At 72.8% G+C, this 113,548-nt stretch carries 107 protein-coding genes and 1 riboswitch (2 of these 108 cut by a window edge); of the genes, 56 read left to right on the plus strand and 51 right to left on the minus strand.

What is annotated here, in order from left to right; genetic code table 11:
• The 6 genes from Actkin_RS18160 to Actkin_RS18185 all read left to right on the plus strand — a co-directional run.
• On the plus strand, positions 1 to 55 hold the final stretch of the coding sequence (locus tag Actkin_RS18160) for an ABC transporter ATP-binding protein (RefSeq protein WP_189210717.1). It extends 698 nt beyond the left edge of the window; only the last 55 of its 753 coding nucleotides appear in the window; its start codon lies off the left edge, out of view; the stop codon is at positions 53 to 55.
• Between the two features lie 8 nt (positions 56 to 63).
• Positions 64 to 771, plus strand: coding sequence for an ABC transporter ATP-binding protein (locus Actkin_RS18165; protein ID WP_189210718.1), 708 nt, complete (start codon positions 64 to 66; stop codon positions 769 to 771).
• A 659-nt stretch (positions 772 to 1,430) separates the two neighbouring features.
• Positions 1,431 to 2,279, plus strand: coding sequence for a branched-chain amino acid ABC transporter permease (locus Actkin_RS18170; RefSeq protein WP_258903533.1), 849 nt, complete (start codon positions 1,431 to 1,433; stop codon positions 2,277 to 2,279).
• The gene (locus Actkin_RS18175) at positions 2,279 to 3,256 is read left to right on the plus strand and encodes a branched-chain amino acid ABC transporter permease (protein WP_258903534.1); all 978 of its coding nucleotides are present in this window, start codon (positions 2,279 to 2,281) and stop codon (positions 3,254 to 3,256) included. Before Actkin_RS18170 ends, Actkin_RS18175 begins: the two co-directional genes overlap by 1 nt.
• The gene (locus Actkin_RS18180; protein WP_258903535.1) at positions 3,253 to 4,551 is read left to right on the plus strand and encodes an ABC transporter substrate-binding protein; all 1,299 of its coding nucleotides are present in this window, start codon (positions 3,253 to 3,255) and stop codon (positions 4,549 to 4,551) included. Before Actkin_RS18175 ends, Actkin_RS18180 begins: the two co-directional genes overlap by 4 nt.
• Before the next feature lie 66 nt (positions 4,552 to 4,617).
• Positions 4,618 to 5,199, plus strand: a complete 582-nt coding sequence (locus tag Actkin_RS18185) for a TetR/AcrR family transcriptional regulator (RefSeq protein WP_258903536.1) — start codon at positions 4,618 to 4,620, stop codon at positions 5,197 to 5,199.
• Position 5,200: 1 nt separating this feature from the next.
• Here Actkin_RS18185 and Actkin_RS18190 read toward each other — a convergent pair whose 3' ends face one another.
• The 3 genes from Actkin_RS18190 to Actkin_RS18200 all read right to left on the minus strand — a co-directional run bounded on the left by Actkin_RS18190 (position 5,201) and on the right by Actkin_RS18200 (position 8,359).
• A complete protein-coding gene (locus Actkin_RS18190) occupies positions 5,201 to 6,376 on the minus strand; it encodes a glycosyltransferase family 87 protein (RefSeq protein ID WP_258903537.1) in 1,176 nt (391 codons plus the stop codon).
• Between the two features lie 173 nt (positions 6,377 to 6,549).
• A complete protein-coding gene (locus tag Actkin_RS18195) occupies positions 6,550 to 6,936 on the minus strand; it encodes a hypothetical protein (protein WP_258903538.1) in 387 nt (128 codons plus the stop codon).
• 106 nt (positions 6,937 to 7,042) lie between these two features.
• Entirely contained in the window at positions 7,043 to 8,359 is a 1,317-nt protein-coding gene (locus Actkin_RS18200; protein WP_189210725.1) for a cytochrome P450, read from the minus strand.
• A gap of 431 nt (positions 8,360 to 8,790) precedes the next feature.
• Between Actkin_RS18200 and Actkin_RS18205 the strand changes: the two genes are divergently transcribed.
• The 3 genes from Actkin_RS18205 to Actkin_RS18215 all read left to right on the plus strand — a co-directional run bounded on the left by Actkin_RS18205 (position 8,791) and on the right by Actkin_RS18215 (position 10,404).
• The gene (locus Actkin_RS18205; RefSeq protein WP_258903539.1) at positions 8,791 to 9,006 is read left to right on the plus strand and encodes a hypothetical protein; all 216 of its coding nucleotides are present in this window, start codon (positions 8,791 to 8,793) and stop codon (positions 9,004 to 9,006) included.
• Positions 9,003 to 9,164, plus strand: coding sequence for a hypothetical protein (locus Actkin_RS18210; protein ID WP_258903540.1), 162 nt, complete (start codon positions 9,003 to 9,005; stop codon positions 9,162 to 9,164). Before Actkin_RS18205 ends, Actkin_RS18210 begins: the two co-directional genes overlap by 4 nt.
• 184 nt (positions 9,165 to 9,348) lie before the next feature.
• The gene (locus Actkin_RS18215) at positions 9,349 to 10,404 is read left to right on the plus strand and encodes a DNA cytosine methyltransferase (protein WP_258903541.1); all 1,056 of its coding nucleotides are present in this window, start codon (positions 9,349 to 9,351) and stop codon (positions 10,402 to 10,404) included.
• Between the two features lie 422 nt (positions 10,405 to 10,826).
• Here Actkin_RS18215 and Actkin_RS18220 read toward each other — a convergent pair whose 3' ends face one another.
• The 8 genes from Actkin_RS18220 to Actkin_RS18255 form a co-directional block, all read right to left on the minus strand.
• Positions 10,827 to 12,824 carry a molybdopterin cofactor-binding domain-containing protein gene (locus Actkin_RS18220; protein ID WP_258903542.1) on the minus strand — a complete coding sequence of 666 codons (1,998 nt, stop codon included), beginning with the start codon at positions 12,822 to 12,824 and terminating at the stop codon, positions 10,827 to 10,829.
• A complete protein-coding gene (locus tag Actkin_RS18225; protein ID WP_258903543.1) occupies positions 12,821 to 13,282 on the minus strand; it encodes a (2Fe-2S)-binding protein in 462 nt (153 codons plus the stop codon). Before Actkin_RS18225 ends, Actkin_RS18220 begins: the two co-directional genes overlap by 4 nt.
• Before the next feature lie 58 nt (positions 13,283 to 13,340).
• A complete protein-coding gene (locus Actkin_RS32640) occupies positions 13,341 to 15,557 on the minus strand; it encodes a serine/threonine-protein kinase (protein ID WP_309569073.1) in 2,217 nt (738 codons plus the stop codon).
• A gap of 11 nt (positions 15,558 to 15,568) precedes the next feature.
• Positions 15,569 to 16,264, minus strand: coding sequence for a DUF2306 domain-containing protein (locus Actkin_RS18235; RefSeq protein ID WP_258903544.1), 696 nt, complete (start codon positions 16,262 to 16,264; stop codon positions 15,569 to 15,571).
• A gap of 99 nt (positions 16,265 to 16,363) precedes the next feature.
• Positions 16,364 to 18,601, minus strand: a complete 2,238-nt coding sequence (gene secD, locus Actkin_RS18240) for a protein translocase subunit SecD (protein ID WP_189210731.1) — start codon at positions 18,599 to 18,601, stop codon at positions 16,364 to 16,366.
• A gap of 51 nt (positions 18,602 to 18,652) precedes the next feature.
• Positions 18,653 to 19,018 carry a hypothetical protein gene (locus Actkin_RS18245; protein WP_189210732.1) on the minus strand — a complete coding sequence of 122 codons (366 nt, stop codon included), beginning with the start codon at positions 19,016 to 19,018 and terminating at the stop codon, positions 18,653 to 18,655.
• A 186-nt stretch (positions 19,019 to 19,204) separates the two neighbouring features.
• On the minus strand, positions 19,205 to 20,554 hold the full coding sequence (locus Actkin_RS18250) for a GGDEF domain-containing protein (RefSeq protein ID WP_189210733.1): 1,350 nt from the start codon (positions 20,552 to 20,554) through the stop codon (positions 19,205 to 19,207).
• 107 nt (positions 20,555 to 20,661) lie between these two features.
• Positions 20,662 to 21,882, minus strand: coding sequence for an MFS transporter (locus Actkin_RS18255; protein ID WP_189210734.1), 1,221 nt, complete (start codon positions 21,880 to 21,882; stop codon positions 20,662 to 20,664).
• Positions 21,883 to 22,022: 140 nt separating this feature from the next.
• Between Actkin_RS18255 and Actkin_RS18260 the strand changes: the two genes are divergently transcribed.
• From Actkin_RS18260 to Actkin_RS18290, 7 genes are all read left to right on the plus strand, one after another.
• Positions 22,023 to 22,439, plus strand: coding sequence for a helix-turn-helix domain-containing protein (locus tag Actkin_RS18260; RefSeq protein WP_189210735.1), 417 nt, complete (start codon positions 22,023 to 22,025; stop codon positions 22,437 to 22,439).
• Positions 22,432 to 23,037 (plus strand): ImmA/IrrE family metallo-endopeptidase, encoded by a 606-nt coding sequence (locus Actkin_RS18265; protein WP_189210736.1) that lies wholly within the window; start codon positions 22,432 to 22,434, stop codon positions 23,035 to 23,037. The genes Actkin_RS18260 and Actkin_RS18265 overlap by 8 nt, the downstream gene beginning before the upstream one ends.
• Before the next feature lie 204 nt (positions 23,038 to 23,241).
• Positions 23,242 to 23,460, plus strand: a complete 219-nt coding sequence (locus Actkin_RS18270) for a hypothetical protein (protein ID WP_189210737.1) — start codon at positions 23,242 to 23,244, stop codon at positions 23,458 to 23,460.
• Positions 23,457 to 24,698 (plus strand): MAB_1171c family putative transporter, encoded by a 1,242-nt coding sequence (locus tag Actkin_RS18275; RefSeq protein WP_258903545.1) that lies wholly within the window; start codon positions 23,457 to 23,459, stop codon positions 24,696 to 24,698. The genes Actkin_RS18270 and Actkin_RS18275 overlap by 4 nt, the downstream gene beginning before the upstream one ends.
• Positions 24,691 to 25,530, plus strand: a complete 840-nt coding sequence (locus Actkin_RS18280) for an oxygenase MpaB family protein (RefSeq protein WP_258903546.1) — start codon at positions 24,691 to 24,693, stop codon at positions 25,528 to 25,530. The genes Actkin_RS18275 and Actkin_RS18280 overlap by 8 nt, the downstream gene beginning before the upstream one ends.
• Positions 25,531 to 25,563: 33 nt before the next feature.
• Positions 25,564 to 26,511 (plus strand): pirin family protein, encoded by a 948-nt coding sequence (locus Actkin_RS18285; protein WP_258903547.1) that lies wholly within the window; start codon positions 25,564 to 25,566, stop codon positions 26,509 to 26,511.
• Positions 26,512 to 26,597: 86 nt separating this feature from the next.
• Positions 26,598 to 27,746 carry an oxygenase MpaB family protein gene (locus tag Actkin_RS18290; protein ID WP_258903548.1) on the plus strand — a complete coding sequence of 383 codons (1,149 nt, stop codon included), beginning with the start codon at positions 26,598 to 26,600 and terminating at the stop codon, positions 27,744 to 27,746.
• A 331-nt stretch (positions 27,747 to 28,077) separates the two neighbouring features.
• On the opposite strand, the gene Actkin_RS18295 is transcribed toward Actkin_RS18290, so the two are convergent.
• The 8 genes from Actkin_RS18295 to Actkin_RS18330 all read right to left on the minus strand — a co-directional run bounded on the left by Actkin_RS18295 (position 28,078) and on the right by Actkin_RS18330 (position 33,592).
• A complete protein-coding gene (locus Actkin_RS18295) occupies positions 28,078 to 29,436 on the minus strand; it encodes a DUF2867 domain-containing protein (RefSeq protein ID WP_258903549.1) in 1,359 nt (452 codons plus the stop codon).
• 9 nt (positions 29,437 to 29,445) lie between these two features.
• A complete protein-coding gene (locus Actkin_RS18300) occupies positions 29,446 to 30,000 on the minus strand; it encodes a carboxymuconolactone decarboxylase family protein (protein ID WP_258903550.1) in 555 nt (184 codons plus the stop codon).
• Between the two features lie 13 nt (positions 30,001 to 30,013).
• Positions 30,014 to 30,445 carry a DUF6187 family protein gene (locus tag Actkin_RS18305; RefSeq protein ID WP_258903551.1) on the minus strand — a complete coding sequence of 144 codons (432 nt, stop codon included), beginning with the start codon at positions 30,443 to 30,445 and terminating at the stop codon, positions 30,014 to 30,016.
• The gene (locus tag Actkin_RS18310) at positions 30,442 to 31,692 is read right to left on the minus strand and encodes an NAD(P)-binding protein (protein ID WP_258903552.1); all 1,251 of its coding nucleotides are present in this window, start codon (positions 31,690 to 31,692) and stop codon (positions 30,442 to 30,444) included. The genes Actkin_RS18305 and Actkin_RS18310 overlap by 4 nt, the downstream gene beginning before the upstream one ends.
• A 77-nt stretch (positions 31,693 to 31,769) precedes the next feature.
• Positions 31,770 to 32,318, minus strand: a complete 549-nt coding sequence (locus Actkin_RS18315) for a DUF6423 family protein (RefSeq protein WP_258903553.1) — start codon at positions 32,316 to 32,318, stop codon at positions 31,770 to 31,772.
• Between the two features lie 128 nt (positions 32,319 to 32,446).
• Positions 32,447 to 32,746 (minus strand): DUF6235 family protein, encoded by a 300-nt coding sequence (locus Actkin_RS18320; protein WP_189210744.1) that lies wholly within the window; start codon positions 32,744 to 32,746, stop codon positions 32,447 to 32,449.
• Positions 32,730 to 33,059: a hypothetical protein gene (locus Actkin_RS18325; RefSeq protein ID WP_189210745.1), complete on the minus strand. Its 330-nt coding sequence runs from the start codon at positions 33,057 to 33,059 to the stop codon at positions 32,730 to 32,732. Before Actkin_RS18325 ends, Actkin_RS18320 begins: the two co-directional genes overlap by 17 nt.
• Positions 33,060 to 33,169: 110 nt before the next feature.
• Positions 33,170 to 33,592 (minus strand): hypothetical protein, encoded by a 423-nt coding sequence (locus Actkin_RS18330; RefSeq protein WP_189210746.1) that lies wholly within the window; start codon positions 33,590 to 33,592, stop codon positions 33,170 to 33,172.
• A gap of 81 nt (positions 33,593 to 33,673) precedes the next feature.
• Here Actkin_RS18330 and Actkin_RS18335 point away from each other — a divergent pair, with 81 nt between their 5' ends.
• The 3 genes from Actkin_RS18335 to Actkin_RS18345 all read left to right on the plus strand — a co-directional run bounded on the left by Actkin_RS18335 (position 33,674) and on the right by Actkin_RS18345 (position 37,351).
• Positions 33,674 to 34,036 carry a hypothetical protein gene (locus Actkin_RS18335; RefSeq protein WP_258903554.1) on the plus strand — a complete coding sequence of 121 codons (363 nt, stop codon included), beginning with the start codon at positions 33,674 to 33,676 and terminating at the stop codon, positions 34,034 to 34,036.
• A gap of 244 nt (positions 34,037 to 34,280) precedes the next feature.
• Complete coding sequence (locus Actkin_RS18340; protein ID WP_258903555.1) at positions 34,281 to 35,021, plus strand: HAD family hydrolase; 741 nt, start codon at positions 34,281 to 34,283, stop codon at positions 35,019 to 35,021.
• Complete coding sequence (locus Actkin_RS18345) at positions 35,018 to 37,351, plus strand: glycoside hydrolase family 65 protein (protein ID WP_258903556.1); 2,334 nt, start codon at positions 35,018 to 35,020, stop codon at positions 37,349 to 37,351. Before Actkin_RS18340 ends, Actkin_RS18345 begins: the two co-directional genes overlap by 4 nt.
• Before the next feature lie 60 nt (positions 37,352 to 37,411).
• On the opposite strand, the gene Actkin_RS18350 is transcribed toward Actkin_RS18345, so the two are convergent.
• Complete coding sequence (locus Actkin_RS18350) at positions 37,412 to 37,708, minus strand: hypothetical protein (protein WP_189210750.1); 297 nt, start codon at positions 37,706 to 37,708, stop codon at positions 37,412 to 37,414.
• 127 nt (positions 37,709 to 37,835) lie between these two features.
• Complete coding sequence (locus Actkin_RS18355; protein WP_189210751.1) at positions 37,836 to 38,180, minus strand: hypothetical protein; 345 nt, start codon at positions 38,178 to 38,180, stop codon at positions 37,836 to 37,838.
• A 162-nt stretch (positions 38,181 to 38,342) separates the two neighbouring features.
• Between Actkin_RS18355 and Actkin_RS18360 the strand changes: the two genes are divergently transcribed.
• Both Actkin_RS18360 and Actkin_RS18365 read left to right on the plus strand, forming a co-directional pair.
• Complete coding sequence (locus Actkin_RS18360) at positions 38,343 to 38,957, plus strand: alpha-ketoglutarate-dependent dioxygenase AlkB (RefSeq protein WP_258903557.1); 615 nt, start codon at positions 38,343 to 38,345, stop codon at positions 38,955 to 38,957.
• Between the two features lie 562 nt (positions 38,958 to 39,519).
• Positions 39,520 to 39,807 carry a hypothetical protein gene (locus Actkin_RS18365; RefSeq protein ID WP_189210753.1) on the plus strand — a complete coding sequence of 96 codons (288 nt, stop codon included), beginning with the start codon at positions 39,520 to 39,522 and terminating at the stop codon, positions 39,805 to 39,807.
• 22 nt (positions 39,808 to 39,829) lie between these two features.
• Here Actkin_RS18365 and Actkin_RS18370 read toward each other — a convergent pair whose 3' ends face one another.
• Positions 39,830 to 40,381, minus strand: a complete 552-nt coding sequence (locus Actkin_RS18370; RefSeq protein WP_258903558.1) for a hypothetical protein — start codon at positions 40,379 to 40,381, stop codon at positions 39,830 to 39,832.
• A gap of 118 nt (positions 40,382 to 40,499) precedes the next feature.
• Between Actkin_RS18370 and Actkin_RS18375 the strand changes: the two genes are divergently transcribed.
• The 6 genes from Actkin_RS18375 (at position 40,500) to Actkin_RS18400 (ending at position 47,850) form a co-directional block, all read left to right on the plus strand.
• The gene (locus Actkin_RS18375) at positions 40,500 to 41,228 is read left to right on the plus strand and encodes a response regulator transcription factor (RefSeq protein WP_308425884.1); all 729 of its coding nucleotides are present in this window, start codon (positions 40,500 to 40,502) and stop codon (positions 41,226 to 41,228) included.
• On the plus strand, positions 41,206 to 42,606 hold the full coding sequence (locus tag Actkin_RS18380) for a sensor histidine kinase (RefSeq protein WP_258903559.1): 1,401 nt from the start codon (positions 41,206 to 41,208) through the stop codon (positions 42,604 to 42,606). The genes Actkin_RS18375 and Actkin_RS18380 overlap by 23 nt, the downstream gene beginning before the upstream one ends.
• Positions 42,607 to 42,657: 51 nt before the next feature.
• A complete protein-coding gene (locus Actkin_RS18385; protein WP_258903560.1) occupies positions 42,658 to 44,409 on the plus strand; it encodes an ArnT family glycosyltransferase in 1,752 nt (583 codons plus the stop codon).
• 65 nt (positions 44,410 to 44,474) lie between these two features.
• Positions 44,475 to 45,707 (plus strand): bifunctional glycosyltransferase family 2/GtrA family protein, encoded by a 1,233-nt coding sequence (locus Actkin_RS18390; protein ID WP_258903561.1) that lies wholly within the window; start codon positions 44,475 to 44,477, stop codon positions 45,705 to 45,707.
• On the plus strand, positions 45,704 to 47,449 hold the full coding sequence (locus Actkin_RS18395; protein ID WP_258903562.1) for a glycosyltransferase family 39 protein: 1,746 nt from the start codon (positions 45,704 to 45,706) through the stop codon (positions 47,447 to 47,449). Before Actkin_RS18390 ends, Actkin_RS18395 begins: the two co-directional genes overlap by 4 nt.
• A 122-nt stretch (positions 47,450 to 47,571) precedes the next feature.
• Entirely contained in the window at positions 47,572 to 47,850 is a 279-nt protein-coding gene (locus Actkin_RS18400) for an STAS domain-containing protein (protein ID WP_229786885.1), read from the plus strand.
• Here Actkin_RS18400 and Actkin_RS18405 read toward each other — a convergent pair.
• A complete protein-coding gene (locus Actkin_RS18405) occupies positions 47,839 to 48,459 on the minus strand; it encodes a phosphoribosyltransferase (protein ID WP_258903563.1) in 621 nt (206 codons plus the stop codon). The two genes, Actkin_RS18400 and Actkin_RS18405, sit on opposite strands and share 12 nt — an antisense overlap.
• Positions 48,460 to 48,545: 86 nt before the next feature.
• Here Actkin_RS18405 and Actkin_RS18410 point away from each other — a divergent pair, with 86 nt between their 5' ends.
• Positions 48,546 to 49,328 carry a helix-turn-helix domain-containing protein gene (locus Actkin_RS18410; protein WP_258903564.1) on the plus strand — a complete coding sequence of 261 codons (783 nt, stop codon included), beginning with the start codon at positions 48,546 to 48,548 and terminating at the stop codon, positions 49,326 to 49,328.
• Here Actkin_RS18410 and nudC read toward each other — a convergent pair.
• A complete protein-coding gene (gene nudC, locus Actkin_RS18415; protein ID WP_258903565.1) occupies positions 49,317 to 50,132 on the minus strand; it encodes an NAD(+) diphosphatase in 816 nt (271 codons plus the stop codon). The two genes, Actkin_RS18410 and nudC, sit on opposite strands and share 12 nt — an antisense overlap.
• Before the next feature lie 143 nt (positions 50,133 to 50,275).
• Here nudC and Actkin_RS18420 point away from each other — a divergent pair, with 143 nt between their 5' ends.
• From Actkin_RS18420 to Actkin_RS18445, 6 genes are all read left to right on the plus strand, one after another.
• Positions 50,276 to 51,217, plus strand: coding sequence for a GNAT family N-acetyltransferase (locus tag Actkin_RS18420; RefSeq protein WP_258903566.1), 942 nt, complete (start codon positions 50,276 to 50,278; stop codon positions 51,215 to 51,217).
• Between the two features lie 86 nt (positions 51,218 to 51,303).
• The gene (gene fabG, locus Actkin_RS18425; RefSeq protein ID WP_189210762.1) at positions 51,304 to 52,059 is read left to right on the plus strand and encodes a 3-oxoacyl-ACP reductase FabG; all 756 of its coding nucleotides are present in this window, start codon (positions 51,304 to 51,306) and stop codon (positions 52,057 to 52,059) included.
• Positions 52,059 to 52,511 carry a MaoC family dehydratase gene (locus Actkin_RS18430; RefSeq protein ID WP_258903567.1) on the plus strand — a complete coding sequence of 151 codons (453 nt, stop codon included), beginning with the start codon at positions 52,059 to 52,061 and terminating at the stop codon, positions 52,509 to 52,511. Before fabG ends, Actkin_RS18430 begins: the two co-directional genes overlap by 1 nt.
• A gap of 11 nt (positions 52,512 to 52,522) precedes the next feature.
• Positions 52,523 to 53,695: an acyl-CoA dehydrogenase family protein gene (locus Actkin_RS18435; RefSeq protein ID WP_258903568.1), complete on the plus strand. Its 1,173-nt coding sequence runs from the start codon at positions 52,523 to 52,525 to the stop codon at positions 53,693 to 53,695.
• Positions 53,692 to 54,711, plus strand: coding sequence for an acyl-CoA dehydrogenase family protein (locus Actkin_RS18440; protein WP_258903569.1), 1,020 nt, complete (start codon positions 53,692 to 53,694; stop codon positions 54,709 to 54,711). The genes Actkin_RS18435 and Actkin_RS18440 overlap by 4 nt, the downstream gene beginning before the upstream one ends.
• A complete protein-coding gene (locus Actkin_RS18445) occupies positions 54,708 to 55,307 on the plus strand; it encodes a TetR/AcrR family transcriptional regulator (RefSeq protein ID WP_258903570.1) in 600 nt (199 codons plus the stop codon). The genes Actkin_RS18440 and Actkin_RS18445 overlap by 4 nt, the downstream gene beginning before the upstream one ends.
• A gap of 43 nt (positions 55,308 to 55,350) precedes the next feature.
• Here the strand turns inward: Actkin_RS18445 and Actkin_RS18450 are convergent, their stop codons facing one another.
• From Actkin_RS18450 to Actkin_RS18460, 3 genes are all read right to left on the minus strand, one after another.
• Positions 55,351 to 58,983: an NPCBM/NEW2 domain-containing protein gene (locus tag Actkin_RS18450; protein ID WP_258903571.1), complete on the minus strand. Its 3,633-nt coding sequence runs from the start codon at positions 58,981 to 58,983 to the stop codon at positions 55,351 to 55,353.
• A 249-nt stretch (positions 58,984 to 59,232) separates the two neighbouring features.
• Positions 59,233 to 59,727 carry a VOC family protein gene (locus tag Actkin_RS18455; RefSeq protein ID WP_189210768.1) on the minus strand — a complete coding sequence of 165 codons (495 nt, stop codon included), beginning with the start codon at positions 59,725 to 59,727 and terminating at the stop codon, positions 59,233 to 59,235.
• Between the two features lie 52 nt (positions 59,728 to 59,779).
• On the minus strand, positions 59,780 to 60,562 hold the full coding sequence (locus tag Actkin_RS18460) for a DeoR/GlpR family DNA-binding transcription regulator (protein ID WP_189210769.1): 783 nt from the start codon (positions 60,560 to 60,562) through the stop codon (positions 59,780 to 59,782).
• A gap of 172 nt (positions 60,563 to 60,734) precedes the next feature.
• Here Actkin_RS18460 and Actkin_RS18465 point away from each other — a divergent pair, with 172 nt between their 5' ends.
• Both Actkin_RS18465 and Actkin_RS18470 read left to right on the plus strand, forming a co-directional pair.
• Positions 60,735 to 61,628: an ROK family protein gene (locus Actkin_RS18465; protein ID WP_258903572.1), complete on the plus strand. Its 894-nt coding sequence runs from the start codon at positions 60,735 to 60,737 to the stop codon at positions 61,626 to 61,628.
• Positions 61,629 to 61,721: 93 nt separating this feature from the next.
• Entirely contained in the window at positions 61,722 to 62,063 is a 342-nt protein-coding gene (locus Actkin_RS18470) for a hypothetical protein (protein WP_189210771.1), read from the plus strand.
• A gap of 38 nt (positions 62,064 to 62,101) precedes the next feature.
• Here the strand turns inward: Actkin_RS18470 and Actkin_RS18475 are convergent, their stop codons facing one another.
• The 3 genes from Actkin_RS18475 to Actkin_RS18485 form a co-directional block, all read right to left on the minus strand.
• The gene (locus Actkin_RS18475) at positions 62,102 to 64,663 is read right to left on the minus strand and encodes a bifunctional FO biosynthesis protein CofGH (RefSeq protein ID WP_258903573.1); all 2,562 of its coding nucleotides are present in this window, start codon (positions 64,661 to 64,663) and stop codon (positions 62,102 to 62,104) included.
• A 69-nt stretch (positions 64,664 to 64,732) separates the two neighbouring features.
• Positions 64,733 to 65,302, minus strand: a complete 570-nt coding sequence (locus Actkin_RS18480; RefSeq protein ID WP_258903574.1) for a DoxX family protein — start codon at positions 65,300 to 65,302, stop codon at positions 64,733 to 64,735.
• A gap of 15 nt (positions 65,303 to 65,317) precedes the next feature.
• On the minus strand, positions 65,318 to 65,821 hold the full coding sequence (locus tag Actkin_RS18485; RefSeq protein ID WP_189210774.1) for a hemerythrin domain-containing protein: 504 nt from the start codon (positions 65,819 to 65,821) through the stop codon (positions 65,318 to 65,320).
• 169 nt (positions 65,822 to 65,990) lie between these two features.
• Between Actkin_RS18485 and Actkin_RS18490 the strand changes: the two genes are divergently transcribed.
• A complete protein-coding gene (locus Actkin_RS18490) occupies positions 65,991 to 67,154 on the plus strand; it encodes a cytochrome P450 (RefSeq protein ID WP_258903575.1) in 1,164 nt (387 codons plus the stop codon).
• Here the strand turns inward: Actkin_RS18490 and cobN are convergent.
• Positions 67,112 to 70,648, minus strand: a complete 3,537-nt coding sequence (cobN, locus tag Actkin_RS18495) for a cobaltochelatase subunit CobN (RefSeq protein WP_189210776.1) — start codon at positions 70,646 to 70,648, stop codon at positions 67,112 to 67,114. The two genes, Actkin_RS18490 and cobN, sit on opposite strands and share 43 nt — an antisense overlap.
• Before the next feature lie 49 nt (positions 70,649 to 70,697).
• A riboswitch (cobalamin riboswitch) is annotated at positions 70,698 to 70,813 on the minus strand.
• 40 nt (positions 70,814 to 70,853) lie between these two features.
• Here cobN and Actkin_RS18500 point away from each other — a divergent pair.
• The 11 genes from Actkin_RS18500 to Actkin_RS18550 all read left to right on the plus strand — a co-directional run bounded on the left by Actkin_RS18500 (position 70,854) and on the right by Actkin_RS18550 (position 83,325).
• Entirely contained in the window at positions 70,854 to 71,963 is a 1,110-nt protein-coding gene (locus tag Actkin_RS18500) for a ferredoxin-like domain-containing protein (RefSeq protein ID WP_189210777.1), read from the plus strand.
• Entirely contained in the window at positions 71,960 to 72,580 is a 621-nt protein-coding gene (locus Actkin_RS18505) for a precorrin-8X methylmutase (protein ID WP_258903576.1), read from the plus strand. Before Actkin_RS18500 ends, Actkin_RS18505 begins: the two co-directional genes overlap by 4 nt.
• The gene (locus Actkin_RS18510) at positions 72,577 to 74,586 is read left to right on the plus strand and encodes a precorrin-2 C(20)-methyltransferase (protein ID WP_258903577.1); all 2,010 of its coding nucleotides are present in this window, start codon (positions 72,577 to 72,579) and stop codon (positions 74,584 to 74,586) included. The genes Actkin_RS18505 and Actkin_RS18510 overlap by 4 nt, the downstream gene beginning before the upstream one ends.
• 115 nt (positions 74,587 to 74,701) lie before the next feature.
• The gene (locus Actkin_RS18515) at positions 74,702 to 74,962 is read left to right on the plus strand and encodes a hypothetical protein (RefSeq protein ID WP_189210780.1); all 261 of its coding nucleotides are present in this window, start codon (positions 74,702 to 74,704) and stop codon (positions 74,960 to 74,962) included.
• 107 nt (positions 74,963 to 75,069) lie between these two features.
• Entirely contained in the window at positions 75,070 to 75,309 is a 240-nt protein-coding gene (locus tag Actkin_RS18520) for a hypothetical protein (protein WP_189210781.1), read from the plus strand.
• A complete protein-coding gene (locus Actkin_RS18525; protein WP_258903578.1) occupies positions 75,310 to 78,003 on the plus strand; it encodes an FtsK/SpoIIIE domain-containing protein in 2,694 nt (897 codons plus the stop codon).
• Positions 78,000 to 78,359: a hypothetical protein gene (locus tag Actkin_RS18530; RefSeq protein ID WP_258903579.1), complete on the plus strand. Its 360-nt coding sequence runs from the start codon at positions 78,000 to 78,002 to the stop codon at positions 78,357 to 78,359. Before Actkin_RS18525 ends, Actkin_RS18530 begins: the two co-directional genes overlap by 4 nt.
• A gap of 20 nt (positions 78,360 to 78,379) precedes the next feature.
• Entirely contained in the window at positions 78,380 to 79,222 is an 843-nt protein-coding gene (locus Actkin_RS18535) for an aldo/keto reductase (protein WP_189210784.1), read from the plus strand.
• Between the two features lie 44 nt (positions 79,223 to 79,266).
• Positions 79,267 to 79,653 carry a hypothetical protein gene (locus Actkin_RS18540; RefSeq protein WP_258903580.1) on the plus strand — a complete coding sequence of 129 codons (387 nt, stop codon included), beginning with the start codon at positions 79,267 to 79,269 and terminating at the stop codon, positions 79,651 to 79,653.
• An 813-nt stretch (positions 79,654 to 80,466) separates the two neighbouring features.
• The gene (locus tag Actkin_RS18545) at positions 80,467 to 82,746 is read left to right on the plus strand and encodes a chitinase C-terminal domain-containing protein (RefSeq protein ID WP_308425885.1); all 2,280 of its coding nucleotides are present in this window, start codon (positions 80,467 to 80,469) and stop codon (positions 82,744 to 82,746) included.
• A 147-nt stretch (positions 82,747 to 82,893) separates the two neighbouring features.
• Positions 82,894 to 83,325 carry a nuclear transport factor 2 family protein gene (locus Actkin_RS18550; protein WP_258903581.1) on the plus strand — a complete coding sequence of 144 codons (432 nt, stop codon included), beginning with the start codon at positions 82,894 to 82,896 and terminating at the stop codon, positions 83,323 to 83,325.
• A 625-nt stretch (positions 83,326 to 83,950) separates the two neighbouring features.
• Here the strand turns inward: Actkin_RS18550 and Actkin_RS18555 are convergent.
• A complete protein-coding gene (locus Actkin_RS18555; RefSeq protein ID WP_373292383.1) occupies positions 83,951 to 84,487 on the minus strand; it encodes a DinB family protein in 537 nt (178 codons plus the stop codon).
• 45 nt (positions 84,488 to 84,532) lie between these two features.
• Between Actkin_RS18555 and Actkin_RS18560 the strand changes: the two genes are divergently transcribed.
• The 4 genes from Actkin_RS18560 to Actkin_RS18575 all read left to right on the plus strand — a co-directional run bounded on the left by Actkin_RS18560 (position 84,533) and on the right by Actkin_RS18575 (position 88,363).
• A complete protein-coding gene (locus Actkin_RS18560; RefSeq protein WP_258903582.1) occupies positions 84,533 to 85,108 on the plus strand; it encodes a TetR/AcrR family transcriptional regulator in 576 nt (191 codons plus the stop codon).
• 36 nt (positions 85,109 to 85,144) lie between these two features.
• The gene (locus Actkin_RS18565) at positions 85,145 to 86,323 is read left to right on the plus strand and encodes a cytochrome P450 (protein ID WP_189210789.1); all 1,179 of its coding nucleotides are present in this window, start codon (positions 85,145 to 85,147) and stop codon (positions 86,321 to 86,323) included.
• A gap of 119 nt (positions 86,324 to 86,442) precedes the next feature.
• A complete protein-coding gene (locus Actkin_RS18570) occupies positions 86,443 to 87,417 on the plus strand; it encodes an efflux ABC transporter ATPase subunit, DrrA-related (RefSeq protein WP_189210790.1) in 975 nt (324 codons plus the stop codon).
• A gap of 100 nt (positions 87,418 to 87,517) precedes the next feature.
• Complete coding sequence (locus Actkin_RS18575; protein WP_258903583.1) at positions 87,518 to 88,363, plus strand: ABC transporter permease; 846 nt, start codon at positions 87,518 to 87,520, stop codon at positions 88,361 to 88,363.
• Between the two features lie 582 nt (positions 88,364 to 88,945).
• Here the strand turns inward: Actkin_RS18575 and Actkin_RS18580 are convergent.
• The 4 genes from Actkin_RS18580 to Actkin_RS18585 form a co-directional block, all read right to left on the minus strand.
• Positions 88,946 to 92,020 (minus strand): ATP-binding protein, encoded by a 3,075-nt coding sequence (locus tag Actkin_RS18580; RefSeq protein WP_258903584.1) that lies wholly within the window; start codon positions 92,018 to 92,020, stop codon positions 88,946 to 88,948.
• 957 nt (positions 92,021 to 92,977) lie between these two features.
• Positions 92,978 to 93,130: a Scr1 family TA system antitoxin-like transcriptional regulator gene (locus Actkin_RS32760; RefSeq protein ID WP_396122999.1), complete on the minus strand. Its 153-nt coding sequence runs from the start codon at positions 93,128 to 93,130 to the stop codon at positions 92,978 to 92,980.
• On the minus strand, positions 93,123 to 93,611 hold the full coding sequence (locus Actkin_RS32765) for a Scr1 family TA system antitoxin-like transcriptional regulator (RefSeq protein WP_396122756.1): 489 nt from the start codon (positions 93,609 to 93,611) through the stop codon (positions 93,123 to 93,125). Before Actkin_RS32765 ends, Actkin_RS32760 begins: the two co-directional genes overlap by 8 nt.
• Before the next feature lie 282 nt (positions 93,612 to 93,893).
• On the minus strand, positions 93,894 to 95,594 hold the full coding sequence (locus tag Actkin_RS18585; protein WP_258903585.1) for a carbohydrate-binding module family 20 domain-containing protein: 1,701 nt from the start codon (positions 95,592 to 95,594) through the stop codon (positions 93,894 to 93,896).
• Between the two features lie 202 nt (positions 95,595 to 95,796).
• Here Actkin_RS18585 and Actkin_RS18590 point away from each other — a divergent pair, with 202 nt between their 5' ends.
• The 3 genes from Actkin_RS18590 to Actkin_RS18600 all read left to right on the plus strand — a co-directional run bounded on the left by Actkin_RS18590 (position 95,797) and on the right by Actkin_RS18600 (position 98,736).
• On the plus strand, positions 95,797 to 97,344 hold the full coding sequence (locus Actkin_RS18590) for a glycoside hydrolase family 13 protein (protein WP_258903586.1): 1,548 nt from the start codon (positions 95,797 to 95,799) through the stop codon (positions 97,342 to 97,344).
• Positions 97,344 to 98,372: a LacI family DNA-binding transcriptional regulator gene (locus Actkin_RS18595; RefSeq protein ID WP_189210795.1), complete on the plus strand. Its 1,029-nt coding sequence runs from the start codon at positions 97,344 to 97,346 to the stop codon at positions 98,370 to 98,372. Before Actkin_RS18590 ends, Actkin_RS18595 begins: the two co-directional genes overlap by 1 nt.
• 88 nt (positions 98,373 to 98,460) lie before the next feature.
• Positions 98,461 to 98,736, plus strand: a complete 276-nt coding sequence (locus Actkin_RS18600) for a hypothetical protein (protein ID WP_258903587.1) — start codon at positions 98,461 to 98,463, stop codon at positions 98,734 to 98,736.
• Here the strand turns inward: Actkin_RS18600 and Actkin_RS18605 are convergent.
• The 15 genes from Actkin_RS18605 to Actkin_RS18675 form a co-directional block, all read right to left on the minus strand.
• Positions 98,723 to 100,294, minus strand: a complete 1,572-nt coding sequence (locus Actkin_RS18605) for an alkaline phosphatase D family protein (RefSeq protein ID WP_258903588.1) — start codon at positions 100,292 to 100,294, stop codon at positions 98,723 to 98,725. The genes Actkin_RS18600 and Actkin_RS18605 overlap by 14 nt on opposite strands.
• Positions 100,287 to 101,468, minus strand: coding sequence for a sugar efflux transporter (locus tag Actkin_RS18610; RefSeq protein WP_258903589.1), 1,182 nt, complete (start codon positions 101,466 to 101,468; stop codon positions 100,287 to 100,289). Before Actkin_RS18610 ends, Actkin_RS18605 begins: the two co-directional genes overlap by 8 nt.
• A gap of 56 nt (positions 101,469 to 101,524) precedes the next feature.
• Positions 101,525 to 102,502, minus strand: a complete 978-nt coding sequence (locus Actkin_RS18615) for an N-acetylglucosamine kinase (RefSeq protein WP_258903590.1) — start codon at positions 102,500 to 102,502, stop codon at positions 101,525 to 101,527.
• A complete protein-coding gene (locus tag Actkin_RS18620) occupies positions 102,499 to 103,752 on the minus strand; it encodes a family 4 glycosyl hydrolase (protein WP_258903591.1) in 1,254 nt (417 codons plus the stop codon). Before Actkin_RS18620 ends, Actkin_RS18615 begins: the two co-directional genes overlap by 4 nt.
• Positions 103,749 to 104,588: a carbohydrate ABC transporter permease gene (locus Actkin_RS18625; protein WP_189210800.1), complete on the minus strand. Its 840-nt coding sequence runs from the start codon at positions 104,586 to 104,588 to the stop codon at positions 103,749 to 103,751. Before Actkin_RS18625 ends, Actkin_RS18620 begins: the two co-directional genes overlap by 4 nt.
• A complete protein-coding gene (locus Actkin_RS18630; RefSeq protein WP_189210801.1) occupies positions 104,585 to 105,490 on the minus strand; it encodes a carbohydrate ABC transporter permease in 906 nt (301 codons plus the stop codon). The genes Actkin_RS18625 and Actkin_RS18630 overlap by 4 nt, the downstream gene beginning before the upstream one ends.
• A gap of 3 nt (positions 105,491 to 105,493) precedes the next feature.
• Entirely contained in the window at positions 105,494 to 106,900 is a 1,407-nt protein-coding gene (ngcE, locus tag Actkin_RS18635; RefSeq protein WP_258903592.1) for an N-acetylglucosamine/diacetylchitobiose ABC transporter substrate-binding protein, read from the minus strand.
• Positions 106,901 to 106,926: 26 nt separating this feature from the next.
• Positions 106,927 to 108,024 (minus strand): ROK family transcriptional regulator, encoded by a 1,098-nt coding sequence (locus Actkin_RS18640; protein ID WP_189210803.1) that lies wholly within the window; start codon positions 108,022 to 108,024, stop codon positions 106,927 to 106,929.
• A 680-nt stretch (positions 108,025 to 108,704) separates the two neighbouring features.
• A complete protein-coding gene (locus tag Actkin_RS18645; protein WP_189210804.1) occupies positions 108,705 to 109,214 on the minus strand; it encodes a GNAT family N-acetyltransferase in 510 nt (169 codons plus the stop codon).
• Between the two features lie 27 nt (positions 109,215 to 109,241).
• The gene (locus Actkin_RS18650; protein ID WP_189211782.1) at positions 109,242 to 109,901 is read right to left on the minus strand and encodes a response regulator transcription factor; all 660 of its coding nucleotides are present in this window, start codon (positions 109,899 to 109,901) and stop codon (positions 109,242 to 109,244) included.
• Entirely contained in the window at positions 109,898 to 111,430 is a 1,533-nt protein-coding gene (locus tag Actkin_RS18655) for a sensor histidine kinase (RefSeq protein ID WP_258903593.1), read from the minus strand. The genes Actkin_RS18650 and Actkin_RS18655 overlap by 4 nt, the downstream gene beginning before the upstream one ends.
• A 2-nt stretch (positions 111,431 to 111,432) precedes the next feature.
• A complete protein-coding gene (locus Actkin_RS18660; protein WP_258903594.1) occupies positions 111,433 to 111,792 on the minus strand; it encodes a hypothetical protein in 360 nt (119 codons plus the stop codon).
• 61 nt (positions 111,793 to 111,853) lie between these two features.
• Positions 111,854 to 112,180, minus strand: a complete 327-nt coding sequence (locus Actkin_RS18665; RefSeq protein ID WP_189210807.1) for an STAS domain-containing protein — start codon at positions 112,178 to 112,180, stop codon at positions 111,854 to 111,856.
• An 80-nt stretch (positions 112,181 to 112,260) separates the two neighbouring features.
• Positions 112,261 to 112,644, minus strand: coding sequence for an SPW repeat domain-containing protein (locus tag Actkin_RS18670; RefSeq protein WP_258903595.1), 384 nt, complete (start codon positions 112,642 to 112,644; stop codon positions 112,261 to 112,263).
• Positions 112,641 to 113,135, minus strand: a complete 495-nt coding sequence (locus Actkin_RS18675) for a hypothetical protein (protein ID WP_189210809.1) — start codon at positions 113,133 to 113,135, stop codon at positions 112,641 to 112,643. The genes Actkin_RS18670 and Actkin_RS18675 overlap by 4 nt, the downstream gene beginning before the upstream one ends.
• Positions 113,136 to 113,239: 104 nt before the next feature.
• On the opposite strand from Actkin_RS18675, the gene Actkin_RS18680 reads away from it, so the two are divergent.
• On the plus strand, positions 113,240 to 113,548 hold the beginning of the coding sequence (locus Actkin_RS18680) for a winged helix-turn-helix domain-containing protein (protein ID WP_189210810.1). The gene runs 399 nt beyond the window's last position; 309 of the gene's 708 nt are visible here — the first part of the coding sequence; its start codon is at positions 113,240 to 113,242; its stop codon lies beyond the right edge, outside the window.

Genomic DNA, 113,548 nt, shown 5'->3' on the forward strand with positions numbered 1-113,548 from the left:
GGCCGTCCAGGCCGACCCCGACGTAGCCGAGGCCTACCTCGGCGCCGCCCCCTAGGAGCCCCAGTGCTGGACATCGACGACCTGGTCACGACCTACGGCCCGGTGCGGGCCCTGGACGGACTCAGCCTGTGGACGCAGGACGCGAGCATCACCGCCGTCCTCGGCCCCAACGGCGCGGGCAAGACCACCCTGCTCCGCACGATCAGCGGCCTGGCGAAACCGACCTCCGGCCGCGTCCGCTTCGACGACACCGACATCACCGGCTGGTCCCCCGACCGCATCGTCCGCATGGGCCTCGCCCACGTCCCGGAGAACGGCGGCGTGATCACCGAACTGACCGTCGCCGAGAACCTCCGCCTCGGCGGCCTGTGGCGGCGCGACAAGGCCGGGGTCTCGGCGAGCATGACCCAGGTCCTGGAGCTGTTCCCCCCACTGGTGACCCGCCTGAAGTCCCAGGCGAGCACCCTGTCGGGCGGCGAACGCCAGATGCTGGCCATCGGCAGGGCCCTGATGAGCAAACCCCGCATGCTCCTCCTGGACGAGCCGTCACTCGGCCTAGCCCCCGGCGTGACGCTGCAGATCATGCGCGTACTGGAGGAACTGCGCGACTGGGACGAACTCACAGTGCTGTTGGTGGAACAGAACGCCCGAAGCGCTCTGTCCATTGCGGACAGAGGCTATGTCCTGTCACTGGGACGGGTGGTGGCGGTAGAGGAAGCCGAGGGCCTACTAGCCGACGACCGCCTACGCCACGCCTACCTGGGGATGTAGAAGATGACGACATCAACACCACAACCAACACCCACAGCACGATTCCCTTATGGATCCGTCGAAGCAGCGCAACCACCCACCCGACGCAACACGCCCCACCTGCACTGTCCGATGGGGTGGACCCGCATTCGTGGGGAGCGAAGCGGTGCTACCCTCGCTCGGGCGTGGACGGCTCCGCCGCTCCGCCCTTTGTTCACGCCCGCGCCGCTTCGCTTAGGGGCCCCGCGAATGCGGGTCCACCCCATCGGACCAACAAAGCAACTCGCGAACCACCCACCTGACCGGCAGCCGCCGACGACACCCGCTGTCCTGAAGTCCGCCGCGCCCCTGCCGTCCGGTGCCGGTCGCTCAGCGCGAGAACAGCGGACAGCCCATGCGCGACGCGATTTGACACTTGATGTCCGATGGGGTGAATCCGCTTCTGCGGGGCCCCTAAGCGAAGCGGCGCGGCGCGGATTAGGGGCGGAGCGGCGAAGCCGTCCGCGCCGAGAAAGGGTAGCACCGCTTCGCTCCCCACAGAAGCGGATCCACCCCATCGGACAGTCGCGTCAGGCGCGTTGCGTCGGGTGGGTGTTCGCGCTGCGTTCCCCATGGTCAGCGGTTGTGGCTCCTGCGCCTTGTCGCGCTTCCCTCGCCTCGGGTGTTGCCGGAGGTGGGCTGTGGATCTGACTACGCTTCTCCTCAGTGGGCTTGCGCTCGGCGCGATCTACGCCGCTCTCGGGCTGTCCCTCGTCATCATCTTCCGGGCCACCCAGATGGTGAACTTCGCCCAGCCCGCGCTGGCTCTCGTCTGCGCCTACCTCGCCTTCGCCGTCAACCGGGCTACCGGCGGCTATTGGCTGGGGTTCATCGTCGCCATCGTCGCGGGCGGGATGCTCGGGGCCCTCACCGAGCGGCTGCTTATCCGGCCGCTCAAGGATCGAGGGCCCTTGTCGCCGGTTATCGTGACGCTGGGGTTGTTGCTTGTCCTGCAAGCGGTTGCCGGGATGATCTGGACCGCTGAGCCGCAGTCGTTCCCCTACGCGTTCGACTTCCGGGGGGCCTTCTCGCCCGCCTCGCTCTTCGCCGTGGTCGTTGTGCTGGTGACGGCGGGGGCGATCCTGCTGCTCTTCAAGTTCACCACCATCGGGCTGCGGATGCGGGCCGCCGCCTTCCGGCCGGAGGTTGCCGCTCTCGTCGGGGTGCGGGTGGGGCGGATGCTCACCATCGGGTGGACGTTGGCCGCTGCGGTCGGGGCGCTGGCGGGGTTGTTGGCGGCGCCGCCCTTCATCCATCCGACCGTGATGGACACCGTCTTCGTGTACGCGCTCACCGCCGCTGTCATCGGGGGGTTGGACAACGCCATCGGAACCGTCATCGGCGGGTTCCTGCTCGGCATCGTCCTCTCGCTGGTCTCCGGCTACCTCGGCGCCGAGCTGGTCACGTTGGCCGCGCTGGCGATCCTGGTCGTGGTGCTGTCCGTTCGTCCCGACGGCCTGTTCGGCCAGCGCGTCGCCAGGAGGGTCTGATGCTGCGCCACCTGCTCCTCGCGCTGGCCGCGCTCGCGGCGATCGTCGCGCTAACGTTCCTAGTCGACCCGTTCACCAACATCCGCATCGCCACGGTCGGCTACCTGCTGCTGGCGGTCGCGGGCCTGACCGTCCTCACCGGACTCACCGGGCAGATCTCCCTCGGCCACGGCGCGTTCCTGTTCATCGGCGCGTACACCGTCGCCCTGCTGGTCGTCTACGTCCCGTCGCTGCCGTTCTGGGTCGACCTGCTCGCCGCCGCGGCGGCGGCCGGGCTGGCCGGGGTGCTCACCGGCGCGGCCGCGGCCCGGCTGCACGGCCCCTATCTCGCCGGGGCGACGCTCGCCCTGGCCGTCGGGCTGCCCGCCGTCACCCAGCGCTTCCCCGACTTCCTCGGCGGCAGCAACGGCCTGGGCTTCACCGTCAACAGCAAACCCGCGGGCATCGACATCCCGAGCACGCAGTGGCAGGCCTGGATCGTCTGGCTGACCGTCCTGGCCGCGCTCGTCCTGCTCGCCAACCTCACCCGGGGGCGCGTCGGGCGCAGGCTGCGGGCCGTGCGCGACGACGAGGTGGCCGCAGGCCTCGCGGGCATCCACGTCGGCCGCACGAAGATCACCGCCTTCCTGGTCAGCGCGGTCTGCGGCGGGCTCGCGGGCGGGCTGCAGGCGTTCCTGCTCGGCACCGCGGCCCCCGGCTCGTTCACCCCCGCCCTGTCGCTCGGCCTGCTCGCGGCCATGGTGCTCGGCGGCGTCGGCAGCCTCTGGGGCGCGCTGTGGGGCGCGGTCGCCCTGGTCGCGCTGCAGGCGGGCACCGAGGAACTGGCGCACGCGCTGGAGTTGGGCACCGACGTGGCCAACAACCTCCCCCTAGCGGCCTACGGCGTCGTGCTCATCGCCGTCGTCATGGCCTTCCCGCAAGGGATCCACGGACTGGTGCGGCGGATGCGGCCGGTCAAACCCGAAGGAGCGGCATGAGATCGAAGGCACTTGTCCTGGCCGCCGTGCTCACGCTCAGCGCGTGCGGGGGCGCGGGCGAGACACCGGCGACCGGCGGCGGCGGATCGGGCGATCCCGCGCCCGGCGTCACCGACGACACCGTCCTGATCGGCACCCACCAGCCGCTGACCGGGCCTGCCGCGCCCGGCTACAGCACCATCTCGGCGGGCGCCAAGGCGATGTACAGCCACATCAACGACAACGGCGGCATCCACGGCCGCAAGATCGAGTACCGGGTCGAGGACGACGGCTACAACCCCACCCGCACCGTCGAGGTGGTCAAGAAGCTGGTCCTGCAGGACGAGGTGTTCGCCATCGTCGGCGGCCTCGGCACCCCGACGCACTCCAAGGTCGTCGACTTCCTCAACACCGAGGGCGTGCCCGACCTGCTCGTCTCCTCCGGCGCGCTGATGTGGGACGACCCCGCCAAGAGCCGGATGACCTTCGGCTTCCAGGTCGACTACACCCGCGAGGGCAAGATCCTCGGCGACTACATCGCCAAGACCTTCCCCGATGCCAAGGTCGGCGTGTTCCACCAGAACGACGACGTGGGCCGCGACGGCATGGCGGGCCTGGAGAAGCACGTCGCCATCACCTCGGCCCAGGGCTACGACCCGGCCAACACCGACGTGCTCCCGCAGATCACCGCGCTGAAGCAGGCGGGGGCCGACGTCGTGGTGTGCGAGTGCGTGCCCGCGTTCACCGCGCTGGCCATCCTCACCTCGGCCCGCATCGGCTACAAGCCGAAGTTCGTCGTCTCCAGCATCGGCGCCGACCCGCGCACCCTGACCGGGCTGCTGTCGGAGTTCGGCAAGCGCGCGGGCGCGGAGGTCTCCGCCCCGCAGCTGCTGACCGGCCTGATCGGCGCGGGCTACCTGCCCGACGTCAACCTCACCAGCGACCCGTGGACCGCGCTGTTCCGGGAGGTCCACCAGAAGTACATCCCGGACGTCCCGCTGACCAACACCGTCGTCTACGGCATGGCGCAGGCCTACACCTTCGCCCAGGCCCTCAAGGAGGCGGGCCGCGACCTGACCAGGGAGGGCATCATCAAGGTCATGGAGTCCGGTGTGCTCACCGGCCCCGGCCTGACGCCGTTCGCGTTCTCCCCCGAGTCGCACTCCGGCTACACCGGCGCCTACGTGTTCACCATCAACGCCGACGGCAACACGACCGTGGTGCAGGAGCCCGTCGTCACCGACCGCGGCGACGGCCCGATCGAGCCCGCGCCGACCGGGCGCAAGACGCCGAGCGACATCGGCCTCGTCGGCTGACCTTCCCGGCCGGGGCCGCCGGGATAGATTGACGCGACCGGCGACCCCGGCAGGAAAGGCGGACCGATGCAGGTGGACACCCCCGTCCGGGAACGGGTCATGCGCGCGGCGATCTCGCTGTTCGCCGCGAAGGGCTTCGGCGCGACCTCCATCCGGGAGATCGCCGACGCGGCCGGGGTCACCAAGGGCGGGGTGTACCACTACTTCGAGTCCAAAGACGACCTGCTGTTCGAGGTCTACACCCGGATGCTGCGGATGCAGACCTCCCGCATGCGCACCATCGCCGACGACGACAGCCTGCCGCTGCCGCAGCGCCTGCACGCCATCGTCGCCGACGTCGTGGAGACCAGCATCGCCAACCTGGAGGAGGCGGTCGTGTTCTTCCAGTCGGTGCACCTGCTCGCCGCCGACCGCCAGGACCAGGTGCGCGCCGAGCGCCGCGCCTATCAGGACCGGGTGCGCGACCTGGTCGCCGAGGGACAGGCGACCGGCGTGTTCCGCACGGACGTGCCCGCCGACCTGATCGTCAACTACCACCTCGGCGCGATCCACCGCCTGGGCTCGTGGTACCGGGCGGACGGCCCGCTGACCGCCGAGCAGGTCGGCACCCACTTCGCCGACCTGATGCTGGCCAGCCTGCGGCCCTGACTCAGGCGAACTCGGGGGCCCGCGCCATCTCGCGGTCGGTCCTGGGCTTGCGGTCGCGGACCTTCCACATGGTCACGCCGAGCGCGATCAGCGCCAGCAGCACGTACGAGTCGCCGATGATGTGCTCGTACCACTTCCAGGCGAGCTCGGTGTCGCTGCCGCGCGGCAGGTGCAGGTGCGGGCCGATGAGGAACACCACGAGATAACCCAGCCCCAGCACGACCGACAGGCGCTGGTGCACCGCGTGGAAGGCGAACACCAGCAGCGCCGGGACGATGAACACCCAGTGGTGCGACCACGCCGTCGGCGAGATCAGCAGCGCCAGCGCCGCGTTGACCACCAGCGCGGTCGGCGCGTCGAGCCGGACCATCAGCAGGACCGCCACGAACACCGTCACCCCGACCAGGGCGATCCAGCCGACGGTCTGCGCGGTCTCCGGGATCACCAGCCGCTTCAGCGCGGCCAGGATCGTCTGGTTGGTGCCGTACGGGGTGCCGCTCACACCGTCGGTCGGGCCAGCGCCGGAGAGCCAGTACGCGACCGAGTCCTTCCAGGCGAACAGGAACCCGAGCGCGACGAACACCGCGCCGCTGAGCACCGTCGTCAGCGCCGCCCGGTAGTCGCGGCGCAGCAGGAAGAACAGGATGAACGCGGCCGGGGTCAGCTTCAGCGCGAACGCGATGCCGACCAGCAGACCCCTCGGCCAGCGCGGCCGCCGGGCCAGGCAGTCGACGGCGACCAGCGCCATCAGCCAGAGGTTGATCTGCCCGAAGGTCAGCGTCTCGCGCACCGGCTCCAGGACCAGGGCGACCGGCAGCACCAGCGCGGTGACGCCGACCACCTGCCAGGTGGTCGCCCTCGGCCAGCAGCGGCTGATCACGACGTACGCCGTGGCCGCGAGCGCCAGCACCGACAGCCCGGTCATCAGCGCCTTCGCCGCGCCGAGCGGCACCAGCGCCAGCGGCGCGATGATCAGCAGCGACGGCGGCGGGTACAGGTACGGCAGGGCCACGCCGACCGAGGTCTTCGGCATCGGGCCGTACGGGTCGGAGCCCGCTCGCCACGCGTCCACGCCGAACCGGTAGACCTGCAGGTCGATCAGCTCGTGACCGGCCAGGATCCGCCAGAGCACCACGCCGGACACCGCGGCCAGCGCGGCGAGGACGACGAGCCGCACGGTGACCGAGGCGTCCGCCCACCGGTCCCGCGCCGCCCGAGTGCCTGAACGGAACAGTGTCGATACCCCCACCGGGAGACCCATCCTGTCGGGTGGCCTGTAGGCCACGGCCTTGCCCCCACCGCCCCGCGCCGGACCGTCCGTCCCGCCCGCCGCGATCGGGTGAATGCTACCTAGTCCACCGGCACCGATCTGGGCAGGGGCATGACCAGGGAACACACCTGGGAAAGCTGCGTCGGGAACTGCGCGGTGACGGCCTTCCACGCCGCCCGCAGCGACACGTCCTCGGCCAGCACGATGAGCGGGCCGCGGCCCCAGTGGGTCGCCACGACCGTGCCCACGCGGTCGGCCTCGCCGGGCGCCGGGGCGCCGCCGGGAAGGAACTCGATGGTCAGCGACACGTTAGTGCCCGTCACGTCGTCGGCCACACCGACCATCGCCGCGTGGTACGCGCGCTGCGAGTTGCGCACCGTCACGTCCATCGGCAACGCGCACTCCGGGTAGGCCGAGTTGTAGGCGGCGACGGTGGCGAAACGTCGCGGCAGGTCGTCAATGGCCATCAGCTGCTCCCGAGGTGCGTTCGAACACCGCCGAACGATACCGGCAGGCCAGGACGCGGTTGACCGACTCCGTCCACGGTGGTCCGAATGCGCGCGCCGGGTCGGCTCAATGGGTGAGGACCGGCAGCGCGTCCACGCCGTACACGATCGACTTCTGCCGGAACGGCAGGCTGTCGAAGTCGCCCGCCAGGCGCAGCTTCGGGAAGCGGCGGACCAGGGCGGGGTATGCCGCGCGCAGTTCCATGCGGGCCAACTCGGCGCCGATGCAGCGGTGCGCGCCGTGTCCGAAGGCCAGGTGCGAGGTGGGCTTGCGGGTGCGGTCGAAGCCCGGGTCGGACACCAGCGCGGGGTCGCGGTTGGCGGCGTTGAGGCTGACCACGACGACATCGCCCTTGCCGATGGCGGTGTCGGCCACCGTGACGTCCTCCCGGGCGAAGCGCGGGAAGGCGACCTGCACGACGGCCAGGTACCGCAGCAGCTCGTCGACGAACGGCGACACCGCCGCGTCGTCGTCGTGGACCATGGCGAAGGACTCGGGGTCGCGCAGCAGGACGATCGCGCCGAGGGCGAGCATGCTGGCCGTCGTCTCGAAACCGCCGGTCAGGACGCCGTCGGCCAGGCCTGCGAGCTCGTCGTCGGTGAGGTCGTCGCCGTGCTCGCGGATGAGGGAGCCGAGCAGGCCGTCCCCGGGCTCGCGGCGCTGCTTGCGCACGACCTCGGTCAGGTACTCCAGGGACTCCGAGATCGCCCCGAGGGACGCGGTAGCGCCGCTGAACAGGTCGAACCGCGCCACGCTGAGCCGCTGGAAGTCACCGCGGTCGGCGTAGGGCACGCCCAGCAGCTCGCAGATGGTCAGCGACGGGATGGGCAGCGCGAACTCCGTCACCAGGTCGACGGGGCCGTCGACCTTGGCCATGTTGTCCAGGCACTCGGTGACGATCTCGTCGATGCGCGGGGTGAGCCGCGCCAGCCTGCGCATGGTGAACTCCGGCGTCAGGAGCTTGCGCAGCCGGGTGTGCACGGGCGGGTCGGCGAAGCCGAGGCCGCCGGGGTTGGTCGTCTCCAGGTCGCCGAGGGCGCCCGCGAGGTGCACGAAGTCGTTGCTGAAGGCGCGGGTGTCGGAGAGCACCTGCTTGGCGGCCTCGTACTCGGTGACCAGCCAGAGGTTCACCCCGAACGGCACCGGCAGCTTCGTCACCGGCGCGGCGATCCGCATCGCCTCCGCCTCGGCGACCGGCTCCAGCCCGGTGCGGGCGAGCGGCATCATGGCCGAGTCCGGCAGCAGCCGGGAGAGGTCCAGACCCTTGCCCTTGCGGGTCACGCGCGCCAGATAACGCCGGATCAGCCACGCCTTGAGACGCGTGGCGACCCCGCGAGCCTGCGCGGTCCTCTGAGCGCTGGCCTTGCGCAGTGCCGTGTTCATCGCGACCCCCCGGCCGACCCCCCGCCCGTAGAGCTCGCGCGGGTGCGGGGCGTCCCGACGCGGTGTGGGTTCCAAGATTGCACGGCCAGCCTAGGCGACATCACCCTCGCCGCGCACTGGGGTGGACCCGACTCACAACCCGGGTAACGGACGCGAGTCCAGTTGTCTCTGTGCGTCGCAGAAGGACTCCGGAGAGCAGCGGCCGGGAGGTCGGGGCGGCCACCCGGTGAGAGGTTCACCGGACGCTGATGGCACCGCCGCACCCACGCCTGCCCCGCTGCCCGGCCCGCCACAGCGCCCGGGGTGGCGGGGGCGGGCTTTGAGAAGCCGAGGGACAGGCGGGCGACTCCTAGGGAGGAAATGCGCAGCCTTTCCGCGACCAAGAATGCCTGCCTCCTGCCTCCCGAGCTGCGTGCCTGGCGCCGCTGCCGATGGCACCACTGCTGGCGGTGACGCTGCTGGCGGTCGAACTCCGGGCGCTGGCGCTCCTGGCGGTGGAACTCCGGGCGGCGGCTCCCAGCGGCGGCACTCCGGGCGGCCGGACCTCCGGGCGGCCGAACTCCGGACGCTGGCACTCCGGGTGGCGGCGCTCCCGGCGGCGGCGCTCCCGGCGGCGGACCTCCGGGCGCTGGCGCTGCTGGCGGTGACGCTCCGGCCGGCGGCACTCCTGGCAGCGGCGCTGGTGGCGCTGGCGCTGGCGGCGGCGCTGGTGGCGCTGGCGGTGGCGCTGGTGGCGCTGGCGGTGGCGGCGGTGTTGGTGGCGGCGGCACTGCTGTTCCGGTTGGCCGGTGCGTTCCCTTCCTAAGCGTTCTTGTTCTTCGGGAACCTTCGCCCTCTTCTGCTAGCCGCCCACACCTTTCTCTTGTTTCCACTTCGCCCGTTATCTAGATAAGAAATAGTGAGTAGGAAAACATCGGCTGTCTCCCGTCGTGGCGCGGTGGGGGTGGAGGGGTGATCGGCTAGCGTTTGGGCTTGTGGGTGGGCTGCGGATGATCGATCTGTTCGCCGGGTGCGGCGGGATGACCCGGGGGTTCGTCGACGCCGGGTTCGAGCCGGTGCTCGCGGTCGAGCATGACCGGGCCGCTGCGGCTACCTACGCGGTCAACTTCGGGGGCGCGCACGTCCTGCCCGTCGACATCGCCCGGCTTGCGGCGGGGGATGTCCCGCAGGCCGACGTCATCATCGGGGGGCCGCCGTGCCAGGGGTTCTCCAACCTCGGGTCGCGGTCGGTGGATGATCCGCGCAACCAGCTGTGGCGGGAGTACCTGCGGGTCGTGGAGCACGCGCGGCCGAAGGTATTCGTGATCGAGAACGTCGACCGGTTTCTGAGCGCGCCGGAGTTCGCGCTGTTGCGGGCGCACACCTCCGGCTACGAGCTCACCACCGGACACCTGCTCGCCGCCGACTTCGGGGTGCCGCAGCGGCGCAAGCGGGCGTTCGTCATCGGATCGCGGATCGGGGCGATACCGCTGCCCTCGCCCACCCACGACCGAGCGGCGTGGCACGGGACCGAGACCGTCCTCAGAGGACTTCCCGAGCAGCCTGCCACCACCCGGCTGCCGGACTCCCGGATCGACTTCGACGGACGTCCCGTGCCGGGGGTCTTCAAGAGCGCCGACCTGCACCTCGGCCGGACGCCGACGCCCCTGTCGCTGGAGCGCTACCGCCACATCCCGCCCGGCGGCGGCCGGTTCGACCTGCCCGACCACCTCCTCCCCCGCTGCTGGCGCGAGAAGCGCACCGGCACCACCGACGTCATGGGCCGCATGCGCTGGGACCACCCGTCGCTGACCATCCGCACCGAGTTCTACAAGCCGGAAAAGGGCCAGTACCTCCACCCCGAGCACCACCGCCCGATCACCCACCAGGAAGCCGCCCGCCTGCAAACCTTCCCCGACGACTTCGGCTGGTGCGGCACCAAGATCGAGATCGCCCGCCAGATCGGCAACGCCGTACCCCCGCTGCTCGCCGCCGCCGTCGCCCACCACCTGCGCGCGCACCTGACCAACACCGCACCACCCACCCCACCCTGCCCCCTCTGCTAGCCGCCCGACCCGACACCGCGCCAGCCTCCCGCCCGCCATCCGACGGGCCCGCACCCCTGGTGAACCGCCTGGTCGGCCGGTGGAGGAGGCATGCCTGCCCACCTCCACCAAACGGAAGGCGGGCGCGGTGCGGGTTGGGCCGATCCACCAGTGGGGGTTGACCTGGCGCCGGACTGATCTGCCCGCGCGTGAGAGCTGACCCGCTGCCGGACTGATCTGCCTGCGCGTGAGAGCTGACCCGCTGCCAGAGCGGCCTGGCCGCGCGTGAGAGCTGACCCGCTGCCGGACTGGTTTGCCTACGGGTGAGGACTGACCCGCTGCCGGACTGATCTGCCTGCGGGCCGGGGCTGACCTGGTGCCTGCCTCGCCCGCCAGTAGGCGTGGTGACGGTCGGTCCGCCAGCGCGGGCGGCCTTCCCGCTGCTACCCCACCGGCCGGTTCACCGGCATGCCGGTGACCGGCTCGCCCCTGGCCATCGACCACGCCGTCGCCAGCGCCGCAGCGGCGGGTGGGTACGCCAACTCGCCCAGGCCGCCGATGGGGGCGCCCGAGTCGACCGCCAGCACCTCGATGTCCGGGGCCTGGTCGATGCGCGCCCACGCGTAGTCCCGGAACGACGACTCCACCACCGCGCCGTCACGCACCGTGACCTGGGCGCCGAAGACCGTCGACACCGCGTCGAGCACGCAGCCCTCCACCTGGGCGCGCAGGCCGGACGGGTGCAGGGTCGTGCCGACGTCGACCGCGGCGACCACCCGCGTCGGGGTGCCCGTCCGGTCGGCCTCGACGACGATCGCGCACGCCGAGCCGTAGTCCAGGGCGCACGCCGCCGCCCTGACCCGGCCCCGCCGGGGCCGCAGCCGCTCGCCCGCAGCGGCCAGGACCGGCCGGAGCCGGGACTCGCCGAGCAGCCGCAGCCGGAAGTCGACCTGGTCGGCCCGCGCGCGCCGGGCCAGCTCCCCCAGGAAGCACTCCTCCGCGTAGACGAACTGCCCGGCGTACACCGCCCGCCAGAAGCCGGTGCGCAGCGGGGCGGGGAGCAGGGCGATCCGCACGTCGCCGGGGACGGTGTACGGGAACTGGTCGCCGATCAGGCGGACGAGGTCCGGCGGCATGGCCGGGAAGATGCTGAGCGGCCACGTCGCCACGTCGTGCGCGCGCCGGACCGGCAGGCCGCTGCCGTCGACCTCGGCCGAGAGCCGGTGTACCGACATCGGCCGGTACGAGTCGTGGCGCGTGTCGTCATCACGGGTCCACACGACCTGCACGGGCTTGCCGACCGCGCGCGAGCAGACGACGGCCTCCATGACGAAGTCGGTCTCGAAGCGGCGGCCGAACGCCCCGCCCGACAGGGTCGGCTCGACCCGCACGGCGGCGCGGTCCACGCCGAGGAAGGCGGCGACCCGGTCGCGGTGGCCGCCGGGGTCCTGGGTCGGCATCCAGAGCGTCGCACCGTCCGGGCGCACGTGCGCGGTGGCGTTCATCGGCTCCATCGGCGCGTGCGCGAGCAGCGGCAGGCGGTAGGTCGCGGTGTGGGCAAAAGGCTCAGGGGCGGGGACGGCGGCGGCGAGCTGGTCGAGCCAGGCGCGGCTGTCGGCGTTCGGTGTCCCGCCGGTCCACGTCGCCCGCAGCGCGGCCCGCCCGCGCAGCGCCGCCGCCGTGCTGGTCGCGATGACGGCCACCCCGCCCTGCACGCCGGTCGCCGGGTCCAGCCGCACCACGGCCTCGACGCCGGTCACCGCGCTGTCGTCCACTGTGTCCAGTCGTGCGCCGATCCACGGCGGGCGCAGCACGGCGGCGACGCGGCGGTCGGGCACGCGGACGTCGATGCCGTACCGCGCGCGCCCGGTGACGATGTCCCGCGCGTCGATCCGCCCGCCCCGGCCGCCGAGCACGCGCCAGCGCGGGCGCGGGGTCAGGGTGACCTCGATCGTGGCGGGATCGATAGCAGCGGCGTCGTCGACCAGGTCGGCGTAGCGCAGGCGGCCGTGACGACGGTGGTGCACGGCACCGTCGCGGGCGTGGCAGGTCTCCACCGGCACACCCCAGCGGCGCGCGGCCGCGGCCACGAGCAGGCAGCGCGCGGTGGCCGCGGCGGTGCGCACGGGCACGGTCATCTGCTGCACCGACCGCGAGCCGCCGATCGACTGCGGCCCGTACCGCTGCGTGTCCCCGGGGGCCTGGACGAACCGCAGGTCGGCGACGTCGACGGCCAGTTCCTCCGCGGCCAGCATCGCCGCGACGGTGCGGACGCCCTGGCCGGTCTCCGGGCGCGGGAGCGTCAGCGTGATGCCGCCCGCGGAATCCAGGCGCAGCAGGACGTTCGGCTCCCACTCCCCCGCCGCGAGCGCGGGCAGCGGCACGCTGACGGCCAGCACGCCGACCCCGGCGCCGACGAGGAACCCGCGCCGGCCGATCACGCGACACCGTCCCTGGCGATCCGCGCGGCACGGCGCACGGCGGCGCGGATGCGCGGGTAGGTGCCGCAGCGGCAGACGTTGTCGCGCAGCGCCCGGTCGATGGCGGCGTCGTCGGGGTCGGGGTCCTCGGCGAGCAGCGCGACCGCGGCCATGATCTGGCCGGGCTGGCAGTACCCGCACTGGGCGACGTCGAGGTCGACCCACGCGCGCTGCACCGGATGGTCGCCGCCCAGTCCCTCGATGGTGGTGACATCGGAGTCGGCGCACTCCTCCACCGTCCGCACGCACGGCCGCGCGGCCTGACCGTCCACAAGGGACGTGCACGCGCCGCACGCGCCGACGCCGCAGCCGTATTTGACGCCGGTGAGCCCGAGATCGTCGCGCAGCGCCCAGAGCAGGGGCGTGTCACCCGGTACGTCGAGCGCGCTGTCCCTGCCGTTGACCCGCAACCGGTACATGGGTAGTCCCCCCGTCGCCGTCCGTGATCCCCATAGTGCCCACGGCGACGGCCGAAAGCTAGCTCTCGTCGAACGCGGATCGTCCGTACCAGGCCAGCGCCGCGCGGAGTTCGGCGAGCTCCCGCTCCCGACGGCGCGGCTGCTTCTCGTGCGCGATGGGGTAGACGCGGTATCCGCCGTGGTGGTCGGGCTTGCCGGGCAGCGCCGACGGGTCCCTGGGCCACACGACCAGCCACGGCCGGTGCTTGTCGCCGACGATGCGCACCCGGGCGACCTTCGGCCACTTCACCGTCGTCACGGTCGCGCCCCGCCGCCACGACAACCCGGCCGCGCCGACCTCGACCCGTCGCCGCGGCCCCACCGCCTGCCCGGCCCGCCGCACGGCCACCAACGCGAGCAACACCGCGACGGCGAGCACGAGCAACCCGACCCCCGGCCGCCCGTTCCGCCCTGCCTCCGCCCCGGCGGCCGCCAACAACCCGGCCCCGCCGAACCCGACAACCGCGGCGACCACCCGCGGCCCGCGGGCGGTGACGAACACGGCCTGCCCCCGGTCACCCCGCCCCCGCGCCTGCTCAACCAACCGCCCCACGCGATCAGCGACCTTCAGCTCCGGCTGCGGGGCGCGGATCTTCGACAGCGCCCACCACCGCTTGAAGACCCCTGGCTCCTGAACCCCGACCGCGACTGCCGGTTGCCCGGCGAACCCACCCGATAGAGCCGCACCGTGACGATCCGCCCGCTGCCCTGCGAACCCACCCGACAGAGCCGCACCGTGACGATCCGCCCGCTGCCCGGCGGAGCCGCCCGATGAGGCCTCGACGGGACGATCCGCCTGCTGCTCGCCGGAGACCGCACCCATCGGGCCGCGGGTCGACCGGTCCTCGGTGGTTGCCGGGCGGTCGCCCAGCAGTCCGCCGATCATCTGCCACAGCCGTCCGGCGCCGGAGGCGGCAGCCGCCTGCTCCGGCTGGCCTTCCGGATGTGCGGCCCGCCCAACCCCTGCGGGTCCGTGGGAAGGATGCGGTGCCTGCCAAGCCTGCGGACCTGTTCCAGCACGGTCATCCGGCAACGCCGCCTGTGAGTTCGGCTCCGCACCACCCAGTTGCCGTGAGCCGTCGGCGGAAGCGGCCGCCCGCGGCTGTCCCGCCTGCGGAGTCGGACCCGCGCCAACCTGGTGCCGGAAAGCACCACCGGGAGCGGCCGCCGACAACTGTCCCGCTTGCGGAGTCGCCTCCGCTTGCCGGGAATTGTCAGGCGCCAAGGGCTGGCCCGCCTTCGCCATCAGTCTGCGCAGCAGGCCCGGGCCCGGCGGGGCCTCCGGCAGGCCGCCCGGTGGGGCGGCGGGCTCGCCGCGTTCCAGCCACCAGCGGGCGCGGGGGCTCAGGTCGTCGTGGGGCAGCGTCCTCGTCGGCGGGTGGGCCGCGATGATCGCGGTTCGGCGTTCCTCGACGAGGGTGCGGACGTTCGCGGGCAGCCACTCCCCCGCCACCCGACCGCGCAGGGCCGTGACGAGGTCGGGGGCCGTCGGGCGGTTGCGGGGCTTGCGGTCCAGGCAGCTGCTGATCAACTCCCGCACGTCATGGGGGACGTCCCGCAGGTCCGGGCGGGTGTGCACGGCCCGGTACAGGAGGGCGGCCGTGTCGCCGTCGCCGAAGGGGTGGCGCCCGGACGCGGCGAAGGCGACCACCGCGCCGAAGGCGAAGACGTCCGACGGCGGACCGACCTCGCGCCCCTCGATCTGCTCCGGCGAGAGGTATCCCGGCGTCCCGACGACCATCCCGGTGTGCGTGAGGCCGGAGCCCTCCAGCGCCTTCGAGATCCCGAAGTCGATCACCCGGGGGCCGTCGGCGGCCAGCAGGACGTTGGACGGCTTCAGGTCGCGGTGCACCAGACCCGCGGCGTGGATGGCGCACAGCGCCTCGGCGAGACCGGCCGCCAGGCCGCGCACCGCGTCCGGGGGCAGGGCGCCGGTCGAGCGGACGGCCTCGTGCAGGTCGAGGCCGGGGATGTACTCGGTGGCCAGCCAGGGCCGCGCGGCGTCGGGGTCGGCGTCGACCACGGCCGCGGTCCAGAAGCCGCCCACGGCCCTGGCCATGGCGATCTCCCTGCGGAAACGCTCGCGGAAGCGCGGGTCGTCGGCCAGTTCCGGGCGCACGACCTTGACCGCGACCAGCCGCCCGCCCGGCGACCGCGCGAGGTGCACCGTGCCCATCGCGCCGCCGCCGAGTCGTCCGACGATCCGGTACGCGCCTACCGCGTCGAGTTCCGCCATCCCCCGCGAGGTTACCGAGCCCGCACCCGCTTGCGCTGCAACCACAGCTCGACGGCCAGCAGCGGCACCACCCAGCCCAACCAGTTGGTGATCCCCGCCACCGAGTACAGCAGCGCGATCTCGCTCCCGCCGAACATCGTGTCCAGGTGCGGCGTGAGGACGATCGAGGCCACCGGGCCCCAGATGCGGTTGGTGATGGTGGACAGGGTGAGCGTGTAGCTGCGGATCATCCAGACCCGGTGCTCGGCGAACGAGCGCCGCCGCGCCTTGACGTACCCGGTGATCGTCGAGCCGAACCAGATGCTCGCCAGCAGCACCAGGCTGACCCGCCCAACCGGACCGAAGGGCGACATCGCGCCCACGATCAGCCCCGCCGTCGCCGACGGCAGCACGCCCGCGAACACGTAGACCCGCCCCAGCACGCGGTGCGCCGCGCGGTGCCGCTTGCGGAACCACGGCCACACCTGGCAGAAGCCGGACACCATCGCCACCGCGCCGAACCCGATGTGCGCCAGCAGCGCCGGGTAGTAGATCGAGCTGCCCTCCGGCACCCGCGACAGCGCCGGGTCGAGCCCGAGGTACGGCGGGATGGAGTACACGAGGAAGGCGACGATGACCGCGCCCATCGGGATGATCCACGGCCTGCGCCACCACGCCCGCCCCGGTCGCACCGGCGGCTGCGTGCGCGGCTCGGCGACTGCTGTCATATGTCCCCCTCAGTCGATCTTGGCTCTCCCGTAGAACGTTAGGAGGCGGGAGAGCCGAGATCGATCAGGAGGACACCAGGGTCGGGGGTAGGGCCAGCCCTACACCACCGCGCCGTCCGTGCGGTCGCCCGCGCGCGGGCGCTCCTTGACGGGCTGCTTGACCGGCGGCGGGAACCTGCGGTCGAGCATGATCGCCGCCGGGCCCGCGGTGACCACCGTGGACGCCGTGCCCGCGATGAGGCCCAGCAGCAGCGCCAGCGCGAAGTCCGACAGCGACCCGTCGCCGAGGAACAGCAGCGCGCCGAGGACGAACAGCACACCGATACCGGTGTTGACGGTGCGCGGCAGCGTCTGCAGGACCGCGCGGCCCACCACGTCGGCGAACGGCGTCTTGCGGTTCTGCCCGCGCAGCTCGCGCACCCGGTCGAAGACGACGACGGAGTCGTTGACCGAGTAGCCGATGACGGTCAGCAGCGCGGCCAGGAACACCCCGTCGAACGGCTTGCCCAGCCAGGCGAACGCGCCCACGACGATCAGCACGTCCTGGGCGAGGGCGATCACCGTGGCCAGGCCGAGCCGCCAGTTGAACCGGATGGCCAGGTAGATCAGCTGAGCGAGCACCGCGAGGCCGAGGGCGATGAGCGCCTTCGTGCGCAGCTCGTCGCCCAGGCTCGGGCCGATCTGCTCGTCGCGCAGCTGCTCCGCCCCGCCCGCCGCCTCGGCGACGGCGGCCTTGACGCGGTCGGCCTCGGCCTGGTCGATCGGCTCGGTGCGCACCGACACGGTGTTGTCGCCGGACTCCTGCACGACCGCGCGCGTGAACCCGGCCTCGGCGACCTCGGCGCGCACGCGGTCGACGTCGACCGGCCCGGGCGTCGTGTACTCCAGGACCCGGCCGCCGGTGAACTCCAGCCCGAGGGTGGGTCCGACGGCGACCAGGCCGACCAGCGCGATCAGCATCGCCGCGCCCGCGCCGAGCAGCCAGCGGGCCGGCTTGCGGAGGAAACCGGCGTCACGCTGGTCGACCCACTCGCGGACGCGGCCGCGGTGGGCGAGGCCGGTCAGCTTCCCCATGCGCTCGCGCAGGCCGAGCATGAACAGCACGCGGGCCAGGATCAGCGTGGAGAACAGGGCCGCGAGGACACCGATGGTGAGCGTGACGCCGAAGCCGCGGACGGGACCGGACGCCAGGCCGAACAGCAGCGCGGCGGCCAGCAGGGTGGTGACGTTGGAGTCGATGATCGCCGACCACGCGCCGGAGTAGCCGCGATCGATGGCGCGTTGCGGTATGGCCCCGCGTTCCTCGCGCGCTCTCTCGAAGACCAGCACCGTAGCGTCGACCGCCATGCCGATGGCCAGCACGAAACCGGCGAGGCCGGGCAGGGTGAGCGTGGCGCCGATGGCGATCAGCGCGCCGTAGGCGACGGCGGCGTAGCCGATCAGGGCGATGACCGCGAGCAGTCCGGCGAACCGGTAGACGAAGATCAGGAACAGCGCGGTCAGCGCCAGGCCGATGACGGCGGCGCGGGCGCTGGCGTCGATGGCCTCGGCGCCGAGGGTGGGGCCGACGGTCCGCTGCTCGATGATCTCCACCGGCACCGGCAGCGCGCCGCCGTTGATCAGCAGCGACAGGTCCTTGGCCTCGGCGGCGCTGAACTGGCCGGTGATGCGCGTGTTGTTGCCGATCATGCCGATCTCGCACTGCACGCTCGGGTCGACCTGCGGCGAGGAGATGACGTCGCCGTCGAGGACGATCGCGACGCGCCTGCCGGGGTCGCCCGGCGGCGAGCACGCGGCCTTGCCGGTGAGTTCCTCCCACTGGCGCGCCGCCGTCGCCGAGAAGTCGATGTTGACCTGGTAGCCGACGCCCTGCGGGTCGGGGCTGGACGACGCGCTCTCCACGCCCTCGCCGGTGAACGCGGCGGGGGCGAGCGGGATCTGGTTGCCGTCCTCGTCCGGCGTCGGCGTGCCGTCGGGGGTGATCGAGTGGAAGGTGAGCTGGGCGGTTCGGCCGATGACCTCGACGGCCTCGCGGGGGTCCTGCAGGCCGGGCAGCTCGATGATGATCCGGTTCTCGCCGGACCGGGCGATCAGCGGCTCGGCGACGCCGAGCGCGTCGACGCGGCGGCGCAGCACCTCCAGCGCGCGGTCGGTCGCCGCGGCGTCGGCGACGGTGGTCGGGGAGTCCTTGGTCTCCAGGGTGATCTGCGTGCCGCCGCGCAGGTCGAGGCCGAGCCGAGGGGCGGTGGTGATGAGCAGGTACACGGAGGCGGCGAGGACGACGAGGGACACCAGCGCCCGCCCGACCAGTCCGCGCCGCGCAGGGTTGCGCGCCACTTCTTTCCTCTCCAGAGGGGGAATCGCCCGCGCACGGCGGGCTTTCGTCGGTTATGGAGTGGAAAGCGGCGGCGGCCCGCGCTGGTCGGGCGGATCGGCGGGGACGGACACGCCGTCCTCCGCGCGGGTGTCGGGGACGGCGACCACGATGACGTCGGCCCGTCGCGGCGGCCCGGAGTCGACCACCGCGGACGGCGGGTCGACCGGGTCGAGCTGCGGCGGCGAGGCCACCGGGTGCCGCACGGGCACGACCCGCGAGGGCGCGACGGCGTCGACGTCGTGGGCCTCGGCGAGGATCGTCCCGGCCGCGCGGCCAGCGCCCGCGCCGACGACGATGGCGAACGCGCCGAACAGCGGCAGCAGCCCGGCGAGCAGGCCCGCCGTCCACCGCCGCGGCCACGCCGCCGCCCATGTCATGGGCGTCACTCTACCGACGCGTCCAGCCGCCACTCCCCCGCACCGGAACCGCCCCGCGGGCACCGTCCTGGCCAGCCGCTTCCGCCGAGCCTCGGCACCATCCGGGCAGCGGCCCGCGGTGATGAGGGCGGCGCACGGCTCGGCGATGCCAACCCCAGGGCGCACTCGAAGGCTCACCGGGATCGGCTAGGCGGGTTCGGTTCTGGCCAGGCGGTTCTGGGTCGGGAGGCGGGGGCGTCCGGCCAGCTCGACGCGGTCGCGGCCCGCCCACTTCGCCGCCCGGAGGGCCTGGTCGGCGACGTCCTGCAGGTCGGCGAGGGTGACGCCGTGGTCGGGGGCCACCGCGACGCCGATGGAGATCGTGCACGGGGGTAACCCGCCGCGGCCCAACCGGACGGACCGGCCGCCCGCCGGGGTGCTGATCTCGGTGTCCAGCTCGCGCACGGCGACCCGGATGCGTTCGGCGATGTCGACCGCCTCCCGGGCGGTCGTGCCGGGCAGCACCACGGCCAGTTCCTCGCCGCCCCACCGCGAGACGATGTCGCCGCGGCGGACGCAGGCGCGCAGCCGTTCGGCGACCGCGCGCAGCACCTGGTCGCCGCCGAAGTGGCCCAGCCGGGTGTTCCAGTCCTTGAAGTGGTCTATGTCGAGCATCAGCACCGACGTCGGGTGCCCGCCCGAGCGGTCGACCTCCAGCGCGGTGCCCGCCACCAGCTCGAACCCGCGCCGGTTCGGCAGCGTGGTCAGCGAGTCGGTCAGCGCGTCGACGGTCAGCTGCTCCCGCTCGGCCTCGAGCGCGGCGATCTTCCCGACGTTCAGCGTCTCGCGCACGGCCACCGCCAGCACGCCCACCAGGCACGCCGGGGCGACCACGGCGATCACCGCGGCGGCCGCCGCCAGCAGCAGGGTGTGCACAATCAGCCAGTTGTCGCCCGGGGTGCCGAGCAGGGTCACCAGCCGCCAGTCGCGGAACCGCACGCCCCGGTACACCGCGATCGGCACCGCCTGGGCCATGAAGTACACCGCGATCGCCAGCACCAGGACCAGCGCCGTGCGGATGCCGGTGGCGTCGTCCACCCCGAACAGGTGCCGCACCAGCCCGACCCCGTGCACCGACAGCAGGACCGTCGCCGACGAGGCGATCCACAGCGCGGGCGGGCGGCGGGCGATGCGGTACCGCACCGCGCGCACCACCACGACCAGCGGGACCACCAGGGTCACCGGCAGCACCAGCGCCGCGCCGCAGAACCAGATGCTCGACTGGTCGACGAACTCGACCGCGCCGCGCTGCAGCCGCCTGCCCCTGCGCCGCTCCTCCGCCAGACGGGTCAACGCGACGTGGACCAGGGCGCAGCCGGTGAAGAGTGCGAACAGCGCCCAGTCGCGCCTGGATGGCCCAGGGGAGAACAACAATCCGGCAACGGTCGCCGCCGCCCCCGCCACGTCGATGGCCAGGATGGCCAGCACGCCGGGCAGGCCGAACGACCAGAGCGCCCAGGTGCGCGGGGACGCCGCCGATTTCGCCGAAGTGATCATCCGTGTCACGCTGGCCGTGGTCGAATCGGGGCCGCGTCCGGCGGGGCGCCCTCGGCGGGAAGGGAGGAACTGCCATGTGCGGCGACCGCGACTTGTGATCCGGTCGGTCATACCGACACCCCCAGGCGTCCGGCCCGGTCGGGCGGGCGCCGATGCCAGGCCGCCGCGCCCACGAGCGCGGCGGCCGTTCCCGCCACGCCGACCGCCCCGATCGCACCGGCCGGGGTGAGCACGTCGGCCAGCACGCCGCCGACGACGACCCCGAGGCCCTGACCGGCGCGCAGCCCGGTGCGCACCCAGCCCACCGTGCGCCCGGCGGCCTCGTCGGGCACCAGTTCCAGCACCGCGGCGCGCACGGCCGGGATGTGCGCCGCGCCGACGCCGGACAGCACGAGCAGCACGGCCGCGGTCCACGGGCCGGGGTTCACGAGGAACCCCGCGAGCGGGAGCACGCTCAGCACCACGAGCGGTCCGATCAGCGCGCGGCGGGTGGCGTCGTCGCGGCGGTCGAGCACCAGCGAGGCCAGCAGGAAGCCGACGACGTCGGCGGCCAGCAGCGGGCCGACCACCCAGTCCGGGGCGCCCATCGCGACCACCAGCGGCACCATCACCGCGTCGGGCAGGATCGCCAGCGTGCCGACGAGGACCAGGGCGTTGAGCACCCGCAGCCGTCGGTCGTCCCACAGCAGGCGCAGCCCCGTCCCGCGCACGCGGTCGGGCCCGCGCGCGGGCGCGGGGAGCGCGGGCACGTACGCCAGGACGAGCACCGCCACCAGGGCGAACGACCCGGCGTTGATCAGGAACGCGGCGTTGACGCCGACCAGGCCGACCACGACCGCCGCCAGGCCGAGCCCGGCGAGCTGGCCTGCCTCGCGCACCATCGACATGCGCGCCTGGCCGCGCCCGTGGACCTCGGCGGGCAGCACCGCGCGCACCGTCACCGCCTGCGCGGCCCGGAACGGCGCGCCCGCGGCGGCGATGCCCGCGATCGCGGCGACGATCAGCGCGACCGGCGCGGACGGGATGGCCAGCACGGCCGAGAGCAGGGCCTGGACCAGCGCGGCGACGGCCATCACCCGGCGGCGCGGGTAGCGGTCGGCCAGCGGGACCAGCAGCGGGCCCGCGACCAGGTCGGGCAGCAGGGTGGCGGCGTACGTCAGCGCGGCGGCGGCCGCCGACCCGGTGGCGTCGAAGACCAGCACGGCCACCGCGACGCGGGCGAGCTGGTCGCCGAGGGTGGACACCCCCTCGCCGACGGCCAGCGCCCGGAAGACCGCGCCCGACGTCTGCCCCACCTCCCCCACGAGATGCCCCCAGTCGACCGCCATGACGCTACCGATTAACTGATATGGCGGCTATCTTCCCGGCTGAGGCTATGACAGTTTTGCGGCACGGTCCGGTCGTCGGTGGGGTTCCACCCGATCAGATCAAGACCGACACCGAGGGTGAGCGAGAGAGTGGACCGAGCGTGACTGAGACCGGCGGCGGCCCGACGCTGGCGGCGAAGCTGAACACCCTGTTCGCCTCGATCAGGCCGGACGCGGAACGGCAGTACACGAACAAGGAGGTCGCCTGCGCCGTCGGCTGCACCCCGGTGATGATCGGCTACCTCAGATCGGGCCAGCGCGACAACCCCAGCATCAACCTGCTGCGCAGCCTGGAGGCCTTCTTCGGGGTGCCGCACGGCTACCTCTACCTCGACGACCCGGGGCTGACGCGCCGCGTCGACGACCAGTTGGCCATGCTTGACCGCATGATGGCGACCGGTGTGATGCGGATAGCGCAGCGCGCGTCGATGGTGTCGGCCGAGGGGCTGGCCGCGGTGACCAAGATGCTCGACGCGGTCATCGAGCTCGAGCGCGCCCGCGGGGAGCGCGATGGCTGAGCGTCCGGTCTCGCTGCGCCGCGCGCGGCGCCGGGTCTCCGACGCCGTCGACTCCGTGATCGCGGGCATCCCGGCCGAGCCGGGGGCGCCGTTCGACATCGCCGACTTCTGCGCCCGGCTGGCCGAGCTGCGCGGGCGTCCGATCGAGCTGCTGGCCATGGGCCCGCTGCTGGGCGGGCGTCCGGTCCCGATGACCGGCCTGCTGGTCGCCCTGCCGAACGCCGACTACCTGTTTTACGACGACAGCACGTCCCCGTCGTTCCGCGAGAACGCGATCATGCACGAGCTGGGCCACCTGGTGCTGGGCCACAGCGCGGGCGGCTCCCCGCTCGACGACGACGTCGACCTGATGGCCACCCTGCTGCCCGACCTCGACCCGGGAATGGTGCGCCGCATGCTCTCGACCGCGCTGGGCAGGCGCGGCTACACCGACCGCCAGGAGGTGGAGGCGGAGATGTTCGCGTCACTGCTGTGGCGCCGCCGCGGCGTCGACGGCCACACCCTCATCCGCCCGACGGTCCGCCTGGCCCCCGAGGACGAACGCGTGGTCGACCGGCTGGCCCAGGTCCTCGGCGCCACCGACCCGGAGGACCGATGACCCCCACCGCATCGCCTCTCCCCGCGGCGCACGGTCGCAGGCACCCGGACGCGGCCAGGGAGGCGGCATCCCGCGCTGTCGCGGCCGGAGAGGTGGGCCGATGAGCGCGCTGTCGAACGCACCCCGTGGCCGGGGAGGCGGGCCGATGAGCGCCGTTCCGCGCTGTCGAAGGCGCCCCGCGGCCGTGGTCGGGGAGGTGGGCCGGTGAGCACGATCGCCATGGTCCTGCTGGTCATCGGGGTCGGGGTGGCCGTCGGGGTCAGGGCCGAGCGGTCCGGGCCGCTGCGGACCGATCCGGTCCTGGCCGAGCGGACGCCGCCGTCGCCGTTGGGGGTCGACGGGTTCGCGCCCGTGCGTGAGCGGACGGGCGACGAGCCCGGCGACCGGCTCAGCCAGGCGTTCCGGGTGAGCGAGGGCAGATGAGCGCGGCGACGCTGTTGGTCATCGCCGTGGTCGTGGGGATGGCCGCGACCCTGGTCAAGTTCCGGCACTTCCTGCGCGACTCCGGCAACCCCGCCATGCGCGCGCTCACCCTCGGCTGCCTGGCGCTGGCCATCGCGGTCTCGCTGCAGTTGCCGGTGGTGTACCCGGTGGTGAACGCCGCGGCCGGGTTCAACGCCGCCTGGCCGGTGCAGCACGTCCTCGTGGTGATCGCCGCGCACCTGGTCGTCGTGTTCTTCCTGCACTCGACCGAGGACGACGTGCGGGGCAAAGCGGTGGCGCTGGGCGCGATCGCGGTCGCCGCGTCGGTCGTCATGTGCGTGCTGTTCGCCCTCGAACCCGGTGCGCGCGACTTCGTGCACGGGCCGGGCGGGCTCAACGACTCCGGCGGGCAGGCGACGGCGGCGGGCGCGTGGGCGTTCATCACCTTCAGCGTGTACCTCGGCACCGCGATCGTGGTCATCTCCCGGCTGTCGGCGCGCTGGGCGCGCAAGGCGCGGCACATCCGCTGGCTCAGCGTCGGGCTCGCGCTGGTTTCGGTGGGGGCGGTGTTCGGCTTCGGGTACTGCCTGCACAAGTTCATCTACCAGCTCGCCCAGGTCAGCGGGCACCCGCCGGGCTGGACGGTGTCGTCGGTCGAGGGCTGGCTGATGCCCGCGGCGACCGGGCTGTCCGCGCTGGGCATCGTGCTCGCCGCGTCCGGGGCGCACCTCGGCAGGCGTCCGCGGGGGCCGCTCCGGCTGTGGTGGGAGCACTACCGGGCCCGCCGCGCGCTGTACCCGCTGTGGCACCGCTTCCGCACGGCGATGCCGGAGATCGGGCTGATCCCGCCGAGCCGGGTCATGCCGGACTGGCTGCTGCTGGACAACGCCGCCTTCCGGCTGCACCGCGCCGTCGTCGAGACCTGGGACGGCGCCCGCCACATCCGCTCGCTCGTCCCCCCGGACGACCCCTACGCCGTGCGCGCCCGCGAGCTGGGCGAGCAGGCCGGTCTGCGCGGCGACGACCTCGCCGCCGTCATCACCGCGGCCACCGTCGAGGTCGGCCTGCGCAGGCGGGCCGACCAGCCGGGCGCCGAGCTCGTCGGGGCGGGCCCCGGCTTCGGCGGCGGCGACCTCGCCGACGAGGTCGACTGGTGGCGCCGCGTCGCCCGCGCCCACCGCGACAGCCCGATCCCGACCGCCGTCCTGTCCGAGTACCTGGGGACCGTCCATGCGTGAGCGCCACGTCGCCGAGATCAGCCGCCTCGACCCCGAGGTCGACTACCTGCGGATATACCAGCTCACGTCGCTGTACGAGTTCCCGTTCGACGTGTTCCTCGCGCTGCAGATGAGCTTCTACCGCACGTACGCGATCCCGTCGATCAGCGCGACGCTGGCCAAGAGCGGCGAGATCACCGCGCGGCCGATCAAGCGCGGCGAGGACACCGGCCTGATGGTGTTCGAGATCGTCGCGCACGGCTTCGAGCACGAGCGTTCGCAGAAGGTGCTGCGCGCCATGAACGCCATGCACAAGAAGTGGGACATCAGCCAGGACGAGTTCCGCTACGTGCTGGGCGTGTTCCTGGTCCCGCCGATGCGCTGGCTGGAGACCTACGGCTACCGCAAGCCGCACCCGCACGAGTACGCCGCGGCCCACCGCTTCTACACCGAGCTCGGCACCCGCATGGGCATCACCGGCATCCCGGCGAGCTACGCGGAGTTCGCCGAGTGGTTCGACGCCTACGAGCGCGAGCACCTGGCGCCGACCGTGGACGGCCAGGCCCTGCTGGCGGCCTCGCACCGGCTGTTCGTCAACCGCTTCCCGAAGTGGCTGGGCTTCCTCGGCGTCACGCTGGGCAACTCGCTGCTCGACGACGTCGTCCGCGACGCCCTGGGCGTGACCGGGCCGCCCGCGCCGGTCCGCGCGGCGATCCGCGGCGCGTTCCGGCTGCGCGGTCGGCTGCTGCGCCGCTCCGACGCGCGCCCGGAGTCGGCGTTCACCCCCGGCGGCGTCACCCCCGGCTACCCGGACGGCTACACGCTGGACCGCCTCGGCCCTCCCGCGAAGTGACCGCCGCGAAGTGACCCGCCGTAGAGTGGTTGCGTGAGCAACCTCGACCTGCGTCCCCCGGTCACGGTGTGCGGCGGGCGCGGCGACGTCCTGGCCGACCCGGTGTTCGACGTGCTGCCCGCCCGCGAGGTCCTGCTCGGCGGCACGCCCGTGCGGCGGCTGCTGCCCACCCTCGGCAGGCGCATGGTCGGCGCGTGGTGCTTCCTGGACCACTACGGCCCCGACGACATCGCCGACGCGCCCGGGATGCAGGTGCCGCCGCACCCGCACATCGGCCTGCAGACGGTGAGCTGGCTGCTGGAGGGCGAGGTGTTCCACCGCGACAGCCTGGGCAGCGCCCAGCTCCTGCGGCCCGGCACCCTCGGCCTGATGACGGCGGGCTCGGCGATCGCGCACTCCGAGCAGTCCCCGCCCGTGCACCCGACGATGCTGCACGGCACCCAGCTGTGGGTCGCGCTCCCCGAGGAGGCGCGCCACCGCCAGGCGTCCTGGGAGTTCCATCCCGAACTGCCGGTGCTGACCGCGCCCGGGGTCAGCGCCCGCGTCCTGCTGGGCGACCTCGACGGCGCCCGCTCCCCCGGCACTGTCCACTCGCCGCTGATCGGCGCGGACCTGACCGTCACCGGGTCCGCCCGCCTGCCGCTGGAGCGCGACTTCGAGTACGCGGTGGCCGCGGTCGACGGGCCGCTGGAGGTCGACGGGCGCGAGATCGGCCCGGGCGCGCTGGTCTACCTGGGCTGCGGCCGCACCGAACTGCGCCTGTCGGGCACGGCCCGCGCGCTGCTCCTCGGCGGGGAGCCGTTCGCGGAGAAGATCGTCATGTGGTGGAACTTCGTGGCGCGCACGGGCGAGGAGGTCTCGGCCGCGGCGCAGGCGTGGCGGCGCGGCGACTTCGGCCCCGTCCCCGGCTACGAGGGCGACCCGCTGCCCGCGCCGCCGCTGCCCGCGACCCCACTCCTGCCCCGGGGCCGGGAGCGCTAGCGTTCAGCCGATCGTGTCATGGTGTTCCGGTCGCGGGTCCGCTGGACTGGAGGGTCCCCACCCCAACCGAAGAACGGCGGGACCCGATGACCAGCACCGAAGCGCTGGAAGCGCTGAAGTTCCAGGGAGACCCGCAGGCCGACGCGGTGATCGCCGACCTGGTGGCGAGCGGCCGGTCCCGTGCCGTGAACGCCGTGCTCGCCCACTTCCGCGGCAACGACCAGCCCATCCCGGAGGAGCTGCCGGAGTCGGTGCGCGCGTTCCTCATCGCCACCGACAACCCGCCCGCGTGGGCCGACCCTCGACGGCTGGCCCGGGCGTACGAGTTCTTCGTCGATGACGGCGTGCACGTCGCCTCCGTGCTGACGTTCGGGGCGATGGTGAACTGCTACGCCCACCCACGCGCGGCACGCGCGCTGACGCTGACCCACGGGCTCAACCAGCCGCACCGAAGGCTGTCGGAGACCTCCCAGTTCGTCCTGTCGATGATGGGCCGCGACGCGTTCGGCACGGGCGGCGGATTCGTGCCCGCGGTCCAGAAGACCCGCCTGATCCACGCCGCGGTCCGCCACCTGCTGACCACGTCGGGCCGGTGGGACGTCGCCGCCGACGGGGTCCCGGTCTGCCAGCAGGACATGCTCGGCGCGCTGCTGATCTTCTCCGTGCAGGTGATCCAGGGGATGCGCCGCATCGGGATCTCGGTGACGGAGGAGGAGGCCGAGGACTACTACTACGTGTGGCGCGTGGCGGGCGAGATGCTCGGCATCCCGGCCTCCGCCGTCCCCGAGTCGCTGGCGGAGGCGCGCGACCTCAGCGCCACCCTGGTCGAGGCCGCGTACGGCCCGTCGACGGAGGGCACGGCCCTCACCCGCGACCTGCTGGCGCTGTACGAGCGCCTGTTCCCCGGCAAGGTGTTCGACGGCATCATCGCCGCGATGGTCCGCCAGGTGGTCAACCCGGAGGTCGCCGACTGGATGCGCGTGCCGCGTTCCCGCGCCTGGGGCCGCGTCGTCCGCACCGGCACCCGCCTGGTCCGCCTGGCGGAGGGCGCCGAGGACAGCAGCGAACTGGCCGAGGCCGTCCTCGACCGAGCAGGCGCCCTCCTCCTGGGCGGCAGCGTCCGCACCCTCACCACCGGCCAGTCCACCACCCTCACCATCCCCACCGACCTCCGCGAACGCTGGGCGGCAGCGGGCAAATGCCCAGCGCACTCCCCCGAGCCCACCCTCACCTGACACAACCACCGAGGTCGACCCAACACCCACCACCCGACCACAACCACCGCCCCTGCCGCAGACACCGCACTCCCCAGGCGCGACCACCCTCGATTCAGCGAGCACGTGGCAGACGCCGCGATCACCTGGGCAGGACCACCACCGACCCACCCGAACACCCGACAGACACCCCACCCACCAGAGCAGAACCACCACCGACCCACCCGAACAGCAGGCAGGCGCCGACTACCTGACCGCCCTCGGCCTGCCGGGCTCACCCGGCGCACAGCCCCGCCACACCCCGCCACCCTCGCCCCGCGGCGCTCGCCCAGCACACTCAAGGCTCGCTGCCTTACCTCCGGCCGGTCATCGCCTCCCTGGTCGTCTCGCGGGCGAGGCCGAGGGCCAGGGCGGCGAAGACCATGTCGTGGGCGGGTTTGCGGAGGTGCCAGTAGAGGCGGCCGGGGAGGCCGTCCGGGGCGAACGCCACGGTCTGTTCGAGTTCGCTCTCCGCAGGCGTGCGGCCGGGCAGGGCGGACAGGCGCAGCCATGCCTTGCCCGGCATCCGCACGTCCGACACCAGGGTCAGCTCGTGTTCCGTGCGGCCCGCCACCGTCCACGAGTCGACGGTGTCGCCGACCGTCAGGGTCGTGGGGCGGCCGCGGTGCAGGCCGACGCCGCCGATGAGGTGGTCGATCGCGCCGCGCAGGGCGAAGGCGCCGGGGATGCCCGGCCAGCCGCGTTTCCCGCCGACCTCGGCGATCCGCTCGGCCAGCGCTGCGCGCGGGGCGGCCACGCGCTCGCGGCGGACCTGCCGGATCACGCCTGGCGTCCCCTCGTCGGGCATCGCGGGCGGGTCGCCCACGCCCAGCGCCTCCCGCAGCGCACGGTCCAGCGACGTCCCGCCGCCCGGTGGCGGGTCCAGGACCTCCGACGGCACCAGGTCGTGCTTCAACGACTCCACCAGCGCGCGCACCAGCGGTGCGGGCAGGTCGGTGACGGCCGCCGCCGTCGCGGCCACGGGGATGCCCGCGACCGGGACCGGCACCCGCCACGGCAGGCCCGCGATCCGGGCGCAGCGCTGCACGAGTTCCAGGTACGTCACCGTCTCCGGCCCCGCGATGTCGGCCGCCATCGTCACCGGACCGGACGACGCCGCCCGCACCAGGTGGTACAGCACGTCGCGCACCGCGATGGGGCGGCTGCGGTTGTCCATCCACGACGGCCGCAGCACGATCGGGGCCGACCGCGCGGCCCTGGCCAGGAGCTCGAAGCTCGTCGAGCCAGCCCCGACCACCATCGCCGCGCGCAGCACCAGCGCGGGCACCGGACCGGCGAGGAACACCTCGCCCACCTCGGTCCGCGATGCCAGGTGCTCCGACATGGGCTGGTCCACAGGGGACGGACCGCCCAGGTAGACGATCTGGCGCACCCCGGCGCGCGCGGCCGCCGCCGCGACCCCGCGGGCGATGTCGGCGTCCACGGCCGCGTAGTCCGCGCGGTCCATCGAGTGCACCAGGTGGTACACGACGTCCACATCGGACATCGCCCGGTCGAGCGCCGCCCCGTCGGCCACGTCGCCGCGCACGGCGTCGGGGCCGGGGGGCTGCGAGCGCGACATCGTCCGGACGGCGTGGCCCGCGGCGCGCAGCGCTGGCGTCAGCAGGGTGCCGACGTAGCCGCGCGCCCCGAGCACCAAGCAGCGACTCATGCCCCCACTCTAGGCGGCCAGCTGACGCGCCAGCCCGTCGTAGCCGATGTCGTGCAGGCGCTTGCCGGACAGCGCGTAGTACGCGGCGTCGGCGGTGATGCCGTGCCCCTCCACCATCCGGTTCATGAAGTTGAACAGCGCGCACACCATCACCGCGTCGTGCAGGGCCTTCTCGTCCCAGCCCGCGGCGAACACCTCGGCGGCGTCCTCGGCGGTGACCCGCGACGGCGTGGCGGTGAGCTTGCCGACGTAGCGCAGGACCGGCTTGAGCCGCTCGTCGACGGGCGCGCCGTCGAGGTCGGCCAGCGCGGCGGCCAGCAGCCCCTCCGGGACGCCGAACCGCTGCGCGGTCTCGGTGTGCACGCCGTGGCAGTAGGCGCAGGCGTTCACCCCGGAGACGTACGCCGCGATCAACTCGCGCTCGCCCAGGCTGAACGGCGACGGGCCGCGCATCACGGTCTCGTGGTAGGCCAGCAGCGGCAGCGAGGTCTCCGGGTAGCGCTTGAACACGTCGACCAGGCGCGCGTCATCGGGCAGCGACGGAAGGTGGGGCACGTCGGGCATCCTCTCCACGGGTTCAGGTGAGCGCATCCACGTCGGCGCGGCGCAGCCAGCATGCGGTCAGGTAGACGCGGGTGGCCAGGCCGATCGGGCCCAGCGCGGGCGTGTCGAGTGCCCGGTACGCGCGGTTCCACGACTGGCGCACCGACGCCGACGCCGCCGGTTCGGGATAGGCAGCGGCGATCGACGGCCGGATGGCGCGCCAGTAGCCCGCGCCCGCCCGCACCAGGCCGTCGGCGTCCAGGCCGGGGCGGCCGTGGCGCATCCGGTCGACGGTCACCGCGACCCGGCCGGGGTCGTCGGCCAGCGAGGTCATGCCCAGGCCTGCGAGCAGCCGGTCGGCGTCGAGGCCGAGCAGGATGATCCCCACCTCGGTGTCGACCGGGTCGTCCACCGCGGGCATCGCGAAGCGCAGGTCGGTCTGCTCGGCCACGCGGGTCTCGGTCACGGTGCTCCCACCTTCGCGCGCAGCCCGGCCGCCACCGCGCCCGCGACGCGGGCGGTGGCGACGCGGTGTCCGTCGATGTTGCGGGCCGCCGGGCCCAGTGCCATGGCCGTCGCCGCGCCGACGGCGAGGACGCGCGGCGCGTGCGTGTAGGACAGGGTGCGCGGGTCGAGGTCCGGCCAGCCGTCCACGGCGTTGACCACCGCGTCGGGCAGCAGGCCCGCGCCGATCGACGGCCTGGTGCCCAGGCACAGCGCGACGTGCCCGCCCGCGACGACCCGGCCGTCGGCCAGCCGCACCCGCCCGTCGGCGACGGACTCGACCTCGACGCCGCGGTGCACGGTCAGCCTGCCGTCGGCCTCGGCCGCCTCCAGCAGCGGCCGGAACTCGAACATCACCGACGCGCGCCGGTGCCGGGACATCAGGTCGAGCCGCCGCTCCCAGGGCGTGTCCTGGAACCGGGCGCGGCCCTCCGGCCGGAAGAACGCGGCGTTGACGTCGGCGCACTGGTACCGCTCCTGGCTCGCGCGCATCACCCAGTGCGCCTCGCGACCCGCCGCCAGCGCGTCGGCGAGCAGGTGCGCCGCGCTCAGGCCCGCGCCGACGACGACCAGCGGGCCGTCGTCGGGCACGGGCTCGTCCCAGTACCCCGCGTGCCAGCCGTCGGGAGCCGTGCCGCGCTCCTCGCCCAGGCACAGCACGACGTAGCGCGCCCGCACGTCCCCGGTGTCGGTGCGCAGGACGACGTCCTCCGCGCGCGGGACGACCGACCGCACGGTGGCGCGCCACGTGCGCTCCCCCACGGCATGCGCGTCGGCGACGTGTCCGCAGAAGGCCTCGAAGACGTCCAGCGGCACGACCGAGCGGTGCCCGGCCTGCGCCATGCGCACCTCGCGGCGCTCGACCGGGGTCAGCAGGCCCCAGTGCAGGCGGGCGAAGTCGAGCAGCTCGCAGTCGCGGTAGCCCTCGACGCCGGGGTGGTGCTCGTACGGCGAGCGCAGCACCCGCTGGCCCAGCCGGTCGACGCGGTCGAGGAACCGCCCGCACGTGCGCTCGCCAGCGTCGAGCAGCGCCACGTCCTCGATCCCGAGGTGCCACAGCGCCGAGGCCACCGCCAGGCCCGCGGGACCGGCGCCGACGACGGCGACGGCCACCCGCTCCGGCGGGGTGTCGGCGCGGTGGGCGGGCAGCGGGGTGAGGCCGGGCCACGGCCGCCGCCGCGGCGAGTCCAGCAGCTCCGGCGATGGCATGAAGACAGACGGCACCGATCCCCCAGACGCCAGGTGGTGGAACGGCGGCGGGAGACGCGCTCCCGCCGCCGCCGAAATCAGCCGATGACGGTGACCGGGACGATCATCTCGACCATCGGCCGCTGGGCGATGCCGTCGGCAACGACGCGCTCGAGGTTCGCCGCGATCTGCTCGGGGGTCTCGTCGTCGCCCGCGACGTAGCGGGCGTGGGCGTAGGCGGGCTTGCGGCTCGTGGCCTCGATGTCGAAGGCCATCAGCACGGCCTCGCCGGGGCGGACCTCGCCGTCGAAGAAGGTGAGCCTGCTCAGGTCCGGGGTGAGGAAGGTCCTGGTGAACTGCCGGGAGAGGATCAGCGTCTCCTGGCTGTCGACGAAGTGGGTGTTCTCGTCGGTGGTGACCTGCATGGCCAGCCAGGTCTGGTCGGTCAGGTTGGTCTCGGACTTGATGACCTGCCAGCGGCCGGGCTCGGGCAGGTTGATCGACATCGACACGTCGTGGCCGCTGACGTCGACGGCGCCGGAGATCATCAGGACCCGGCGGCGCACGTCGGCGACGGCGGCCATCTGGATGTCACGGGCCCGGACCCGGCTGGACATGTCCAGGCCGGGAACGTCCAAAGACGACACTGGGAACCTCCTCGGGGAACACCTGGCGAGACCCTCGTCGCCAGGCTGGCACAGGGATCGGGCAAAGCTCAACGAAGCGGTGCGGAGTTTGGGCTGATCGGCCCTGGCCCCCGCAGCCGAAGGGCCGATCAGGCAGCGTCCGCGTCGCTGAACGGCCCGTCGGCGGGCGAGCCGATGTAGAGCACGCCGAAGGTCCCCGGCCGGGGGAAGGACACCTTGACGACCAGGTCCTCGCGCACCAGCACGAAGAACTCGCCGACCTTCTGCACGTCGTCGAGCACCTTGTAGGTGCGGAACACCGAGCCGTCCGCCACGGCGAACAGCATCTTGTACAGGGCGTTCTTGTCCGCCTGGCCCGCGGTGGCCGCCCACTCCTCGAGCTGGGCCATGCCGAGCGAAAGCCGCAGCCGTCTACGTTCCCGGGTCACGGTCGTGCGCCTCCAGCCTGCCGATCACGTCCCCCACATCGAGGTCCGCCTCGGATTGTGACGGAGCGGCGACGGCCTCGGCATATCCCGGCGTGCGCATCATGCGGGCGGTGAGCACCAGGCTCTCCAGGTAGTGGCGCACGACGGTGGTGTCACCGGTGCGCTGCTGGTTGGCCAGGGCGAGCGCGAGCCTGCGCATCGCGACCCTGCGGCCCTTCGGGGGCAGCGCGGACAGCGCGACGGTGATCACGTCGGCCATCCTGGCGTCGGCCTTGCTGCGGGTTGACCCTGCGCGGGCCGCCATCGCCGTCATCTCGCACTCCCCTCGCCGCGGGCTGGGCGAGTTCCAGTGTGCGACCGACGACGTCCGGTCGGCCAGTGCGAGGAGCACCGGCCGACCGGGAAGCTGTCACGCCGAAACCGTTATCCCGTCACGTTTCGCCGAACGGTGCTCTGTGGAGGGACATCGGGCACGTCGCGAGTGGACGGGTCGCCGTAGTGCTGCTTGGTCTTGTTCTCGGTGTCGAGCCGGTCGCGCATCCGCGTCAGCACCTTGATCGTGATGGCGTGCGCCACGGCGATCAGGATCAACACGATACCCAGGCGCAGCGCGATCGCCTGCACCCCGTCGCCCTCGCCGATGTCGGTCGCGGTGATCAGCAGGAGCACGCCGAGGACGGCGATGCTGAACAGGGTGGTCACGAGCCGGGCCATCGACTTCGCCGACGCGGGGTCGGCGTAGGAACGGACCAGGTAGCGCAGGCCGCTGCGGTAGATGATGGCGGCGTCGACCGCGACCAGTACGACGCCGAGCACGAGAATGGCCAGATAGGTGCCGTCATCCACGAGCGGTCTCCCTCCTAGAGCGGCGATCACTGGCCGTGAGGTACCCGGTTCGCCCCGGCGCGAAACGGGTACTGCCCCGGCATGACCAGCGACCGCAGCCAGGCCGAGAGCCTGGACGAGGAATCCCTTGACCTCGACCCCCTGGAGGCGGGCGTCGAACCACCCGAGCGGTGGGCCGAGGCGACCAACCACGGCACCACCCCGAACGAGGCCCGCGAGGGCGAGAGCCTGGACAGCAAACTGGCCGAGGAGGAGCCGGACATCCCGGTGCCCGACCCGGAGGCCCCCGCCGAGGACGCCGACCGCCTCGAGGGCGGGCCCGAGGAGGCCCCGCCCGTCGACCGCCTGCACCGGCCGCCGACCGAGGCGGCGGGCCGCGGCCAGTCGGCCGACGAGGCGGGCGGGTCCGTGGCGAAGTCCCTGCGTGAGGATCACCCCGAGTGACTAAAGGGAACCGCCGACCGGACGGGCTGGGGGATGACTGTCCGGTCGGCGGTCCAGGTCGCCGGCGCGCCGGCTGCGACGTGCGTCCGAGCGGACGGGGGACGTGTCCGCCTGGGAAACGTCGACCGGCCCTGCTGCAGGCGGCGACACCTCTTCAACGCGCGGCCGCCACTAAACGTTCCTCACGGAGCGTGACCCTGCTCACCGACCTGCCGGTCGGCCGCCACGACGGTAGCTTCGGGGGATGATCGGACTGCCCGATTCCACGACCGCCTGCCTTTTCGACCTCGACGGGGTGCTGACCAGCACCGCGACACTGCACGAGGCCGCGTGGCGCAAGACTTTCGACGGCTTCCTCGCCGGGTGGCCCGAGGGTGACCGCGAGCCGTTCACCCACGTCGACTACCTCGCCTCCGTCGACGGCCGCCCGCGCGCCGACGGCGTGCGCACCTTCCTCGCCACCCGGGGCATCACCCTGCCGGAGGGCACGCCCGACGACTCCCCCGAGCTGCCCACCGTGCACGGGGTCGGCAACCGCAAGAACGAACTGCTGTTGGCCACTATCGAGGAGCAGGGCGTGGAGCCGTACGCCGGGTCCGTCGCCTACCTCAAGGCCGCCCGGGACGCGGGCCTGGCCATCGGGGTGGTGACGTCCTCGGCCAACGGCGAGGCCGTGCTCGCCTCCGCGCACCTGACCGAGTACGTGCAGGCCCGCGTCGACGGCGTCGTCATCGCCAGGGACGGGCTGGCGGGCAAGCCCGCGCCGGACTCCTTCCTCGCCGGCGCCCGGGCCCTCGGCGCGTCCCCGGAGCGCACTGCCGTGTTCGAGGACGCCATCTCCGGCGTCGAGGCGGGCACGGCGGGCGGCTTCGGCTACGTGGTGGGCGTCAACCGCGCGGGCACCCCCGACCACGCCGACGCGCTGCGCGCCCGCGGCGCGGACATCGTCGTCGACGACCTGGCCGACCTGTTGGGGGCGCCGTGATCCCGGGGTTCGAGTGCGCGCCGTGGGAGCTGCGCTGGCGGGGGCTCGCGGTGGACAACCTGCACCGGACAGAGTCGACCTTCGCGTTGAGCAACGGGCACATCGGGCTGCGCGGCTCGCTCGACGAGGGCGAGCCCGTCGGCCTGCCGGGCACGTACCTCAACGGCTTCTACGAGGCCCACGACCTGCCCTACGCCGAGGCGGGCTACGGCTACCCGGAGGCGGGCCAGACGATCGTCAACGTCACCGACGGCAAGATCATCCGGCTGCTGATCGACGACGAGCCGCTGGACATGCGCTACGGCAAGGCGCACTCCCACCAGCGCACCCTCGACTTCCGCACCGGCGTGCTCACCCGCGAGACGGAGTGGGAGTCCCCGACCGGGGCGCTCGTGCGGCTGCGCTCCCAGCGGCTGGTGTCGTTCACCCAGCGCGCGGTGGCCGCGATCCGCTACGAGGTCGAGCCGGTCGACCGGCCGCTGCAGCTGGTCGTGCAGTCCGACCTGCTGGCCAACGAGCCCATCGTCTCCGAGAGCCGCGACCCCCGGGTGGCCGCCGCGCTGCGCGACCCGCTGGTGGCGGAGTTCCAGCACGGCGAGGGCGAGCGCGCGGTCCTGGTCCACCGCACCCGCAAGTCCGAGCTGCGCATGGCCGCGGGCATGGACCACGAGATCACCTCGCCGGACAACCTGCGCTCGGGGCTCACGGTGGAGACGGACCTGGCCCGGCTCACCGCCGCGGTCGACGTCGGGCTCGGCGAGCGGCTGTGCGTGACGAAGTACCTCGGCTACGGGTGGTCCGGGCAGCGCTCCGCGCCCGCGCTGCGCGCGCAGGTGGAGGCGGCGCTGGCGGGCGCGCGGCAGACCGGATGGGCCGGGCTGCTGGCCGAGCAGCGCCGGTTCCTCGACGACTTCTGGGACGTCGCCGACGTCGAGATCGACGGCGACCCCGAGCTGCAGCAGGCGCTGCGGTTCGCGCTGTTCCACATCGTGCAGGCGGGCGTGCGCGGGGAGAACCGGGCCATCCCCGGCAAGGGGCTGACCGGGCCCGGCTACGACGGGCACGCGTTCTGGGACACCGAGACGTTCGTGCTGCCGGTGCTGACCTACACCGTGCCCGCCGCCGCCCGCGACGCCCTGCGCTGGCGGCACAGCACGCTGCCGAAGGCCCGCGAGCGCGCCCACGTGCTGGGCAAGAAGGGCGCGGCGTTCCCGTGGCGGTCCATCAACGGCGCGGAGTGCTCGGCGTACTGGCCCGCGGGCACGGCGGCGTTCCACGTCTCCGCCGACATCGCCGACGCGGTCTCCCGCTACGTCGCCGCCACCGAGGACGGGGACTTCGACCGCAACGAGGGCACCGAGCTGCTGGTGGAGACCGCACGGCTGTGGATGTCGCTGGGCCACTACGACCCGCACGACGGGTTCCGCATCGATGGCGTCACCGGGCCCGACGAGTACACCGCGGTGGTGGACAACAACATCTACACCAACGTCATGGCCCAGAAGAACCTGACCGAGGCGGTGGCGGCGTGCGAGCGCAACCCGGACTCGGCCGAACGGCTCGGGGTCGACGCCGACGAGCTGGCGGCGTGGCGGCACGCGGCTGAGGAGATGTGCGTCCCGTTCGACAACCTGCTCGGCGTGCACCCGCAGTCGGAGGGGTTCACCTCGCACGAGCCGTGGGACTTCGCGGGCACGCCCGAGGACAACTACCCGCTGATGCTCAACTACCCGTACTTCGACCTGTACCGCAAGCAGGTCGTCAAGCAGGCCGACCTCGTGCTGGCCCTGCACCTGCGCGGCGACCTGTTCACGCTGGAGCAGAAGGCGGCGGACTTCGCCTACTACGAAGCGCGCACCATCCGCGACTCCTCGCTCTCGGCAGCGACCCAGGCCGTGGTGGCCGCCGAGTGCGGGCACCTGGACCTCGCCTTCGACTACCTGGCCGAGACGGCGCTGATCGATCTGCAGGACCTGCACGAGAACGTGCGCAACGGGCTGCACATGGCGTCGCTGGCCGGGGCGTGGCTGGCGCTCGTCGCCGGGTTCGGCGGCATGCGCGACCACCACGGCGAGCTCACCTTCGCGCCCCGGCTGCCGAGCGCGCTGTCGCGGGCGTCGTTCCGGATGTGCTGGCGGGGCAGCCGGATCTGCGTGGAGATCGAGCGGGACACCGCGTCCTACCGGCTGGTGAGCGGCGACCCGGTGCGGTCGGCCCACCACGGCGAGCCGGTGGAGATCGGCCCGGAACCGGTGTCGATGGCGATCCCGCCGGTCCCGGAGTTCCCCATCCCGTCGCCGCCGCCCGGGCGGGAGCCGCGCCGGAAATGACGACGCGACCGCCCCTTGTGGGGACGGCCGCGTGCCGGTCGTCTCAGGGACGTCGGGGTCTCAGGGACGGCGGGACAGCAGCGCCAGCGCCTGGGTGAGGGCGGTGTGCGCGGCGTCGGTCCGCTCGGCCCGCAGGTGCCTGCGGGCGAGGCCGACGGCCTCGGCGGCGGGCAGCACGACGCAGGTGTCGCCGATGGCGGCGGTGCGGGCGAGTGCGCCCAGCAGGTCGTCGGCCACCAGGTCATGGCTGGGCGACGGCGAGTCCAGGGCGACCAGGGCGGCCTCGACGGCCCGGCGGAGGTCCAGGCCGGGCGAAGGCGATCCGAGCGCGGGTGGTGCGTCCAACTGACGGGTCATGGCGGCTCCTGGAGGGTCGGCCCGCGCCGATGCGGGTCGGTCATAGGGAGCATGGATCGCGAGCGGCGGTGACGCCGGTCACGCCACCCGGGTGGGTGACCGGCCCGATGGTCCTGAGTGGACGATCTCAGAGGATGGGGAGGTCGGCGCGCGCCGCCTCCAGGGACGCGACCGCGAGCACCGGCTTGCCCGCGCGCAGCGCCGCGATGCCCCGGCGCACGTCGGCCACGGCGCCGGTGAGCAGGCAGGTCTCGCCCAGGGCCGCGGTCCACGCCAGCCCGGCGGTCAGCTCGGCGACCGCCACGTCCGCGGTCGGATCGGCCAGCACCCGGTCGATCGAGGCCGCCAGCCGCAGGCCGGGCCGCGGCCGCACCACATTGGGCCGCGGCGGCGGGGTGAAACGGGCACGCGGGACGGCGGCGGCCTCCGTCGAACCCGGGTGCGCGGTCAGCGTGCGGTCTGTTGTGGACATAAGGGTCATGAGGAGCGGCCTCGATTCGTCTGGGGGGTGGCGGCGGGGCCCACCGAATACCCTACTGCGATTGTGCGGAAACTCACCGGGCGAGTTGGGGACGGCTCCGTTAAATAATCGATTCACCGCACAGGTGTTCGACACAGGAGTTACACTGGACGCATGTCCTTGCCACTGCAACAGTCGCTGCTCGACGGGCCCGGTGATCCGGAACTGGCTCCACTGACCGGAATCCGCCGCGCCCCGCTGTCGGCGACGGCATGGATCGACCTGCTCCCCGGCTGGCTTTCCGGCGCGGACGAGGTCTTCGCCCACCTTTCCGAATCGGTTCCGTGGCGGGCGGAGAGGCGTAGAATGTACGACGGCGTCGTCGCCGTTCCCCGGCTGCTCTCGTTCTACCGGGAGGGCGCCCCACTCCCCCACCCGATCCTCACCGAGGCCCGGGCCGCCCTGACCGCCCACTACGGCGTCGAGTTCACCACCGCGGGCCTCTGCTACTACCGAGACGGCCGCGACAGCGTCGCCTGGCACGGCGACCGCATCGGCCGGGGCGCCACCGAGGACACCCACGTCGCCATCCTCTCGGTCGGTGCCCCACGATCCCTCCACCTCCGCCCCCGAGGCGGCGGCGAGACCCTCCGCCACCCCCTCGGCCACGGCGACCTCCTGGTGATGGGCGGGGACTGCCAACGCACCTGGGACCACGCCATCCCGAAGACAGCCAAGCCGGTCGGCCCCCGCATCAGCATCCAATTCCGCCCCAGCGGCGTCCGCTGAGGCGGAAGGCTCGGCCAGCGGCGCGACGGAGAAGGCGACTCGACACCTGGCACGGGCACCGCTGCGAGCCACCGCAGCCCCGGGTGACGGCGCACCACCGACCTACCATCGGCTGGGCAGCGCGGTCGGGCGGTTGACGGTCCGGCGGACGCAGGTCTAGCGGGCTGCGGTGATGACGCATGACCGCAGGCGGCATAAGGCTCGGTGGCCGCAGGTGGGTGCGGCGACGGCGTGGACAGAGGGCGGCTAGGGCGCTCAGCTGGCGCTTTGGCCGGTCTAGCTGTGCCGAGGGGTCTAGCGTGCGGGACGTGGTCATCGGCTGTGGGATGGACGGCTCTGGCCTGCCCTTCCCGGCGGGCGTCACCTCCTCTCCTCGATGCTGCTTTGCACTCCCCCGGGATAGCTGCACCGCCCCCGCCGACCCACACTGCGGTGCTCTTCCCCTTAGGCCCACTATCTTGATAGTTGTATCCCCATACCGTCCTCCACGCTCCCCATTGCCCATCCAGCACCTCGGCCGCTATCTTGAAACTGGATAGGGACTTGCGAGCTCAGGAGAGGCATGGACGCCGGTGACGTGGGCAGGCTCTTGTTCGGCAGGCCGAGCAGGCTGCGGCTGGCGTTGTGGATCTATCAGCACGCCGGGCCGCGGTTCTTCCAGTCCGAGCCGCCCAAGACCGTGATCGCGCAGTCGGCCACCGGGGTCGAGTTGGGGCGGTTGGTGGATCTGGGCATGCTCACCGAGTACCGCGAGCCCGCTAACCGGCGGGTGTACTACGAGCGGACGCGGAGCCCGTTGTGGTCGATCATCGCGGCGGCCGCGAAGGTGGTCGACCCGGTCGACAAGTGACCGTCGCGGGCCGAAGTGACCGTCACGGACCGTCAGGGGCGTCGTCGGGGCCCGCTGGGCCGCCGCCTCGGTGGACGCCGCCGGGCGGCTTCATCTCGGCGACGTCCACGACCGACTCCGCCGTTGCGGTGTCGCCCTCCAGCACCGCCACGATCATCGCCTTGTCCCCCACCTCCGCTGACTGCACCATCGTGTCGCCGGTGATGACATACGTGCGGGTGAAGCCGTCCTCACTGCGGGCTGTCACCGAGTCGTCCGTGATTTCCAGGATTTCACCGGTTTGAGTGAGCTGGGTGTAGTACTCCCCGTCATCGTTCTTCATCACCGTCTCGCCATGAAGGGCGGCAACGTCGCCCATCGGGCCTGCCATGCGGATCATCGGGCCGCCGCCGCGGCCGTCGTGTTCGCCCGCGGCCGTGCTGGCGGCCCAGACGGCGGCGCCACCGGCGGCCGCGATGCCGACGGCGACCGCGGCGGCGACGGCGGTCTTGCGCCAGTTCCAGCGGCGCGGCTCCTCGGGGGCCGCGCCCCAGGTGGGTTCCACGGGCTGCGGGTCAGCGGGGGTCTCGGTCAACGCGTCCTCCTCAGACGGAACTGTCGACACCCACCGTCGCCGCGGACCCTGTGCGCCGCCTGTGCATGCGGTGGGCGGACTCTGTGCGCACAGGTGTTCCACAGGATCGCCCCCGACCATGGACGCCATGAGACGCCCGGAGCTGCGCAGGCCCGACGGGGCGCCCGTGCGGGTGCTCGTCGTCGACGACGAGCCGACGCTGGCCGAACTCGTCACGATCGCGCTGCGGTACGAGGGCTGGGAGGTGCGCAGCGCCGGTGACGGCGGCAGCGCCGTGCGGGCCGCCCGCGAGTTTCGGCCGGACGTCGTCGTCCTAGACGTGATGCTGCCCGACCTCGACGGCACGGAGGTGCTGCGCCGCGTGCGCGCCGAGGCCGCCGAGATGCCGGTGCTGTTCCTCACCGCCAAGGACGCCGTGGAGGACCGCATCACCGGCCTGGCCGCGGGCGGCGACGACTACGTGACCAAGCCGTTCAGCGTCGAGGAGCTGGTCCTGCGGCTGCGCGCCCTGCTGCGCCGCTCCGGCATCGCCGAGGCCGGCGGGCGCAGGCTGCTGGCCGTCGGCGACCTCACCCTGGACGAGGACACCCGCGAGGTCCGCCGCGGCGACGTCGAGATCACACTCACCGCGACCGAGTTCGAGCTGCTGCGCTACCTCATGCGCAACCCGCGCCGCGTGCTGAGCAAGGCGCAGATCCTCGACCGGGTGTGGCACTACGACTTCGGCGGCCAGGCCAACATCGTCGAGCTCTACATCTCCTACCTGCGCAAGAAGATCGACGCGGGCCGGTCCCCCATGATCCACACGATGCGCGGGGCCGGGTATGTCCTCAAGCCCGCGGGCTAGCTCGCTGCGCGCCCGGCTCATCGCCGAGCAGACGGTCCTGCTGGCGATGGTGTGCCTGGTCATCGGCGTGACGGTCATGGTCGCCCTGCAGGCGTTCCTGCTCAACCGCCTCGACGACGACCTCATGGCGGCCAGCGCCCGCGCCGTGGCGCAGCCCGGCCCGCCCCGACCGGCGCCGCCCGGCCAGGAGACCGGCACGATCGACGCGGTCATCGTCGACGGCGACCGGCTGCTCGCCCAGGTCCAGACGCCCTCCGGCGAGCGCCGCGCGCTCACCGACCTCGCGCCGCTGCACACGCTGCCCGCCGACGGCGTGATCCGCGAGCGCGACCTCGGCGGCCTGGGCACCTACCGGGTGGTGGCAGTGCGGATCGATCCCCAGACGGTGGTCGTCACCGGGCTGCCGCTGACCGACGTGCACGACACCCTGTGGACGGTCGGGCTCGTGCTCGGCGGCGTGTCGCTCATCGGCCTGACGGTCGCGGGCGTGGCGGGCGCGCTGCTCGTCCGCCGCGCCCTCACCCCGCTCGACCGGATGGCCGCGACCGCCCGGCGCGTCGCCGAGCTGCCGCTGCACGAGGGCGAGGTGACCCTGCCCGACCGCGTCCCGGCCGGGGACACCGACCCGCGCACCGAGGTCGGCCAGGTCGGCGCGGCCCTCAACCGCATGCTCGACCACGTCGGCGACGCCCTCGCTGCCCGGCACGAGAGCGAGACGCGGGTGCGCCAGTTCGTGGCCGACGCCAGCCACGAGCTGCGCACGCCGCTCGCGGCCATCCGCGGCTACACCGAGCTGGCCCGCCGCGACGACGGCCTCCCCGCGGACGTCGCCCACGCGCTGGCCCGCGTCGACTCCGAGTCCGGGCGGATGACCGCGCTGGTGGAGGACCTGCTGCTGCTGGCCAGGCTGGACTCCGGCCGTCCGCTGCTGCGCGAGCCCGTCGACCTGTCCGCGCTGGTGGTCACCGCGGTCGGCGACGCCCAGGTGTCCGGTCCTGACCACCGCTGGCGCCTCGACCTGCCCGCCGAGCCGGTCACCGCGACCGGCGACGCCGCGCGCTTGCACCAGGTCGTGGCCAACCTGCTGGTGAACGGCAGCACCCACACCCCGCCGGGCACCACCGTCACGACCGCGCTGTCCACTCGCGGCGGGACCGTCACGCTCACGGTCACCGACGACGGCCCCGGCATCCCCGCCGACCTGCTGCCGACCGTCTTCGAGCGGTTCGCGCGCGGCGACACGTCACGGTCCCGCGCGGCGGGCAGCACCGGCCTGGGGCTGGCGATCGTGGCCGCGGTCGTCGCCGCGCACGGCGGCGGCGTGAGCGTGGAGAGCAGGCCGGGGCGGACGCGGTTCGCCATCCGGCTCCACAGGTAGCGCACAGCCAGCGCACAAGATCGACCCAGCGCCCGGCCCGACGGTGGCCGTATGACGCTGGTCGCCGCACGCACGAGGCCGCACTGGCCCCTCATCGGACTCCTCGCGGCGACGGCCGCGCTGTACCTGGTCGGCCTGGACGAGTCGGGCTGGGCGAACGCCTACTACTCGGCCGCCGCCCAAGCGGGCGCCGAGAGCTGGTGGGCGCTGTTCTTCGGCGCGACGGACGCCGCGGGCGGGATCACGGTGGACAAGACACCCGCCGCCGTCTGGGTCATGGGCCTGTCGGTGCGGCTGTTCGGCCTGAGCGGCTGGAGCGTCCTGCTGCCGCAGGCGCTGGCCGGGGTCGCGTCGGTCTGGCTGCTGTACGCGACCGTCCGGCGCTGGTCCGGCCCCGCCGCGGGGCTGATCGCGGGCGCCGCGCTGGCCGTCACCCCGGTGGCGGCGCTGATGTTCCGGTTCAACAACCCGGACGCGCTGCTCGTCCTGCTGCTCATCGCCGCCGCCTACGCCACGGTCCGGGCGGTCGAGGGCGGGAGCGCGCGGTGGCTCGCGCTGGCGGGTGTCGCCGTGGGCCTCGGGTTCCTCACGAAGATGCTGCAGGCGTTCCTGGTCCTGCCCGGTCTCGGCCTCGCCTACCTGGTCGCCGCGCCGGTGCGCCTGCGGCGGCGCGTCCGGGACCTGGCGATCGCCCTCGGCGCGGTGGTCGCGGCGGGCGGCTGGTGGGTCGCGGTGGTGGAGCTGATCCCCTCGGGCAGCAGGCCCCACATCGGCGGGTCGCAGACCGACAGCGTCCTCGAACTCACCCTCGGCTACAACGGGATCGGGCGGCTCAACGGCGACGAGGTGGGCAGTGTCGGCGGCGGCGCGGGCTGGGGCAGCCCGGGCTGGGCGCGGCTGCTGGGCTGGGAGATGGGCCAGGACATCGCGTGGCTGCTGCCCGCCGCGCTCATCGCCCTCGGCGCGGGTATGTGGTTCACCCGCTCCGCGCCGCGCACGGACCGCACGCGGGCGGCGCTGCTGATCTGGGGCGGCTGGCTCGTCGTCACCGGCCTGGTCTTCACCTACATGCAGGGCATCGTCCACAGCTATTACGCGGTCGCGCTCGCGCCCGCCATCGGCGCGCTGATCGGGATCGCCGCGACGGCGGCCTGGCGCGGCCGCAACGCCCCGCTGCTCGCCACCGGCGTTGTCGTCTGCGCGGTCCAGGCGTGGGTCCTGCTCGACGGCGAGTGGCTGCCGTGGCTGCGTCCCGCCGTCGCGGTCCTGGCGGCGGCGGCCGTCGTGCTGATCGCCGTCGGGGCCAGGACGACCGCGGCCGCGGGACTCGCGCTCACCGCCGCGTTCCTCGCCCCTGCGCTGTATTCCGTCGCCACGGCCGCGGTGCCGCACCAGGGCGCGATCCCCACCGTGGGGCCGCGCTCGGGCGGGATGATGGTCGGCGGCGGGCTCCTGAGCGCGCCGACGCCGGAGCCCGAGCTGGCCGCGGCGCTGGCCGCCGACGCCGACCGCTACACCTGGGCGGCCGCCGCGCTCGGCTCCAACAACGCCGCCGGGTACCAGCTGGCCGCAGGAGCACCTGTGCTCGCCCTGGGCGGGTTCAACGGCACCGATCCCGCACCGACCCTCGCCGAGTTCCAGGACCTGGTGCGGCGCAAGGAGATCCACTACTACATCGAGAGCACCATGATGCGCGGCGACACCGGCAGCGACGAGGCGCACCGCATCGCCGAGTGGGTGGAGACCACCTTCACCCCCACCACCATCGGCGGGGTCGCCGTCTACGACCTCACGGCCCGATGAGCCGCACAGGATCCGCACAGGCCGGGCACACCGGAGGCCCAGCCGAGCGCCCGATCGTCGGGGACATGACCGCCACGATGCCCGCGCGCCCGCCCGTCCGCACGACCGGCCCCGCCCCGGTGCTCGACGTCGTCGTCCCCGTGCACAACGAGGAAGCTGACCTGGAACGGTGCGTCCGCGGGCTGCACGACCACCTGCGCGACCACTTCCCCTACACCTTCCGCGTCACCATCGCCGACAACGCCAGCACCGACGGCACCGCCGCCATCGCGCGGGCACTGGCCGACGAACTCCCCGGCGTCACCGCCGTCCGCCTCGACGAGAAGGGCCGGGGGCGCGCGCTGCACACCGCGTGGCTGGCCTCGGACGCGGCGGTGCTGGCCTACATGGACGTCGACCTGTCCACCGACCTCGCCGCGCTCTCCCCGCTCGTCGCGCCGCTGATCTCCGGGCACTCCGACATCGCCATCGGCAGCAGGCTCGCGCGCGGCGCGCGGGTGGTGCGGGGTCCCAAGCGGGAAATCATCTCCCGGGCGTACAACCTGATCCTGCGCGGCACGCTCGCCGCGCGGTTCAGCGACGCGCAGTGCGGGTTCAAGGCGATCCGCGCCGACGTGGCCGCCGCGCTGCTGCCGCACGTCGCCGACCCGGGCTGGTTCTTCGACACCGAGTTGCTGGTGCTCGCCCAGCGCTCCGGGCTGCGCATTCACGAGGTGCCGGTGGACTGGATCGATGACCCGGACAGCCGGGTCGACATCCTGGCCACCGCGCTGGCCGACCTGCGCGGCATCGCCCGGCTCGGCCGCGGCCTGCTCACCGGCAGGCTCCCGGTCGCTCGCCTGCGGGCTCAGTGGGCGCGCGGCGCGATCGGCGGCGACCCGCCCGGCGTGCCGAGGGGACTGCTCAGGCAGGTCGTCCGGTTCGCCACGGTCGGAACGCTCAGCACCCTGGCCTACCTCCTGCTGTACGTGCTGCTGCGCGGCGGGCTCGGCGCGCAGGCTGCCAACCTCGTGGCGCTGCTGATCACGGCGGTGGGCAACACCGCGGCCAACCGGCGGCTCACCTTCGGCGTGCGCGGCGCGGAAGGCGCGCTGCGCCACCAGTTCCACGGCCTGATCGTCTTCGCCATCGGCCTCGGCCTGACCAGCGGCTCCCTGGCCGTCCTGCACGCCTTCGGCGAGCCGGGCCGGGCCGCGGAGCTGACCGTGCTCGTGGCCGCGAACCTCGTCGCCACCCTGCTGCGCTTCCTGCTGTTGCGCGGCTGGGTCTTCCGCCAGTCCACTGTGGAGGACAAATGACCCGCGCGCCGCTCATCGCGCTGCTCGCCGCGACCGCGCTGCTCTACCTCTGGGACCTCGGCGCGAACGGCTGGGGCAACGAGTTCTACGCCGCCGCCGTCCAGGCGGGCACCCAGGACTGGACCGCGCTGTTCTTCGGCTCGCTGGACCCGGGCAACACCGTCACCGTCGACAAGCCGCCCGCCGCGCTCTGGCTGATGGCGCTGTCCGGCCGCGTCTTCGGGTTCTCGCCGTGGAGCATGCTCGTCCCGCAGGCGCTCGCGGGCGTGGCGTCGGTGTGGCTGCTCTACGCCGCCGTGCGGCGCTGGTCAGGCCAGACCGCGGGCCTGCTGGCGGGCGCCGCGCTGGCCGCGACCCCGGTGGCCGCGCTGATGTTCCGCTTCAACAACCCCGACGCGCTGCTCACGCTGCTGCTCGTCGCCGCGGGCTACTGCACCGTGCGCGCCACGGAGAAGGGCAGCGGGCGGTGGCTCGCGCTCGCGGGCGTCGCCGTCGGCTTCGGGTTCCTGACGAAGATGCTGCAGGCCATGGTGGTGCTGCCCGCGCTCGCCCTGGTCTACCTGATCGCGGCGCCGATCGGCCTGGGCAGGCGCGTCCTGCACGTGGCGGGGGCGGGCGCGGCGGTGGCGGTCGCCGCGGGCTGGTACATCGCCGTGGCCGACCTGTGGCCCGCGGACTCGCGCCCGTACATCGGCGGGTCCACCGACGACTCCGTCCTCGACCTGGCCCTGGGGTACAACGGGCTGGGCCGGGTGTTCGGCGGCGGCGGCAACCCGAGCGGGTCGGGGCCGGGCACGGCGTTCGGCGGCGAGACCGGCTGGGGCCGCATGCTCGGTCTCGCCTTCGGCTCCGAGGTGGCCTGGCTGCTCCCGGCCGCGCTCATCGGGCTGGTCGCGGGCCTGTGGTTCACCCGCTGGGCGCCGCGCACCGACCGCACCCGGGCCGCGCTGCTGCTCTGGGGCGGCTGGACGCTGGTCACCGCCGCGGTGTTCAGCTTCATGCAGGGCATCACCCATCCCTATTACGCCGTCGCGCTCGCGCCCGGCATCGCGGGCGTGGCGGGCGTGGCCGGGTGGGAGCTGTGGCGGGGCCGCGACCACACCGGGGCGCGGATCACCCTCGCCGGCATCGTCGTGGTGACCGCCGGGTGGTCGTTCGTGCTGCTCCTGCGCGATCCCGACTGGCAGCCGTGGCTGCGGTGGGCGGTCGGCGCGGTCGGGCTGGCGGCGGGCACCGCGATCGCGGTGGGCGCGCACCGCACGTGGCGGGTCGGGGCGCTGGCGCTCGTCGCCTGCCTCGGCGCCACCGCGGCCTACACGGTGGCCACCGCCGTCACCCCGCACGGCGGCTCCATCCCGGTGTCCGGCCCCGCCCGCGCCTCGGACGCGATGCCCATGCGCCCGGACGCCGACCCCGAACTGGTCGCCGCGCTGCGCGCCACCGACACGCGGTGGGCGGCGGCGACGACCGGCGCAGGCCAGGCGGGCGCGCTGCAGTTGGCCAGCGGCAGGCCGGTCATCGGCATCGGCGGGTTCTCCGGGGCCGACCCGGCGCCCACCCTGGCCGAGTTCCAGCGCCACGTCGCCGACGGCGCGATCCGCTACTACGTCGGCGAGGGCGGCGGCCGGTCGTTCGCGGGTCCGGGCGGCGGCGCCATCGCCGACTGGGTGGCGGCCACCTTCACCCCGGCCACAATCGGCGACCACACCGTGTACGACCTGGCCCGGCCCCGGTCCGGGTGAGGTCTTTCGACCCGATCCGCACCCGGTCCCGACGCGTAGGCTTCCGGCCACTCTGTTGACAGCACCACGCCGGAGGGGCACGCCGTGGCCGCATCCACACCCGTCCGGACGGGCGCGCGGCCGTGACCCACGCCGACCCCCCTCGCCTGCAGGGCGACGCCGACCTGCGCAACCGTCCCGACTTCGCCGAACTGCTGCGCGCGCTGTGCCGCCAGGCCGTCGGCGACGTCCACCTGGACCTGTCCGAGATGGACTTCGTCGACGTCTGGGGCGCGGTCGCCCTGGTCGAGGCCGCGGGCGCGCTGTCGGGCGGGGACCTGGTCCTGCACAACCCGCCAGCCGCTCTGCGGCGGCTGCTCGACCTGCTCGGCGCGCATCCCGGGCTGCGGCTAGAGCCCTAGCGCCGCGCGCACCTCGGCGTCGGTGACCTCGCCGAAGTCGGCGTACCACTGCCCGACGGCGGAGAAGCGGCGCGGCGTGTGGGCGCAGACGAAGGCGTCGGCCCCGAGCCGGGCGGCGGTGTCGCGGGGCGCGACCGGCGCGGCGACCACGACCCCGGACGCGCCCCGATCGCGGACGACCAGCACGGCGGCGGCCATCGTCGCCCCGGTGGCGATGCCGTCGTCGACCAGGATCACGACCCGGTCGGCGAGGTCGGGCGGCTCGGCGTCGCCGCGCAGGTCGGCCGCCCTGCGCGCCACGGCGGCGCGCTCGCGCTCGGCAGTGGCCGCCACGTCGGCCCAGGTGATGCCGAGGTCGGCGAGGACGCCGTCCAGCCGGACCGTGACGCCCCGCTCCCCCACCGCGCCCACGGCCAGCTCGGCGTGCCCGGGCGCGCCCACCTTGCGCACGACGACGACGTCGAGGTCGGCGTGCAGGGCGGCGGCCACCTCGGCCGCCACGGGCACCCCGCCGCGGGGCAGCCCCAGCACGATCGGCCCGCACCGGCGCAGCGGGGCCAGCGACCGGGCCAGGACCCGGCCCGCCTCCGCCCGGTCGGCGAACCGCACCGCCCCAGTCTGCACCACCTCGGCCGCACGGGCTTTACCCCGGAGGTAATGGCCCGTCCGCACCCGGCTCCGTACCGTCGGAAGGCATGACAACAGCACAGGTTCCGGTGGGCACCCTGCTGCGGCAGTGGCGGGAGCACCGCAGGCTCAGCCAGGCCGATCTGTCGTTGCAGGCGGACATCTCCACCCGGCACCTCAGCTTCGTGGAGACCGGGCGGGCGCTGCCCAGCCGGGACATGGTGCTGCTCCTGGCCGAGAGCCTGGACCTGCCGCTGCGCGACCGCAACCGGATGCTGCTGGCGGCGGGCTTCGCCCCGCTGTTCACCCAGTCCTCTCTGGACGCGCCGAGGATGGACGCGGTCGGGCAGGCCATCCGGCGCGCCCTGCACGACCACAACCCGTACCCGGCGACGGTGGTGGACGGCTCATGGCGGATGGTCGACGCCAACGCTGCCCTGCACACCCTGTTGACGGGCATCGCGCCCCGGCTGCTCACGCCGCCGGTCAACATCCTGCGCGCCAGCCTGCACCCCGACGGGCTGGCGCCGCGCATCGTCAACCTCGCGCAGTGGCGCGAGCACGTGCTGTGCAGGCTGCGCCGCAAGATCGCGTTCACCGCGGACGAGTCGCTGGGCGAGCTGTACGACGAGCTGTGCTCCTATCCCGGCGACCTGCCGCGTCCGTCCCCGACGGCCGGGGAGGACGTGGTGGTGCCCCTGCGGCTGCGCGGCGACGACGGCGAACTGGCCTTCGTCGGCACGATCACCACGTTCGGCGGGGCGGTGGACGTCACCGTGTCGGAGCTGTCCATCGAGGCGCTGTACCCGGCGGACGAGCACACGGCCTCGGTGATGCGCTCACGCGCCTAGCCAGTCCGCGATGAGGAACGCCTCGATGGAGTCCGGCCTGCTCCTCATGGCGCGGACCTCGGCGCGGGTGAACCAGCGCGCCTCGGCGATCTCCTCGCCGTCCACCTCGATGTGGTCGCTGGCGGCGCGGGCGCGGAAGCCGACCATGAGGCCCGCCGGGAACGGCCACGCCTGGGAGGCGAGGTAGCCGACGTCGGCGACGGCCACCCCGGTCTCCTCGGCGACCTCCCGGCGCACGGCGTCCTCCAGGCTCTCCCCGATCTCGACGAACCCGGCGACGGCGGCGAACCCGGCGCCGCCGCGGTGGCGGGCGAGCAGGCAGCGGTCGCCGTGCTCGACCAGCGCGATCACCGCGGGCTCGATGCGCGGGTAGAGCTCGCGGGCGCACCCGGCGCAGACGCGCAGGTGCCCGCCGTGGCGCGGCTCGGCCTCCTGCCCGCAGGCGCCGCAGAAGCGGTGGGTGCGTTGCCAGTGCAGCAGGCCCCTGGCGTAGGCGAGCCGAGTGGAGTCCTCAGTGGACAAGCGGAGGTAGAGCGCCCGGATGTCGGTGGTCTCCTCCGGTTCGTCGGCGACGTCGACGGCGAACAGGGGCGCGTGGTCCACGCCGAGGAACACGGCGTCCGGGGTCACCGGCACGGTCAAGGGGAGCCCGTCGGCGACGGCGCAGCGGTCGCGCCAGAAGACCAGCGCGCGGGCGGCCGGGTCCTCGCGCGCCGCGGCCAGCCAGCCGTCATCCGCGCGCCGATCGCCCGCGCGGTCCAGGGCGAGACCCGTGTAGGGCACTGCGTGAGCGTCATTGATCACCCGCCCACCCTACGTCCGGCGGATGCCGCGGACCGCCAGCGTGACCGGCCCGTCCTGCGCCGTCGCCCACGTCCGACGGCAACGGGTTGCCCCCTGCGAAATGGGTTCGACGGTCTCGCGGCGGCCTGACACAGTGGCCCACCATGACCGTCGACCTGGTGACCGTCGCGGCCGTGCGGCGCATGCAGCGGCTGGCGCAGCGGATCACCGCCGCCCGGCCGGAACTGGTGAACAGCGACGCGTCGTTCGGCGAGCTGGCCTGGAACTGGGGCAGGGGGCACGCGGCCGACGGCGCGACGTGGCCGTGCCAGCTGTGGTCCCACGGCGGTGACCTGGTGGCCTGGGCTTGGGCGCACCTTCCGCGCCGGGTGCGGCTGAGCGACGGGTCCGTGAAGGACGTGACCGCCGCGTATCTGGCCTACCAGGTCCATCCCGAGCACGCCGAGCTGGTCGACGAGGTGATCGGCTGGTACGACGCCACGGCGGCGGGCATCGAGCGCACGGTGCTGCCCAGCGCCGCCGACGCGTTCGCCCTGGAGCGGTGGGCCGCGCACGGTTTCACGACGGACCCGGCCGCGCTCGGCGACGCGGGCCGCTGGACCCAGCTCACCGAGCGGGACCTCGTCGACCTCGACCAGCCGGTGCTGCCCGCCGGGTTCCGGTTCCGCACGGCCGACGATGCCGGTCCGGAGGCCGCGGTCCAGGCCCACATCGACGCCTGGTCCCCCTCCTCCTACACCGCCGAGAGCTACGCGGGCGTCCGGCAGGCCCCGGGGTACCGCGGCGACCTGCACGTCCTGGTGGAGGCGCCGGACGGGACGATGGCGGCCTCGACGATCCTGTGGCTCGACGAGGCGAACCGGTCCGCCCAGTTCGAGCCGGTCGGGACGCATCCGGGGTATCGGCGGCTGGGGCTGGGCCGGGCGATGATCCTGCACGGGATGCGGCTGGCCAAGGCGGCGGGCGCCACCCACGCGACCGTCGTCTGCCTGGGCGCGCCCGCGCACGTCGCGGCGCGCGGCCTGTACTACGGCGTCGGGTTCCGGGAGTTGTCACGGGACGCGCCGCTCATCAAGGCGGGCTGAACGGCCTCCGACCGAACAGTGGACACCGATCGAACCGGCGAGTAGCTTGCTAAGCGCTTGCTTAGGTCGTCGATCGGAGGAGAGCCGTGTCCGAGTCCCGCACCGCCATCGTCACCGGGGCCGCCCGGGGGATCGGGGCCGCCGTGGCCCGCAGGCTGGCCGAGGACGGGATGGCCGTGGCCGTCGTCGACCTCGACGAGGCCGCCTGCGCGGGGACCGTCGAGGCGATCACCGCCGACGGCGGCACCGCGCTCGCCGTCGGGGCCGATGTCGGGGACACCGAGCAGGTGCGGGCCGCCGTCGCCCGGGTCGCCGAGGAGCTGGGCGCGCCCACCGTCCTGGTCAACAACGCGGGCGTGCTGCGGGACAACCTGCTGTTCAAGATGTCCGACGACGACTGGGACACGGTGATGACCGTGCACCTGCGCGGCTCGTTCCTCATGGCGCGGGAGGTGCAGAAGCACCAGGTCGAGCAGAAGTACGGCCGCGTCGTGAACCTCTCCAGCACCTCCGCGCTCGGCAACCGCGGCCAGGCCAACTACGCCACCGCGAAGGCGGGCCTGCAGGGCCTCACCAAGACGCTGGCGATCGAGCTGGGCAAGTTCGGCGTCACCGCCAACGCCATCGCCCCCGGGTTCATCGCCACCGAGATGACCGCCGCGACCGCGGCGCGGGTCGGCGTGTCGTTCGAGGACTTCAAGGCCGCGGCCGCCGCGGCGATCCCGGTCGGGCGGGTCGGCACGCCCGAGGACATCGCCGCGCTGGCGTCCTTCCTCTGCGGCCCGGAGTCCGGCTTCGTCTCCGGCCAGGTCATCTACGTCGCGGGCGGGCCGAGGAACTGATGCGGACATTCCACGGTCTCGACGACCTCAGGGCCGCCGTCGGCGAGCACCTCGGCCACGGCGAGTGGCTGGAGATCACCCAGGAGCGGGTCCGGGAGTTCGCCGACGCCACCGGCGACCACCAGTGGATCCACCTCGACGTCGAGCGCGCGGCCAGGGGCCCGTTCGGCGGCACGATCGCCCACGGCTACCTGACCCTCTCCCTGGTCCCGCTGCTCGGCCGCGGCATCTACCGCTTCGAGGGCTTCCAGGCGGGCGTCAACTACGGCCTCAACAAGGTCCGCTTCCCCACCGCGGTCAAGGTGGGCGCGCGGGTGCGGATGGGCTCGGAACTGCTGGAAGTGACCGAGGCGAAGTTCGGCGTGCAGGCGGTCTTCCGCCAGACGATCGAGATCCAGGGCGAGGCGAAGCCCGGCTGCGTGGCCGACGCCGTCGTCCTGCTGGTGCCGTGAAGGAGGCGACGATGACCGAGGAGGACCTGCTCCGGCGGGTGGCCGCGCTGCTGGCCGAGCACGACACCGGCGACCGGACGGCGTTCCTGCGCGCGCGGTTCGACGCCGGGCTGGCGTGGGTGCACTTCCCCGAGGGCCTCGGCGGCCTCGGCGCGCCGATCGCGCTGCAGCCCGTCGTGGAGCGCGCGCTGGCCGCCGCGGGCGCGCCGGACAACAACCCGCGCCGCATCGGGATCGGGCTCGGCATGGCCGCGCCGACGATCCTGCGGCACGGCACCGACGAGCAGCGGGCCCGCTTCCTGCGTCCACTGTGGACCGGCGAGGAGGTGTGGTGCCAGCTGTTCTCCGAGCCCGGCGCGGGCTCCGACCTCGCGGGCCTGGCCACCCGCGCCCGCCGCGACGGCGACGACTGGGTGGTCACCGGGCAGAAGGTGTGGACATCGTCCGCGCACACCGCGCGGTGGGCGATCCTCATCGCCCGCACCGACCCGGACGTGCCCAAGCACGCGGGCATGACGTACTTCATCTGCGACATGACCGCTCCGGGCGTCGACGTGCGGCCGCTGCGCCAGATCACCGGCGAGGCCGAGTTCAACGAGGTCTTCCTCACCGACGTGCGCATCCCCGACGCGCACCGCCTGGGGGACGTCGGCGACGGCTGGCGGGTCGCGCAGACCACGCTGATGAACGAGCGGGTCGCCATCGGCGGGCGGCCCATGCCGCGCGAGGGCGGCATGGCGGGCGTCGTGGCCGAGACCTGGCGCCAGAACCCCGAGCTGCGCACGCCCGAGCTGCACGACCGGCTGGTGCGGCTGTGGGTGGAGAGCGAGGCGCTGCGCCTGGCCGGGCAGCGGCTGCGCGAGAGCCTGGCCGCCGGGCACCCGGGCCCGGAGGGCTCGGCGATGAAGCTGGCCTTCGCCCGGCTGTCGCAGCGGCTGTCGGGCCTGGAGGTCGAGTTCCTGGCCGCCGACGGGCTCCGCTACGGCGACTGGACGATGCGCCGCCCCGACGTCGTCGACTTCACCGGCAACGACGCCGGGTACCGGTACCTGCGGGCCAAGGGCAACTCCATCGAGGGCGGCACCTCGGAGATCCTGCGCGGCATCATCGCCGAGCGGATACTCGGACTGCCCGCCGAGGCCAGGGTGGACAAGGACGTGCCGTGGAAGGACCTGCCGCGATGAGCCAGTCCCTGGTGGACACCGATGTCGAGACCCAGCTGCGCACGGCCGTCGCCGAGGTGCTGGAGGACAACCCGACCAAGGTCGACGACCTCGACGGCGCGACGGTGTGGTCGGCGCTGCGGGCGATGGGCGCGACCACGCTCCCCGTGCCCGAGGAGCTGGGCGGGCAGGGCGCGGGCTGGCGGGAAGTCGCCGTCGTCGCCGAGGAGCTGGGCCGGGCCGTCGCCCCGGTGCCGTTCCTGGGCTCGGTGCTGGCCACCGCCGCGCTGCTGCGCGCCACGGACGACCCGCACGCGGCCGAGGCCCTGCGCGGGGACGCGACCCTGGTGGTGCCGCTGTCGGCGTGGCCGGGCGGCCCGCTGCCGCACATCACCGTCGACGGCGACCGGCTGACCGGCACGGTCCGCAGCGTCGCCGACGTGCGAGGAACGCTCGTCGTCCCCGCCGACGGCGCGCTGTGGCTGACCGAGCAGGCGGACATCACGCCCGTGACGTCGCTCGACCGGACCCGGCCGGTCGCGGACGTGGAGTTCTCCGGCGCGACGGCCGTCCGGGTCGCTGCCGACGGCGCGGTCGAGCACGCCCTGCGCGTCGGCGCCGCGATCCTGGCCGCCGAGCAGGTCGGCATCGCCGAGTGGTGCCTGGACACGACGGTCGCCTACCTCAAGCAGCGCTACCAGTTCGGCAGGCCGGTGGGGTCCTACCAGGCGCTCAAGCACCGGCTCGCGGACCTGTGGCAGGAGATCGTCCTGGCCAGGGCGGCGGCCAAGGCCGCAGCGGACGCGCTGGACACCGGCGAGGACGCCGCCCTGCTCGCCTACGCGGCCCAGTCGCTGTGCGCGGAGGTCGCGGTGCACGCGGCCGAGGAGTGCGTGCAGTTGCACGGCGGCATCGGCATGACCTGGGAGCACCCCGCGCACCTGTACCTCAAGCGCGCCAAGGCCGACGAGATCGCGCTGGGCACCCCCGGCCGCCTCCGGGTCCTCCTGGCCCCGCTCGCGGACCTGCCCGCATGACCGACCTCTGGCCGGACGTCCGCCCGGACGCGGCGCGGCGGCTCATGGCCGCCGCCGTCGCCGCGTTCGGCGAGCGCGGCTACCACGCCACCACCACCCGCGACATCGCCACCGCGGCCGGGATGAGCCCCGCCGCGCTCTACGTGCACTTCCCGTCCAAGGCGGCGGTGCTGTCGGCCATCAGCCGCAGCGGCCACGAGAAGGCGCTGGCGATGGTCACCACCGCGGCGGCGGGCCCGGGTGACGCCGCGGCGCGGATGCGAGTCCTGGTGACGGAGTTCGTCGCCTGGCACGCCCGCAGGCACCGGGTGGCCCGGATCGTCCAGTACGAACTGACCGCGCTCCCCCAGCCCGACTACGAGGCCGTCGTGGCGCTCCGCCGCCAGACGGACGCCGTGGTGCGCTCGCTGATCGAGGACGGGGTCTCGTCGGGGGTGTTCCGGGTGTCCGACATCCGCTCGGCAGCGCGCGCCGTGCTGTCGCTGGGCATCGACGTGGCGCGGTGGTACACCGCCGAGTCCAAGCCGGACCCGGAGACCCTCGGCGCGGACTACGCGGGCCTGGTGCTGGCCATGCTCGGCGCGGCCGGAGCGTAGGCCCATCGCCAGCGGGGGGCGGGCGGGCCCGCCCCTCACCCGGCTACGGCGCGCAGGTCAGTTTCGCTGACGCCCAGTCGCCGTGGTCGCTGCCGATGCCGTCGCCGCCGTCGGTCACCTGCAGGTCCAGGGTGCGGACGCCGGTGACGTCCACCTCGACCGGCAGGGCGGCCGACGTGCCGCGCAGGACCGGGGACACGTACCGCTCCGTGCCGTCGCCGACGACCTTGAACACCACCGAGCCGCGATCGGCCATCTCGTCGTCCACGCCGACGACGGCGGTGAAGCGGGTGCAGCGGCCGTCGAGGTTGACCAGCACCGACGACGGCGCGTGGACGCCGAGGCCCTTGGCGTGGACCACGCCGTCGACGGTCAGCGGGTTGCCGTCGCCGCCCGCGCTCTCGTTGTTGCTGCGGTCGCGTTCGACCGGGCCCCAGCCGTTGGTGGCGGTCATCCACTCCAGGTCGCTGACCCAGGCGTCGCCCTTGGGCGCGGGCGGACGGGGGCGGTCGTGGACCGTGGCGGCGAAGAAGCCGATCGTCGAGTTGGCGGGAAGCCGGACCGCGACCGGGGTCTTGCCGGGGCGCAGCTCGACCGTGGCGTAGAAGACGCGGTAATCGACGTCGGTGTTGGCCAGCCCGGTCGGGGTGTGCCTGCCCTTGACCGACACCGCGAGCTTCGCCCCGCCCGTCCCGGCGTCCTGGAACGACCAGTTGGGCACCTGCAGGGCGTGGCTGGACTCCGTGCCGTCGCTGTAGCGGACGACGACCGTGCCCGTGGCGTTGGTGCTCGCCCCGGAGGCGAGGAACGCCAGGTGCGTGCCCTGGCCGGACACCCGGATCGGCGCGGTGGCGCCGCGAACGGTGTTCGGCGTGCCGGGAGCGCCGGTGGGCCAGGTGAAGGTCGCTCCGTTGGCGGTGACGGTGGCGCCCGGTGTGTAGCCCTTCTCGGCCAGCAGTTCGGCCGGGAAGCTGTTGCCGTCGCCGTCGAAGCCGCCGCGCGACACCGTCGCCTTGTCGGTCACGCCGACGACGTTCGCCGCCGCCGACATCGACCCGTACGGCAGCAGCGCGTTCGTCGCCGTGCTCACGGTGCGCTGGTGGCGTGCCCTGCCCACATAGCTCGCGTCGAGGTGCAGGGTCACGTCACCGGGCTTCACGGACGCGCCCGGCGTGATCGTGAACCGCGCGCTCACCCGCTGTCCGGGCTTGACCTCCGCGAACCGCGGGTTCCCGGTCGACGTCCAGCCCTCGGGCAGGCGCGGGGTCAGGCGCACGTCCCGCAGGACCGCGTCGCCCTCGTTGGTGAACGACGCCTCGACCTCGGTCGCCTCGCCCGGCGCGTTCCACAGTGCCGGGCCGGTCAGGCCCACGGCTGCGAACCCGTCGGCGACGTGCGGACCGCCGCCGACGGAACTCGCCCCGACCAGGGTCACCGTCGCGGTGCCGTCCGTGGGGACGGCGGCGGTCTTCACGCGCACCACTCCCCCGTCGTGGAACCAGCCCGTGTCCGCCGCGTCGTAGGCCGCCTTGGTCGCATGCCGGGTGAGCTTGCCGCCCATGACGACATGGCGCGGCGCGGTTCCGGTGTGGACGGTCAGCTCGTACGGGCGGGAGGCCGCCTTGCCCGCGAACGCGCCCACGCTCGCTCCGATGCGCACGGTCACGTCCCCGCGGTCAGCGACCGGTGCGGTGACGTCGAACCGCTGCGTCGCCGACGCGCCCTCGCGGTGCGCCCGGGTCACGCGGTCGTCCTCGTACAGGGTGAACGACGACTCGCCGTGCGGGTAGACGTCGAGGGTGAGCCGGTCGCCGGGCGCCTGCTGGGCGTGGCCGGTGATGCCCGCCTTCCACATCGGCACGACCGCGCCCGCCTTGACGAACAGCGGCAGCCGCTCCAGCGGCGCGTGGTAGCCGTCCAGCGTGGTCGGGCCCCGGTGGACCCGGCCGCTCCAGTAGTCGACCCACAGGCCCTCGGGCAGGTAGATGCCGTTCTTGACCTCGCCGGCGTCCCACATCGGCGCGACCAGGAACTCCCGGCCCGCGAGGAACTGGTGCTTGGTGGTGTCGTCCCAGGTCTTGGGGTCATCGGGGTATTCGAGGATCAGCGAGCGGTTGATCGGCGCGCCGGTGCGGTGCGCCTCGGCCGCGTAGGAGTACAGGTACGGCAGCAGCCGCTCGCGCAGCTGCAGGTACTCGCGGTTGATCGCGGTGTAGGGCTCGCCGTAGGCCCACGGCTGCTTGAACTTCGGCGTCGACCAGCCGCTCATCGTCATCAGCGCCGGGGTGAAGGCCTTCCACTGCAGGTCGCGCACGTAGCTGACGGCCGACCCGCCGAAGATGCCGTCGATGTCGCCCGCGGCGTAGGCGATGCCGGAGTTGCCGGAGCCGTGGATCGCCGGGATCTGCCAGGGGATGTTGGCCAGCGTGCCGCTGTGGTCGCCGGTCCACTGCACCGCGCAGCGCTGCGCGCCCGCCCAGCCCTCGACCATCCAGGAGTAGCCGCGCGCGTCGCTGTGCTGCTCGATGCCGCCGTGCGCGGTGTCGCACGCGCTGAGCGCGTGCCGGTAGCCGGGACCGACCCAGGCGACGTCGAGCTTGCGCACCCGCACGCCCGCCTGGCCGACCTCCTCGGGCTGGCGGTCCAGGCTGGACTCGGTCCACAGACCCATCTGGATGCCGCGCTCGCGCAGGCCGTCGCCGGTCTCGACCAGGGCGTCGATGTCGCGGACGCCCACGTAGCCCTCGACGCCGCCCGGGTTCTCGACGAAGGCGTCCCGGTCCTTGGAGTAGCCGCAGCCGTAGTCGTCGTTGACGAGCATCCAGCCCGCGGGCATCCGCTCGTCCTTGAACCGCTGCGCGATGGCGACGGCGTCGGTGGTGATCTCCTTGTCCGGGTGGTACTTCCAGTCGTTGGCCGGGTCGGGGTCGACGCCCGCGCGGTAGTGGCCGCGGTTGTAGCAGTCGGAGTCGCCGTACTCCATGCCGTAGATGGGCGGGAGGAACGGGCGCCCGGTCAGCTCGGTGTAGCGGTCCAGGGAGGTCTTGAGGTCGCCGACGAAGAAGTAGGCGTCGAACCGGCGCTCGTCGTGCGTGGTCCGCACGGGCTCGGTGAAGGCGTAGCGGCCGGGGGCGAAGGTGTTGCGCAGGACGCCGTAGCCCGCGGTGCTCATGTAGTACGGGGACGCGTTCGGGTTGCCGCCGTCGTCCCAGTCGAAGTCCCGGGTGATGCGGATGGTCTGCCCTCGGTGGGAGAACCGCCCGTTCTGCATCCCGCCGCCGACGAACTGCTCGGTCGCGCCCCTGGTGAGGGTCTGCGTGGCCGACTTGTCCGTCCAGGACAGCGGCGCGGTCTCGGCCCAGATCCGCCGCCCGCCCTGGTGCAGCGCGAACCTCAGCGGGTCCTTGTACGCGCGCACCTCGGCCTTGCCGGTGCGCAGCGAGTAGTAGTCGCCCTTGTCCTCGGTCGCGACCTCCGGCGTCGGGTAGTCCCGCTTGACCACGATGGTCGACGCAGGCGCGTCCGGGTCCTCCGGAGCGGTGCTCGCCGGGTCACTGAACTCGCCGTCGGGGGCCAGCCACAACCGGAACACGTCGTCCTTGAGGAACACGACCCGCACGGCCGCGTCCCCCGCCCTCAGCGTGACCGTCCCACCGTCCACGGCGAACCCGGTCACCGCCCCGAGCCGATCATCACCTTCCGCACTCGCGGGCGTCCCGACCAGCGGAACAGCGAGCGCAAGGGCGGCCAAACCAGCCACCCACCGCGTTCTCTGACTGAAGATGCTCACAGCGGCCCCTCATTGAGCATTTGTGGACATAGTGCGCCCTTCTTAGCGCATGAGAGTGGCCGCTGTCACTACCCCGGCGACAGCACTGAGCCGGGACCACCGTCACGGCGGTCCCGGCTCAGCGGGTGGATCGGGTCAGACCACGGGCTCCCCGTACATCACGCCCAGGGGGTCGGAGATGAGTTCGATGCGGGCGCCGTCCGGGTCCTTGAAGTAGATGGACGTGCCGCTCTCCTCGACGTACTCCACGCCTGCCGCGTCCAGTCGGGACTTGGCGGCGGTCCACTCCTCGGGGGTGGTCGAGATCGCGATGTGGTGCAGGCCGCCCAGGACCTCGGCGTACGGGCCCAGGTCGAGGCCGGGGAGGTCGAAGAACGCCAGCGCGTTGCCGTTGCCGACGTCGAAGAAGAAGTGGGTCGAGCCCGGATAGTCGCGGTTCTCCACCACTTCGGTCAACGGGAACCCGAGCACGCCCTGGTAGAAGTCCACGGTCCGGCGGACGTCGCCGGAGATCAGGGCGGTGTGGTGGATTCCCCGGGCGGTGGTGCGTGCCGCGCCGCGGAGCAGTTCGGCGCGCACGGTGTCGCGGGTCTGGGCGTACTCGGCGATCTGCGCCTCGGTCAGTGCCATGGCGGCCTCCTTCGCGACCGCCACGCTACGCTGAGATAGTTGACGCGTCAACTCACACCGTGTGCACCTCGACGCCCTCGGCGGTGAAGGCGGCCAGGGCCTCCGGGGACGCCCCGGCGTCGGTGATGAGCAGGTGCATCGCCGCCGTCGGACAGATCTGGGCGAAGGCGTGCATGCCGATCTTGGAGCTGTCCGCGATCACCGCGACCCGCCGGGCCCGCTCGGCCATCAGGCGGTTGATGCTCGCCTCGCCCTCGTTGTGCGCGTAGGCCCCGTCGGCCGGGTCCACGGCGTCCACCCCGAGGAACACCAGGTCGAGGGTGATCTCGTCGAGGATGCGGGTCGCCAGCGGGCCGATCAGCTCGAAGGACTGCGGCCGGGCGACGCCGCCGGTCACGACGATCTTGACGTGCGGGCGCACCGCGAGCTCGTTGGCGATGTTGAGCGCGTTGGTGACCACGGTCAGCGCGGGCTCCTCCGACGCGCTCAGGTCCGGCCGGATGGCCAGCGCCCTGGCGATCTCGGTGGTCGTCGTCCCGCCGTTGAGCCCCACCACGGACCCGCGCGCGACCAGCGCGGCGGCCGCCTTGCCGATGCGCTCCTTCTCCGAGGCGTGCCGGGCCGTCTTGTAGCGCAGCGGCAGGTCGTAGGCGACGTTGTTGGCCACCGCGCCGCCGCGGGTGCGGGTGAGCAGCTGCTGTTCGGCCAGGTGGTCGAGGTCCCGGCGGATTGTGGCGGCCGACACACTCAGCTCCTCGGCCAGGTCGTCGACGTCGACCTTGCCCCGCTGCCCCAGGATGTCGAGCAGCGTGCTCAGACGCTCGTACCGGTCCACCGGCCACCTCCGTGTTCCGCGCATGACTGCCGCGCGATCATGCGCGTTGCTGCAAAGTATCGTCCAAGGGCCCCAAGGACAAACGCCCGGAACGCTTGGCAAGCCGTGTTCGATCGCGCAAGATTCTGCACGCACGCGAGCGCTCGCGCGCACGGGCTGGGAGAGGACGGTCATGACGCACGTGGTGGCGGTGGACGTGGGCGGCACGTCGGTCAAGGCGGCCCTGGTCGGGCGCGACCTGGCCCCGGTGGCGACCCTCCGCGAACCGACCAGGCGCGTCGCGGGCGCTGTCGACATCGACCACATCGCCTCGATGATCACCCGCCTTGCCGACGGCGCGGCCGTGGCGGGCGTCGGGGTCGCGGTGCCCGGGGTCGTCGACGACACCACCGGGCACGTGGTCACTGCCGTCAACCTCGGCTGGCACGACCTGCCCCTGCAGACCGCGCTGTCCTCCCTCACCGGGATGCCGCTGAAGGTCCGCCACGACGTGCGGACCGGCGGGCTGGCCGAGTTCACCGTGGGCGCGGCCGCTGGCGTGGCCAACGCGGTGTTCCTGCCCATCGGGACGGGCATCGCCGCCGCCTTCCAGGTGGACGGGCGTCCGCTGGTGGCGGGCGGGTACGCGGGCGAGATCGGGCACCTGGTGGTGGACCCGGGCGGCGCGGCGTGCAACTGCGGGGCCCTGGGCTGCCTGGAGACGCTGGCCGCCGCGCCCGCGGTGTCGCGGCGCTACGCCGAGCGGACCGGCCGGACGGCCACCGCCGCCGAGGTCGCCGCCCGGCTGGATGATGCCGACGCCGACGCGGCCGCGGTCTGGGCGGACGCGGTCGCGGCCCTGGGCGCGGCGCTGGCCGCCGCGGTGGCGATGGTCGGGCCCGAGGTGATCGTCCTCGGCGGCGGCCTGGCCGAGGCGGGCGACGCACTGGTCGGCCCGGTCCGCGACGACCTGCACGCGCGCCTGACGTTCCAGCGCAAGCCCGCCGTGGTCCGGGCGGCGCTGGGCCAGGACGCCGGGCGCGCGGGGGCCGCGCTGCTGGGCTGGGAGGCCGCGGACGGGGCATAGGCCGTCACCCACCTGGTCCACGCGCGGTGTCAGCCGGTCCCGGGCTCCGTACCGTGGAAGGTGACCTTTGACGGTCTACTGAGGGGATCGGACATGAAGCGCATCCTGGCCAAGATCGGTGTGACCGCGGCCGTGGTCGCGGGGACGACCGTCGTGCTCGCCTCGCCCGCCTCCGCGGCGCAGTCGTGCACGTCGCTGTCGGGCCCGGCGGGCGGCAGCCTGCCGCTGTGCAAGACGTGGAACTGGGACGGCAACGACTACGACGGCAAGTGGTGGACCAACGGGCCCTCCTCGCTCCCGTCGAAGAGCTACCTGCAGCGGTACGAGGACGGCAACGTCTACAACTCGTCGTACTCCGGCAGCTACAACGACCGGAGCAAGGTGCACTTCCGCATCTGCGACAGCCTCGCCAACCGCTGCACCGGCTGGTGGTGACCTGACGGGCGCGCGGGCCAGGCCCGCGCGCCCACCGGTCAGTCGGCGATCAGCGGCAGCAGCCGCTGGTTCCACACCCCGTCGTGGGCGCGGGCGGTGTCCAGGCGCTCGTCGTCGACGATCCCGTAGGTCGTCGTGCGCTGGCGTGACGGCCTGCCCGCGGCGGTGGCCAGCGACTCCAGGTCGGCGATCGTCTTGTAGCTGCCGTTGTCGCTGCCCGCCATGCGGCTGATGGTCTCCTCCATCAGCGTGCCGCCCAGGTCGTTGACGCCGCCGCGCAGGACCTCCACCACGCCGTCGTCGCCGAGTTTCACCCAGCTGGTCTGGATGTTGGCGATGTGGCCGTGCAGCAGGATGCGGGACAGCGCGTGCACCGCGCGGTTCTCCCTGCGGGTCGGGCCCGGCCGGGCGATGCCCGCGAGGTACAGCGGGGCGTTGGTGTGCACGAAGGGCAGCAGGACGAACTCGGTGAAGCCGCCGGTCCGCGACTGGATGTCGGCGATCAGCTTGAGGTGGGCCACCCAGTGCGACGGGTTGTCCACGTGCCCGTACATCATCGTCGAGGTCGTGGGGATCCCCAGCGCGTGCGCGGTGGTGACCACCTCGATCCACGTCGCCGCGGGCAGCTTGCCCTTCGTCAGCACCCAGCGGACCTCGTCGTCGAGGATCTCCGCCGCCGTGCCCGGCAGCGAGTCCACACCGGACTCGCGCGCCCGGACCAGCCAGTCCGAGATGGACAGATCGGTGCGCGCGGCCCCGTTCACCACCTCCATCGGCGAGAAGGCGTGGATGTGCAGGCCGGGGGCCCGCTTGCGGACCTCGGCGGCAATGTCGAAGTACGACGTCCCGGGCAGGTCGGGGTGGATGCCGCCCTGCATGCACACCTCGGTCGCGCCGACCGACCACGCCTGCTCGGCCCGCTGCCCGACCTGCTCCAGCGACAGCGTGTACGCGTCGGCGTCCGTGCGCCGCTGGGCGAACGCGCAGAACCGGCAGCCGGTGTAGCAGACGTTGGTGAAGTTGATGTTGCGGGTGACCACGTAGGTCACCTCGTCGCCCACCGCCTCGCGGCGCAGGTCGTCGGCCAGGGCGGCCAGGGCCTCCAGCTCCGCGCCCTCGGCGGCCGACAGCAGCGTCAGCGCGTCCGCGTCGGACAGTCGCGACAGGTCGCGCTCGGCGTGGCGCAGCGCCGTGGTGAACTCCGGCCGCACCACGCCCGCGATGCCGGACGACCCGGCCGAGGCGTCCACCGACGAACGCAGTTCGGCCCAGTCGCCGTACACCGAATCGAAGTCGTCGCGGCGGTCGCCGGTGCGGCCGTCGGTGTCGATCTCGGTGTGCAGCTCGGTGCGCCCGGAGCCGTCCATGGCGACCTCCGGCTCCTGCCACGCGCGGCCGACCGGGCGCGCCCCCTCGATCGCGAGGCCGGCCGCGTCGGCCAGGGCCGCGACGTGGCCCGCGACGCGGGGGTCCAGCCACGGCTCGCGGATGTACTCCGGGTACACCGTCAGCCGCTCGGCGAGCCGGAAGCCCGCCGCCGCGGTCTGCGCTGCCAGTTCGTCGATCTGCGGCCAGGGGCGCTCGGGGTTGACGTGGTCGGGCGTCAGCGGGGACACACCGCCCCAGTCGTCGATGCCCGCGCGCAGCAGCAGGCCGTACTCGCCGCCGATGAGGTTCGGCGGGGCCTGGATGCGCGCCTTCGGGCCCAGCACCACCCGGGCGACGGCGACGGTGGCGGCCAGCTCGGCGGCCTCGGCGTCGGGCATCCCGCGCATCGCCGTGTCCGGCTTGGCGCGGAAGTTCTGGATGATGACCTCCTGCACGCCGCCGTACTTGCGGGCGACGGACCGGATGGCGAACAGCGACTCCACGCGCTCGGCGAGCGTCTCGCCGATCCCGATCAGGATCCCGGTGGTGAACGGGACCGAGCTGCGGCCCGCGTCCTCCAGCACGCGCAGCCGGACGGCGGGCTCCTTGTCGGGCGAGCCGTAGTGCGGCCCGCCCGGCTCCGACCACAGCCGGGTGGCGGTGGTCTCCAGCATCATCCCCATGGACGGGGCGACCGGCTTGAGCCGCTGGAAGTCGGTCCAGGTCAGCACGCCGGGGTTGAGGTGCGGCAGCAGGCCGGTCTCCTCCAGCACCCGGATGGCCATGGCGCGCACATAGGACAGCGTGTCGGGGTAGCCCGCGGCGTCCAGCCACTCGCGCGCCGCGCCCCACCGCTCCTCGGGCCGGTCACCGAGGGTGAAGAGGGCTTCCTTGCAGCCCAGCTCCGCGCCCTTCCTGGCGATGTCGAGCACCTCGTCGGGGCTCAGGAACGGCGCGGGCAGCCGGTGCGGGACCGTCGCGAAGGTGCAGTAGTGGCACCGGTCGCGGCAGAGCCGGGTCAGCGGGATGAACACCTTGCGCGAATAGGTGATGACGCCCGCGCGGTCCACCGCGGCCAGGCCAGCGTCACGGACCCGGCTCGCGGTGGTGAAGAGGTCCTCCAGGTGCTCGCCGCGGGCGTGCAGCAGCACCTCGGCCTCCACCTGGTCCAGCGCGACCCCGTCCCGGGCTCGGCGCAGCGCGCGGCGGATGGCGGACTCGGACGGGGTCACGGCACCTCCCGGGAAGCGGACTCATCCTCAACCTATAGCGTCCGCTCCCCGGAATGGGTGACCCGAGGGTCAGGGCAGCACGTCCGCGAGTGCTTTGCGCGCGCGGCGCGGCGCGGCGGCCACCGCGCCGCCGACGGCGCCGCCGGTGTCGTGCGCCCACTCGCCGAGGTCGTGCATGTGGTTCTGCACCGTCCGACCCGCGCGGCGGGCCCGCCAGCCCAGCGACGGCCTGCCCTCGGTGTCGGCGACGGCCAGCATCAGCCCGCCGAGCAGCCCCGCGTTCTTCAGGAAGTGCTGCAGCTGCTGGTTGCGCTGGCCGGGGTCCTTCTCCGCCCAGAACTGGTGGGCGGCCAGCGTCGTGGGCACCAGGCTGCCGGACAGGAGCAGGGCCGCCAGCCTCGGCATCCGGTTGGTGGCCAGCATGATCCCCGCCACCACCTTGACCGCGCCGTCGATCTTCACCAGCGTCACCGGGTCGGTGGCCAGCTGCTGGGGCACCCGGTCGCCCGCCTTCGCCGTGGCCTGGTCGAGCAGGGGCTTGGCCGCCTCGGCGTGCGCCTCGGGCGCGCGCAGCGCCTGCACCCCGCCCCAGACGAAGATGCCCGCCAGCATGGGTCGCGCGATCCTGCGCAGGATCATTGCCTCTGTCCTTCCCTAGTCCACTCGATCCTTGGTCCGCTCGACGAGTTCCCTGACGTACTCGACCGTCCCACAGCCCGCGTCGACGCGCCGCTCGCGCTCGGCGGCGAACTGCTCGCCCAGCTCGGCGCGGCGCTCGTCGGAGACGGTCTCGCGGGCGTCGTTGAGGATCGTGCGCTCTTCCTCGTCGAGGTGGTGGTTGATGGCGGTGACGAGCTCCTCGAGCTTGCCCTCCCACTCATCGGACTCGGTGTCCTCGACCTCCATGAGCGCGAGCAGCGCCATGTTGCCCTCGGTGTGCTCCTCGGCGCCGTGGTCGATCTCGTCGTCGTCGACCTGCTTGTAGCGGCGCAGCGCCGGGTAGACCTTGGCCTCCTCGGCCTCGGCGTGCGCGACCAGCAGGTAGGCCAGCTCGTCGAGCGCCTTGGCCCGGTCCGCGCCGCGGTCGCGCAGGGTGCGGAACAGCTCCTCCATGCGCCGGTGGTCGGCAAGGATCAGTTCCACGACGTCAGTGGTCATCGTCGGTTCTCCCAGGGTCAGCCGGTCTCGTGCGGGGCATACCCCCGGCGGGCGCTACCCAATCCCTGCTCACCGACGGTGATCGCCGATCAACCCGATCGGCCGCTGTCCACATCGGGCGGACCGCCGCACAATGCGCGGGAACCGACCAGCCCCAGGGGGAGTGCCCGTGACCCGCTCCGCGGCCGACTTCGACCACCTCGACCCGGCCGTGGCCGCCAGGGCGCATGACGTGCTGCGCGCGCTGCGCGCCGAGTGCCCGGTCGCGCGCAGCACCCGCTACGGCGGCTTCCACGTCGTGACGCGGCATGAGGACATCGCGACGGTGGGCCGCGACCACGCCCGCTTCTCCGCCCGTGCGGAGTCCATCGGCGCGGCGACGCTGCTGCCCGGCCTGGAGACCGCGGTGGCGCCGCTGTTCGAGCAGGACCCGCCCGAGCACACCGAGGTCCGGCGCAGGCTGGCGCCGTACTTCAGCCGGGCCGCGGTCGCCCGGCTGGCCCCGGCGATCCGGGCGACCGCCCGGTCGGAGCTGGCCGGGCTGGCTCTGCGCGGCGGCGGCGACCTCGTCGTCGAGGTGGCGCGCCGGATCCCGCCGATGGTCATCGCCGGGGTGCTCGGCGTCGCGCCGCCGCGCCGCGCGCTGCTGCGCGACCTGCTGATCGGCGCGGTGACCGAGGGCCGCGTGGTGGAGTACCTGGACTTCCTGACCGAGGAGGTGCGGCTGCGCCGGGCCGCCCCGGGCGACGACCCGCTCAGCGCGGTGGTGGCCGACCGGTCGGTCGCCGAGCCGGACGCGGTCAAGTACCTCCTGCTGATGGTGGCCGCGGGCGCGCTGACCACGATCGACGCGACGAGCAGCCTGCTGTGGCTGCTCAGCCGCGACCCGTCCCTGGCCGACCACCCGCGCGAGGCCCTGGTCGACGAGGTGGTCCGGCTGGAGGCGCCGGTCGCCACGACCGCCCGCACGGTGCGCTGCCCGACCACGCTCAACGGCGTCGAGCTGGCCGAGGGCGACCGGCTGCTGGTCGCCTGGGGCTCGGGCAGCCGCGACACCGAGGTCTACCCCGACGCCGACGCGGTCCGCCCGGACCGCGCGCAGGGCGCGGGCCTGGCGTGGGGCGCGGGCGCGCACCGCTGCCTCGGCCAGCACCTCGCCCGGCTGGAGCTGGGCGTCATCCTCGACGAGGTGCTGGCCGCGATCCCCGGCTACCGCATCCCGGACGGCTTCGAGCCGGAGTGGACCTACGGCGTGCTGCGCGGGATCAGGGCGCTCCCGGCGACCTGGTCCTACTCCGACCCGGCCTCGATGTCGCCCTCCACCTCCAGGTAGAGGGTGCGCAGCGCGGCGAGGGTGTCGGCGTCGGGCTCGGCCCACAGGCCGCGGTCGGCCGCCTCCAGCAGGCGCTCGGCGATGCCGTGCAGGGCCCACGGGTTGGACTCGGCGAAGAACTTGCGGTTGACCTCGTCGAGCGCGTAGGTCTGCGCCAGCGTGTCGTACATCCAGTCGGGGACGACGTTGGTGGTGGCGTCGTAGCCGAAGAGGTAGTCCACGGTGGCGGCCAGCTCGAACGCGCCCTTGTAGCCGTGCCTGCGCATGGCCTCGATCCAGCGCGGGTTGGCCACCCGCGAGCGGAAGACCCGGTTGGTCTCCTCCACCAGCGACCGCGTGCGCACCGACTCCGGGCGGGTGCTGTCGCCGATGTAGGCGGCGGGCGCCTTGCCGGTGAGCGCGCGGACGGTGGCGATCATGCCGCCGTGGTACTGGAAGTAGTCGTCGGAGTCGATGATGTCGTGCTCGCGGGTGTCGACGTTCTTGGCCGCGACCGCGATGCGCCGGTAGGCGGACTCCATGTCCTCCCGCGCCGGGCAGCCGTCGAGGCCGCGGCCGTAGGCGAAGCCGCCCCAGACGGCGTAGACCTCGGCGAGGTCGCGGTCGTCGCGCCAGTTGTGGCTGTCGATCAGCGGCAGCAGGCCCGCGCCGTACGCGCCGGGCTTGGAGCCGAAGATGCGGGTGGTCGCCCGCCGCTCGTCCACGCCGTCGGCCAGGACGTGCGCCCTGACGTAGTTGTCCTCATCGGACTCCTCCAGCGCGGCGACCATGCGGACGGCGTCGTCGAGCAGGTACACCACGTGCGGGAACGCGTCGCGGAAGAACCCGGAGATGCGGACGGTGACGTCGATGCGCGGGCGGCCCAGCTCCTCGAGCGGCACGACCTCCAGCCCGCTGACCCGCCGCGACGCCGGGTCCCACACCGGGCGCACGCCCAGCAGGGCCAGCACCTCGGCGATGTCGTCGCCCGCGGTGCGCATGGCCGACGTCCCCCACACCGACAGGCCCACCGACCGGGGCCACTCGCCGGTGTCGGCGCGGTAGCGCTCCAGCAGCGAGTCGGCCATCGCCGAGCCGGTCTCCCACGCCAGCCTGCTGGGGACCGCCTTCGGGTCGACGGAGTAGAAGTTGCGGCCGGTCGGGAGCACGTTGATCAGGCCGCGCAGGGGCGATCCGCTCGGCCCGGCGGGGACGTAGCCGCCGTCCAGGGCGTGCAGGACATTGCCGATCTCGTCGGTGGTGCGGTCCAGCCGGGGCACGACCTCGGCCGCGCCGAAGGCCAGCACGCGGGCCACGTCGGGGTTGGGGGCGATCTCCTCGGCGGCCTCGACCGCCCAGCCGCGGTCGTCCATCGCCCGCACCAGGGCCCTGGCCTGCTCGTCGATGGCGTCGGTCGTCGTGCGGTCCGCGCCGTCGACCAGGCCGAGCGCCTCGCGCAGGCCGGGCAGCGCGGCGACCTGGCCAGCCCACATCTGCCGCGCGGACAGCATCGCGGTCACCAGGTTGACCCGCCCCTCCCCCGACGGCGGCACGCCCAGCACGTGCAGGCCGTCGCGGATCTGCACGTCCTTGATCTCGCACAGCCAGCCGTCGACGTGCAGGAGGAAGTCGTCGAACTCCGCGTCGTGCGGGCGGTCGGCCAGTCCGAGGTCGTGATCGAGCTTGGCGGCCTGGATCAGCGTCCAGATCTGGGCGCGGATGGCGGGCAGCTTGGCCGGGTCCATCGCCGAGATCGACGAGTACTCGTCCAGCAGCTGTTCGAGGCGGGCGATGTCGCCGTAGGACTCCGCGCGCGCCATCGGCGGCACCAGGTGGTCGACCAGGGTGGCGTGGGCGCGCCGCTTGGCCTGGGTGCCCTCGCCGGGGTCGTTGACCAGGAACGGGTAGATCAGCGGCAGGTCCCCGATGGCCGCGTCCGGGCCGCAGGCGGCGGACATGCCCAGGTTCTTGCCGGGCAGCCACTCCAGGTTGCCGTGCTTGCCCAGGTGGATGACCGCGTGCGCGCCGAAGTCGTCGGCGATCCAGCGGTAGGCGGCCAGGTAGTGGTGGCTCGGCGGCAGGTCCGGGTCGTGGTAGATCGCCACCGGGTTCTCGCCGAAGCCGCGCGGGGGCTGCACGATCACCACGACGTTGCCCGCGCGCAGCGCGGCCAGCACGATGGCGTCCCCGTCGACGAACAGCTCGCCCGGGGCGTCGCCCCAGTGCTCGGTCATGCTGTCGCGCAGCTCGTCGGGCAGGGTGTCGAAGTACGCGCGGTAGCTCGCCGTGGGGATGCGGACGGGGTTGCCGGACAGCTGCTCGGCGGTCAGCCAGTCCGGGTCGAGCCCGCCCGCGGCGATCAGGGCGTGGATGAGCGCGTCGCCGTCCTGCTCGGCGACGCCGGGCAGGTCGCCGATGTCGTATCCGGCCTCGCCCAGGGCCTTGAGCAGGCGCACCGCGCTGGCGGGCGAGTCGAGGCCGACGGCGTTGCCGAGCCGGGAGTGCTTGGTCGGGTACGCCGACAGCACGATGGCGATCTTCTTCTCGGCGTTGGGCACGTGCTTGAGCCGGGCGTGCGCGACGGCGATCCCGGCGACGCGGCGGGCGCGCTCGGGGTCGGCGACGTAGACGGAGAGCCCGTCGGCGTCCTGCTCCTTGAAGGAGAACGGGACGGTGATGATGCGGCCGTCGAACTCTGGGACGGCGACCTGCGTCGCGGTGTCCAGAGGGGACAGACCGTCGTCGCTGTCCGCCCAGGTGGCGCGGTCGCTGGTCAGGCACAGCGCCTGCAGGATCGGGATGTCGAGGGCGGCGAGCGCGCCCACGTCCCACGCGTCGTCGTCCCCGCCTGCCGAGGCGTCGGCCGGGCGGGTGCCGCCCGCGGCCAGGACGGTCACCACCAGGGCGTCGACGGTGCCGAGGAGGTCGAGCAGGTCGGCGGGCGCGGTGCGCAGAGACGCGCAGAAGACCGGGACGGGCTGCCCGCCGCGCTCCTCGACGGCGTCGCACAGGGCCTCGACGAACGCGGTGTTCCCCGCGATGTGGTGGGCGCGGTAGTAGAGGACGCCCACCCGGGGGCCGTCGGCGGCCGGGCGCTCCAGGCGTCCCCACACGGGCAGCTCGACCGGCGGCGCGAAGCCGGTGCCGGTGAGCAGGAGCGTGTCGGACAGGAAGTGGTACAGCTCACGCAGGTTGTCCCTGCCGCCGTGGGCGAGGTACTTGTGCGCCTCGGCGACCACGCCGCCGGGCACGGTCGAGCACTGCATCAGCTCGGCGTCGGGGGCCTGCTCGCCGCCGAGCACCACGACGGGCCGGGGTCCGGCGAGCAGGGCGTCCAGCCCCTCCTCCCAGGCCCGGCGCCCGCCGAGCAGCCGGACGACGACGATGTCGACGCCGTCGAGCAGGGCGGGCAGGTCGGCGGCGGCGACGCGGGCGGGGTTGCCCAGCCGGTAGTCCGCGCCGGATGCGCGCGCGGAGAGCAGATCGGTGTCCGAGGTGGACAGCAGCAGGATCATGGCGCCCTTCCTGGGGTCCTCGCCCCGGGTCGTGAGGGACGCGACGGCGGAGTGTCCTGGCTCCCGGATCGTCGTTCCCCCTGGCCTTCCCTCTCGGTGGCCGCTAGCAGGGTTCGCTCCCCGGTGACAGTGGCGGGACCGCGCCGGACTCGCACCGGCTTCCTCCGTTGCCGTCGCCTCGTCGGGCTCACCTTATATTCGGGGCGTGTCCCACCAGAACCGCCGCTCGGGCGCCGACGCCTGCCCCGGCGCGCTCGATGTGCACCAGGCAGCCGACGGGGGTCTGGCCAGGGTGCGGCTGCCGGGCGGCCGGATCACGTCCGCGCAGCTCAGCGTGCTCGCCGCGGCCGCGCGGGAGCTGGGCTCCGGCGGGCTGGAGCTGACCTCGCGGGCCAACGTCCAGATCCGCGGGCTGGGACCGCGGGGTCCGGCGGAGTTGGGGGCGCGGCTGGCGGCGGCCGGGCTGCTGCCGTCGATCTCCCACGAGAAAGTGCGCAACATCATGTCCTCGCCGCCGGGCGACCACGGCGCGGCCGCGCTGGACGCCGCGCTGTGCGCCGATCCGGCGCTGGCAGCGCTCCCGGGGCGGTTCCTCTTCGCGCTGGACTCCGGCGCGGGCGACGTGGCCTGGCTCGGCGCGGACGTCGCCGCGCTGCCGGTCGGCGCGCGGTTCGCGATCCTGCTGGGCGGGGAGGACCACGGCGTCCGCGTCTGCGACCCTGTCGAGGCCATGCTGGCCGCGGCGCGCGCGTTCCTGGAGATCCGCGACGGGCAGTGGCGGATGGCCGAGCTGGGGCCGGATGTGGCGAAGATCGCCGACCGGCTCGGGACCTCGCCCGAGCGCGTTCCGCGCGGACGGCCGCCGACGGGTGGGCCGCTGGGTCGGATCGGCGACGCCGTCGGCGCGGCCGTCCCGCTCGGGCGGCTGGACGACCGGCAGCTCGCGGTGTTGATCAAGGCGGAGCACGTGGTGATCACGCCGTGGCGCGGGGTCGTGGTCCCGCGTGGTTCGGTGGCGGAGCTGACCGCGGTGGGCCTGGTGGTCGACCCGGCGGCGGCGGGCATCGGGGTGACGGCGTGCACGGGCGCGCCCGGGTGCGCGAAGTCGCTGGCCGACGTGCGGGCGGACGCCTTGCGGATCACCCGTTCGGGGCGTCCGGTGCACTTCGCGGGCTGCGCGCGCCGCTGCGGGCGGCCCGCGGGCGACGTGGTGGACGTGGTGGCGGTCGACGGCGGGTACGAGGTCGACGGCCGATGGGTTTCCGGTGGTGCGGTGGCCGGTGCGGCCGCCGAGGCGAGGCAGGAGCAGAGGTGACCGACTACATCAGGGACGGCGCGGAGATCTACCGCCGCTCGTTCGCCACGATCCGCGCGGAGGCCGACCTGGCCGGGCTGCCGGAGGACGTGGCCCGCGTCGTGGTCCGCATGATCCACGCGTGCGGCATGGTGGACCTGGTGCGCGACGTCGCGTACTCGCCGGGGGTCGTCGCCGCGGCCCGCGCCGCCCTCGACGCGGGCGCCCCGATCCTGTGCGACGCGCAGATGGTCGCCTCCGGCGTCACCCGGGCGCGGCTGCACGCCGACAACGAGGTCGTGTGCACGCTGTCCGACCCGGCCGTCCCCGGCTTGGCGGCGGAGTTGCGCACGACCAGGAGCGCGGCGGCGATGGAGTTGTGGCGGCCACACCTGGCGGGTGCGGTCGTGGCCGTCGGGAACGCCCCGACGGCGCTGTTCCGGCTGCTGGAGATGGTGGCGGCGGGGGCGGGAACGCCTGCCGCCGTCCTGGGCGTCCCCGTCGGGTTCATCGGGGCGGCGGAGTCGAAGGAGGCGCTGATGGAGTCCGGCCTGCCACACCTGGTGGTCCGAGGACGGCGCGGCGGCAGCGCCATGGCCGCCGCCGCCGTCAACGCGATCGCGAGCGACGCCGAATGACCGGCACCCTCTACGGCGTCGGCCTGGGCCCCGGCGACCCGGAACTGGTGACGGTCAAGGCCGCCCGCCTGATCTCCGCGGCCCAGGTCATCGCCTACCACAGCGCCCGCCACGGCCGCTCCATCGCCCGCGGCGTGGCCGAGCCGTACCTGCGCGAGGGGCAGATCGAGGAGCAGCTGGTCTACCCGCTGACCGTCGAGACCACCGACCACCCCGGCGGCTACGCGGGCGCGATGGCCGACTTCTACACCGAGAGCGCCGCCCGCCTGGCGTCCCATTTGGACGCAGGCCGGGACGTGGTGGTCCTCGCCGAGGGCGACCCCATGTTCTACGGGTCGTACATGCACATGCACAAGCGCCTGTGCGACCGCTACCCGACCGTGGTGGTCCCAGGCGTGACGTCGGTGAGCGCGGCATCAGCGGTATTGCGCCGCCCGTTGGTGGAGGGCGAGGAAGTCCTCACCATCCTCCCCGGCACCCTCCCCGCCGAATCCCTGACATCCCACCTGGCGACCACGGACTCCGCAGCGGTCCTCAAACTGGGCCGCACCTTCCCCAAGGTCCGCGCCGCCTTCGAGGCAGCAGGCAAACTGGACCGCGCCCTCTACGTCGAACGCGCCACCTGGAACACCGGCCGCGTCCTCCCTCTGTCCGAAGTGGACCCCACCACCGTCCCCTACTTCTCCCTAGCCGTACTCCCCAGCCCGCTCAATTCCACACCCCCCACACCCCACATGGACAGTCCCCGCCCCAACCGGGGGCAGTCCGCCCTTTCTTTCCACGATACGCCTGCGGGAACTTGTCAAGAGGGTGAATCTTCGGGCCTGTGGATAACTTCGGGCGAGGGCAACGGACGCGCCGCAGGCGAGACGGCCACGAACGGCGACACGGGAATGCAGGCCGCACAGGGCGAGGCGGCGGCAGCCGGGCAGAGCGGGACGGCCGCGCCGTTCGGGCGCGGTGAACCGGCCGGGCAAGGCGGAGCGGCAACAACGGTCGAGCAAGACGGTACGGCCACGCACGTCGGGCACGGCGAATCGGCGGCAGAGCGAAGCGGGACGGCAGCGCGCACCTGGCAAAGCGGAGCCGCAACAGCCGAGCCACGCGGGACCACAGCGCCCATCGGGGAAAGGGAAGCAGCGACCCCGATCGGACAAACCAAGACAGGGGCCGAGCAAAGCGAAGCCGCAACCCACCCAGCCGGGCAGAGCGACGAAGCCTCCCAACCGGCCGCGTCCCCGGCCCCGCACCACCCCCGAGGGGAGGTGGTCGTCGTCGGCCTCGGTCCCGCTGGTCGCCCCTGGCTCACCCCGGAAGCGCAAGAAGCGCTCGGGACCGCTGACGACCTCGTCGGCTACACCACCTACCTCAACCGCGTCCCCCACAACCCCCGCCAGCGCCGTCACCTCTCCGACAACCAGGTCGAGGCCGAGCGGGCCGCGTTCGCGCTTGATCTGGCCAAGCGGGGGCGCAGGGTGGCCGTGGTCTCCTCCGGGGATCCCGGGGTCTTCGCGATGGCGACCGCCGTCCTGGAGGTCGCCGACGACCCCCTGTGGCGAGAGGTGCCCGTGCGGGTGCTGCCCGGGGTCACCGCCGCCCACGCGGTGGCCGCGAAGGCGGGGGCGCCGCTCGGGCACGACTACTGCACGATCTCGCTGTCCGACCGCCTCAAGCCGTGGGAGGTGATCGTGCGGAGGTTGACCGCGGCGGCGCAGGCGGACTTCGCCATCGCGATCTACAACCCCGCGTCCAAGGCGCGGCGGTGGCAGCTCGGGCAGGCGCGGGATCTGCTGCTGGAGCACCGGTCCCCGGACACGCCGGTCGTGATCGGGCGGGACGTGGGGGGACCCGAGGAGAGCCTGCGGATCACCCGGTTGGCGGACCTCGACCCGGCGACCGTCGACATGCGGTGTCTGCTGCTCGTCGGGAGTTCGCGCACCCGCACCATCCGGCGACCCGACGGGACGCTCGCCGTCTTCACTCCGCGCACATATGGCGGAAGTTAAACGTTACGGGTGTCCTAAATACTCGTGAACAAAGATCCTACTGACACGGTCGCCCCCGGAAAGCGGCCACCCTGCCTGCGGCGACGGAGATCAAGACCGGGTAGGTTCACAGGGCATGGCGGGTATTGAGGAGTCCAAGGCGGGAGTCGCCGCGGCCACCGAGAAAGTGCAGGCGGGCATCCAGGCGCTCACCCAGGCGGCGATGCAGTGGGACGAGGCGCGCACCCTCCTGGCGAACGCCTCCCAGGGCACCTCGCGCCCGGAGGCCCCGCAGGCGCTCGGCATGCTCGCCCAGGCCCTGCAGGGCCTGACGGACATCCAGGGCAGCGCGCAGGCGTCGATCACCGCGATGGAGACCTGGAACGCGCAGATCTGACCACTTAGGACCGCACCGTCCACTGTGGTGCGCGTTCGCCCTGATGGAGCAGCCCTCTCGCCCGATCGTGACCTCGGCGCTATCTTGCGATGGACGAGGAGGTGGGCGTGAGCATCAGGGAGTACGCGGCCACGCTGGGCCAGGTCATGACCACCCTGGCCGCGGCCGCGGCCAGCGCCGACACCGCCCTGCGCGAGCTGACCTCCGCGCGGGCCATCCTGACCAGGATCTCCCCCGACGGCTGGTGCCCTGCCGAACTCGACCTGGCGATCGCCGAGCTGACCAGGGTGGTCGCGCTGGCCGCCGCGGCCAGGGAGACCATCGCCGACTACGTGACGAGGCTGTAGATGGGCAAGGCCGACCGCAGGCGGCGGGCGAACGCCGCGCTGGCCACCCTGCGCACCGTGCTCGGCCGCGCGCTGGGCGCGGCCGCCGCCGCCCGGACGGCCGCCGAGGCCGACCGGGCGCGCGCCGAGTTCGAGCACTCGGTGCACTCGATGGGGTTCGGCGCGGCCGCGCGGTCCAAGGACATCAGGGCCAGGGTCGACGCCGACCCGGTGCTGCGCGAGGTGTGGCAGCGGCTGGAGGCCGAGCGCGACCGCAGCTACACCGAGTGGAACACCGCCGTCCTCCCGCAGGTGCGCGCCCTGGTCGCCGACGCGGCGCCCGGCGCGGCGGGCGCGGAGGGCCACGACTGGCTGCGCGTCCCCGGCACGGGCGGGGAGCCGCCCCGGCTGTGGCGGGTGGGACGGGCTGCGGTCGAGCACGCCGCCGACGAGTTCCCGCTGGCCGTCCCGCTGCTGGGGCACGGCCACCTGCGGATCAACTCGACGCACGGCGCCAGGGCCGCCGTGGACGCGATCGTCGAGACGCTGCTGGCCCGGATGCTGGCCACCCTCGCCCCCGGCCAGCTGCGCATCCACATCTGGGACATCGGCCACCTCACCGGCCCGCTGCCCAACCTGCACCCGCTCAGCGCCGAGCGGCTGCTGACCGTGCACGACCCCACGCTGCTCGGCGACCTGCTGGCGACCCTCGCCGGGCACATCCGGCGCGCCCACGACAGCGCGCTGCGCGACGGCCGCCGCACCGCGCACGGGCCGGGCGACCCGTGGCGGGTGGCGGTGCTGTTCGGCAACGGCGAGCGGCTGCCCGACGAGCTGACCCACGAGCTGAGCCGGGTCGCCCGCACCGGCCCGGACGCGGGCGTGCACCTGGTGCTGGTCGACGTGCCGGTGTCGGTGAACAGTCCACTGGAGACCATCACATTCACCGGCCCGGACGTGGCGACCTCCAGCATGACCGGGCGCGGCGTCGTGGTCCGGCCGGACCCGCCGCTGCCCGCCGCCGAGGTCGCCGCGCTGGCGAGCGGGGTGCACGAGCGGGTGCGCGCGTTCCGCGGCGGCCCGCGCTCCTTCGCCGACCTGCTGGCCCCCGCGCCCCGGCACTTCGCGCGCGATGAGCTGCGCACCCCGATCGGGTTCGCCGAGGGTGAGCCGGTGGAGGTCGTGCTGGGCGACGCCACCCCGCACGCGCTGATCGCGGGCCCGAGCGGGTCAGGCAAGACGAACTTCCTCTACGCCCTCATCGGCGGCCTTGCGTCGCGGTACTCGCCGATGGAGCTGGAGCTGTACCTGCTGGACTTCAAGGAGGGCGTGTCCTTCGCCGGGCTGACCCCCGGCAGCAAGGACCCGAGCTTCCTGCCGCAGGCCCGGCTGGTCGGGGTGAACGTCAACACCGACCGCGAGTTCGGGCTGGCGCTGCTGCGGTTCCTCACCGCCGAGCTGGCCCGCCGCGCCGAGGCGGCCAAGCGGCACGAGGTGACCAAGCTGGCCGAGCTGCGCGAGGCCGACCCGGACGGGCACTGGCCGAGGATCGTCGCGGTGATCGACGAGTTCCAGGCGCTGTTCAGCGGCCGCGACCGGATCACCCAGCAGGCGGCCGCGCTGCTGGAGGACGTGGCGCGGCGGGGCCGCTCGCAGGGCATCCACCTGGTGCTGGCCAGCCAGGACATCGCCGGGATCGAGGCGTTCTGGGGCAAGCCCGCGGTGTTCGAGCAGTGCACGCTGCGCATCGCGATGCCCAAGGCGAAGCGGGTGCTCGCCGAGCAGAACCTGGCCGCGATGTCGCTGCCGCGCTGGCACGTCGTGGTCAACCACGACTCCGGCGTCGGCCACGGCAACGAGGTCGCGCACGTGCCCGACGCGTCGAGCCGGGGCACGTTCGACCTGCTGCAGCGGGACCTGCACGCGGCCCTGCCGACGGCGCCGCCCCGGCTGTTCGACGGCGCCCACCAGCCGGACCTGGTCCACGCCGCCGACTTCGCCACGCCGTCCGGGCCGCTGCTCGGCCAGATCATCGACGTCAACGACCGGGCGGCGATCCTGCGGCTGGAGGCCGCGCCGGGGCGCAACCTGGCGGTCCTGGGCACCGCGGTCGCCGACGCGTTCGCCGTGCTGGAGAGCGCGGCGCTGTCGCTGGCCAGGATGCACGTCCCGGGCGACTGCGACTTCAGCGTCTGGTGCCCGGTGCCCGCGCTGGCCCGGCGCGCCGAGGGGCTGGCCGAGCGGCTGCGGACGATGGGCCACGACGTGGACCTGCGCCTCGACGACAGCATCGCCCGGCTGACCCCGGCGACCGCGGAGCGGCCGCGCTATGTGATCTTCCCGTGCGTGGACGGCGCGCACCGCTGGCTGGAGGCCAAGGAGCCGCCGAGCATGACCAGCGGCCTCGACCGGCTGCGCGCGCTGCTGCGCGACGGTCCCGCGCACCGCGTGCACGTGCTGGGCTGGTGGCGCGGCGTCGCCCGGTTGAAGGACACGATGGGGTTCGGCGGGTTCGACGACATCGGGGCGTGGGTGGCGCTGGACGTGCAGGGCAGCGAGCTGACGACGCTGGCGGCGGGCCAGGTGGTCGACTGGTCGCCGCGCCCGCAGCGGGCGATCTTCTTCGACCGCACCACGCACACCCACCCGGACGTGCTGATCCCGTTCGACACCTCGTCGGCGCTGGACATCCCGAAGGTGGTGGACACGGCGTGAACGACCCTGTTGCCGAGTACAAGCGCCTGCTGGACACCGCGCACCAGGCCGCGGACACCCACCGCAAGCACGAGCAGCGCCGCGCCCTGGAGCTGACCGAGCACATCCGCGACGCGAGCAAGGCCATCACCGCCGCGTCGGCGCGCGAGGCGGACGTGACCAGGGAGATCACCGGCTGGTGGTCGAACGTGACCAGGAACCTGACCTCGCTGGTGTGGCTCGACCTGACCCCGCCAGCGCCGGACCCGGGCGCCGATCCCCGCAGGCTGAACGCGCACCTGGCCGAGGTCGAGCCCGCGACCTCGGCGTTCCGCGTCGCCCTGCGCCGCGCCCTGTGGCCGCGCAAGCTCCCCTGATCTTTGGCACGATCGGCGGTATGCAGACGCGACAGCTGGGCGACGTCCGGGTCGGCGCGATCGGGCTCGGCGGCATGCCCATGTCCATCGCGGGCAGGCCGGACCGCGACCGCGCGATCGCCACGATCCGCGCCGCGGTCGACGCGGGCGTGACCCTCATCGACACCGCGGACGCCTACTCGCTGGACGAGACCGACTTCGGCCACAACGAGGAGCTGATCGCCGAGGCGACCAGGGGCGCGGACGTGCTGATCGCCACCAAGGGCGGCCACACCCGCACCCCGGGCGGCGGCTGGGGCCTCGACGGCCGCCCCGAGTACCTGCGCCGGGCGTGCGACGCGTCGCTGCGCAGGCTGGGGGTCGAGCGGATCGACCTGTACCAGTTCCACCGGCCGGACCCGGCGGTCCCGGTGGCCGAGTCGGTCGGCGCTCTGGCTGAGCTGCTCGACGAGGGCAAGATCCGCATGGCCGGCGTGTCGAACTTCGACCCGGACGAGATCAGGATGGCCCACAAGATCCTGGGCGGACGGCTGGCGGCGGTGCAGAACCAGTACTCCCCCACGTTCCAGTCGAGCGCGCCCGAGCTGGAGCTGTGCGACGAACTGGGCGTCGCGTTCCTGCCGTGGAGCCCGCTGGGCGGCATCAGCTCGGCGGGTGCCCTGGGCGGCGCCTTCGCCGCGGTGGGCGCTGAGCTGGGCGTGAGCCCGCAGCGGGTGTGCCTGGCGTGGATGCTGGCCAAGTCCCCGGTGGTGATCCCCATTCCCGGCGCCTCCCGCCCGGAGAGCATCACCGACTCGGCGGCCGCGGCCACCGTCGAGCTGACCCCGGCCCACATCGCCACCCTGAACGCCGCTGTGGCCTGACCCCGCCACGGCAACCTTTTCCCACCCCCGGAGGTCTCGGGGGTATGGCAGCGCAGCGCGGACGACGGACCTGGGCCGACACGACCACCAGACTGAGCGTCCGCAGACTCGGATACGCACTGGTGGTCACCGCCGCAGGCGAACTGACCCCAGCCGACGAGTCCGCCTGGGCCGACCTGGTCACCGCCGTCTGCCTGGCGTCGACCAGGGCGGGCATGGTGGTCATCGACCTGACCGGAGTAGCCGCAGTCACCGAGAAGTGCCTAACAGTCCTGACAGAAGCCAACGACCACTGCACAACCCACCACCGCGACCTCCGAGTCCTAGTCCGCAACGCGGATGAGGAACGCCTACGCAAGGCAGCCCTACACCACCTGGTCACAGCAGCCGGAATGCTCCACCGCGCCGTATCAGGCCCCCGCAGCGGCTGACAAACCATCCACCCACCCACGCAGGGCTTGCCTGCCATCCCGTCGACCTGGCGCAGCCTTACCACAGCCAGGGCGGGGGTGCGGCCCCCCACGAAACCGGAACTTGCAAGGCAGAGCCCCCTGGGGCTCTGACAAGCGAAAACGCAAGCTCCGCACCCCCGCCCTGGCTGTGGTAACCCTCCGGGAGGTCGACGGGATGGCAGGCAAGCCCGACCCTCCCGGAGACCTGCCCGTCCGGCGAGGACGCTCTTAATCTCTAGAACAGAGCGGCACCCACGCCGACAGCAGCACCGGACCGCTCGGGAACAAGCACGTCTAGCGGGGCCGGGTGCGTGAGGTTCACCCGGCCCCGCCCTCCAACGTCGCGTCCGTCGGGTGCTCGCCCACCCGGCGTACGCGCAGGTGGCGGCCGCCCCTGTCATCGGTCCGCCACTCGGCGGGCCGTGACGGGCGCGCCGGTGCCGTGGGCGGGCGCCATGCCAGCGGCACCGGCGGCGCACGGCGCCACCGGAACCCGGGCGACGGCCGCCTCCTGAGCCACTCCTGCTCGCAACCGCGGCGCAGACCTGCGCGTCTGCCGGCGTCCAGCCGCGTCACCGATCGGGTCGGTTCGTAGATTCCCGCACGGCGGGTGGAGCGCGCTCATCCCAGTTGGCCATAGCCACGCGGTATGGCCCCGTCCGGCGCACGATCATTGACGTACATTGGTTTAGACCAATACGCTCCCCCCCAACCCTGCAACGTTGGAGGTGCAGCGTGGCCAGAAAGAGCCTCCCCCTGGCGTTTCTGCTCGCAGTGCTAACCGGAATAGGCGTGATCCTGCCCGCGACGTCCCACGCGGCCGACCACGCGGCGTGCCGCCCGGACGGGCTCGCGCGGACGGGGACGCTGAACGTCCCATATTGCCTGGCCTATGACACCGAGGGCCGCGAGAGCATGGGCGCGGACCACCCGCGCCGCGTGATCGGGTACTTCACCAGCTGGCGCACCGGCAAGAACGGCCAGCCCGCGTACCTGCCCAAGGACATCCCCTGGACCAAGGTCACCCACATCAACTACGCCTTCGGGCACATCGACTCGGCGGGCAAGCTGAGCGTCGGGCCCGACGGGCCCAACAACCCCGCCACCGGCATGGAGTGGCCCGGCGTCCCCGGCGCGGAGATGGACCCGTCGCTGCCGTACAAGGGCCACTTCAACCAGCTGACCAAGTACAAGAAGCAGCACCCGCAGGTCAAGACGCTGATCTCGGTCGGCGGCTGGGCCGAGACCGGCGGCCACTTCGCCGCCGACGGCTCCCGCGTCGCCGACGGCGGTTTCTACACCCTCACCGACTCCACCGCGAAGATCTCCGCCTTCGCCGACTCCGCGGTGGAGTTCATCCGCAAGTACGGCTTCAACGGCGTCGACATCGACTACGAGTACGCCACGTCGATGAACAACTCCGGCAACCCGGACGACTTCTCCTTCTCCAACCCGCGCCGCGCCCGCCTGATGGCCGGGTACGTGACGCTGATGAAGACGCTGCGCGAGAAGCTCGACGCCGCCAGCGTCGCGGACAACAAGTACTACATGCTGACCGTGGCCGCGCCGTCGTCCGGCTACATGCTGCGCGGCATGGAGAACTACCAGGTCACCCAGTACCTGGACTACGTCAACGTCATGTCGTACGACCTGCACGGCGCCTGGAACCACTTCGTCGGCCCCAACGCCGCGCTGTACGACGACGGCCGCGACGCCGAGCTGGTGCACTGGAACTACTACAACACCAGCCAGTACGGCGGTCTCGGCTACCTGAACACCGACTGGGCATACCACTACTTCCGCGGCCACATGCCCGCGGGCCGCATCAACATCGGCGTCCCGTACTACACCCGCGGCTGGCGTGGCGTCACCGGCGGCACGAACGGCCTCTGGGGCCGCGCGGCACTGCCCGACCAGACCAAGTGCCCGCCGGGCACCGGAGGCACCGTCGGCTCGACCGTGCCGTGCGGCAACGGCGCCGTGGGCATCGACAACCTCTGGCACGACCTCGACAAGCTCGGCGGCGAGGTGCCCGCGGGCAGCAACCCGATGTGGCACGCCAAGAACCTGCAGGACGGCCGCACCCCGAGCTACCTCGACGAGTACGGCCTCGACCCGGCGACCAACCCCGAGGACCGCGTCACCGGCACCTACACCCGCCACTACGACTCGACGCTCGTCGCGCCGTGGCTGTGGAACAACGACAAGAAGGTGTTCCTGTCCACCGAGGACGAGACCTCGATCGCGGCCAAGGCGCGGTACGTGGCGGACCAGGGCATCGGCGGCATCATGATGTGGGAGCTCGCGGGCGACTACGACTTCGACGCCACCCGCGGCGAGTACTTCATGGGCGACACCCTCACCACGCTGATGTACGACACGTTCCGCGACGCCGCGCCGTACGGCAACAAGAAGGCCAAGCGGACCATGCCGACCGAGGCGCTGGACGTGAAGCTGGAGCTGCACGGCTTCCCCGTGGGCGACTCGAACTACCCGATCAGCCCGAAGCTGCGCGTCACCAACAACTCCAGCAGCCCGCTGCCGGGCGGCACGGAGATCCAGTTCGACTACGGCACGTCGGCGCCGCCGACCATGGGCCAGCAGTCCGGCTGGAGCCTGTCGGTGGTGTCCAGCGAGCACACCGGGCCGAACGTGGGAGGCATCCGCGGCGACCTGCACCGCATGTCGCTGAAGACCCCGTCCTGGCAGACGCTGGCGCCGGGGGCGAGCGCCGAGGTGCAGTTGGTCTACTACCTGCCGATCACGCAGCTGGCCAACATCACGGTGACCTTCGGCGGCAAGTCCTACGCGGTGACGCAGGACCACGCCCGCGGCTCCACCGACACCCCGCCGACCACGACGACGACCACCGGCACGACCGACCCGACGACGACCACGACGACGACCCCGCCCGCCTGCTCGGCCCCGGCCTGGGAGGCGACGAAGGTCTACACGGGCGGCAACACGGTCTCCTACCAAGGCAAGCTCTACCGCGCCAAGTGGTGGACCCAGGGCGACCGCCCGGACCTCTCCGGCCAATGGGGAGTGTGGCAGGACATGGGCCCCTGCTGACCCACTGACCGCGGTGCGGCGGACGGACGCCCATCCCGCCCGCCGCACCGCACACCACGACCCGGCCGTCCCCGCTGTTCCAGGGGGACGGCCGGCGCCTGTGGATAACTCGCGGCACGGTCCCACCGTTTTGGACAGGATGGAGCCATGACGACATCCACCACACGGGACACCGTGACCGAACTCCTCCGCCGCATCGGCGAAGGCGACCCGACCCGCGTCGCCGAGCTGTACGCCGACGACATCGACTGGCGGCTCAACTGGCCCGCCGACGAACACGGCCGCGCGGAGACGCCCTGGATCCGCCCCCGGTCGACCAGGGCGGACGCGGCCGACCACTACCGCGAATTGGTCGAACACCACGTCCCCGAGCAGGTCGACACCCAGGTCGAACGCGTCATCGTCGACGGCGGCGACGCCGTCGTCCTCGGCGAGATCCGGCAGACCGCCCGCCCCACCGGCCGCGCCTACCGCGCCCGCTTCGCGTTACACCTCACGGTGGAGGACGGGCTGATCACCCGCCACCACGTCTACGAGGACAGCCTGGCGGTGGCGCGGGCTTTCGCCCCGGCAGGCTAGCCCCCGGCGGCGAACCAGCCGACCCAGGCAGACGACGCGGCATGCGGAGCCAGCCTGGCGGCGGGAGCTGGCCGGGCAACGACGCGGCCGCCGCGCGAACCTGGCGGTGGCGCGGGCTTTCGCCCCAGCAGGCCAGCCCCCTTGGCCGGCGAACCAGCCGGTCCAGGCAGATGATGCGGCGCGCGGAGCCGACCTAGCGGCCGGAGCTGGCCAGGCGACGATGCGGCCCCGAGCCGACCTAGCGGTGGCGCGGGCTTTCACCCCGGCTGGCTAGCCCCGGGCGGCAAACCAGCCGACCCAGGCAGGCGACGCCGCGCGCGAAGCCGACCTGGCGGCGGGAGCTGGCCGGACAGTCGATCGTCAACATCGGCCGTCGTGCTGCTGGCGGCTCCCCCGCGCCCGCACCGCCCCGCCTACGGCAAGCGTGGCGGTCGCGGCGGGCAGCGGGGTGGCCCGAGCAGGCTGCCTACTCAAGGCCAGCCATGCCTCGTCGCCCACGACGCTGCGCGCCCCGGTCGCCCACAACGCTGCGCGCCCCGGTCGGCCGCGACGTCTGCAGCGCCGGAACCATCGCCCGTGACCGGGGATTCGGCGACGGTTGGTCTGCGGGCGACGGTGGTGGCGGCTAGTGGCCGGTGGCGCCGTCGATGCGCTCGCGGAGCAGGTCGGCGTGGCCGTTGTGGCGGGCGTATTCGGCGAGCATGTGCACCAGGACTCGGCGGAGGGAGACGGGTTTCTCGTAGCGCCAGGAGCGGCCGACGTCCTCGAGGTCGGCGGCGGCGACGATCTCGCGGGAGCGGGCGCACTCGGCCTCCCACACCGCCATCGCCTCGAACGGGTCGTCGTCGAGGCGGTCGAAGTCCATGTCGGGGTCGTCGTCGGCGTAGTAGAGGTGGTCGACGTCCTCGCCCGCGAACTGCATGCGGAACCACCAGCGTTCGGTGCCCGCCAGGTGGCGGATCAGGCCGTGGAGGGAGAGCGACGACGGTTCCACCGAACGGGTGGACAGCTGCTCGGCGGTCAGGCCCGCGCACTTCAGTCGGAAGGTCTCCCGGTGCCAGTCCAGGAAGGACGTGAGCATGGTGCGCTCGTCCCCGACGAGCGGGCGCTCGGTGCGCTCGCCCTCCAGGTCCGGAGAGAAGAACTGCGGTGTGTCGGCCATGCGGTTCATCCTGCCGCATCCCACCGACACGTAATGTCTATCGACATGCGCAGGCGGGACGCGGAGGCGACCAAGGCGGCACTGCTGAAGGCCGCCGCCGAACTGTTCACCGAGCGCGGCTTCGACCGCACCTCCGTGCGCGAGGTCGCGGCCGTGGTCGGCGTCGACCAGGCGCTGGTCTTCCGCTACTTCGGCACCAAGGAGGACCTGCTCGCCGCGGTCCTCACCGCGCCGGGGCGGGCGTTGAGCACCGACGCCGACGACCTGCTCGACACCGTCATCCGCGCGGTCTTCGCCAACAGCGACACGACGGCCAACCTGCTGCTGCTCGCCCTCACCGGCCCGCAGCGCGGCAAGGTCGCCGACGCGCTGGAGACCCAGGTCGCCCAGCCCTACCGGCTGGCGCTGGCAGGCCAGGACGCCGACGAGGACGCCCTGCTGCGCGCCGACCTCGTGCTCGCCTGGCTCCTCGGCATCGCGCTGGTGCAGCAGATCTGCCCGGACGGCCCGGTGGGGTCGGCCGACCGGGAGCGGGCGCGGGAACTGGTCGGCAGGGCGGCGCGCGGCCTCCTGGGTGACGCTGCGCGTACGGCCGTTGACGCTCAGCGGGGCCCTCAGTAGCGTTCAGTCAGCGAGTGCTGACAATGAGGGGGCGTCATGACCGAACCGCAGGCCTATCCCTTCAACCGGGACGAGGGCCTCGACCTCGACCCCGCCTACCGCAAGCTCCGCGAGACCCCCGGCATGATCCGCGTCCGGCTCCCCTACGGCGAGCCCGCCTGGCTGGCCACCCGCTACGAGGACGTCCGGCTGGTCCTCGGCGACCGCCGGTTCAGCCGCGCCATGGCCGCCACCAAGGACGAGCCGCGCCCGCACGAGGCGCAGCGGCCCAGCGGCATCCTCGGCATGGACCCGCCCGACCACACCCGGCTGCGCAAGCTGGTCGCGACGGCGTTCACCGTGCGCCGGGTCGAGGCGCTGCGCCCGCGCGTCCGGGAGATCACCAAGGACCTGCTGGACGCCATGGTCGAGACCGGCCCGCCGGTCGACCTCGTCGACGCGTTCGCCCTGCCGCTGCCCGTGCAGGTCATCTGCGAGATGCTCGGCGTGCCCGTCGAGGACCGCGACCGGTTCCGGGTGTGGAGCGACGCGGCGCTGTCGACCAGCTCGCTCACCGCCGAGGAGTTCGTCGACAACTACGTGCAGATGGCCGAGTACATGGCGGGCCTGGTCGCCGAGCGCACGGCCGAGCCCCGGGACGACCTGATGAGCGCCCTCATCGCCGCGCGCGAGGAGGACGTCGAGCGGCTCAGCGCCGACGAGCTGGTGCAGCTGTGCAACGGCATCCTCATCGCAGGCCACGAGACGACCGCGACCCAGATCCCGAACTTCGTGCACGTCCTGCTGGCCAACGACCGCTGGACCGAGCTCGGCGAGCACCCCGACCGCATCCCCGGCGCGGTCGAGGAGCTGCTGCGCTACATCCCGCTCGGCGTCGGCGGCGCTTTCCCCCGGTACGCCACCGAGGACATCGAGGTCGGCGGCCAGCTGGTCCGCGCGGGCGAGCCGGTCCTGGTCGCCGTGGGCTCGGCCAACCGCGACGAAGCCCGCTTCACCGACCCGGAGACGCTGCACTTCGACCGGCCGCAGAACTCGCACATGGGCTTCGGCCACGGCGCCCACCACTGCCTCGGCGCGCCGCTGGCCCGGCTGGAGCTGCAGGAGGCGCTGCGCGAGCTGACCGCGCGGCTGCCCGGGCTGCAGTTGGCCGACGAGCCGGAGTGGAAGACTGCCATGCTCGTCCGCGGGCCCCGCAAGATGCCCGTGACCTGGTAAAACGACTCGCCCCCTCGCCGGTGCGGGAGTAGTCTCGCACTCGGTGCGGGGGTGCCAGATCGGATCTAGCGGCCCGTCTCGCGCCTTCCTGGTGAGCAAGCACGACAGGGAGGACCGAGGTGACGACTGCGATCGAGACTTCGGGTCTGGTGAAGGTGTTCGGGGAGAAACGAGCACTCGACGGACTGGACCTGACGGTGCCCGCGGGCACTGTGTACGGGGTACTTGGCCCCAATGGCGCGGGCAAGACGACCGCGGTGAAGGTGCTGGCCACGCTGCTGCGGCCGGACGCGGGCGAGGCCAGGGTCTTCGGCCGTGACGTCATCCGCGACGCCGACGCCGTGCGCGGGCGGGTCAGCCTGACCGGCCAGTACGCCTCGGTCGACGAGGACCTGACCGGCGCGGAGAACCTGGTGCTGCTGGGCAGGCTGCTCGGCCACCGCAAGCAGCAGGCGCGGGAGCGCGGGGCCGCGCTGCTGGCCGCGTTCGGCCTGACCGAGGCGGGCGAGCGCCAGGTGAAGACCTACTCCGGGGGCATGCGGCGGCGGCTCGACATCGCCGCGAGCATCCTCAACACCCCGGACCTGCTGTTCCTCGACGAGCCGACGACGGGCCTCGACCCGCGCAGCCGCAACCAGGTGTGGGACATCGTGCGGGCGATCGTCAACCAGGGCACGACCGTGCTGCTGACGACGCAGTACCTCGACGAGGCCGACCAGCTGGCGTCCCGGATCGCGGTCATCGACCACGGCCGGGTCATCGCCGAGGGCACGAAGGGCGAGCTGAAGGCGTCGGTGGGCGCGGGCGCGGTGCACCTGCGGCTGCGCGACGCCGCCCAGCGGCCGGAGGCGCAGCGGGTGCTGTCCCGGGTGCTGGCTGCGCCGGTCACCCTGGAGGCCGACCCGGTCGCGCTGTCGGCGCGGCTGTCCGCCGAGGTGTCCGAGGAGGGCGCTGCCGACCGCGCGGGGGCGCTGCTCGGCGAACTGGCCCGGGCGGGCGTGCACGTCGACACGTTCTCCCTCGGCCAGCCCACCCTCGACGAGGTCTTCCTCGCCCTCACCGACCGCCCGGCGAACCAGGAGGTCCCGGCATGACGGCCTCCGGCCACCGGGCGCCGAGGCGCGACCCGGCCACCCGCGGAAAGTCCCAGCCCACTTTGTCCACCATGGTTAATCCCGGGGAGGCGGATCAGTCATGACCACCACCGAGGCTCCCGAGGTCGTCACCGCGCCGCGGACCGAGGACCTGGCAGCACTGCTGATCACCGACGCCGAGCGGCCGCCGCGGCCGTCGGCGTGGGCGGCGTCGTCGGCGTTCGGCTGGCGGGCGGTGCGCAAGATCAAGCACGTGCCCGAGCAGCTGTTCGACGTGACCGCCTTCCCGATCATCATGACGCTGATGTTCACCTACCTGTTCGGCGGCGCGCTGGCCGGATCGGTGACGGAGTACCTGCAGTTCCTGCTGCCGGGCATCCTGGTGATGAGCGTCGTGATGATCACGATGTACACCGGGGTCGCGGTGAACACCGACATCGCGAAGGGCGTGTTCGACCGCTTCCGCACGCTCCCGATCTGGCGCCCGGCACCGATGGTCGGCTACCTGCTCGGCGACCTGCTGCGGTACGTGATCGCGTCAGTGGTCATCATCGCGGTCGGCCTGATCCTGGGCTTCCGACCGGGCGGCGGCGTCCTGGGGGTCGCCGCCGGGGTCGGGCTGCTGATCGTGTTCTCGTTCGCGTTCTCGTGGGTGTGGACGATGTTCGGGCTGATCATGCGCACGGAGAAGGCGGTGATGGGGGTCAGCATGCTGGTGCTGTTCCCGCTGACGTTCCTGTCCAATGTGTTCGTCTCGCCGACGACGATGCCGGGATGGCTGGAGGCGGCGGTCGAGGTCAACCCGGTGACGAAACTCGTGGCCGCCGTCCGCTCGATGATGGCGGGCGACTGGGACATGGGCGCGATCACCTGGGTCCTAATCGCCTCCGCCGTACTCACCGTGGTGTTCGGCTGGCTGACGATGCGCAAGTACAACCGCCTCTGACCACCCCCGCGCCCGGCGGTCCCACCCGGACCCCGGGCGCGGCCCCGCATGACGAGATCATCCGGATGATCAGGTCATCCAGATGACGCGATCATCCAGCCGCCGCTCCCGGATGGTCACATCATCCGAACGGCCGCCGGATGGTCCAACCCCTGAACAGCCAGCCCGATCAGCAGCCCCAGCCGGGTCAGGATCGGATCATTCCGGATGACGTGACCATCCGAACGAGACGGCCATCCACATGGCGCGATCATTCAGATGATGTCACCATCCGCAATCGGCCGACCGTCCACATGATGCGACCATCCGGATGGTGACGTCATCCCACTGGTCACGCCATCTGGAGGGGCACGTCATCCAGATGGTCAGATCATCTGGGTGGTCAGATCATCTGGGTGGTCAGATCATCTGGGTGGTCAGATCATCTGGGTGGTCAGATCATCTGGGTGGTCAGATCATCTGGGTGGTCAGATCATCTGGGTGGTCAGATCATCTGGGTGGTTTCGTCATCGCGATGACGAAACCATTGGGATGGTCGCATCATCTGAACCTTTGGTCAGATGATCTCGTCATGTGATCGGATCATCTGAGTTGCCAGGGGAGGCGGCCGTCGTAGCGGCAGGTGGTGCCTGTGGTCACGGCGGCGCGGAGGTGGGCGGCGAGGGGTGGGTGGCGCTCGTCCAGTTTGCGGAGGGTGTCGCGGATTCGGGCGGTCACGGCCTTGCGGGCGCGTTCGGCCTCGTCGCCCAGGCGGCGGGTGCGGCCGGAGAGGCCTGCGGCCAGGCGCAGGTGGTCCAGGAGGGCGGCGCGCTCGCGGTCCAGGGCTGCGGCGCGGGCGTCGTCGCCCAGGGCGGTGTGGTGGTCGATCTCGGCGTCCAGGCGGTCGAGCCTGCGGCGGTACTCGGCCTTGGCGCGCTCGTCGAGCATGTCGTCGGCGCCCACCGTCCGGACAGCGGCGCTGGCCTGGGGGTCGAGCAGGTGGGCGGCGGGGATGTCGGTCCCGGGGTTGGCGAGCAACGCGTGCAGGTCGCGCAGGCCCTTCGTGTCGGGCATGTGGACGTGGGTGCCGCCGAAGGCCAGCGACCACACCGGACCCTCGCGGCGGAACTGGGGGACGTCCGGCTCGGCGGCGCTGTGCTGGGTCATGCCCAGCCGCTCGGCGTCGGCGGCTATCTGGGCGGACAGCGCGGTGGTGTCCTCACCGCGGCCCGCATAGGCCTTGACGAGCCAGGCACGGGCGTCGACGGCCCAGGGCCGGGCGTCCATCGCCTCGGCGGAGTCGGCGGCGGCGGTCAGGTGGGCGATGGCGTCGTCCCAGCGGCGTTCGGCCAGGTCGAGGACGCCGAGCCAGAGGTCGACCGGGCCGGAGACGTCGAACCCGTAGAGCGCGACCAGCCACGATCCGGAGTGGTCGGCCAGCTCCTTGCGGGCGAGTTTGATCAGCTCGGAGTCGCGGGCCAGCGCGGCGGTCTGGGCGAGTGCGCGCAGCCAGAGCGGGCGCAGGTGGCCGCCGAAGAGGGTGTCGGCGCGGGGGACGGTGGCGCGGACGTACCGCAGGGCGGCCTCGGTGCGGCCCTGCTCGGCGGCGGTGATGGCGGCGAGCAGGTCGGGATGCTCGAAGCCGGCCATCGGCTCGCCCAGCACCGCGCCCGCCTCGCCGTGGCGGCCCTGGCGCAGCAGCCAGACCCAGCGCATGTAGGCGATCATGTTGTGGCAGTCGGGCAGGTCGTCCTCGGTGAACCCGTCGAGCAGCTCGCCCGCCCTGGCGAAGCGGCCCGCCAGGGTGTCGATGATGGTGTGGTCGATGCGGCTGGAGAGCTGGTTCCTCGGCGAGTGGTCGGTGAGCGCGGCGGTGTCGCGGAACTGGTCGAGGTAGGCGGGGTCGCCGAGTTCGAGCAGCGCGACCCAGCGCATGGACGCCGCGAACCACTCCATGTCCCGGTCCCCCGCTGCGCGGGCCAGGTCGGTGAGCTCGCCGGTCAGCCGGACCCGCTCGGCCGCCGAGCCCAGCCCGAGGACCATGTCGTGCTGCGCCCACAGCCCGACCGACAGCGACTCCTCGTCCGCGCCGCTGCGGGCGATCGCGGTGGCCTGGAAGACGAGTTCGCGGAACACCGTCTCCAGTGGACTGGTCGTGTCCGTCTCCTCGCGGCCGTAGATGCGGCGGTGGGCCTCCCGGACGACCTCGTCGGTCAGCCGGGACTCCCGCGGCGGCCCGTGCCGGTGCAGGGTGACCGCGACCCGGGCCAGCGGCCGGGCGCTGTCGAGGCCGCGGGCGATCTCGGCGGCCTCGCGCAGGTGCGCCCAGGCGCGCTCCACCTCGTTGCCGTGGATGTAGGACTCGCCGAGCTGCACCAGCAGCGCGACGCGGCGCTCGGGTGCAGCCAGCGGGATCGCCCGGCGCAGGTGCGCGGCGGACTCCTCGGTGGACAGCCTGCTCATGGCGTCCCTGGCCGCGGCGGCCAGCAGGTCGACGGCGCGCTCGGCCGGGTAGTCGGGGACGCCACCGTGCGCGTGGCGGGCCCGGTCGGCGGGGAAGACGGTCGCGGCGAGCACCGGGTCGTCGTCGAGGGCGCGGGCGACGGCGGCGTGCGCGGCGCGGCGGTCCTGGTCGTCCTCCAGCGTCTCGCGGACGAGGTCGTGCACGAAGCCGTACCGGCCGGGGCCGACCGGGGCGATCAGGCGGGCGGCGATGGCCCGGTTGAGCCTGCGTTCGACGTCGGCGCGCCCGGTGGCGGCGGCGAGCAGGGCGGCGTCGAACTCGCGGCCGAGCACGGCGGCCCAGGCGAGCAGGCGGTGGGTGTCGTCGGGCAGCGCCTCCAGTCGGCGGCGGACGGCGTCGCGCACCCCCGGCGGCACGGCCCCGGTCTGGGTGCCGTGCCAGAGGCGGGCGGTCTGCTCGACGAAGAACGGGTTGCCGCCGGTGCGCCGGTGCACTTCGGCGACGAGCTCGGGGGCGGGCCGGTCGACGCCGGTGAGCGCGATGAGGTCGCCGACCTCGTCGACGGTGAGCCCGGTGAGGGTGAGCGTGGTCGCCTTGGACACGAGCGAGAGCAGCAGCGGCTCCAGCGGGTGGCCGGTGCCCTCGATGTCGACGTCGCGGTAGGTGCCGACCAGCAGCAGCCGCTCGAACCAGGCGTGCTGCGCGGCGAAGGCGAGGAGCCGGACGGACGCGGCGTCGGCCCAGTGCAGGTCGTCCAGCACGACCATGACCGGCCGCGACTGCGACACGGCGACGAGCGCGCTGGTCACGGCGTCGAACAGCGGGAACTCGCCGCTGGTCTCCCCCGAGCGCTCCCCCAACAGCACCGGGAGGGCATCGCCCGCGGCCTCCTCGGCGCGCGCCCACTCGTCCTCGGTGGCCGCTCGGCGCAGGGCGCGGACGACCTGCACCCAGGGCCAGAGGCCGGGGACGCTGTCGGAGTCCCAGCAGGACCCGGACAGCACGAGCGTGCCCTGTCTGCGCGCCTCGTCGGCGGCGGTGGTGACCAGCGTGGTCTTGCCGATGCCCGCCTCACCGGTGACGAGCACCAACCCGCCATGGCTGTCGCGGACACGGTCCACCTCGCCACGGAGTACACCTGCCGGGTGGTCGCGCCCGATAAACGCGGAGTTCACCCCGCCGAGGGTAGAGCGATCGACCGACAAGACGCACATGAGTACTTCGTCAACCCTAGGTTGCCATGAACTCGAGTCGGCAAGGCAACGGACCGACCGCCCCTGGTGGTCTGTCTGTTCGCACGCGCCTGGGACCGTCTGGTGGACAGTCGCTAGAGGCCTCGTGGTGTTTGAACACATTCCATCGACTGGCCGGGCACCAACGTAGCCGTTCCGGGAAGAACACACTTGACCATGCCAATTATCACCAAGTCACGACATCCGCTGCTTCCATGATTGCCATCCCGTAGAGGCCGTACCTCTCGAGATCATCGTAATACCCAGGAAAACCTCCCCGCCTAGTACAAAACTTTACCGTCGCCCCATCCTCTGGAATCCCAGACTCGACTTCGACGGAAATCACTGCCACCAAAAGTTCAGCTGCCAGCATTCCCTCAGCGGAGCGAAGGACTTCTACCGAAAACCTCCGAGCCCGCGCAGCCATTTGCGTCAACAGGAGCTCTCCAGGGCCATCGAGACTGTCAGGCGGAATCCAGACATCGTTCACCTCAAGTTCATGGCTGGCCACATTCTGAGGCGACCAATCATCCCGCCATCCAGACCCGTACATTTCCCGCAGCAACAACGCGTCGGCAGGACCCGTGGTCCAACCACCTTCAATAACGTAGACAAGACTGGCCGGAACGGTCGCACCCACATACGCACCCTCGTCCCATATTCGTTCCATTCGAGAGTTTAGAATCATGACGTCGACAACCCTAGATATCCGAAGGCCTTTTCGATCACGTTTGATGGGGTTTCTTGGCGGGTTTCGGCGACAACATGATACCACTCTCAGCAATCCAGACCTTATCCACCGGATTGGAGTGACACTTCATCGGGCCTGCCCCGCGGCCCATAAGTTGGACATGAACACCCGCACCAGGACCGCCCAGAGATTGGTTTCCAGTATCAATTCGGAACGAATCATCCTTCGCCGTATAAACCGTCTTGCTGTTAATTGCCGCCAGACGACGCCTCCGCTCCTGAGGAGATGGGTGCTACCCGGATCTGACACACGTGCCTCATCGAGAGGGCCCTCAGGTGGAGTAGCTGGTCACGCATCACCTCACCTCCGCCCACCGGTGTGCGCAAGGCGTGCTCATGGATGAAGAACTACAGACAGGGACGATCCAACTTCCCGAACAGCCCTTGTCGCTTTAGTCGAGCACGGACACGTGGCTCGACCCGGTCGGCGACCGTGCGCCCGTCCTCGCGGAAGAGGGCACGTATAGGGCTCGGTCTGCGCGAGTCCAGGGATCAGGTGGGGTTGGTAGGAGTCGATCTGGGTCGCCGTGGTCTCCAGGAGGATCAGCGCGCGTAGTTCGTCCGGCATGGATTCGGCGTTGGCTTGGACCCAGTAGCCGTCCCAGGGCGGGAGCCCAGGTGCATGAGGCGCTTCAGCTCTGAGCCGGGCTTCGCGCAGTTCCGCGCCCAGCACCCGCGACCACGACGTGCGCTCGGGAAGATTCACAGGCATGGACGCGAACCTAGAGCCGACGGTCCCTTTCCTCCACCACCACGCCCTTCTACACCCCAAAAGGATGCATCGGCTTTCCGGCTCGGGAAGGCAATTCGCCGTTCGCGGCATGGCAAACCTAGACAACAGCGTCGTCTGCTATGTCAGCAAGCTCGTACCTGAGGCCAAACTACATAGTGTCGGTCTTACGCCCTCCGCAACCCCGACAGTCAGGTGCGGCATTTCGCTTCTCACTCGTCGGCTGGCCCGAGTCTCCTTGCCCACCCGGCAGCGAACAGACCGTGACAGTGCTGTGCCGGGCCTTCAAGGAGAAGGCCCGGCACAGCGGGGTTCCACCGGAGTGGAAGGCGGTCCGCCCGGGTAGGTCCCTGTCGCCGGGCGGGCCGCCGGTCTTTAGGGGCGCCAGGTGTCGTTCAGGGCTATCCGGCCCGTGGACGGCACGGTGGCTACCCGGTTGGGGCCGGATTCCCAGGTGGCGGAGCCGTTCGAGGTCTTGCGGAGGTACTTGTACTCGAAGCGGGTTCCGGCGGGGAGGGTCACGGAGGCGCGCCAGATCGGGTACGTCGTGGAGGACAGCGGGATCGCCGCGCTTGGGGACCAGTTGCCCAGGGAGGGGTGGTTGCCCACTACGAAGATGTTCTGGCCCCACGTCGTGGTGGCATTGACGGCGAAGTCCGCGCCGGAGGTGGACGCCGCGCTCGTTGCGTGCAAGGCGATCGCGTCACCTGCGCCCACCGTGGCGGTGAAGCGGCCGTCCGCGCCTACCGTGTACGTGTGGCCTGAGCAGGCCGAAGGCTCGGCGTGCTGGACATCGCAGTAGGTGCCCGCGGGGAGGGACGTCTGGAACGTGCGGCTCAGTGACGACGGCTCGCGGTTGATGACCACATAACCCTTGTCGCCCCGGCCGAAGGCGATGGCGTTGTTGCCGTTGCTCCACCAGTTGGTGACGGCCGTGCCCGACACCGCGTTGCGGAAGCCGACCATGTTGGCGATCTGGCGCCAGGCGTGCTGGCACGTCCAGCCGTCCTGGTAGCACGACCGCACGTCACCGCCGAGCGGCGGGCCGTCGTCGTGGCCGCTGAACTCGTATCCGGAGTAGACGTTGGGCGAGCCGTACGGCCAGGCCAGCATGAACACGTTGGCCAGCGTGTACGTCGACCCGTAGGTGCGGTTCAGCGTCGAGCCGTTGCGCTCGGTGTCCCAGTTGTCCACAAAGGAGCGTGCCTGCGCCGACGGCACGAAACCCCACGCCTCGCCGAACTGGCTCAGGTCCGCCAGCCGCCCCCCGGCGAAGACCGACTTGAGGCCCGTGGCGTAGCGGAACTCGTCGACGTCGCCGTTGTTCAGGTACTCCTCCGGCTGCACGGCCTCGCCCGCGCCGTGAATGACTTCCTGGACCCAGTAGCCCGGGTTCGCCTGACGGGACTTGATGGCGGCGAGATCGCCCGCGGACATGTGCTTGGCCGCATCGATGCGGAAGCCGTCCACGCCCAGCGAGCGCAGGTCCGCCAGGTACTCGGCGATCTCCGAGCGCACGTACTCGCTGCCGGTGTCGAGGTCCGACAGGTGGACCAGCTCGCAGTTCTGGACGTTGTCGCGGTTGCGGTAGTCGGTGATCGGCTGGCGGCAGGAGTGGAAGTCCCAGTCCTGGTAGTGGCCGGGGTAGGTGTACTTGCTGTACGACGTGCCGCCCGTGCCCACGCCCGACCCGGCGGACATGTGGTTGACGACGGCGTCGGCGATGACCTTCACACCGGCGTCGTGGCAGGTCGCGACCATGTTCGCGAACGCGGCCCGGTCGCCGAGACGGCCCGCGATGCGGTAGCTGACGGGCTGGTAGACGGTCCACCACTGCGGGCCCTGGATGTGCTCGGTGGCGGGCGAGACCTCGACGAACCCGTAGCCCTCGGGGCCGAGGACGTCGGTGCAGGCCCGGGCGACGTCGTCGAAGCGCCACTGGAACAGCGTGGCGGTGACGTCCTTGGTCCCGGGCGGGGTGGCGGTGGCGGCGGGGGCGGCGAGCACTGGCAGGGTGACGGCAGCGAGCAGGGCGGGCAGCGCGCGGGCGGCCCAGCGGTGGGATGACGAGACCACGGTGTCTCCTCAAGTGCTTTCGCAAGTTTGCCGTAAGTAGTTGCAAGCAGTGCGGTGAGGATGCTCGTGGTGAGCAAGCCTCGTCAAGAGGCCGAACGGCCTAGCCGGATCGGGGAACGCCGCGCCACGCGTGCAAGATGTTTCCGCAAGAAGGCACCGGCTTGCTACCGTCGCGCCGGGACCGACTACCGGAAGGACGCCGATGGACCAGCGCTGGTGGCGCAACGCCGTCATCTACCAGGTGTACGTGCGCAGCTTCGCCGACTCCGACGGCGACGGCGTGGGCGACCTGCCGGGCATCCGCTCGCGGCTGCCCTACCTGGCCGGGCTGGGCGTGGACGCCCTGTGGATCACCCCGTGCTACCCCTCCCCCATGAACGACGGCGGCTACGACGTCGCCGACTACCGCGACATCGACCCGCTGTTCGGCACGCTGGACGACGCGCGCGCCCTGCTCGACGACGCGCACCGGCTCGGGCTGAAGGTCATCCTCGACATCGTCCCCAACCACACCTCCAGCGCGCACCGCTGGTTCCCCGAGGCGCTGGCCGCCGCGCCGGGCACGCCGGAGCGCAACCGCTACATCTTCCGGCCGGGCCGGGGCGCCCACGGCGAGCTGCCGCCCAACGACTGGGAGTCCATCTTCGGCGGGGCGGCCTGGACCCGGGCGGCGGACGGCGAGTGGTACCTGCACATCTTCGACTCCAGCCAGCCCGACCTGAACTGGGAGAACGAGGAGGTCCGCGAGGAGTTCCGGGAGATCCTGCGGTTCTGGCTCGACCTCGGCGTCGACGGGTTCCGCGTCGACGTCGCGCACGGCATGGTCAAGGCAGACGGGCTGCCCGACGTGGGCGCCACCGGGCAGCGCGCGCTGCTGGACACCCGGCCGCTGCCGTACTTCGACCAGGACGGCGTGCACGAGATCTACCGCGAGTGGCGCAAGATCCTCGACTCCTACTCCCCCGCGCGCATCGCCGTGGCCGAGGCGTGGACCTCCAGCGCCGAGCGCACCGCCCGCTACCTGCGGCCGGACGAGCTGCACCAGGCGTTCAACTTCCACTACCTGCAGGCGGGGTGGGACGCCGCCGAGCTGCGCGCGGTCATCGACGACACCCTGGCCGCGGTGGCCCCGGTGGACGCGCCCGCGACCTGGGTGCTGTCCAACCACGACGTGCACCGGCACGTGACCCGCTACGGCGGCGGCGATGTGGGCCTGCGGCGGGCCCGCGCGGCGATCCTGCTCATGCTGGCGCTGCCCGGCTCGGTCTACCTCTACCAGGGCGAGGAGCTGGGCCTGCCCGAGGTGCTCGACCTGCCGGACGAGGTGCTGCAGGACCCCATGTGGGAGCGGTCGGGGCACACCGACCGGGGCCGCGACGGCTGCCGGGTGCCGCTACCCTGGTCGGTTGAGGGGACCGCGCTCGGCTTCGGTCCGGACGGGTCGCGGCCGTGGCTGCCGCAGCCCGCCGACTGGGCGGCGCTGTCGGTGGCGGCACAGGAGGGCGATCCGCGGTCGATGCTGGAGCTGTACCGCAGCGCGCTGCGCGCGCGACCGGCGGGCGACTTCACCTGGGTCGACGCCGGTCCGGACCTGCTCGTGTTCGACCGCGACGCGGTGCGCTGCACGGTCAACCTCGGCGCGCCCACCCGGGTGCGCGCGAGCGAGGTCCTGGTGGCGTCCGGACCGTGCGAAGTGGAGGGTGACCACATGCTGATCCCGACGGACACCGCCGTGTGGCAGGTGCTCTGATGGCCGGGGGCCCGGCGCGCCTGGCCGACATCGCCGCGCAGGCGGGGGTCAGCGAGGCCACGGTGAGCCGGGTCCTCAACGGCAAGTCGGGGGTGTCGACCACCACCCGGCAGGCCGTCCTCGCCGCGCTCGACCTGCTCGGCTACGAGCGCCCGGCCCGCTTACAGGCCCGCAGCGCCGGGCTGATCGGGCTGATCACCCCGGAGCTGAGCAATCCGATCTTCCCCGCGTTCGCGCAGGTCATGGTGCAGGGCCTGACCCGGGAGGGCTACACCCCGGTGCTGTGCACGCAGAACCCGGGCGGGGCGACCGAGGACGAGCTGACCGAGACGCTGGTCGACCGGGGGGTCAGCGGGATCATCTACGTCTCGGGCCTGCACGCGGACTCCACCGCCGACATGGACCGGTACGTGAAGCTGGCCGGTCGCGGCGTGCCGTTCGTGATGGTCAACGGCTACACCGAGCGGGTGTCCGCGCCGTTCGTCTCCACCGACGACCGCGCCGCGATGCGGCTGGCGGTGAACCACCTGGCGGAACTGGGGCACGAGCGCATCGGCCTCGCGGTCGGGCCGCGCCGGTTCGTGCCGGTGCTGCGCAAGATCGAGAGTTTCGTGACCCACATGCGCTCGACGCTGTCGGTGTCCGCCGACGACGCCGAGGACCTGGTGCAGCACTCGCTGTTCACCGTGGAGGGCGGCCAGGCCGCGGCGAACGCGTTGATGGACAAGGGCTGCACGGCCATCGTCTGCGGCAGCGACCTGATGGCCTTCGGCGCGATCCGCGCGGTCCGGCAGCGCGGGCTGTCGGTGCCGAGGGACATCTCGGTGGTGGGCTTCGACGACTCCCCGCTGATCGTCTTCGCCGATCCGCCGCTGACGACGCTGCGCCAGCCGGTCGAGGCGATGGGCCAGGCGGCGGTGCGCGCGCTGCTGGAGGAGATCACCGGCAACCCGACGCCGCACGCGGAGTACGTCTTCCTGCCGGAACTGGTGGTCCGCGGATCGACGGGCGCGGCGCCCAGGGCCTGAGTCACCCACAGGTGGGGCGCGGGCATGCGGCCCTCGCGGGCGTGGCATCCAGCGGCGCGCGGAGAGTCCGCTGCGGGAAGGGAGTGTCATGTCCGGTCGTATTGGCAAGGTCGCCAGCATCTCGGCGTTGGTGATGGCCGCCGCCGTCCCGATGGCGGGTTCCGCCGAGGCCGACCAGGAGGCGTGCGTGGCTTTCCTCACCTCACACACGCACGTCGGCGACGTGTTCGAGCAGGGGTGCGCCGAGGGCGAGACCGGAGACCTGGAAGGGTGCTGGCACACGCTGTTCGCGGCCGGGGTGGAGGAAGCGGTGGCCGTGGAAGCCTGTGTCCTGGCCTCGGCCGGCGGCCCTAGTTCAGCCTGATCGTCGGCAGCGGTTCCAGCCGGGGGCGGTCGGAGTCGCCTCGGGCGCGTTCGAGGTCCACGGCCACGTGGTCGCCGTCGATGCGCAGCGTGGCGATGGTGTTGCCGAAGTCCGGCCCGTGCAGTTTGGTCCACTCGACCGGGAGCGGGTCGATGTCGGGCGAACGCAGCATCAGCCAGCGGAACACGCGGGCCAGCGGACGCCACCACGCCATGACGAACAGCGGGCGCAGGAAGCGTTCGGCGGCGTTGTGCATCGGCGAGCAGGTCAGCTGGAAGACGCGGGCGGCGGTCGGCTGGTCGAAGTGGGCCTCGGCGACGTAGACGTGGTGCACGTCGCCGGAGAGCACGCACACCGTCATGCCCGAGTCCGCGGCCCGGTTGATGAGCCGCGCGAGGCGGTCCGACGAGCGGCGGAACGCGGGCCAGTGCTCCAGGTCGGCCTTGCGGCGCACCCACTCGGCCACGCGCCCGCGCAGGCCGGGACGGCGGCAGGCGACCTCGTTCATCGATTGCAGATGGCTGATCACCGGGGGCATGAGCCACGGCAGCGACGAGCCGATCAGCAGGTGCCGGTGGTCGCCTTCGGCGTTGGCCTCGATCCAGTCGAACTCGGCGTCGCTGAGCATCCCGCGCGGCTCCTGCAGGACGCGGCCGCAGCGGGTGTCGACGGCGAGGAAGCGCGCGGGGCCGAAGTCGCGGCGGTAGCTCCAGCGGGTGTTCTTCCTGCCCTCGATCTCCTCCACCGCGGAGTCGGCGAAGGCGCGCAGGATGGGGGCGGTGTCGCCGTCGGCGGTGACGACCGCGCGGTAGGTGTCGTCGGCGGCGAGTTCGTCCGGCGACAGGTTCCCGATGTGCTGGTAGATCCAGTACGCCATGAGGCCGCCGCGCTCGCGCTCGGCCCACCACGACGTGCGGGCCGCGTCGGCGCGCCAGGACGCCGAGGTGTTCCAGTCGTCGTGCATGTCGTGGTCGTCGAAGATCATGGACGTGGGCACGGTGGACAGCAGCCACCGCACGGCCGGGCTGCTCCACGCCTCGCGATAGAGGTGAGCGTACTCCTGGAAGTCGGCCACCTGCCTGCCCGGCGGCTCGCCGATGTCGCGCCGCTGGGCGATCCACTCGGCCATGGCGTCGCTGGTCTCGTCGGCGTAGACCTGGTCACCCAGGAGGAGCAGAGCGTCGGGCCATTCGCCTGCCTCGGCCAGGCGCAGGGCGTAGGCGGCGAGGGCGTCCGGCCCCCACTCGCGCCCGTCGGGCTTGCGGCAGGAGCCGAAGACCAGGCGCAGGGTGTCGCCGGTCAGCGGGGTGATGCGGCTCGGCGGGAACGGCGAGTCCGGCTCCGGCCACACGACGTCGCCATCGATGCGCACGTCGTACTCGGTCGGGCCGTCGACGCCCTCGATGACGACCAGGGCGTAGTGGCGGCCATCGACCTCGAACGTGTCCGCCTTGGCTCCCGCCACCTCGACGGCGCAGGGCGCGTCGGTCTCCACCCACACGGTGGCGCACGACGCGTCGACATAACGCAGTAACGGTCCTAACAGCAGTTCAGCCACGTGCGGGAGATACCACCGCTGCGGCGCGGTGACGCGTGCGTGTGGCCAGCAGGAATGCCAACCCCGCCACACTCAGTCCGAGACCGATCGCGTACGCGCTGCGATAGCCGAGGTGCTGCGCCAGGCCGAGCAGACCGCCCGCCAGCATCGAGCTGACCTTGGCCGTGTTGGTGAAGAGCGTGGTCGCCGCGCCCGGGCGGTCCGGGGCCAGGTCCTGGAAGTACGAGATGCCCACGCCCATGACCGCGGAGATGACCACGGCGTTGAGCACCTGCGCCACCGCGACCTGCCAGACCTCGGTGGTCAGCGTGACGACGGCGTAGTAGCCGATGGCGGTGACCGCGCCGATGACGACCAGCTTGCGGTGGTCGGAGCGGATGGCCAGCCAGCCGAACCAGATCATCAGCGGGATCTCGATGGCCGCGCAGAGGCTGAGGATGAGCCCGGCGTCCCCGGTCGAGCCGCCGAGGTTCTCGGTGACGTAGAGCGGCATGGCCAGCACGCCGAGTGCGGTCGCGGCCTGCATCAGTCCGAACGCGACAGCGGCGAGGGCGATGTGACCGCGCGGTGACGCGCTGTCGTGGGACCGGGGCGCGGGCGCGCGGCCGAGCGAGGGCAGCCAGACGGCGGCGGCCAGCGCCGCGACGACGTAGATCCCCGCGCTGACGGCGAACAACAGCGTGAACCCGGACTCGGCGATGAGGAACGCCGCCAGCGGGGTGCCCGCGACCCACGCGACGGACAGCAGGGTGCGGATCCCGCTGATGGCCAGCGGGGCTTTCGGGCTGTCGCCGAGCGATTCCCGCGCGTAGGCGAACATCTGCGGCATCTGCGACGACGCCACCGCGGAGAGGGTGATCGAGACGGCGAGGAGGACCCAGTAGGACCGGCTGACGGCGAAGACGCCGTAGCCGAGCGCGCCGGTCGCCCCGCCGATGACGAGGAGCTGCCTGCGGACCGAGCGGGTGTCGGAGAAGCGGCCGATGAGCGTGCTGGCGACGACGGCGGCGACCTGGCTGGTGACGAGGAAGGCGCCGACGGCCACCGGGCCCGCGTGCAGCTCGGTGACGAGGAAGAGGGAGAGGAACGGGCCGACGAGGGCGTAGGCGACACCGGTGAGGAGGCTGACGGAGCCGAGGGGGACCAAGCGAGCGCGCTCGGGAGCGGGGACCACCCGCCCATCGTCGTCTGATTTGATTCAGCGGCCAAACGGATTTGGTGTGGGTGTGCTCACGGGCTCAGCAGCCGGGTCGTCCGCGCGTGCGCGGCGTCGTCGGCGCCGATGTGGTCCAGACCAAGCCGGGCCGCGCCCACGATCGGCGGCACGTCGAGCACGACCAGGGTGGCCCTCGGGTGCGTGGCGGCGTACCGGGCGCGGATCGCGGCGGTCAGCGCGCGGTGGCCCGCGGCGAGGATTCCCCCGCCCAGCACCACCTCCGCCTCCACCAGGCCGAGCCGGTCGAGGATCACCGAGCCGAGGGCGTGGATCTCCTCGGTCAGCCGCTCGACGATCGATGCGGCCACGGCGTCGTACTCCGCGGTGGCGAGCAGGACCGGGACGAGGCCGTGCAGCTCCAGCCGGGGAATCCGTCCACAGTGGATCGCAATGGCGACGTCGGTGGCGCGGTCGCGGCCGAAGTGCGCCGCGGCGGCCGCGGCCAGATCGGTGCCGGGGCCGCGGCCGTCCTCGGCGCGCACCGCGTGCCAGAGCACCTCCTCGCCCAGGTGCTCGCCGCCGCCCCAGTCGCCGGTGAGGCGGCCCAGCGACGGGAACCGCGCGGTCCGGCCGTCCGGGGCGATGCCCGCGGCGTTGACGCCCGCCCCGCACACCACGGCCACGCCCCACGGGCGGCTCGCGCCCGCGCGCAGCACGGCGAAGGTGTCGTTGACGACCTTGACCGTCGCGCCGACGCCGCGGCGGAGCAGTTCCGAGGTCAGGGTCAGCTCGTCGGCGGCGAGGTCGGCGCCCGCGAGGCAGGCGGCGGTGTGCGTGCCCGGCGGCAGCGGGACGCCCAGGTCGGCGACGGCGCGGGCGAGCGTGTCGACCGCCGCGCGCGGGCCGATCGAGTGCGGGGTGAAGCCCGGGCCCCGGCCGCGGGCCAGCACGGTGCCGTCGGCGGACACCAGGGCGATGTCGGTCTTGCTGTTGCCGCCGTCGACCGCGAGGACGGCCCGCTGCGCCGACGGCTCGCCCGCGAGCGCGCTCACGCCCACCTCAGGTGCTCGCGGTTGGCCGCCACCAGGCGCGCCGCCAGGTCCTCGGCGACGGAGGCCTGCCCGATCAGCGGGTGGGCGAGCAGCGCGTCGGCCACCCGGTCGATCCCGCCGTGGACGGCGGCCCGGCACGCCAGGGACTCGTACGCCGCCACGTGCGAGATCAGCCCCGAGTACAGCGGCGGCACCGAGCGGACCGGCCAGCTCTGCGCCCCGGAGGGGCTGATCGTGGCGGGCACCTCGACCACGGCGTGGTCGGGCAGGAACGGGAGCGCGCCGTTGTTGCGCATGTTGACCACGTGCACGGCGGGCGCGTCGCCCAGCAGCGACGCGAGCAGGGCGACGGCGGCCTCGGAGTAGAACGCTCCCCCGCGCCTGCCCAGCAGCTCCGGCTTGGTGTCCACGGACGGGTCGGCGTAGAGGCGCAGCAGCTCGGACTCGATCTCGGCGACCGCGCTCGCCCGCGACTCCCCCGCCACCTGCTCCTTCACGACCGCGTCGTGCTCGTAGTAGTAGCGCAGGTAGTACGACGGGACGACGCCCAGCCGCCGCAGCAGCGACACCGGGAGGCCGACCTGGGCGGCAATCTCCTCGCCGTGCCTGTCCAGCAGCGCGGGCAGCACGTCCTCCCCGCCGACGTACACCGCGCGCTCCCAGGTCAGGTGGTTCAGACCGACGTGGTCGAGCGCCACCCGCTCGGGCGCGACGCCCAGCAGCTTCGCGAAGCGGCGCTGGAAGCCGATCGCCACGTTGCACAGGCCGAGCGCCCGGTGGCCCGCGTCGAGCAGCGCGCGGGTCACGATGCCGACGGGGTTGGTGAAGTCGACGATCCACGCCGACGGCGCGACCGCCGCGACGCGCGCGGCCAGCTCCAGCACGACGGGGACGGTGCGCAGCGCCATCGCCAGCCCGCCCGCGCCGACGGTCTCCTGGCCGACGCAGCCGCACTCCAGCGGCAGCGTCTCGTCCACGTGCCTGGCGGCCTGCCCGCCCACGCGGAGCTGGAACAGCACGGCCGACGCGTCGGCAGCTGCGTCGTCAATCGTGTCCGGTGTGGACACCACGGCCGGGTGGCCCGCTTTGCGCAGAATGCGCGCGGACATCCCGGCGACCAGGGCCAGCCGCTCCTTGTCGGGGTCGAGCAGGGCCAGCTCGGTCACCGGGAGGTCGTCGCGCAGGCGGGCCAGGCCGTCGATCAGCTCCGGCGTGTAGGTCGACGCGCCTCCGACGACGGCGAGTTTCACTTCAGTGCTCCCGTGGTGAGTCCGGCTTGGATCTGGCGCTGGAAGACGAGGTAGACCGCCAGCGCGGGCAGGATGGTCAGGCTCAGCGCGGCGAACAGGGCGGGCCAGTCCGCCTGGTATCCCGCGCTGGTGGAGATGTTCGCGATGCCCTGGGTGAGCACCCACTTGTCCTCGACGGCCCCGGACAGCAGCACGATCGGCAGCAGGTACTGGTTCCACTGCCCGATGACGTTGAAGATCGTGATGCTGACCAGGCCCGGTTTGGCCATCGGCAGCATGACGCTGAAGAAGATGCGGGTGTGCGACGCGCCGTCGAGCAGGGCGGACTCGGCGATCTGGTCGGGCAGCGTGCGGAAGAACGCGGCCAGGAAGAACACCGTGAACGGCAGCGAGTACGCGATGTAGACCAGCACGAGGCCGGTGTGGGTGTCGAGCAGACCGAGGTTGCGCACGACGAAGAACAGCGGGACCAGGGCGAGGAACACCGGGAACACCAGGCCGGAGACGAACAGGTAGTAGAGGAACCGGTTCCCGCGGAAGGAGTAGCGGGCCAGCACGTAGGCGGCCATCGAGCCGAGCAGCATCGTGCCCGCGGTGGCCGCGGTGACGACCACGACGCTGTTGATCAGGTACCGGCCGACGTGCGCGGTCTCCCAGGCCCGGCCCCACGAGTCGAACGACGGGGTGGCGGGCAGGCCGAGCGGGTCGGTGAAGATCTCGGTGTTGGTCTTGAACGAGGCCAGGAACGTCCAGACGATCGGCAGGATGACCGTGACCGCCCAGACGGCGAGCGCGACGTGGGAGAGCCCGTTGAGGGCGCGTTGGGACGCCTTCATGCCAGATCGATCCGTTCCCGCCTGGTGACGCGCAGGGCGAGCAGGGCGAAGGTCAGCGTGAGGAAGAACAGGGCGACGCCCATCGCCGCGGCGTAGCCGAACTTGGAGAAGCTGAACGCGGTGCGCCAGATCTCCAGGGGCAGCACCGTGGTCGCGCCGTCCGGGCCGCCCCGGTTCACCGAGAGCACGGCGACCAGGGCGAACCCGTCGAACGCCGCGATGCCCAGGTACACCCACGCGGCCTGCAGGCTGTCCCACAGCAGCGGCAGGGTCACGCTGAAGAACATGCGCCCCCGCCCGGCGCCGTCCAGCGCGGCGGCCTCGTGGATCTCCTTGGGGATCGCCGCCATGCCCGCGGAGAACAGCACGACGTAGAACCCGACGGCCTGCCACACCAGCACGGCGATGATCGACCACAGCGCGAGGTCGGGATCGGTGAGCCAGCCGACGTTGTCCAGCCCGACCGCGTTGAGCAGCCCGTTGAGGATGCCGCCGGAGTCGGGCCGGTACACCGCCTGGAACAGCACGCCGACCGCGGCCACGGCCAGCACCTGCGGGAAGAAGAACACCGCCTGGTAGAACCGCGATCCCCACACGCCCCGGGTGCCCGAGCGGGCGCCCGCGTTGATGAGGAAGGCGAAGAACAGCGCGATGCCCAGCGTGGCCAGCGGCAGCACGACCAGCAGGATCGCGTGGTGGGACACCGCTTTCCAGAAGGTCGCGTCGCCCAGCAGGCGCTCGAAGTTGCCGAGGCCGATGAACTCCGGCGACCCCGACACGCCGCGCCAGTCGGTCAGCGCGAGGTAGAACGCCTGCAGGTACGGGCCGATGACGAAGACCAGGTACACCAGCACCGGCAGGGCCAGGAACCCGGCGACGAACTTGCCGCTGCCACGCCGCATCGCTCAGCCGTTCCGCTGCTGCTTCGGGATGGACGAGTCGGCCTTCACCGCGTCGGCCTTGGCCTGCATCTCCGCGCAGAACTGGTCGGCGGTGATGCGGCCGAACATCAGCGCGTTGGTCTTGGCGCGCAGCTCGGTCTCCAGCTCCTTGTACCAGTTCTCGAAGGCGTTGTAGGTGACGATGTTGTCGCCCGCGGCGCTCTGGGCGGCGGCGACGCTCTTGTTGCCGGGCGAGAGCGGCAGGCCGTCCGCCGCGCCCTTGACGATGGTGATGCTGCCGGTCCGCTCGGTGAAGCCCCGCGCGCCCTCGTGGGAGAGCATGATCCGCAGGTACTCCAGGCCGCCCGCGGAGTTCTTCGCCTGCGACGGCACGATGTAGCCCTCGCCCGCGGCGGTGCGGATCGCGGCGTAGGGCATGGCGTCGCCGCCGGTGACGCTCGGCAGCGGGCACATCGCGTACTCGAAGCTGTCGGGGGTCTGGTCCTTCTGCTCGTTCTCCAGCCAGGAGCCGCAGGGGAAGAAGCCGATGCGGCCCTGGTTCTGCGCGGTCTGCACCTCGGTGTGGGTCAGGCCCTCGTAGGACTTGTCGAGGTACTTCGCGCCGATCTCGGCCCACGCCGCGGCCGACTGCTTCACCGGGTCGGCGGTCCACGCGCCGTCGACGAGGTTGTCGATGTCGACCAGGACCTTGTTGCCGCCGATCTTGGCCGCGGAGACCAGGATCGACCAGTACTGGTAGTAGGCGGCGTTCTTGCCGGGGTAGGCGAACGGGTGCAGGCCCTTGGCCTTGATCCTGGCGCAGAGCGCGTCGAAGTCGGCCCAGGTCTGGGCGGGCTGCCAGCCGTTGGCCTCGAACAGCTTGGCGTCGTACCACAGGCCGTACGCGGTGTAGACGTACATGAGGGCGTGCGGCTTGCCGCCGACGAGACCGGCCTCGATCGAGCCGTTGACGACGCGGTCGCGCACCTTGACCTTGGGGTCGTCGATGGCGGGGGCGTCGAACAGCGGGGTGAGGTCGAGCAGCTGGTTCGCGTCGACCAGCGCGCCGAGGTCCATCAGGTCGGTGCCGGAGTTGGCGATCACGTCCGGGACGTCGCCGCCTGCGAAGCGCGGCTGCAGGGTCTGGGCGATCTGCTGGGTGGCGACGTGCTCGACCTTGGCGCCCGGGAACCGCTGGGCGTACATCGGCTCGTGGACCTCGGTGGCGTAGGCGTCGCCGAGGCCGCCCTTGAAGATGACCACCTCCAGCGCGGCGTCCTCGGCCACGCCGAAGGGGTTCTCCGGCCCGGCGTCGCCGGTCGGGCCGGTGGGGGTCTCGGCGTCGTTCCCGCCGAACGCGCACGCGGGGACGGCGGTGAGGACGGCGAGGCCGCCTAAGCCGTGCAGCATCCGACGGCGGTTGAAGGTCATGGCGGATCTCCTTGGGGTGTGCGGGGTCAGCCGACCCGGGTCAGCAGGGTGTCCCGGGTCTTGGCCCGGGCGAGGACGGCCGCGCCCGCGAGCACCGGGTCGTCGCGGACCGCGGTGCGGCGGACGGGCGGCTGCGGCAGCGTCAGGGTGTGCAGCGCGCGCTCGACCCGGGCGCGCAGCCGCTCGCCGCCCGCGAGCACGACGTGGCCGCTGAGCACGACCACGCCCGGGTCGACGACGGCGACGACCGCGGCGATGCCCAGCGCGACCCGGTGGGCGATCTCGTCGAGCGTGCTGTCGTCGGCCGTCGCCATCGCGGCGGCGGGGTTGCGGGTGTGCAGGAGCCTGCCGAGCGCGGCCCCGCCCGCGATGGACTGCAGGCCGTGCACCGAGGTGCGCCCGGTGTCCCGCGCGGTGGGGGCGCCGGGGACGGGGAGGTAGCCGATCTCGCCAGCGCCGCCGCCCGCGCCCCGGTGCAGGCGGCCGTCCAGGACCAGGGCGGTGCCGATGCCCTCGGCGCCCCAGTAGAGGGCGAAGTCGGTCTCCCCGGTCGCCGAGCGCTCGGCCTCGGCGGCGAGGTTGACATCGTTCTCCACGGCGATGTCGGTCCGCAGCCCGTCGGCGAGCCAGTCGAGCAGGTGCGGCCGGTGCCAGCCGGGGAGGTGCGCGGCGAAGGCGAGCCTGCCGGTGCGGGGGTCGACCGCGCCGGGGACGCCGATGACGATGTGGTCGAGGGACTCCGGCGGCGCGCCCGCGTTCGTGATGGCGGTGCGGAGGCGCTCGAGGACGTCCCCGCCCGAGCGGCCGGGCGTGGGCAGCCGGTGCTCGCCGACCGTCTCGCCGGTCACCGCGACTATGCGGGCGGCTATGCGCTTGGGGGTGACGTCGACCGCGGCCGCCTTGTGGGGGCCGACGCGGTAGACCTCGGCCGTCCGCCCGGGGAGCCCGGTGCGGGGGCCGTCGGCGGTGATGATGCCGCTCAGGCGGGTGAGCACTTGCGACACCGTGGGTTTGGAGAGCCCGCTCGCGGCGGCGATCTCCGGACGGGTGAGCGGGCCGCGGTCGATCAGCAGCGACAACACGGCCTGGTCGTTGAGCGTGCGGAGGGTGCCAGGGACCGCCATGGCGCACCTCCGTGGGGGGTAGGAAACTTTCCTAACTATCGGGGTGGCCTAGACCACTCGCAAGCGAACGTCCGGCCGCAGTGGTTGGCCCGATCGGCGGCATAGGTCTAGACCATGAATGTGGGCGTTATGGAAGGCGGATGGAGGCCGTTCGCTTGGAAGAGAGGGCGAAGACGGAGGGAATGCACGCGCGGCGGCGGCTCCCCGGGCGGCGCTCGCACGGCGACGGCCCCTCCGGTGGAGGCTGCCCCGTGGAAGTTCCTTCCCCAGGGGCTCGGCCGCGTGGCCCTGGTTCGACGCGGCCTGCCTCGACGCCGCCCGGCTCCACGCCGCCCAGCTCTACGCCGCCTGCCTCGACGCCGCCCGGCTCGACGCCGCCCGGCTCGACGCCGCCTGCCTCGACGCCGCCTGCCTCGACGCCGCCCGGCTCGACGCCGCCTGCCTCGACGCCGCCCGGCTCGACGCCGCCTGCCTCGACGCCCCGGCCGCCGCCTGCCTCGACGCCGCCCGGCTCGACGCCGCCTGCCTCGACGCCGCCCGGCTCGACGCCGCCTGCCTCGACGCCGCCCGGCTCGACGCCGCCTGCCTCGACGCGGCCCGGCTCGATGCCGTCTGTTCCGTGGGACCGTTTCCTGAGTTCTGTTCCCTGGTCCTGTTTCCTGAGCTGTTCCCAGTCTCGGTCAGAGTCTGCGGTAGAAGTAGACGGTCGGGCGGAGGGTGCCGGTGGGGTCGGCGGCGTAGTCGGGGATGCGGCCGGACTCGGTCCAGCCCGCTGAGCGGTAGAGGGGTTCGGCGGGGCTGTCCTCTTCGGTGTCGAGGATGAGGAGGCGCAGGCCCTCCGCGCGAGCTGCGTCCTCTGCCGTCTGCAGCAGCTTCCTGCCCAGGCCCTGGCCTCGGGCGGAGGTGTGGACCATGAGCTTGGCCAATTCGGCCCGGTGGGTTCCGTTGGGCATCCGCGACGGGCGGAGTTGGACCGTGCCGACCACGCGGCCCTCGTGCCTGGCCGCCCACAGCAGGACGCTGCCGTCGGACACGCCCGGGCGCAGGTCCAGCCACCACGCCTTGGCCTCGGCCTCGGCCAGGGGCGCCAGGAAACCGACGGACGAGCCGGTGTCGGTCACGTCGCGGAGGAGGGCGGCGAGGTCGTCGGCCGCCGAGGTGAGGCCGTCGGCGTCGAGTCGTTCGATCACGCTGCCATCCAAGCAGCGCAGGGCCGGTCAGCGGGCGAAAGCGTAACCCATGCCACGGACCGTCGTGATGTGTTCCGCGCCGAGTTTGCGGCGCAGCGCGCGCACGTACACGTCCACGATGTTCGACCCCGGGTCGAAGTCGTAGCCCCAGACGTGGGAGAGGATCTGCTCGCGGGAGAGGACCTGGCCGGGATGGCGCAGGAACAGTTCCAGCAGGACGAACTCGCGCGCCGTCAGCTCCACCGTCCTGGCCCCCACCTGGGCGCGCCGGGTGCGCAGGTCGAGCGAGAGGTCGCCGCCGCGCAGGACGGTGACCTCCGGGGCGCGGTCGGCGCGCAGGCGCAGGCGGACGCGGGCCAGCAACTCCTCGAAGCGGAACGGCTTCGTCATGTAGTCGTCGGCGCCGCCCTCCAGGCCCGCGACGGTGTCGTGCACCGAGTCGCGGGCCGTCAGGATGATGACCGGGGTGGTCACCTTCGCCTCCCGGACGGCGCGCAGGACGCTGAAGCCGTCGCGGCCGGGCAGGCCGATGTCGAGGACCATGAGGTCGAAGCCGCCGGTCAGCAGGAAGTCCACGGCCGTCGGACCGTCGCCGACGACGGTCGTGGCGAAGCCGTTGGCGGTCAGGCCCTTCTTGACGAACGCGGCGATGCGCTCCTCGTCCTCGGCCACCAGGATGCGGTTCAGCGGTTCCCTCCTCGGTCGGCTGGCAGGTCGATGCCGAAGGACGCGCCCTGGCCGGGCACGGACACCAGCCGGACCCCGCCGCCGTGCGCCTCGGCGATCGCGCGGACGATGGCCAGGCCGAGCCCGGCGCCGGAGCGGTGCGCCGAGGCCCCGCCGGTGGCGCCCCGGCTGAACCGGTCGAAGATCTTCGACTGGTCCCCTGGCGGCACGCCCGGCCCGCGGTCGGTGACCCAGAACGCCACCCTGCCGTCCAGCATGGACGAGCCGATCAGCACATCGTCGCCGTCGCCGGTGTGCTGGACGGCGTTCTGCGCCAGCTGCACCATCGCCTGCGTGACCCGCTGCGGGTCGACGTGCGCCACGCCCTCGCCGATGGCCTCCACCAGCCACCTGCGGTCGGCGATGGCCCGGACCTTGGCGTAGATGTCGCTGGTCAGCTCCGCCACCTCGACCGGCTCCACCCGCACGAAGTCGGGCCGCTCGGCCTTGGCCAGCACCAGCAGGTCGGCCACGATGCGGTTCATCCGGTCCAGCTCGTCGGTGCACAGCCGCACGACGGCGGCGCGGTCGGCCGGGTCGTCGCCCATCAGCTCCAGGTGTCCGCGCACGATCGTGATCGGGGTGCGCAATTCGTGGCTGGCGTCGTCGACGAACTGCCGCTGCGCGGCGAACGCCTGCTCCAGCCGGTCCAGCATCGCGTTGAACTGCTCGGCCAGCGCGGCGATGTCGTCGTTGCCGTTGACCGGGATGCGCTGGGTCAGGTCGTGCTCGCCGATCTCGGCGGCGGCCTGGCGCACGAGCCGCACCGGGGCCAGGATCTGGCCTGCCACCACCCAGGCCGCGACCCCGGCGAACAGCAGGCCGAGCACGCTGACCAGCACCAGCGTCTGGATCGTCTCACTGACCTCGGCCCGGTCCCGGTCGATGAGGTACCCGACGACGAACGCGCCGCTGTCCCCCGGGTTCGCCGAGTGCACGACCGGGGCCTTCACCCAGCGCATCTCCCCGGCGTCGGTGGGCGCCGACCCGCTGGTGTCGGCCGAGCCCAGGATCGGCATGAGCACGTCGGGCCGGTCGGCGAGCGGGAACGGCTCGGCCCGGTTCTGCCGCAGCGCCTCGCCGGTCTCGACCGGGCCGATCCAGCCGACGAGCACCTCGTCGTCGTCGGGGAACTGACGCTGCAGATGGTTGTAGAGCAGTTCGTAGACGTCGCGGAACGGCTGCTGGGTCGCCCGGTCGACGCCGCTCTCGGCGACCTCCTGCAGCTCCTGGACCTCCTGTTGCAGCGCGGCGCTGACCTGGGCGTCCACCCGCTGCATGAGCAGGTTGCGGGTCACCACCGTCACGGTCAGCGAGACCACCGCCATCAGCAGCAGCATCCAGGCCATGATCCGCGCGCGGGCGGGCACCACTCGCCTGCGCCGGGCGACCGGGAGCGGACCGGACAGCGGCGAGCGGTCGGGGTCCGTCGACGGCGCGGCGGCTCCCCGCGGCGGCCCGACCGCGGGGCTGCCGTCAGTCGCCGTCATGGTCAGTCGCCGTCGTCGCGATCGTCGTCGGCATAGTCGGATTCGTCGCCGTCTTCGGATTCGTCGCCGTCTTCAGATTCGTCGCCGTCTTCAGATTCGTCGCTGTCTTCAGATTCGTCGTCGCCATCATCGTCACCACCGTCCACGGGGGGCGCGGGCGAGACCACGCGGGGCCGCGTCGTGCCGATCGCCGAACTCGGCGGCGTCGACGTCGTGCGCGGGCCGGTGACCTCGCCGATCCGGACTTCGGTGGGGACCTGCGGCACGGGATCGTCGGCGAGGGCGTAGCTGGCGGCCGCGGCGCACAGCGGCAGCGCGACGACCGCGAGCAGCACGGCCGTGCGGGGGCTGGGCGACGCCATGCCAGTCATCCTCTCCTCGATCCCGGGGTCCTGGATGAACCCGGGATGAGGATTCCCTCATCTACGGCTGGGTGAACAATTGCGCCAGACCGGTCAGCTCCAGGGTGCGGCGCACCCTCGGGTCCATGGCCACGACGCGCAGCTTCCCCTGGCCCTTATTGACCAGCTGGTACGCGCGCACCAGCGCGGCGATGCCCGCGGAGTCGCAGAACGGGACGGCAGCGAGGTCCAGGTCGACGCGCGCGCCGTCGTCCACGGGGATCTCGTCGAGCACCGCGACGAAGTCCGGCGCCGTCTGGTAGTCCAGTTCGCCGTCGAGCACCACCGTGTGCCCACCGTCCACCGCCGCGAGATGGCTCACCACGAGCCGTGCCGGTTCAGCGCTCACCGCGTCCGCCCAACTCCTGTCCGTCCCGCCCACCGCCGACTTCGGCCGACACCCGCCCAGATACCCGCGCGCGGCCCCGCTCACACCGACGGTTTCGCGTTCAGGGTCTCCACCAGGGCCAGCGCGGCGATCGACGTGCCCGCGGCGACGTCGACCAGGATGGCCATGGCGGTGTCCGCGCCGAAACCGTAGTTCAGCACGAACGGGGACACCAGCAGCCACAGGCCCAGGCCCAGGGCGATCCCGGACGCGGTGCGCAGCCGGACCCGGCGGGCGACGCGGACGACGCCGAGCCCGATGGCGAGCAGGCCTGCGACCCGGTCGTTCCAGGGCGCGTCGAAGCCGCGGTCGGCGCCGTAGACGCCGGTCACGGAGAACACGACCAGCCAGGCGCCCAGCACCAGCAGCACCCCGCTGACCAGGCCGGGCACCTGCGTGGCCGCCTCGGGGACGCGCCTGGTCACGGGGCCGCCAGCGCGGTCAGCTCGGGGCAGGGGGCGCTGCGGGCCAGGGCGAGCACGCGCAGCGCGGTGCGCACGTCGGCGCCCGCGGCCAGGGCGGCGGCCCGGCCGCTGGTGGTGATGCCGACGGTGGGCCCGGCCGCCAGCCGCCCCAGCTCGCCGACCAGCGACTTCGCCGGGATCACCAGGTCGAGGCCGACCGGGACCGGGGCCTCGGCGCGCACGGTCAGCCCCAGCAGCGGCGCGTCGGCGGTGAGCACCTGCCAGCGCGCGACGCCGTCGAGCAGCGTGAAGGAGTGCCTGCCGTCGATGCGGCCCTGGAGCGCGCGCCCGCCGGGGGCGCGGCGCAGGTGCCGGTCGTCGACGACCACGGCGAACACCGGCCAGAGGTCGGCGACCGCCGGGTCGACGTGCTGGGACTCCCCCCTCGGCCAGAGCAGCAGCGCCTCGCTGGCGAGCAGGACGGTGGTCCGCGCGTCGATCGTCCCCGTCATGCTCCCCAGCGTCGTCCGGCAGTGTTGAGATCGGCCGGTCGGGATCTTTGCGGTTCTATGACGACCGGGTTCCGATGGTGGTCCTCGCCGGACGTTTTGGCAGCATGGGCCCGGTGGGTGTGCGACTGCTGATCGTCGAGGACGACGACCGGGTCCGCGCGTCCCTGCGGCTGGCGCTGGAGGACGAGGGCTACACGATCACCGAGGCGCCGGACGCGGAGACCGCGCTGGACTCGCTGAACCGGCTCGGTCCGCCCGAGGTGATGGTCGTGGACCTGATGCTCGGCGGCATGGACGGCTTCGGCTGCATCCGCCAGGTGCGGCGCACCAGCGACCTGCCGATCATCGTCGTCAGCGCCCGCGCGGACACCCACGACGTGGTGGCCGCCCTGGAGGCAGGCGCCGACGACTAC

The organism is Actinokineospora sp. UTMC 2448, assembly GCF_024760565.1.
Taxonomy (GTDB): domain Bacteria; phylum Actinomycetota; class Actinomycetes; order Mycobacteriales; family Pseudonocardiaceae; genus Actinokineospora; species Actinokineospora fastidiosa.

What these genes read in the sequence shown, in the direction of transcription:
- cobN (WP_189210776.1), bottom strand. Translation starts at nt 70,648, where the DNA reads ATGATCCTGCTGCTGTCCACCTCGGACACCGATCTGCTCTCCGCGCGC.
- Actkin_RS18300 (WP_258903550.1), bottom strand. Translation starts at nt 30,000, where the DNA reads ATGCCCGACGTGCCCCACCTTCCGTCGCTGCCCGATGACGCGCGCCTG.
- Actkin_RS18390 (WP_258903561.1), top strand. Translation starts at nt 44,475, where the DNA reads ATGACCGCCACGATGCCCGCGCGCCCGCCCGTCCGCACGACCGGCCCC.
- Actkin_RS18535 (WP_189210784.1), top strand. Translation starts at nt 78,380, where the DNA reads ATGCAGACGCGACAGCTGGGCGACGTCCGGGTCGGCGCGATCGGGCTC.
- Actkin_RS18625 (WP_189210800.1), bottom strand. Translation starts at nt 104,588, where the DNA reads ATGAAGGCGTCCCAACGCGCCCTCAACGGGCTCTCCCACGTCGCGCTC.
- Actkin_RS18225 (WP_258903543.1), bottom strand. Translation starts at nt 13,282, where the DNA reads ATGTACCGGTTGCGGGTCAACGGCAGGGACAGCGCGCTCGACGTACCG.
- Actkin_RS18385 (WP_258903560.1), top strand. Translation starts at nt 42,658, where the DNA reads ATGACGCTGGTCGCCGCACGCACGAGGCCGCACTGGCCCCTCATCGGA.
- Actkin_RS18565 (WP_189210789.1), top strand. Translation starts at nt 85,145, where the DNA reads ATGACCGAACCGCAGGCCTATCCCTTCAACCGGGACGAGGGCCTCGAC.
- Actkin_RS18515 (WP_189210780.1), top strand. Translation starts at nt 74,702, where the DNA reads ATGGCGGGTATTGAGGAGTCCAAGGCGGGAGTCGCCGCGGCCACCGAG.
- Actkin_RS18580 (WP_258903584.1), bottom strand. Translation starts at nt 92,020, where the DNA reads ATGTGCGTCTTGTCGGTCGATCGCTCTACCCTCGGCGGGGTGAACTCC.
- Actkin_RS18335 (WP_258903554.1), top strand. Translation starts at nt 33,674, where the DNA reads ATGACCAGCGACCGCAGCCAGGCCGAGAGCCTGGACGAGGAATCCCTT.
- Actkin_RS32765 (WP_396122756.1), bottom strand. Translation starts at nt 93,611, where the DNA reads ATGCCGCGAACGGCGAATTGCCTTCCCGAGCCGGAAAGCCGATGCATC.
- Actkin_RS18630 (WP_189210801.1), bottom strand. Translation starts at nt 105,490, where the DNA reads ATGCGGCGTGGCAGCGGCAAGTTCGTCGCCGGGTTCCTGGCCCTGCCG.
- Actkin_RS18435 (WP_258903568.1), top strand. Translation starts at nt 52,523, where the DNA reads ATGACCGAGGAGGACCTGCTCCGGCGGGTGGCCGCGCTGCTGGCCGAG.
- Actkin_RS18175 (WP_258903534.1), top strand. Translation starts at nt 2,279, where the DNA reads ATGCTGCGCCACCTGCTCCTCGCGCTGGCCGCGCTCGCGGCGATCGTC.
- Actkin_RS18185 (WP_258903536.1), top strand. Translation starts at nt 4,618, where the DNA reads ATGCAGGTGGACACCCCCGTCCGGGAACGGGTCATGCGCGCGGCGATC.
- Actkin_RS18675 (WP_189210809.1), bottom strand. Translation starts at nt 113,135, where the DNA reads ATGACGGGGACGATCGACGCGCGGACCACCGTCCTGCTCGCCAGCGAG.
- Actkin_RS18280 (WP_258903546.1), top strand. Translation starts at nt 24,691, where the DNA reads ATGCGTGAGCGCCACGTCGCCGAGATCAGCCGCCTCGACCCCGAGGTC.
- Actkin_RS18395 (WP_258903562.1), top strand. Translation starts at nt 45,704, where the DNA reads ATGACCCGCGCGCCGCTCATCGCGCTGCTCGCCGCGACCGCGCTGCTC.
- Actkin_RS18540 (WP_258903580.1), top strand. Translation starts at nt 79,267, where the DNA reads ATGGCAGCGCAGCGCGGACGACGGACCTGGGCCGACACGACCACCAGA.
- Actkin_RS18600 (WP_258903587.1), top strand. Translation starts at nt 98,461, where the DNA reads ATGTCCGGTCGTATTGGCAAGGTCGCCAGCATCTCGGCGTTGGTGATG.
- Actkin_RS18205 (WP_258903539.1), top strand. Translation starts at nt 8,791, where the DNA reads ATGGCACCACTGCTGGCGGTGACGCTGCTGGCGGTCGAACTCCGGGCG.
- Actkin_RS18355 (WP_189210751.1), bottom strand. Translation starts at nt 38,180, where the DNA reads ATGTCCACAACAGACCGCACGCTGACCGCGCACCCGGGTTCGACGGAG.
- Actkin_RS18265 (WP_189210736.1), top strand. Translation starts at nt 22,432, where the DNA reads ATGGCTGAGCGTCCGGTCTCGCTGCGCCGCGCGCGGCGCCGGGTCTCC.
- Actkin_RS18380 (WP_258903559.1), top strand. Translation starts at nt 41,206, where the DNA reads ATGTCCTCAAGCCCGCGGGCTAGCTCGCTGCGCGCCCGGCTCATCGCC.
- Actkin_RS18360 (WP_258903557.1), top strand. Translation starts at nt 38,343, where the DNA reads ATGTCCTTGCCACTGCAACAGTCGCTGCTCGACGGGCCCGGTGATCCG.
- Actkin_RS18480 (WP_258903574.1), bottom strand. Translation starts at nt 65,302, where the DNA reads ATGATCCTGCGCAGGATCGCGCGACCCATGCTGGCGGGCATCTTCGTC.
- Actkin_RS18420 (WP_258903566.1), top strand. Translation starts at nt 50,276, where the DNA reads ATGACCGTCGACCTGGTGACCGTCGCGGCCGTGCGGCGCATGCAGCGG.
- Actkin_RS18295 (WP_258903549.1), bottom strand. Translation starts at nt 29,436, where the DNA reads ATGAGTCGCTGCTTGGTGCTCGGGGCGCGCGGCTACGTCGGCACCCTG.
- Actkin_RS18430 (WP_258903567.1), top strand. Translation starts at nt 52,059, where the DNA reads ATGCGGACATTCCACGGTCTCGACGACCTCAGGGCCGCCGTCGGCGAG.
- Actkin_RS18310 (WP_258903552.1), bottom strand. Translation starts at nt 31,692, where the DNA reads ATGCCATCGCCGGAGCTGCTGGACTCGCCGCGGCGGCGGCCGTGGCCC.
- Actkin_RS18340 (WP_258903555.1), top strand. Translation starts at nt 34,281, where the DNA reads ATGATCGGACTGCCCGATTCCACGACCGCCTGCCTTTTCGACCTCGAC.
- Actkin_RS18255 (WP_189210734.1), bottom strand. Translation starts at nt 21,882, where the DNA reads ATGGCGGTCGACTGGGGGCATCTCGTGGGGGAGGTGGGGCAGACGTCG.
- Actkin_RS18215 (WP_258903541.1), top strand. Translation starts at nt 9,349, where the DNA reads ATGATCGATCTGTTCGCCGGGTGCGGCGGGATGACCCGGGGGTTCGTC.
- Actkin_RS18290 (WP_258903548.1), top strand. Translation starts at nt 26,598, where the DNA reads ATGACCAGCACCGAAGCGCTGGAAGCGCTGAAGTTCCAGGGAGACCCG.
- Actkin_RS18275 (WP_258903545.1), top strand. Translation starts at nt 23,457, where the DNA reads ATGAGCGCGGCGACGCTGTTGGTCATCGCCGTGGTCGTGGGGATGGCC.
- Actkin_RS18410 (WP_258903564.1), top strand. Translation starts at nt 48,546, where the DNA reads ATGACAACAGCACAGGTTCCGGTGGGCACCCTGCTGCGGCAGTGGCGG.
- Actkin_RS18660 (WP_258903594.1), bottom strand. Translation starts at nt 111,792, where the DNA reads ATGGCGTCGCCCAGCCCCCGCACGGCCGTGCTGCTCGCGGTCGTCGCG.
- Actkin_RS18510 (WP_258903577.1), top strand. Translation starts at nt 72,577, where the DNA reads ATGACCGGCACCCTCTACGGCGTCGGCCTGGGCCCCGGCGACCCGGAA.
- Actkin_RS18595 (WP_189210795.1), top strand. Translation starts at nt 97,344, where the DNA reads ATGGCCGGGGGCCCGGCGCGCCTGGCCGACATCGCCGCGCAGGCGGGG.
- Actkin_RS18250 (WP_189210733.1), bottom strand. Translation starts at nt 20,554, where the DNA reads ATGATCACTTCGGCGAAATCGGCGGCGTCCCCGCGCACCTGGGCGCTC.
- Actkin_RS18640 (WP_189210803.1), bottom strand. Translation starts at nt 108,024, where the DNA reads ATGGCGGTCCCTGGCACCCTCCGCACGCTCAACGACCAGGCCGTGTTG.
- Actkin_RS18440 (WP_258903569.1), top strand. Translation starts at nt 53,692, where the DNA reads ATGAGCCAGTCCCTGGTGGACACCGATGTCGAGACCCAGCTGCGCACG.
- Actkin_RS18555 (WP_373292383.1), bottom strand. Translation starts at nt 84,487, where the DNA reads ATGGCCGACACACCGCAGTTCTTCTCTCCGGACCTGGAGGGCGAGCGC.
- Actkin_RS18200 (WP_189210725.1), bottom strand. Translation starts at nt 8,359, where the DNA reads ATGAACACGGCACTGCGCAAGGCCAGCGCTCAGAGGACCGCGCAGGCT.
- Actkin_RS18365 (WP_189210753.1), top strand. Translation starts at nt 39,520, where the DNA reads ATGGACGCCGGTGACGTGGGCAGGCTCTTGTTCGGCAGGCCGAGCAGG.
- Actkin_RS18350 (WP_189210750.1), bottom strand. Translation starts at nt 37,708, where the DNA reads ATGACCCGTCAGTTGGACGCACCACCCGCGCTCGGATCGCCTTCGCCC.
- Actkin_RS18470 (WP_189210771.1), top strand. Translation starts at nt 61,722, where the DNA reads ATGAAGCGCATCCTGGCCAAGATCGGTGTGACCGCGGCCGTGGTCGCG.
- Actkin_RS18445 (WP_258903570.1), top strand. Translation starts at nt 54,708, where the DNA reads ATGACCGACCTCTGGCCGGACGTCCGCCCGGACGCGGCGCGGCGGCTC.
- Actkin_RS18375 (WP_308425884.1), top strand. Translation starts at nt 40,500, where the DNA reads ATGGACGCCATGAGACGCCCGGAGCTGCGCAGGCCCGACGGGGCGCCC.
- Actkin_RS18560 (WP_258903582.1), top strand. Translation starts at nt 84,533, where the DNA reads ATGCGCAGGCGGGACGCGGAGGCGACCAAGGCGGCACTGCTGAAGGCC.
- Actkin_RS18455 (WP_189210768.1), bottom strand. Translation starts at nt 59,727, where the DNA reads ATGGCACTGACCGAGGCGCAGATCGCCGAGTACGCCCAGACCCGCGAC.
- ngcE (WP_258903592.1), bottom strand. Translation starts at nt 106,900, where the DNA reads ATGACCTTCAACCGCCGTCGGATGCTGCACGGCTTAGGCGGCCTCGCC.
- Actkin_RS18590 (WP_258903586.1), top strand. Translation starts at nt 95,797, where the DNA reads ATGGACCAGCGCTGGTGGCGCAACGCCGTCATCTACCAGGTGTACGTG.
- Actkin_RS18525 (WP_258903578.1), top strand. Translation starts at nt 75,310, where the DNA reads ATGGGCAAGGCCGACCGCAGGCGGCGGGCGAACGCCGCGCTGGCCACC.
- Actkin_RS18465 (WP_258903572.1), top strand. Translation starts at nt 60,735, where the DNA reads ATGACGCACGTGGTGGCGGTGGACGTGGGCGGCACGTCGGTCAAGGCG.
- Actkin_RS18550 (WP_258903581.1), top strand. Translation starts at nt 82,894, where the DNA reads ATGACGACATCCACCACACGGGACACCGTGACCGAACTCCTCCGCCGC.
- Actkin_RS18575 (WP_258903583.1), top strand. Translation starts at nt 87,518, where the DNA reads ATGACCACCACCGAGGCTCCCGAGGTCGTCACCGCGCCGCGGACCGAG.
- Actkin_RS18180 (WP_258903535.1), top strand. Translation starts at nt 3,253, where the DNA reads ATGAGATCGAAGGCACTTGTCCTGGCCGCCGTGCTCACGCTCAGCGCG.
- Actkin_RS18245 (WP_189210732.1), bottom strand. Translation starts at nt 19,018, where the DNA reads ATGACATGGGCGGCGGCGTGGCCGCGGCGGTGGACGGCGGGCCTGCTC.
- Actkin_RS18235 (WP_258903544.1), bottom strand. Translation starts at nt 16,264, where the DNA reads ATGACAGCAGTCGCCGAGCCGCGCACGCAGCCGCCGGTGCGACCGGGG.
- Actkin_RS18325 (WP_189210745.1), bottom strand. Translation starts at nt 33,059, where the DNA reads ATGACGGCGATGGCGGCCCGCGCAGGGTCAACCCGCAGCAAGGCCGAC.
- Actkin_RS18485 (WP_189210774.1), bottom strand. Translation starts at nt 65,821, where the DNA reads ATGACCACTGACGTCGTGGAACTGATCCTTGCCGACCACCGGCGCATG.
- Actkin_RS18655 (WP_258903593.1), bottom strand. Translation starts at nt 111,430, where the DNA reads ATGACGGCGACTGACGGCAGCCCCGCGGTCGGGCCGCCGCGGGGAGCC.
- Actkin_RS32640 (WP_309569073.1), bottom strand. Translation starts at nt 15,557, where the DNA reads ATGGCGGAACTCGACGCGGTAGGCGCGTACCGGATCGTCGGACGACTC.
- Actkin_RS18195 (WP_258903538.1), bottom strand. Translation starts at nt 6,936, where the DNA reads ATGGCCATTGACGACCTGCCGCGACGTTTCGCCACCGTCGCCGCCTAC.